The 115,343-nt window shown below is 64.4% G+C and carries 100 protein-coding genes (1 of these 100 only partly in view); 43 read left to right on the top strand and 57 right to left on the bottom strand.

Features of this window, described 5'->3' with window-relative positions; genetic code table 11:
• From QCE88_RS27120 to QCE88_RS27130, 3 genes are all read right to left on the bottom strand, one after another.
• A partial coding sequence (locus QCE88_RS27120; RefSeq protein ID WP_309907964.1) for an STN domain-containing protein occupies positions 1-397 on the bottom strand: 397 nt, incomplete at its 3' end.
• Between the two features lie 231 nt (positions 398-628).
• A complete protein-coding gene (locus QCE88_RS27125; RefSeq protein ID WP_309907965.1) occupies positions 629-1,636 on the bottom strand; it encodes a FecR domain-containing protein in 1,008 nt (335 codons plus the stop codon).
• Between the two features lie 3 nt (positions 1,637-1,639).
• Positions 1,640-2,167 (bottom strand): sigma-70 family RNA polymerase sigma factor, encoded by a 528-nt coding sequence (locus tag QCE88_RS27130; RefSeq protein WP_309907966.1) that lies wholly within the window; start codon positions 2,165-2,167, stop codon positions 1,640-1,642.
• Between the two features lie 117 nt (positions 2,168-2,284).
• Between QCE88_RS27130 and QCE88_RS27135 the strand changes: the two genes are divergently transcribed.
• Both QCE88_RS27135 and QCE88_RS27140 read left to right on the top strand, forming a co-directional pair.
• The gene (locus tag QCE88_RS27135) at positions 2,285-2,467 is read left to right on the top strand and encodes a hypothetical protein (RefSeq protein ID WP_309907967.1); all 183 of its coding nucleotides are present in this window, start codon (positions 2,285-2,287) and stop codon (positions 2,465-2,467) included.
• Positions 2,468-2,500: 33 nt separating this feature from the next.
• The gene (locus QCE88_RS27140) at positions 2,501-2,647 is read left to right on the top strand and encodes a hypothetical protein (RefSeq protein WP_309907968.1); all 147 of its coding nucleotides are present in this window, start codon (positions 2,501-2,503) and stop codon (positions 2,645-2,647) included.
• A 7-nt stretch (positions 2,648-2,654) separates the two neighbouring features.
• Here the strand turns inward: QCE88_RS27140 and QCE88_RS27145 are convergent, their stop codons facing one another.
• Positions 2,655-3,299 (bottom strand): DsbA family oxidoreductase, encoded by a 645-nt coding sequence (locus QCE88_RS27145; protein WP_309907969.1) that lies wholly within the window; start codon positions 3,297-3,299, stop codon positions 2,655-2,657.
• An 87-nt stretch (positions 3,300-3,386) separates the two neighbouring features.
• Positions 3,387-4,295 (bottom strand): LysR family transcriptional regulator, encoded by a 909-nt coding sequence (locus QCE88_RS27150; protein ID WP_309907970.1) that lies wholly within the window; start codon positions 4,293-4,295, stop codon positions 3,387-3,389.
• A 243-nt stretch (positions 4,296-4,538) separates the two neighbouring features.
• Here QCE88_RS27150 and QCE88_RS27155 point away from each other — a divergent pair, with 243 nt between their 5' ends.
• Genes QCE88_RS27155 through QCE88_RS27165 form a run of 3 tightly spaced genes read left to right on the top strand, consistent with a single transcriptional unit; the run spans position 4,539 to position 6,786 of the window.
• Positions 4,539-5,432: an NmrA family NAD(P)-binding protein gene (locus tag QCE88_RS27155; protein WP_309907971.1), complete on the top strand. Its 894-nt coding sequence runs from the start codon at positions 4,539-4,541 to the stop codon at positions 5,430-5,432.
• 44 nt (positions 5,433-5,476) lie between these two features.
• Complete coding sequence (locus QCE88_RS27160; protein ID WP_309907972.1) at positions 5,477-6,223, top strand: SDR family NAD(P)-dependent oxidoreductase; 747 nt, start codon at positions 5,477-5,479, stop codon at positions 6,221-6,223.
• Between the two features lie 32 nt (positions 6,224-6,255).
• Positions 6,256-6,786: a carbonic anhydrase gene (locus tag QCE88_RS27165; RefSeq protein WP_309907973.1), complete on the top strand. Its 531-nt coding sequence runs from the start codon at positions 6,256-6,258 to the stop codon at positions 6,784-6,786.
• A gap of 53 nt (positions 6,787-6,839) precedes the next feature.
• Here QCE88_RS27165 and QCE88_RS27170 read toward each other — a convergent pair whose 3' ends face one another.
• The 10 genes from QCE88_RS27170 to QCE88_RS27215 form a co-directional block, all read right to left on the bottom strand.
• The gene (locus QCE88_RS27170) at positions 6,840-7,619 is read right to left on the bottom strand and encodes an SDR family NAD(P)-dependent oxidoreductase (protein WP_309907974.1); all 780 of its coding nucleotides are present in this window, start codon (positions 7,617-7,619) and stop codon (positions 6,840-6,842) included.
• Between the two features lie 178 nt (positions 7,620-7,797).
• Positions 7,798-8,574 carry an L-iditol 2-dehydrogenase gene (locus QCE88_RS27175; protein ID WP_309907975.1) on the bottom strand — a complete coding sequence of 259 codons (777 nt, stop codon included), beginning with the start codon at positions 8,572-8,574 and terminating at the stop codon, positions 7,798-7,800.
• A gap of 26 nt (positions 8,575-8,600) precedes the next feature.
• The gene (locus QCE88_RS27180; RefSeq protein ID WP_309907976.1) at positions 8,601-9,884 is read right to left on the bottom strand and encodes a D-tagatose-bisphosphate aldolase, class II, non-catalytic subunit; all 1,284 of its coding nucleotides are present in this window, start codon (positions 9,882-9,884) and stop codon (positions 8,601-8,603) included.
• Positions 9,877-10,854 carry a sugar kinase gene (locus QCE88_RS27185; RefSeq protein WP_309907977.1) on the bottom strand — a complete coding sequence of 326 codons (978 nt, stop codon included), beginning with the start codon at positions 10,852-10,854 and terminating at the stop codon, positions 9,877-9,879. The genes QCE88_RS27180 and QCE88_RS27185 overlap by 8 nt, the downstream gene beginning before the upstream one ends.
• A 43-nt stretch (positions 10,855-10,897) precedes the next feature.
• Positions 10,898-12,022 carry an ROK family protein gene (locus QCE88_RS27190; protein ID WP_309907978.1) on the bottom strand — a complete coding sequence of 375 codons (1,125 nt, stop codon included), beginning with the start codon at positions 12,020-12,022 and terminating at the stop codon, positions 10,898-10,900.
• An 87-nt stretch (positions 12,023-12,109) separates the two neighbouring features.
• Positions 12,110-12,874, bottom strand: coding sequence for an SDR family NAD(P)-dependent oxidoreductase (locus tag QCE88_RS27195; RefSeq protein ID WP_309836356.1), 765 nt, complete (start codon positions 12,872-12,874; stop codon positions 12,110-12,112).
• Positions 12,875-12,896: 22 nt separating this feature from the next.
• Positions 12,897-13,625, bottom strand: coding sequence for an SDR family oxidoreductase (locus tag QCE88_RS27200; RefSeq protein ID WP_309907979.1), 729 nt, complete (start codon positions 13,623-13,625; stop codon positions 12,897-12,899).
• A 35-nt stretch (positions 13,626-13,660) separates the two neighbouring features.
• Positions 13,661-14,920 (bottom strand): ABC transporter permease subunit, encoded by a 1,260-nt coding sequence (locus tag QCE88_RS27205; RefSeq protein WP_309907980.1) that lies wholly within the window; start codon positions 14,918-14,920, stop codon positions 13,661-13,663.
• Between the two features lie 17 nt (positions 14,921-14,937).
• Complete coding sequence (locus tag QCE88_RS27210) at positions 14,938-15,741, bottom strand: ATP-binding cassette domain-containing protein (RefSeq protein ID WP_309907981.1); 804 nt, start codon at positions 15,739-15,741, stop codon at positions 14,938-14,940.
• 69 nt (positions 15,742-15,810) lie between these two features.
• A complete protein-coding gene (locus tag QCE88_RS27215) occupies positions 15,811-16,863 on the bottom strand; it encodes a sugar ABC transporter substrate-binding protein (protein WP_309907982.1) in 1,053 nt (350 codons plus the stop codon).
• Between the two features lie 353 nt (positions 16,864-17,216).
• Here QCE88_RS27215 and QCE88_RS27220 point away from each other — a divergent pair, with 353 nt between their 5' ends.
• The gene (locus tag QCE88_RS27220; RefSeq protein WP_309907983.1) at positions 17,217-18,893 is read left to right on the top strand and encodes an FAD-dependent oxidoreductase; all 1,677 of its coding nucleotides are present in this window, start codon (positions 17,217-17,219) and stop codon (positions 18,891-18,893) included.
• A gap of 27 nt (positions 18,894-18,920) precedes the next feature.
• On the opposite strand, the gene QCE88_RS27225 is transcribed toward QCE88_RS27220, so the two are convergent.
• The 4 genes from QCE88_RS27225 to QCE88_RS27240 form a co-directional block, all read right to left on the bottom strand.
• Positions 18,921-19,568: a hypothetical protein gene (locus tag QCE88_RS27225; protein WP_309907984.1), complete on the bottom strand. Its 648-nt coding sequence runs from the start codon at positions 19,566-19,568 to the stop codon at positions 18,921-18,923.
• Between the two features lie 320 nt (positions 19,569-19,888).
• Positions 19,889-20,806 carry an alpha/beta hydrolase gene (locus tag QCE88_RS27230; protein ID WP_309907985.1) on the bottom strand — a complete coding sequence of 306 codons (918 nt, stop codon included), beginning with the start codon at positions 20,804-20,806 and terminating at the stop codon, positions 19,889-19,891.
• Positions 20,807-20,827: 21 nt separating this feature from the next.
• Positions 20,828-21,736, bottom strand: coding sequence for an amidohydrolase family protein (locus QCE88_RS27235; protein ID WP_309907986.1), 909 nt, complete (start codon positions 21,734-21,736; stop codon positions 20,828-20,830).
• Between the two features lie 24 nt (positions 21,737-21,760).
• Positions 21,761-22,318 (bottom strand): hypothetical protein, encoded by a 558-nt coding sequence (locus tag QCE88_RS27240; protein ID WP_309907987.1) that lies wholly within the window; start codon positions 22,316-22,318, stop codon positions 21,761-21,763.
• 178 nt (positions 22,319-22,496) lie between these two features.
• Between QCE88_RS27240 and QCE88_RS27245 the strand changes: the two genes are divergently transcribed.
• Positions 22,497-23,189, top strand: a complete 693-nt coding sequence (locus QCE88_RS27245) for a TetR/AcrR family transcriptional regulator (RefSeq protein ID WP_309907988.1) — start codon at positions 22,497-22,499, stop codon at positions 23,187-23,189.
• Positions 23,190-23,199: 10 nt separating this feature from the next.
• Here the strand turns inward: QCE88_RS27245 and eutC are convergent, their stop codons facing one another.
• From eutC to QCE88_RS27270, 5 genes are all read right to left on the bottom strand, one after another.
• Positions 23,200-23,985, bottom strand: a complete 786-nt coding sequence (eutC, locus tag QCE88_RS27250; RefSeq protein ID WP_309907989.1) for an ethanolamine ammonia-lyase subunit EutC — start codon at positions 23,983-23,985, stop codon at positions 23,200-23,202.
• The gene (locus QCE88_RS27255) at positions 23,982-25,364 is read right to left on the bottom strand and encodes an ethanolamine ammonia-lyase subunit EutB (protein ID WP_309907990.1); all 1,383 of its coding nucleotides are present in this window, start codon (positions 25,362-25,364) and stop codon (positions 23,982-23,984) included. Before QCE88_RS27255 ends, eutC begins: the two co-directional genes overlap by 4 nt.
• Before the next feature lie 3 nt (positions 25,365-25,367).
• Positions 25,368-26,519 carry a branched-chain amino acid ABC transporter substrate-binding protein gene (locus QCE88_RS27260; protein ID WP_309907991.1) on the bottom strand — a complete coding sequence of 384 codons (1,152 nt, stop codon included), beginning with the start codon at positions 26,517-26,519 and terminating at the stop codon, positions 25,368-25,370.
• A 103-nt stretch (positions 26,520-26,622) separates the two neighbouring features.
• A complete protein-coding gene (locus QCE88_RS27265) occupies positions 26,623-27,855 on the bottom strand; it encodes an FAD-dependent oxidoreductase (RefSeq protein WP_309908787.1) in 1,233 nt (410 codons plus the stop codon).
• Positions 27,855-29,291: an amino acid permease gene (locus QCE88_RS27270; protein ID WP_309907992.1), complete on the bottom strand. Its 1,437-nt coding sequence runs from the start codon at positions 29,289-29,291 to the stop codon at positions 27,855-27,857. Before QCE88_RS27270 ends, QCE88_RS27265 begins: the two co-directional genes overlap by 1 nt.
• 284 nt (positions 29,292-29,575) lie before the next feature.
• On the opposite strand from QCE88_RS27270, the gene QCE88_RS27275 reads away from it, so the two are divergent.
• From QCE88_RS27275 to QCE88_RS27285, 3 genes are all read left to right on the top strand, one after another.
• On the top strand, positions 29,576-30,982 hold the full coding sequence (locus QCE88_RS27275) for a PLP-dependent aminotransferase family protein (RefSeq protein ID WP_309907993.1): 1,407 nt from the start codon (positions 29,576-29,578) through the stop codon (positions 30,980-30,982).
• Between the two features lie 179 nt (positions 30,983-31,161).
• Positions 31,162-31,914 (top strand): SDR family oxidoreductase, encoded by a 753-nt coding sequence (locus QCE88_RS27280; protein WP_309907994.1) that lies wholly within the window; start codon positions 31,162-31,164, stop codon positions 31,912-31,914.
• A 92-nt stretch (positions 31,915-32,006) separates the two neighbouring features.
• Positions 32,007-32,717 (top strand): SDR family oxidoreductase, encoded by a 711-nt coding sequence (locus QCE88_RS27285; RefSeq protein ID WP_309907995.1) that lies wholly within the window; start codon positions 32,007-32,009, stop codon positions 32,715-32,717.
• A 225-nt stretch (positions 32,718-32,942) separates the two neighbouring features.
• Here QCE88_RS27285 and recD read toward each other — a convergent pair whose 3' ends face one another.
• From recD to QCE88_RS27355, 14 genes are all read right to left on the bottom strand, one after another.
• Positions 32,943-35,093 (bottom strand): exodeoxyribonuclease V subunit alpha, encoded by a 2,151-nt coding sequence (gene recD, locus QCE88_RS27290; RefSeq protein ID WP_309907996.1) that lies wholly within the window; start codon positions 35,091-35,093, stop codon positions 32,943-32,945.
• Positions 35,090-38,869 (bottom strand): exodeoxyribonuclease V subunit beta, encoded by a 3,780-nt coding sequence (gene recB, locus QCE88_RS27295; RefSeq protein WP_309907997.1) that lies wholly within the window; start codon positions 38,867-38,869, stop codon positions 35,090-35,092. The genes recD and recB overlap by 4 nt, the downstream gene beginning before the upstream one ends.
• Positions 38,866-42,426: an exodeoxyribonuclease V subunit gamma gene (gene recC, locus QCE88_RS27300; protein WP_309907998.1), complete on the bottom strand. Its 3,561-nt coding sequence runs from the start codon at positions 42,424-42,426 to the stop codon at positions 38,866-38,868. The genes recB and recC overlap by 4 nt, the downstream gene beginning before the upstream one ends.
• 114 nt (positions 42,427-42,540) lie before the next feature.
• Positions 42,541-43,482 carry an ADP-ribosylglycohydrolase family protein gene (locus QCE88_RS27305; protein WP_309907999.1) on the bottom strand — a complete coding sequence of 314 codons (942 nt, stop codon included), beginning with the start codon at positions 43,480-43,482 and terminating at the stop codon, positions 42,541-42,543.
• 648 nt (positions 43,483-44,130) lie between these two features.
• Complete coding sequence (locus QCE88_RS27310; protein ID WP_309908000.1) at positions 44,131-47,388, bottom strand: DEAD/DEAH box helicase; 3,258 nt, start codon at positions 47,386-47,388, stop codon at positions 44,131-44,133.
• A gap of 64 nt (positions 47,389-47,452) precedes the next feature.
• Positions 47,453-49,147, bottom strand: coding sequence for an EH signature domain-containing protein (locus QCE88_RS27315; RefSeq protein WP_309908001.1), 1,695 nt, complete (start codon positions 49,145-49,147; stop codon positions 47,453-47,455).
• Positions 49,126-49,884 carry a flagellar motor protein MotB gene (locus QCE88_RS27320; RefSeq protein WP_309908002.1) on the bottom strand — a complete coding sequence of 253 codons (759 nt, stop codon included), beginning with the start codon at positions 49,882-49,884 and terminating at the stop codon, positions 49,126-49,128. Before QCE88_RS27320 ends, QCE88_RS27315 begins: the two co-directional genes overlap by 22 nt.
• Positions 49,885-49,902: 18 nt before the next feature.
• Positions 49,903-52,260: an anti-phage ZorAB system protein ZorA gene (gene zorA / locus QCE88_RS27325; protein ID WP_309908003.1), complete on the bottom strand. Its 2,358-nt coding sequence runs from the start codon at positions 52,258-52,260 to the stop codon at positions 49,903-49,905.
• Between the two features lie 762 nt (positions 52,261-53,022).
• A complete protein-coding gene (locus QCE88_RS27330) occupies positions 53,023-53,964 on the bottom strand; it encodes a metallophosphoesterase (protein WP_309908004.1) in 942 nt (313 codons plus the stop codon).
• Between the two features lie 55 nt (positions 53,965-54,019).
• Positions 54,020-55,045, bottom strand: a complete 1,026-nt coding sequence (locus QCE88_RS27335) for a phosphotransferase (RefSeq protein ID WP_309908005.1) — start codon at positions 55,043-55,045, stop codon at positions 54,020-54,022.
• A gap of 77 nt (positions 55,046-55,122) precedes the next feature.
• Positions 55,123-56,307, bottom strand: coding sequence for a beta-ketothiolase BktB (gene bktB / locus QCE88_RS27340; RefSeq protein WP_309908006.1), 1,185 nt, complete (start codon positions 56,305-56,307; stop codon positions 55,123-55,125).
• A 63-nt stretch (positions 56,308-56,370) separates the two neighbouring features.
• Positions 56,371-57,441: a phosphotransferase gene (locus QCE88_RS27345; RefSeq protein WP_409018251.1), complete on the bottom strand. Its 1,071-nt coding sequence runs from the start codon at positions 57,439-57,441 to the stop codon at positions 56,371-56,373.
• A complete protein-coding gene (locus QCE88_RS27350) occupies positions 57,431-58,624 on the bottom strand; it encodes an acyl-CoA dehydrogenase (RefSeq protein WP_309908008.1) in 1,194 nt (397 codons plus the stop codon). The genes QCE88_RS27345 and QCE88_RS27350 overlap by 11 nt, the downstream gene beginning before the upstream one ends.
• A gap of 16 nt (positions 58,625-58,640) precedes the next feature.
• Positions 58,641-59,396 carry an SDR family NAD(P)-dependent oxidoreductase gene (locus QCE88_RS27355; RefSeq protein ID WP_309908009.1) on the bottom strand — a complete coding sequence of 252 codons (756 nt, stop codon included), beginning with the start codon at positions 59,394-59,396 and terminating at the stop codon, positions 58,641-58,643.
• Positions 59,397-59,476: 80 nt separating this feature from the next.
• Here QCE88_RS27355 and QCE88_RS27360 point away from each other — a divergent pair, with 80 nt between their 5' ends.
• The 15 genes from QCE88_RS27360 to QCE88_RS27430 all read left to right on the top strand — a co-directional run bounded on the left by QCE88_RS27360 (position 59,477) and on the right by QCE88_RS27430 (position 74,315).
• Positions 59,477-60,181, top strand: coding sequence for a GntR family transcriptional regulator (locus QCE88_RS27360; protein WP_309908010.1), 705 nt, complete (start codon positions 59,477-59,479; stop codon positions 60,179-60,181).
• A 319-nt stretch (positions 60,182-60,500) separates the two neighbouring features.
• Positions 60,501-61,310 carry an IclR family transcriptional regulator gene (locus QCE88_RS27365; RefSeq protein WP_309908011.1) on the top strand — a complete coding sequence of 270 codons (810 nt, stop codon included), beginning with the start codon at positions 60,501-60,503 and terminating at the stop codon, positions 61,308-61,310.
• A gap of 272 nt (positions 61,311-61,582) precedes the next feature.
• On the top strand, positions 61,583-61,990 hold the full coding sequence (locus QCE88_RS27370; RefSeq protein WP_309908012.1) for a carboxymuconolactone decarboxylase family protein: 408 nt from the start codon (positions 61,583-61,585) through the stop codon (positions 61,988-61,990).
• A gap of 268 nt (positions 61,991-62,258) precedes the next feature.
• Positions 62,259-63,362, top strand: coding sequence for a porin (locus tag QCE88_RS27375; RefSeq protein WP_309908013.1), 1,104 nt, complete (start codon positions 62,259-62,261; stop codon positions 63,360-63,362).
• A gap of 256 nt (positions 63,363-63,618) precedes the next feature.
• Positions 63,619-64,863, top strand: a complete 1,245-nt coding sequence (locus tag QCE88_RS27380; protein ID WP_309908014.1) for an ABC transporter substrate-binding protein — start codon at positions 63,619-63,621, stop codon at positions 64,861-64,863.
• A 22-nt stretch (positions 64,864-64,885) separates the two neighbouring features.
• Positions 64,886-65,791 (top strand): branched-chain amino acid ABC transporter permease, encoded by a 906-nt coding sequence (locus QCE88_RS27385; RefSeq protein ID WP_309908015.1) that lies wholly within the window; start codon positions 64,886-64,888, stop codon positions 65,789-65,791.
• A gap of 4 nt (positions 65,792-65,795) precedes the next feature.
• Positions 65,796-66,704 (top strand): branched-chain amino acid ABC transporter permease, encoded by a 909-nt coding sequence (locus QCE88_RS27390; RefSeq protein WP_309908016.1) that lies wholly within the window; start codon positions 65,796-65,798, stop codon positions 66,702-66,704.
• Positions 66,701-67,453 (top strand): ABC transporter ATP-binding protein, encoded by a 753-nt coding sequence (locus QCE88_RS27395; protein WP_309908017.1) that lies wholly within the window; start codon positions 66,701-66,703, stop codon positions 67,451-67,453. The genes QCE88_RS27390 and QCE88_RS27395 overlap by 4 nt, the downstream gene beginning before the upstream one ends.
• A 7-nt stretch (positions 67,454-67,460) precedes the next feature.
• The gene (locus QCE88_RS27400; RefSeq protein ID WP_309908018.1) at positions 67,461-68,165 is read left to right on the top strand and encodes an ABC transporter ATP-binding protein; all 705 of its coding nucleotides are present in this window, start codon (positions 67,461-67,463) and stop codon (positions 68,163-68,165) included.
• Between the two features lie 22 nt (positions 68,166-68,187).
• Entirely contained in the window at positions 68,188-69,780 is a 1,593-nt protein-coding gene (locus tag QCE88_RS27405) for a GMC family oxidoreductase N-terminal domain-containing protein (RefSeq protein WP_309908019.1), read from the top strand.
• A 20-nt stretch (positions 69,781-69,800) separates the two neighbouring features.
• A complete protein-coding gene (locus QCE88_RS27410) occupies positions 69,801-70,589 on the top strand; it encodes an enoyl-CoA hydratase/isomerase family protein (protein ID WP_309908020.1) in 789 nt (262 codons plus the stop codon).
• 21 nt (positions 70,590-70,610) lie between these two features.
• A complete protein-coding gene (locus tag QCE88_RS27415; protein WP_309908021.1) occupies positions 70,611-71,000 on the top strand; it encodes a hypothetical protein in 390 nt (129 codons plus the stop codon).
• A 23-nt stretch (positions 71,001-71,023) separates the two neighbouring features.
• A complete protein-coding gene (locus QCE88_RS27420) occupies positions 71,024-71,833 on the top strand; it encodes an alpha/beta hydrolase (protein ID WP_309908022.1) in 810 nt (269 codons plus the stop codon).
• Between the two features lie 32 nt (positions 71,834-71,865).
• The gene (locus tag QCE88_RS27425; protein ID WP_309908023.1) at positions 71,866-73,419 is read left to right on the top strand and encodes an AMP-binding protein; all 1,554 of its coding nucleotides are present in this window, start codon (positions 71,866-71,868) and stop codon (positions 73,417-73,419) included.
• Between the two features lie 128 nt (positions 73,420-73,547).
• Positions 73,548-74,315: an IclR family transcriptional regulator gene (locus QCE88_RS27430; RefSeq protein ID WP_309908024.1), complete on the top strand. Its 768-nt coding sequence runs from the start codon at positions 73,548-73,550 to the stop codon at positions 74,313-74,315.
• A gap of 15 nt (positions 74,316-74,330) precedes the next feature.
• Here QCE88_RS27430 and QCE88_RS27435 read toward each other — a convergent pair whose 3' ends face one another.
• Entirely contained in the window at positions 74,331-75,479 is a 1,149-nt protein-coding gene (locus QCE88_RS27435; RefSeq protein WP_309908025.1) for a MaoC family dehydratase N-terminal domain-containing protein, read from the bottom strand.
• A gap of 213 nt (positions 75,480-75,692) precedes the next feature.
• Between QCE88_RS27435 and QCE88_RS27440 the strand changes: the two genes are divergently transcribed.
• A complete protein-coding gene (locus QCE88_RS27440; RefSeq protein WP_309908026.1) occupies positions 75,693-76,100 on the top strand; it encodes a carboxymuconolactone decarboxylase family protein in 408 nt (135 codons plus the stop codon).
• Positions 76,097-77,632, top strand: coding sequence for a class I adenylate-forming enzyme family protein (locus QCE88_RS27445; protein ID WP_309908027.1), 1,536 nt, complete (start codon positions 76,097-76,099; stop codon positions 77,630-77,632). Before QCE88_RS27440 ends, QCE88_RS27445 begins: the two co-directional genes overlap by 4 nt.
• 813 nt (positions 77,633-78,445) lie before the next feature.
• Here the strand turns inward: QCE88_RS27445 and QCE88_RS27450 are convergent.
• Both QCE88_RS27450 and QCE88_RS27455 read right to left on the bottom strand, forming a co-directional pair.
• Positions 78,446-79,138, bottom strand: coding sequence for a hypothetical protein (locus QCE88_RS27450; protein ID WP_309908028.1), 693 nt, complete (start codon positions 79,136-79,138; stop codon positions 78,446-78,448).
• 281 nt (positions 79,139-79,419) lie between these two features.
• Positions 79,420-80,001, bottom strand: coding sequence for a flavin reductase family protein (locus tag QCE88_RS27455; RefSeq protein WP_309908029.1), 582 nt, complete (start codon positions 79,999-80,001; stop codon positions 79,420-79,422).
• A gap of 153 nt (positions 80,002-80,154) precedes the next feature.
• Between QCE88_RS27455 and QCE88_RS27460 the strand changes: the two genes are divergently transcribed.
• The 3 genes from QCE88_RS27460 to QCE88_RS27470 all read left to right on the top strand — a co-directional run bounded on the left by QCE88_RS27460 (position 80,155) and on the right by QCE88_RS27470 (position 83,580).
• A complete protein-coding gene (locus tag QCE88_RS27460; protein ID WP_409018232.1) occupies positions 80,155-80,910 on the top strand; it encodes a PadR family transcriptional regulator in 756 nt (251 codons plus the stop codon).
• Between the two features lie 41 nt (positions 80,911-80,951).
• Complete coding sequence (locus QCE88_RS27465) at positions 80,952-81,782, top strand: siderophore-interacting protein (RefSeq protein ID WP_309908030.1); 831 nt, start codon at positions 80,952-80,954, stop codon at positions 81,780-81,782.
• 61 nt (positions 81,783-81,843) lie between these two features.
• Positions 81,844-83,580, top strand: a complete 1,737-nt coding sequence (locus QCE88_RS27470) for an IlvD/Edd family dehydratase (protein WP_309908031.1) — start codon at positions 81,844-81,846, stop codon at positions 83,578-83,580.
• Here the strand turns inward: QCE88_RS27470 and QCE88_RS27475 are convergent, their stop codons facing one another.
• The 6 genes from QCE88_RS27475 to QCE88_RS27500 all read right to left on the bottom strand — a co-directional run bounded on the left by QCE88_RS27475 (position 83,581) and on the right by QCE88_RS27500 (position 88,859).
• Positions 83,581-84,357 carry an ABC transporter permease subunit gene (locus QCE88_RS27475; protein WP_309908032.1) on the bottom strand — a complete coding sequence of 259 codons (777 nt, stop codon included), beginning with the start codon at positions 84,355-84,357 and terminating at the stop codon, positions 83,581-83,583.
• Positions 84,354-85,112 carry an ABC transporter permease subunit gene (locus QCE88_RS27480; protein WP_309908033.1) on the bottom strand — a complete coding sequence of 253 codons (759 nt, stop codon included), beginning with the start codon at positions 85,110-85,112 and terminating at the stop codon, positions 84,354-84,356. Before QCE88_RS27480 ends, QCE88_RS27475 begins: the two co-directional genes overlap by 4 nt.
• The gene (locus tag QCE88_RS27485) at positions 85,109-85,969 is read right to left on the bottom strand and encodes an ABC transporter ATP-binding protein (RefSeq protein ID WP_309908034.1); all 861 of its coding nucleotides are present in this window, start codon (positions 85,967-85,969) and stop codon (positions 85,109-85,111) included. Before QCE88_RS27485 ends, QCE88_RS27480 begins: the two co-directional genes overlap by 4 nt.
• 7 nt (positions 85,970-85,976) lie before the next feature.
• Positions 85,977-86,909 (bottom strand): ABC transporter substrate-binding protein, encoded by a 933-nt coding sequence (locus QCE88_RS27490; protein WP_309908035.1) that lies wholly within the window; start codon positions 86,907-86,909, stop codon positions 85,977-85,979.
• A gap of 254 nt (positions 86,910-87,163) precedes the next feature.
• Positions 87,164-87,913, bottom strand: a complete 750-nt coding sequence (locus QCE88_RS27495) for a GntR family transcriptional regulator (RefSeq protein ID WP_309908036.1) — start codon at positions 87,911-87,913, stop codon at positions 87,164-87,166.
• A gap of 70 nt (positions 87,914-87,983) precedes the next feature.
• Complete coding sequence (locus tag QCE88_RS27500; protein ID WP_309908037.1) at positions 87,984-88,859, bottom strand: LysR family transcriptional regulator; 876 nt, start codon at positions 88,857-88,859, stop codon at positions 87,984-87,986.
• A gap of 503 nt (positions 88,860-89,362) precedes the next feature.
• On the opposite strand from QCE88_RS27500, the gene QCE88_RS27505 reads away from it, so the two are divergent.
• Positions 89,363-90,058: a GntR family transcriptional regulator gene (locus tag QCE88_RS27505; protein WP_309908038.1), complete on the top strand. Its 696-nt coding sequence runs from the start codon at positions 89,363-89,365 to the stop codon at positions 90,056-90,058.
• Positions 90,059-90,063: 5 nt separating this feature from the next.
• Here QCE88_RS27505 and QCE88_RS27510 read toward each other — a convergent pair whose 3' ends face one another.
• Positions 90,064-90,528: a universal stress protein gene (locus tag QCE88_RS27510; protein ID WP_309908039.1), complete on the bottom strand. Its 465-nt coding sequence runs from the start codon at positions 90,526-90,528 to the stop codon at positions 90,064-90,066.
• Positions 90,529-90,693: 165 nt separating this feature from the next.
• Between QCE88_RS27510 and QCE88_RS27515 the strand changes: the two genes are divergently transcribed.
• On the top strand, positions 90,694-91,962 hold the full coding sequence (locus QCE88_RS27515) for a LysR family transcriptional regulator (RefSeq protein ID WP_309908040.1): 1,269 nt from the start codon (positions 90,694-90,696) through the stop codon (positions 91,960-91,962).
• A 130-nt stretch (positions 91,963-92,092) separates the two neighbouring features.
• On the top strand, positions 92,093-92,761 hold the full coding sequence (locus QCE88_RS27520; protein ID WP_309908041.1) for an O-methyltransferase: 669 nt from the start codon (positions 92,093-92,095) through the stop codon (positions 92,759-92,761).
• A 51-nt stretch (positions 92,762-92,812) separates the two neighbouring features.
• Here QCE88_RS27520 and QCE88_RS27525 read toward each other — a convergent pair whose 3' ends face one another.
• The gene (locus QCE88_RS27525; RefSeq protein ID WP_309908042.1) at positions 92,813-94,387 is read right to left on the bottom strand and encodes a SulP family inorganic anion transporter; all 1,575 of its coding nucleotides are present in this window, start codon (positions 94,385-94,387) and stop codon (positions 92,813-92,815) included.
• An 82-nt stretch (positions 94,388-94,469) separates the two neighbouring features.
• A complete protein-coding gene (locus QCE88_RS27530; RefSeq protein WP_309908043.1) occupies positions 94,470-95,117 on the bottom strand; it encodes a carbonic anhydrase in 648 nt (215 codons plus the stop codon).
• Positions 95,118-95,394: 277 nt separating this feature from the next.
• Between QCE88_RS27530 and QCE88_RS27535 the strand changes: the two genes are divergently transcribed.
• Both QCE88_RS27535 and QCE88_RS27540 read left to right on the top strand, forming a co-directional pair.
• A complete protein-coding gene (locus tag QCE88_RS27535) occupies positions 95,395-96,216 on the top strand; it encodes an alpha/beta hydrolase (protein WP_309908044.1) in 822 nt (273 codons plus the stop codon).
• Between the two features lie 78 nt (positions 96,217-96,294).
• A complete protein-coding gene (locus QCE88_RS27540) occupies positions 96,295-96,705 on the top strand; it encodes a hypothetical protein (protein WP_309908045.1) in 411 nt (136 codons plus the stop codon).
• Positions 96,706-96,800: 95 nt separating this feature from the next.
• Here QCE88_RS27540 and QCE88_RS27545 read toward each other — a convergent pair whose 3' ends face one another.
• Positions 96,801-97,553: a FadR/GntR family transcriptional regulator gene (locus QCE88_RS27545; protein ID WP_309908791.1), complete on the bottom strand. Its 753-nt coding sequence runs from the start codon at positions 97,551-97,553 to the stop codon at positions 96,801-96,803.
• 557 nt (positions 97,554-98,110) lie between these two features.
• Between QCE88_RS27545 and QCE88_RS27550 the strand changes: the two genes are divergently transcribed.
• On the top strand, positions 98,111-98,536 hold the full coding sequence (locus tag QCE88_RS27550) for a hypothetical protein (RefSeq protein ID WP_309908046.1): 426 nt from the start codon (positions 98,111-98,113) through the stop codon (positions 98,534-98,536).
• A gap of 50 nt (positions 98,537-98,586) precedes the next feature.
• On the opposite strand, the gene QCE88_RS27555 is transcribed toward QCE88_RS27550, so the two are convergent.
• Positions 98,587-98,841, bottom strand: coding sequence for a hypothetical protein (locus QCE88_RS27555; RefSeq protein WP_309908047.1), 255 nt, complete (start codon positions 98,839-98,841; stop codon positions 98,587-98,589).
• 202 nt (positions 98,842-99,043) lie between these two features.
• Here QCE88_RS27555 and QCE88_RS27560 point away from each other — a divergent pair, with 202 nt between their 5' ends.
• Positions 99,044-101,713, top strand: a complete 2,670-nt coding sequence (locus tag QCE88_RS27560; protein WP_309908048.1) for an excinuclease ABC subunit UvrA — start codon at positions 99,044-99,046, stop codon at positions 101,711-101,713.
• Here QCE88_RS27560 and QCE88_RS27565 read toward each other — a convergent pair.
• Positions 101,704-102,447, bottom strand: a complete 744-nt coding sequence (locus QCE88_RS27565; RefSeq protein WP_309908049.1) for a YdcF family protein — start codon at positions 102,445-102,447, stop codon at positions 101,704-101,706. The two genes, QCE88_RS27560 and QCE88_RS27565, sit on opposite strands and share 10 nt — an antisense overlap.
• A gap of 401 nt (positions 102,448-102,848) precedes the next feature.
• Between QCE88_RS27565 and QCE88_RS27570 the strand changes: the two genes are divergently transcribed.
• The 5 genes from QCE88_RS27570 to QCE88_RS27590 all read left to right on the top strand — a co-directional run bounded on the left by QCE88_RS27570 (position 102,849) and on the right by QCE88_RS27590 (position 108,960).
• The gene (locus QCE88_RS27570; RefSeq protein ID WP_309908050.1) at positions 102,849-103,100 is read left to right on the top strand and encodes an acyl carrier protein; all 252 of its coding nucleotides are present in this window, start codon (positions 102,849-102,851) and stop codon (positions 103,098-103,100) included.
• Positions 103,097-104,353, top strand: a complete 1,257-nt coding sequence (locus QCE88_RS27575) for an acyl-CoA dehydrogenase family protein (RefSeq protein WP_309908051.1) — start codon at positions 103,097-103,099, stop codon at positions 104,351-104,353. The genes QCE88_RS27570 and QCE88_RS27575 overlap by 4 nt, the downstream gene beginning before the upstream one ends.
• Positions 104,354-104,357: 4 nt before the next feature.
• Positions 104,358-105,425 carry an amino acid--[acyl-carrier-protein] ligase gene (locus tag QCE88_RS27580; protein ID WP_309908052.1) on the top strand — a complete coding sequence of 356 codons (1,068 nt, stop codon included), beginning with the start codon at positions 104,358-104,360 and terminating at the stop codon, positions 105,423-105,425.
• The gene (locus QCE88_RS27585) at positions 105,422-106,426 is read left to right on the top strand and encodes a DUF1839 family protein (RefSeq protein ID WP_309908053.1); all 1,005 of its coding nucleotides are present in this window, start codon (positions 105,422-105,424) and stop codon (positions 106,424-106,426) included. Before QCE88_RS27580 ends, QCE88_RS27585 begins: the two co-directional genes overlap by 4 nt.
• A 68-nt stretch (positions 106,427-106,494) precedes the next feature.
• Entirely contained in the window at positions 106,495-108,960 is a 2,466-nt protein-coding gene (locus tag QCE88_RS27590) for a glycosyl hydrolase 2 galactose-binding domain-containing protein (protein WP_309908054.1), read from the top strand.
• Here QCE88_RS27590 and QCE88_RS27595 read toward each other — a convergent pair.
• Genes QCE88_RS27595 through QCE88_RS27605 form a run of 3 tightly spaced genes read right to left on the bottom strand, consistent with a single transcriptional unit; the run spans position 108,955 to position 112,628 of the window.
• Positions 108,955-109,896: a Gfo/Idh/MocA family oxidoreductase gene (locus QCE88_RS27595; RefSeq protein WP_309908055.1), complete on the bottom strand. Its 942-nt coding sequence runs from the start codon at positions 109,894-109,896 to the stop codon at positions 108,955-108,957. The genes QCE88_RS27590 and QCE88_RS27595 overlap by 6 nt on opposite strands.
• Positions 109,897-109,930: 34 nt before the next feature.
• Positions 109,931-110,860 (bottom strand): dihydrodipicolinate synthase family protein, encoded by a 930-nt coding sequence (locus tag QCE88_RS27600; protein ID WP_309908056.1) that lies wholly within the window; start codon positions 110,858-110,860, stop codon positions 109,931-109,933.
• A 34-nt stretch (positions 110,861-110,894) separates the two neighbouring features.
• On the bottom strand, positions 110,895-112,628 hold the full coding sequence (locus tag QCE88_RS27605; RefSeq protein WP_309908057.1) for an IlvD/Edd family dehydratase: 1,734 nt from the start codon (positions 112,626-112,628) through the stop codon (positions 110,895-110,897).
• 121 nt (positions 112,629-112,749) lie between these two features.
• Between QCE88_RS27605 and QCE88_RS27610 the strand changes: the two genes are divergently transcribed.
• Entirely contained in the window at positions 112,750-113,724 is a 975-nt protein-coding gene (locus tag QCE88_RS27610) for a LysR family transcriptional regulator (protein WP_309908058.1), read from the top strand.
• On the opposite strand, the gene QCE88_RS27615 is transcribed toward QCE88_RS27610, so the two are convergent.
• Positions 113,688-115,343, bottom strand: partial view of an indolepyruvate ferredoxin oxidoreductase family protein gene (locus tag QCE88_RS27615; protein ID WP_309908059.1) — the 3' portion only. Its footprint extends 1,887 nt past the window's final position; 1,656 of the gene's 3,543 nt are visible here — the last part of the coding sequence; the start codon falls outside the window, past its right edge — the gene reads right to left on this strand; its stop codon occupies positions 113,688-113,690. The two genes, QCE88_RS27610 and QCE88_RS27615, sit on opposite strands and share 37 nt — an antisense overlap.

Raw genomic sequence — 115,343 nt, forward strand, 5'->3', positions numbered from 1 at the left:
TGACCGTCGGCAGCGTCGCTTCGGGAATCGCGCCGCCGATGACGGCCGCGCGCTGCAGCGAGTAGCTTCCGTCGCTCTGTTTCACCGGTTCGAGCCCGGTGCCGTTCAACAGCGCCTCGAATGCGCCGTTCACATCGTAGGTGCCCTGGATGCCGGGGCTCGTCTTGCCGGTCGTCATGTCGCCCGGCACGCTCAGCAAGATGTCCGCCTGTTCGGCAAAGCGATTCAATGCGCCGGACAACGGACCTGCTGGAACGTCGTAACGCAGGGTTCCCGCTTTCACCGCAGGCGTCATGTGCGTGGACGCTTGCGCCTGTGCGTCCATCGCCGCGCCTGCGAGCGCGAAACTGATGCAGACGGACTGCACGGCCAGGACGAGCGGACGGCGCCTCGGCATGGGCGAGGAATGCGTGTTGAGATCGCGTATGAACAGCCGGGCGCAGGTGCGCGAAGGGAACGACGGGCGCTGCATAAGACGGAATCCTCGAAGTGTTCGTTGGCGGATGAGGTCCGTTACACAGCGTGGGTCGGCCACGCGCTTTGGATCCTCTCCCTTGCCTGATCGGATGAGGACCGGAATTGCGAACCGTTTTTCCGAAAAAATTTCCGGAAATTGTTGTGGCGGCTGTCAGCGTGGCTGGATCGATGTCCACCACGGCAGCGTGCGATGAACCCGCACGGGCAAATCGCGTTCGAGCATCGCGAGCGTCTGCTCGGGATGATCGGCCGGGAAACGCCCGACGACCCGGATCGAAGCCACCGACGGATCCACGCCGATATGCCCTCGCGTATAGCGCGACAGCTCGTCGACAAACTGCTTCAGCGTCACGTTGTCCGCGATGATGACACCCCGCGCCCACGCCTCGCGTGCCAGGTCGGCGCGCGTCGGATCGGACAGACCATGGGCGTCGAACTGACATTGCTCGTGCGCCGCGACGATGCGGCTTGCGCCTGACCGAGTGCGGATCTCGACACGCCCCTCGAAGACGGCGAGCAGCATGAAGCTATCGGTCTGACGCACGGTGAAGCGCGTGCCGAGCGCCTGCAGGCGTCCATCACGCGTGTCGACGAAAAACGGCCGGGCGAGCGTGTCCTTGCCGGTCTCGACGAGGATTTCACCCCGCGTCAGCGTGAGCAGCCGGCGTTGGCCGTCGTAGTCGACATCGATGGCGCTGCTCGTATTGAGCCAGACCCGCGTGTCGTCGACGAGCGTGATGTCGCGCCGCTCGCCGATACCGGTCGAATAGTCCGCGAGCTGAGCGGCGACGAGATCAGGCAAAGGCGTGAGTCGCCACGCGAACCAGCCGGCCATGCCGGAGCCCGCCAGCGCCGCGAGACATCCGAGTGCCTTGCGCCGGCTGGCCACGCCGCGTCTCGGCGCGCGCATGGCCACGCTGGCGGCGTCGCGACCGGCATCGAAGCGCAGCGGCTCGAAGCGCTGACTGACGGCTTCGATATGCGTCCACGCACGACGATGCTCGGCGCGCGCGTCGAGCCATGCTTGCCACGCCGTGCGGTCCTGCACGGACGCGTCGTCGTCGCGCAGCACGGCGTACCAGTGAGCCGCCTGTTCGAGGCTTTCGTAGTCCGCGACAGCCTCGTCGCCATCCGTCTCCAAGGGAATTCGCGCAGTCATGACCTAGCGATGCAGGCCCGCATCGATCAATGCGAGAAGCAGCATGGCGCGGGCAAGGTACTTCTGGACCATTCGTTCCGATACCGCCAGTTCGGCCGCGATCTCGCGCGTCGGCGTGCCATGAATCTGCGCCAGGATGAACGCGTGGCCGACCTTCTCGGGCAACTGGCCGAGCCACGCGTCGATTTCAATCAGGGTCTCGACAATGATGGCGCGATGTTCCGGCGAAGGCTCGTACGGCTCGGGCCTCGCCGCCAGTGCGTCGAGCCATGCCTGCTCGACTTCGCGACGACGCCAGAGATCCACGCACATACCCTGCGCCATGCGTTTCAGGTAGGTCCGCGCCTCGAGCGGCGTCGAAAACCCGCGCGGAGCGGGTTTGACGATCAGGCGAAGAAAGGCGTCGTGAGCGAGATCTGCAGCATCGGCGGCATTGCCCAGGCGGCGACGCAGCCAGTTCTGGAGCCAGCCGTGGTGGTCCTCATAGAGCACATGTGTGTCGTGAAATGAGGGTTTAGCGGCGGCGGCCATTCGCAGGTCCTTGAAACGCGAATGCGTTTAATGAGAATTGTTCTCGTTTATAGCAAATCCGAATGCACTGTGCAATGCGCAATCATTCTGTGATGACGTGCCCAAGCAACATCATCATTGACTCGCTGGAACGTGCAGTCAGTCGACGAGCGTGCGCATGCCATCGGCGATCGTGACGAATCCGTGCCGATGCAATACGGCCTCGACGAAGCGCGCGTGCGGCAGCCGGCGCGCGCCTTCATCGAGGGTCTCGACGAGCACGAGCAACTCGTGCTCGTGGGTACGCTACCCTGGGGTTAGTGGTTATCGGGGGCGGCGCGGCTCGGCGTCACGTTGAAGACGTCGGACCATAGCGTCCATTTCGCCGCGACCGGGAGCGGGCGATGGATCGGCATCGCGATCAGCGCCGACAATCACCCGGCGATCCTGCTCGTGCTGAATCTGCTCGCGGTGGAATCGAGTCAGGCGATGCCTGCATAAAAGCGCGTCAAGCCTGCCCGTCGATGATCTTCCGAATCGCCTCTTCAAACGCTTCCGAAGGCTGTCCGCCGCTCACCAGATACTTGCGGTCGAAGATGATCGCCGGCACGGACTGAATGCCGAGTTCCTGGAACTCGCGTTCTTCCGCTCGCACTTCATCCGCGAACCGGCCGCTGGCGAGCACGTCGCGGGCTTGATCGGCATCGAGTCCGACGCTTCGTGCGGCATCGATCAGCACCTCCGCCTGACTCACGTCCCTGCCTTCGCCGTGATACGCGCGCAACAGCGCGAGCTTGAGCTCGAGTTGCTTGCCCTCGATGCGTGCCCAATGCAGCAGCCGATGCGCATCGAAGGTGTTGTAGACACGGTTGCGCTCACCGAACGTGAAGCCTTCCTGCGCGCCGCGCTCGCGGATCGTCGCCTGCGATTCGGCGATCTGCGCGGGCGTGCGGCCATATTTGCGGCCGATATAGTCGACAATGCGCTCGCCTTCCGGCGCCATGTCCGGATTCAGTTCGAACGGATGGAGCGTGATATTGGCGTCGACGCTATCGCCGAGACGCTCCAGCGCGCGTTGCAACGATGCAAGCCCGACGGCGCACCACGGGCAGGCGATATCGGAAACAAAGTCGATTTGAAGAGTGCGTGACATGTGAGGATCGAGTGAAAAACGAATGCGACAGGGTAGCGTCAATTGCCGGGGCTTGCAGGCATCGGCCGGAAGCGATGCATTCGCGCCTCACGTCCGCACGATGAAGTCGAGCGGCTGAGTCTTCAGTTCATCGGCGAAGAAATCGACGAACACGCGCGCCGCAAGACGCGTTGCACGACCCATCGGAAAATAGGCATGGACCGGCAGTTCCGCCATGTTCCATTCGGGCAAGAGATGCACGAGCGCCCCGCTTTCGATCTCCGCGCGACACGCCCACGAAGTCGTGGAAGCGATGCCCAGCCCGGACGCGGCGGCGGCAAGCGCACCTGCCGTGTCGTTGGTGGACACGTGCGGACGAACGTCGGCCACGATGACCTGCCCGTCGCGCTCGAAGCGCCACGACGACGCATGCGCGCCAGCGGGCCCACCGACCACGCGATGCTTAGCAAGGTCCTCCGGTGTGCCCGGCACGCCGTACCGCTCAAGGTAAGCCGGCGCCGCCACGACGACCCGATACATCTTGCCGATCAACCTCGCCGTGCCCGACGAATCCGGCAGGCTTCCCACCCGCAGACCCACATCGACAGCTTCGCGAACCATGTCCTGCCAGCGGTCGTCCAGCATGACCTCGACGCGCAGCAGCGGATGACGGTCGGTGAACACGGACAGGCGCGGGAGCACGACGCGCGTGGCCATGGTCGACGGCATCGCGAGGCGCAGCACGCCACGTAGTTCGCCCGTTTCACGCACGCTGTTCTCGGCGTCCTCGATGGCCGCGAGGATCGGCTCCATGCGCGCCAGGAACTCCAGGCCGGCTTCCGTCGCGACGACCGCACGTGTCGTGCGCGTGAGCAGCCGGGCGCCGAGGGCCGCTTCGAGTTCGGCGACCATCCGCGAAACCTGCGACTGGGTCAGCCCGCTTTCGCGCGCCGCAGCCGAGAAGCTGCCCAGACGCGCCACGCGCGTGAACAGCCTGAACGTCAGGACATCCTTCACGCGCCCTCCTTTCGTAAAACGAATGGAACGATCCGCACCCTATGCTGAACCAGCATAAATGTTAGCCGAATTCACGGACTACCGGGATAAGCCGGCAACGACGACATTAGCGACATGGACGGCACTGACACGCCGCCGCGATCGAAACCTCCGAGGGCGAATGTTCCGATCTCCCACGACTGCCCTCTCCGAAGTCCGTCTGCTTTCCGCCGACGCAAGACTTCCCCAACTGGAGTCATTGCCATGACCACAATCCTCGTAACCGGCGCGTCCGGCGACACAGGCCGTCCCACCGTCGAACGTCTGCTCGAACAGGGCTTTGAAGTTCGCGCACTCGTTCGCCGCGACGATCACCGCGCACAGACACTGCGCGATATCGGCGCCGAAGTCGTCCTCGGCGACCTGATGAGTCTGCGGGACGTGCGCCTCGCCATGGATGGCGTGCAGCGCGCCTACTTCTGTTTCCCGCTCGCCGAAGGACTCGTCGAAGCCGCAGTGATCTTCGCGCAGGCGGCAAAGGAGCAGAACCTCGAACTGATCGTCAACATGTCGCACAAGCAGTCGCGTCCGGCGGCACGCAGCAAGGCGACGCAAAACCACTGGCTCTCCGAACAGATCTTCAACTGGTCCGGCGTGCCCTCCGTGCATCTGCGCGTGACGTTCTTCGCCGAATGGCTCCTGTATATCGCGCCGCAAATCCGCTATGGCCGCTACGTGATGCCCTACAACAAGGACAGCCGTTTCGCGCCCATCGCCGGCAGCGACATTGCGCGGATCATCGCGGGCATCGTCAAGAATCCCGCTCCATATATCGGCCGCGCGATCGCGCTGCATGGTCCCGTGGAGTACAGCCACGAGGAACTCGCCGCCGAAGTGGGCCGCGTGCTCGGCAAGAATCTGCCCTACGAGCATGTCACCGTCTCGACGTTCCTCGAACTGTTCGGCCTGCAAGACGCCGTTGCGATGCGCCGCCACTTCGAAGCCGTCACCATCGACCAGCAGGAAGGCCTGCTCGCCGGGACGGACAGCACTGGAACGGAGATCATCGGCCAGCCGCTGGCCACCGTCGAAGAGTTCATTCAGGCGAACCTGTCGAAGTTCGTTCTCGAGTATCCGCTCGCCCGCTCGTCGCGCTGAATCGCGCGTAACTCATTCATCCATTCATCTCAAGGCTCACCATCATGAAAATCACCAACTCGGTCGCACTCGTCACGGGCGCCAATCGCGGTATCGGCCGCGCCTTCGTCGCGGAACTGCTCGAACGCGGCGCATCGAAAATCTACGTTGCGGCACGCGATACCGCATCGCTCAAGGAGCTGCTCTCGGCACACGACTCACGTCTGGTTGCGCTGCCGCTCGATGTCACCGATCCCGACCAGGTCGCGGCGGCCGCGGCGGTCGCCACCGACGTCACGCTGCTCATCAACAACGCGGGGCAAGCGGCGTTCGAAGGCGCGATTTCCGCGCCCGGCATGGACGACGCCCGGCGCGAAATGGAGGTGAACTACTTCGGCACACTGGCGATGACCCGCGCCTTCACGCCGACGCTCGAAAAGGCGCGCGGCAGCGGCGTGATCAACATGCTGTCGATGCTCGCGCTGGTGAGCCTGCCGATGGCCGGCACGTACGCGGCGTCCAAGGCGGCGACCCTGTCACTGACGCGCAGCGTGCGCGCCGAGTTGGCGGCGCAAGGGACGCAGGTCGTCGGCGTGCTCGCGGTCCAGACGGAAACGGAGCTGGGCGGCAAGCTGCCCGAGCCGCGCATGACGCCGCAGGAAGTCGTTAAGGACGCGCTCGATGCGATCGAAGCAGGCGTCAATGACGAGATCGTTGCGGGCAATCAGTCGCGCGGCGTGCATCAGGCCTTTCTCGCCGATCCCAAAGGCCTTCAGGCCAAGATGTCGACCCGTCTGCCGCAACGCGCGTGAAGCGCACTCCCCATCTTTCGATAGAGACCATCATGAGCTTTCTTGAAACCTTGAACGCGCGCAATGCCGAGTTTGCCGACAGCGGCTTTCGCCCGGACCTGAAAATGCTGCCCTCGCGCCGCACGATGATCATCGGCTGCGTCGATCCACGCGTCGATCCGATGGACGTGCTGAAGCTCGAAGCGGGCGAAGCGGCCGTCATCCGCAATGTCGGCGGACGGGTAAATCCGGCGCTGCTCGAAACACTGGCGCTGCTGGGAACTGTGTCGCGGGCGGCCGGCGAGGAAGTGGGCACCGGCTGGAATCTGGTGCTTCTTCAACACACCGATTGCGGGATCGCGGGTTGTTATCATCACGCGCCCAAATTGCTGGCGAAGCATATGGGCGTGACCGAAGAGACGCTCGATGCACTCGCGGTCACGGACCCGTACCGCGCAGTCGCGCATGACGTCGCTGCGCTCAGGGCGAACCCGAACCTGCCGCGCGGCGCGGCGATCTCCGGCCTCGTCTATGACGTGAAAAGCGGGCGCGTGGAGACGGTGGTTCCGCCGGACGCGCAATAACGGGCGTTCCTGCGCGGGTTGTCATCGCTGACGGCGCTTCAACCCGCGCACCTTCACCAGCACACATAGCCGCCGTCGGCGAGCACGATCGCTCCGGTCATGAGACTCGCCGCATCGCTTGCGAGAAACAGCACCACAGAGGCGATCTCATCCACGCGGCCGAGCCGGTGCATCGGCGTGTTGCCAATCCAGTCCCGCAAGCGCGCCTCGTTCTCCTTCGCGTGCACGTACTGGTTCATCTCGGTGTCGATATAGGTCGGTGCGACCGCATTCACGCGAACGCCGCGCGCGCCCCATTCGGCCGCCAGAGAACGCGTCAGATGATGCACACCCGCCTTCGATGCGTTGTAGTTCACCTGTTCCTGCGGCCGGTTGACGATGAATCCCGACATCGAGCCGATATTCACGATACTGCCGCCGCCCCGCTCCAGCATCCCCCGGCCGAACGCGCGGCATGCCCGGAACACGCCGGTCAGATTGACATCGATCACGCGACTCCAGGTTTCGTCGCTCATGTCTTCCGCCGGATGATCAGAGATGGCAATGCCCGCGTTGTTGACCAGCACATCCACGCGCCCATGCCGCGCCACGATGGCGTCGTTCACGCGCTGCGCGGCGGCGGGATCGGTGACGTCGAAAACCTCGCCTTCCACCATCGCTCCAGTGGCAACGAGCCGGGCGACGGCATCATCGAGCGCCTTCGCATCGTAGTCGGTCAGCACGACGCGCGCGCCGGCTTCGGCAAGCGCCTCGGCAATGGCAAAACCGATACCTCGTGCCGCGCCGGTGACGACCGCGATTCTGTCGTCCAGCCGGAACTTGTTCATGTACATGCGTGGACTCCTCCAAAAGCTGGCCCGCAGTCCGGCCGATCACGACATCGCCTTATTCCTGATACCCCGCCTGACGCACCGCGCGAACCGCGCGTAGCAAACGCGAGGCATGCTGCCGTCGCAGTCCGGGCGAGGCTCGGTTTCATTGCTACTCCACTCGCCAGGTTGATGGTGCAGGTCAACTCATCCAGTTGCCGCCATCGACATTGAGCGTCTGGGCCGTGATGTAATCCGCGTCCGCCGATGCAAGGAACACCGCCGCGCCAGTCAGTTCATCCGGCTTGCCCATGCGCCCGAGCGGCACCGCTTCGCCCACCAGCCGCTTCTTCTCGCCGATGGGCCGGTTCTCGTAACGGGCGAAGAGTGCGTCGACGTCCTTCCACATCGGCGTATCGATCACGCCGGGCGCAATCCCGTTCACATTGATCTTGTGCGGCGCCAGCGCGAGCGCCGCCGACTGCGTATAGCTGATCACCGCGGCCTTGCTCGCGCAGTAATGAGACACCAACGCTTCGCCGCGCCGGCCCGCCTGCGACGCCATGTTGATGATCTTGCCGCCGCCGCCCTGCTCCACCATCTGCTGCGCCACGCGCTGCATCAGGAAGAACATGCCTTTGACATTGACGGCGAACACGCGGTCGAAGATCTCCCACGATTCGTCCAGCAAGGGCCGCATGTCGAACACGGCCGCGTTGTTGTAGAGAATGTCGATGCGCCCGAACGCGCCGAGCGTCGCGCTCACGATCTGTTCAATGCCTTCGCGCTTCGTGACGTCGGCCTGGATGAGCAGGAGCCGGTCAGCCGGAATCCCGCTGAATGTGGCGTGCATGTCGGCCTGCGGCTTGACATCGACCACGGCGACTTTCGCGCCTTCGTCGAGGTAGCGACGCACGACCGCCTCGCCGATGCCGGCTGCCGCACCGGTCACAATTGCAATCTTTCCTTCGAGTTTCATGTGCAGCGTCCATTAAAAGAAGGGATTCAGGCGCGGCACGCGGCCGCGTACATCTCGATGACTTCACGTACCTTGCTTTGAATCAGACTCGACGGCGTGCCGTCGATGCGTCCCGCCCGCAGCGCGTGGTACTGCGCGGGAAGATGACGACTCAGGAGGTTTTCGGGGATCGGCGTCGTCTCGAGGTTGCGCAGCAAGTGGTGCGTTGCTGCATCGATGGCGGGATCGGTCCAGTAGTAGCGCACGCGGTCGCTATAGCTATACGTGCGCAGCAGACGCTTTTCGTGTTCGTCGCCGTGGTAATAGCGTTCCCAGTTGCCGGGTTTGTCCGTCATCACCTTCTCGACCACTTCACGCAGTCTCGACTGCTCGGCCGCCGGCACGAGTTCGGCTTCGATATCAGCCAGCGCGTACAGCGCCTCGCGCAGCGCGAACGTCACGCCGGGACCGACCTTGAGGATCGCAAAACCGTCACGTACCAGGGCACGCAGTGCATCGGCGGTCTGATAGTCGGTCGAATGAGCTTCGAAGACCATGCCCGGCAGTTGCGTCAATGCCCGCGACAGGCCGCTGGCAAGCTCGGGCTGGTAGTCGATCACCTTCGTATGATCGAACTCGACGCCCGGTTGCACCACGAGCGCGATCACGCGCTGCCAGGCTTCGTCGAGACCTCGTGCATGCCACGCGGCGCGATGAATCGCGACCGTTTCGAGCGCCGCATCTGCATGCGTGACCTCGACGCCTTCCAGTGCCTCGCTCGCACCGCCCGGCACGGGCACTTCGGTGCCGATGATATAGACCGGTTGCGTGGCGAAACCCGCGCGCTGCGCCGCCGCTTCGGCAACGGCGCACAGACGCGACGCGCGCTCGGCCACGACGGCGTCGGACAGCCGCGCAGGATCGCCGCCGCACGGCATGCTGGCATCGAGATGGATCTTGCTGAAGCCTGCGCTGACATAGGCATCGATCAACGCATCGGCGCGCTGCATCGCTTCTTCGGCCGGCAGTGCGCGCCACGCGTTCGGACCGAGATGGTCGCCGCCGAGTATCAGACCCTCGCGCGCGAAGCCCACCTTGTCGGCGATGTCGTGTACGAAGCGCACGAAGTCCGCGGGCTTCATGCCGGTGTAGCCGCCGAACTGATCGACCTGATTCGACGTCGATTCGATCAGCAACGGCGTATCGTCGTCCAGCGCCTGTCGCAACGCGGCTTCGAGCACCCAGGGATGCGCGGAACAGATCGAATAGATGCCCTTGAGCCGGCGGCTTGCGTTTGCATCGCCGGAAAGGCGTGTCACCACGTCATGCATGTCGGTGCTCCAAGATGAACTGATCGAGTTGCGCGAGGGTCGAGGTGCCTTCCATCGGACCCTTCGCCTGAACCGCACGCGCGCCGCTCGCGCTCGCATAGCGCAGCGCGCGCTCGCCGTCCATGCCCTGCATGCGGCAGGCAATATACGTCGCGCCGAAGCAGTCGCCCGCGCCAGTGGGATCGACCTCTTCCACGGCAAACGCCGGATGGTCGAGCCGGCGCGTACCGTCGTAAAGACGACAGCCCTGCGCGCCCTGCTTGACGACGATCTCGCGCACGCCGCGTCCCATCAGTTCTTCGATGGCGGCTTCCTCGGAATCGGCTTGCGTCAGCAGCGTGACTTCGTGTCCGCTCGGCAGGAACACGTCCGTGCATCCGATCAGATGATCGAATGCCTCACGCATGCCGGGCCGGTTCAGCATCTCCTTGCGCGCATTGGGATCGAAGCTCATCGTGCCGCCCTGCGCCTTGACGATGCGAACCGCCTTCTTCACGGCATCGATGATCGCCGCCGAAAATAGCGACGAACCCATCACATGAAAATGCGCGCAGTCCTTGAGCTGCGCTTCGCTCACCTGCGCCTCCGACAGCTTCGCCGATGCGCTGTTGGCAATGTTGTAGATGAAGTCGCGCTCGCCGTCATTGCGATAGGTGACGAAGGCGCTGCCCGTGGTTTCATGGCGCAGCACTTCGATGCCGGACACATCCACGCCATCCGCGCGCAGGCGCTCCACGTTCAGCACGCCAAAGTCGTCGTCGCCGACGCAGCCGATCATCGCGCAACGGCTGCCCGCCTTGGCCACCTGATCGATGAAGATCGCCGGCGCGCCGCTCGCATACGGCCCGATCAGCGTGCCCGGCGCACGGAAGGATTGCCCGCGTTCGGTCGCCATGATCTCGACGAGAATCTCTCCCATCGTCATGATGACGCCGTTCTTCCGGATTCCGAAAAGTGGTGAATCAGCCATGCCCGTTTCCTCGATCATTGATGAACCGATAGTGCGTCTTCGGCTAGAACAGGTTGCTGTAGAGCGGCATGGTGGCCGCGCCGAGCGCTGCGGAAGTCTCGCTGTCGGCGCGACCCTGATGCAGCGAGATGCGTGCGGGACGGCCGTTCATTTCATAGGCCGCCACGCCATCGCGCGCACGGGCGACGAGCCTCTGTAACGGCTGCGGCGGCAGCAGACCGTTCACGATCACATCCGACACATCGACGATATTCGACACGCTCGCGAGCACCCGGCCCAGATCCGCCCCGGCCTGCTCGATCCAGCGCTCGAAGGCCGCGCTCTGCCCGGTGTCGAGCGCATTCAGATCGATATCGCCGATATGCTCGCCACCCAGCGCATGCGCGAGACCGCGCAGGGACACGATGGTCTCCAGGCAGCCGCGCGCACCGCAGAAACACGGCACGCCGTCGCGATACGCGTTCACATGGCCGATCTCGCAACCGTTGCCGGTCAACCCGCGCACCGCGCGCCGGTTCATCAGCAGCGCGCCGCCCAGGCCGTTGCCGATATAGACATGGAGATAGCTGCCGAAGTGCCGGCCGTCGCCGAACCAGTACTCGCCGAGCCCCGCCGCCGTGCCGTTGTTCTCGATATGGATCTCGTGATCGATGTGCTGCGACAACGCATCGCGGAACGCATAGTCACGCCACGCCGGATACTGCGCCGACTGACAGACCAGGCCGCGCGCGGCATCGATCGGCCCCATCACCGAAACGCCGACGCCCAGCATCTTCCCCACGCGGCCAGGGTGCGCGAACAGCGCGCCGTAGAGCGCCGCAAGCACCTCGACCGCTTGCTCGGGATCTTCTATCGACAGTTGCTGACGCATCTTGTGGATCACGTTGCCGGCCACGTCCACCAGCACGCCGGTCGCGAATTCGTGATCGAAATGCAGGCCGATGGTCGAGGCATAGTCCGCAATGATGTGCAGGCTGCGCACCGGCTGTCCGGTGGCGCGCACTTCGCGATCGATCGACTCTTCCACCGCGCCGTCACCGATCAGACCGCCGACGATGTTGGTGATCGTCGCGGCGGTGAGCCGCGTCGACGCCGCGATGTCGGCACGTCCGATGCCCGGCTCCTGGCGGATGACTTCGAGCACCAGTGCGCGATTGAGGTCGCGCACGCGGGGTCCGTTAAAGCCGTGCTGATGCCGGGTGTGCTGTCGTGTGTGCTTGTTGGGCACGCTTGGGAACTCCAGTTCTGCCTTGAATCAACGCGTGGTATAGCCGCCATCGACGACCAGCACTTCGCCGGTCACATAGCTCGCCGCGGGCGAGCACAGGAACAGCGCGGCCGCCGCGACTTCCTCGGGCTGGCCGACGCGCACCATCGGCGTCATGCCGCTCCAGATCCTGAACCACTCCGGATTCTCGATGCCGCCGCGCGACATGTCCGTGTCGATATAGCCCGGCGCCACCGCATTGACGCGGATGTTCTCCGTCGCCAGTTCGCTGGCGAGGCTCTTCGTCATCATGTGGACGGCTGCCTTCGAACTGTTGTAGGCCACCTGATTCTGCGGAATGTTCGAGACGATGCCCGAGATCGAGCCCATGTTGAGCATCACGCCGCTGCCCTGCGCGCGCATCGGCACGAGGGCGGCGCGGCAGGCGCGGAACACGGCATCGAGATTGAGGCTCATGATGCGGCGCCAGCGCGCTTCGTCGAAATCGCCGCTATCGCCATGAATGGCGACGCCCGCGTTGTTGACGAGAATGTCGAGCCGGCCGTGCCGCTTCACCGTCTCGTCGATCAGACGTTGCGGCGCGTCCTCCTCCTGGAGATCGGCCGCGATGAAGTCGAATTCGAGGCCCGCGTCACGCAGGCTGCGCTCGGCTTCGGGCACCGGATTGCGGCTGCTGATGACCAGGCGCGCGCCCGCTTCGCCGAACGCATGGGCAATCGCCAGGCCGATACCGCGCGTGCCGCCGGTGATGAGCGCGAGTTTGCCGTCGAGGCGGAATTTATCGAGGATCATGGAGTGGGGTCCTGAAAGGCGTTCAGATATCGACGCTCGTCGGCAGAATCACGAGATCGCGGATCGTCACGTTACGCGGGCGGCTCAGCATGAAGAGCACGGCATCGGCGACTTCTTTCGGCTGCATCAGACTGCCGGCCGCGAGCGCTTCTTCCATCTTCGCTTTCGGCCAGTCGTCGAGCAGCGCCGTCACGACCGGACCGGGCGCCACCGCGCCGACGCGAATGCCGTGCTTGATCACCTGCCGCCTGAGCGTATGCACGAAGGCCTGCACCGCGAACTTCGATGCCGTGTAGACCGGTTCCCACACCACCGGCACGAAGCCCGCCACTGAACTCGTGAACATCACGTCGCCGGATTTCTGCGCGATCATGTGTGGCAACACGGCGTGCACCGAGCGAAACGCGGCATTGATGTTGAGATTGAGCATGCGGTCCCAGTCGTCGGGATTGCCCGCCGACACTTCGCCACCGACATAGGCGCCGGCGTTCGCGTGGAAGATGTCGAGACCGCCGGCGGCATCGAGGATGCCGGACAGCATGCCGCTCACCTGCGACGGCTCCAGCAGGTCCACGACGAGCGGCAGCGCATTCGGGCCGATCTCGGCACAAAGCGCGTCCAGCCGCTCTTTGGCGCGATCGATCAGCACGACCTTCGCCCCTTCCGCCGCGAACGTGCGCGCGCATTCGAGACCGATGCCCGATGCCGCGCCCGTCACGGCGGCGACCTTACCCTTCAGCAGTTCACTCATGTTCGTTTCTGCCTTTCGTCAGGTTTGAAATGAAATCAGGCGCGTCCGTGCGAAACCCGCGACTGCCGCGCCAGCGAATCGACGATCACCGCAATCGCGAGCACCGCGCCGGTAATCATGAAGCGCAGCGATGAGGAGAGGTTCAGCAGCGTGAGTCCGCTTGCAATCGACTGGATCACGATCATGCCGAGTACCGCCGAATACGCGCTGCCGCGACCGCCGAACAGACTCGTCCCGCCGATCACCGCCGCAGCGATGGCGTTCAGGTTGACATCGCCGGTGCCGGCCTGCGTGCTCGCCGACGCGAGGCGCGCGGCCGTGAGCACGCCGCCGAGCGCGGCGAGCGTCGCACACAGCACGAAGGCGCTGGTGTAGATCGCGCGCACGTTGATGCCCGCGCGCCGCGCGGCTTCGCGATTGCCGCCGACGGCGTTCATCGACCGCCCCCAGCGCGTGCGGCGCAGCGCGTAGTCCAGCGCGACCGCCAGACCGACGAACAGGCCGAACATCAACGGCACGCCGCGTCCGGTGTTGAGATAAGCCACCACGATTTCCAGCAGCACGGTGATCACGATGCTTCGCACCAGCAACGAGGCGCTCGATGCCGCCGACAGGTTCGAGGCCCGCCGCCGTGCGCTCGTGCGCCATCCTGCGATCAGCAGCGCCGCGCCCGGCAGAAGCGCGATGACATAGGAAACAGCAGCGGGAATGATCATCAGCTGCCCGAGGTTGACCATCACCGAGTCGTACGGCAGGTTGATCGAGCCTGACGGGCCGAGCACGTAGAGTTGCAGGCCGAGCAGCGTGAGCAGACCCGCCAGCGTCGCCACGAAGCTCGGCATGCCGAAGCGGTTGAGCAGCACCGCGTACAGCACGCCCACGGCCGCGCCCGCGAGCGCCGCCACGACGATCGCCGCCAGCGCGGGCCAGCCCTGGTTGACCCACAGCACGCCGACCAGCGCGGAGGCGAAGCCGCTCATCGAACCGACCGAAAGATCGATCTGTCCGACCAGCAGCACGCAGACAATCCCCAGCGAAATCACGCCGATGGTCGAGCAGTCGAACAACAGGTTCACCAGATTGTTGGCCGACAGGAACACCGGATTCAGGCTTGTGAACACGGTCCAGATGAGGATCAGGCCCACGACAACGGGCAGGGATCCGAGATCGCCGGAACGCACGCGGTCGAAGAAGGCGGAGATGACATCGCCTGCGCTCGCGGCGTGCTTCACGCGCACGTCGCTGCGGTCGAGCGGCGCGCCGGCCGGGCGCGTTTCAGTGGATTTGTCGCTCATCTCGATGACTCCTGGCTTCAAGCGTTGGGCGCAGCCTGACGACGCTCCGCACGGCGCGACACGGCGTTCTCGGTGGCGCCGGTGATGGCCGCGACCAGCGACTGATTCGACGAATCCGGATAGAACACACCGTTATTGCGCCCGAGCCGCAGTACGACGATGCGATCCGCCACCGCGCGCACGTCTTCCATGTTGTGGCTGATCATGATCACGGCGTGACCGCGATCGCGGACCCGTTCGATCAGGTTCAGCACTTCGGCCGTCTGCGCGACGCCGAGCGCGGCCGTGGGTTCGTCGAGCATGATGAGCTTCGGGTCCAGCAGCAGCGAACGCGCGATTGCGACCGTCTGGCGCTGGCCGCCCGACAGCGAGGCCACCACGTCGCGCACGCTCGGAATGCGCGCCGACAGTTCATTGAGCAGCGTCCACGCGCGCACTTCCATCGCGACTTCGTCGAGGCGCATCGGGCTGAGTTCGCGGCCCAGGAAGATGTTCGCGACGACATCGAGGTTTTCGCACAGCGCGAGATCCTGGAACACGGTTGCGATACCCAGATCGAGCGCCGCGCCCGGATCGGCCAGGGTCACTTCGCGGCCCCCAAACGTAATCGTGCCGCTGCTCGGCTGATGCACGCCGGCGAGAATCTTGACGAGCGTCGACTTGCCCGCGCCGTTGTCGCCCACCAGCGCGACGACTTCGCCCGCGTGCACATCGAGCTCGATATCCGTCAGCGCCGACACCGCGCCGAAATGTTTGGAGATGCCGCGCAGGCTCAGCACGAGCTCGCCGGGCGGCGATCCCGCAGTCGGTTGGTCGCTCATTTGGACAGGCCTCGGGTCGGAAGAAGGCGGATGCCGCAGACACGGCATCCGTGCAGCAACTACGCTCGTTCAGTTGATGCCGAGCTTCTTGCAGCCATCCGCATAGCGGTCGGTGCAGAGGTTCTTCGCGCTTTCGATACCCTTGTCCACGACCTCGGCTTTCAGGTTCTTCTGCGTGATGACCGTCGGCTGGAAGAGTTCCGACGGCGTGTTGAAGAGCATCGTCTGCGCCTTGGGCTTCTGTCCGTCGAGCAGTCCCACCGCAACGCGCGCCGCCGCTGCCGCGACGATCTCGCTCGGCTTGAGAATCGTGTTGTACTGCTCGCCCGCGATGATGAGTTGCAGCCCCGCAATGGTGGCGTCGTTGCCCGTCACCGGCGGCACGGGATTGACGCCCGCCGCCTTCAGTGCCGCGATGGCCGCACCGCCGGTGCCGTCGTTGGCCGCGACCACGCCGACAATCTGTCCGGAGAAGCGGTTGATCTGCCCGCCGACCCATTGCTGCGCCTTCGGCGGCGCCCAGTCCGGCGTGTCGTATTCGGCGAGCGTCTTGTAGCCGCTGCCCGCGAGACCTTCATGACTGCCCTTCTTGATGAGGCCGGCCGCCGCATCGGTCGGCGAACCGTTCACCTGAAGCACGCCGCCCTTGCCCGGCGGAACGCCGCTGGCCTTCAAATGCTCCACCAGCGATTGCGCGACGGCCCGGCCGATCTGCTGGTTGTCGAAGGAGACGTAGTAGTCGGCGGGCGTCGATGGAATCGGCCGGTCATAGGCGATCACCTTGACGCCCTGGCTCTGCGCCAGATGCACGAGCGAAGCGGCGGCGGCCGAATCGACCGGATCGAGCACGATCACTTTCGCGCCTTGCGAGATCGCCGAGTTGAATTGCTGCTGCTGTTGCGAGGCGTCGCCGTTGGCGTTCTGGTACAGCACCTTGCAGTTGGGACAGAGCTTGCCCATCTCCGCCTTGAAGCCGGGAAAGTCGTGCTGCTCGTAGCGCGTCGAGCCCTGATCGGGCATCAGGAATGCAACGGTGCCGCTCGTTGCTGCGGTGGCGGCGCCGCTCGACAAGGCGAGCGCAAACGTGGCCGCGCTCAATAGCGTCCGGGATGGGCTAGTCATCATGTCTCCGTTATTGGATCTTGCGATCTTCGTATGGGCGACGCAGGCTCGAACCGTCGGCGTCGAAAAGACATTAAATCAATTGATTTAACTAAGTCAACGAGATGTTGAAGGGCAAGGGCAAACCCCGAGTTCGGCGCTTGGACAAAGCACGAGCGTCCGGTTGGGGCCGTTGCGTCGTGCTTATACGAAAGCATGCTCCGGCAAGACCTTCAGCGCATTGCGCGGAGGCGCGCCATAGGCGATCGTTGGTCGTTACGCGTCCCGGCACAGGGCTCGCCTATGATGGAAAGCGCAGCCGGGCGCCGGAGCATCGGGCGGCCGGTTCGCGACATCGACGGAGCATCACCAGCATGAGCGATTTCTTCGGCGCCCACGAGTCGGACGAAGCCAGCGTGCGCGAGCATCCGCGATATCAGCAGATGTTCCCCGTCCTGACGGAGCGCGATATCGAACGGCTGCGCCGTTTCGGCGAGCCCTGCCGGCATGCGCGCGGCGCATTGCTGTATCGCGCTGGCAGTCTGTGTCCCGGCGTCTTCGTCCTGCTCGCTGGCACGGTGCGCATCGTCAGCCGCGATGCGCTCGGACACGAGCGCGTCCTCTGCACCTACACGCAGCGCGGCGAGTTCACGTCCGACGTGACCCAGTTGTCGAGCAAGCCGGCGGTCGTGGATGCGCATGTCATCGAAGACGTCGACGCGCTGCTGCTGCGCCCCGATGCGCTTCAGGCCGTGATGATCAGCGAAGCCGATCTCGGCGAGACGATCATGCGTGCGCTGATCCTGCGCCGCGTGCTGGTGTTCGAACGCGGTCAGGGCGTGGTGCTGGTGGGATCGTCGAGCGATGCGCGCCTGCTCGACCTGCAGACCTTCCTGCGCCGCAACGTATTTCCGTGCACTGCCCTCGATGCCGAAAGCAATGCCGAAGCGCTCGCGGTGCTCGAACGGCTCGCCCCGAAACCGGATGACTTTCCACTGGTCCTGTGCCCGGACGGCACCATTCTGCGCAATCCCGACGCGGGGCAACTGGCATCGTGTCTTGGCCTCATTCCGGAATTCGACCCGGCGCATGTCTATGACGTGGCGATCGTCGGCTCCGGCCCGGCCGGGCTGGCGACGGCGGTGTATGCGGCGTCGGAAGGCCTGTCGGTGGCGGCGCTCGATTGCCGCGCACCCGGCGGCCAGGCGGGCAGCAGTTCGCGCATCGAGAACTATCTGGGCTTTCCGACCGGCATCACCGGTCATGCGCTCGCCGGACGCGCCTTCGTCCAGGCGCAGAAGTTCGGCGCGCATATCGGCATTCCCTGCGAAGCGATGGCGCTGCACTGCGGCGGCGCGCTGCCTTCCGTCGAATTAACCGATGGCCGACGCATCACGGCACGCACGATCGTAATCGCGACCGGCGCGGAGTATCGCCGGCCCGATATTCAGGACCTTGCGCGCTTCGAGGGCAACGGCGTCTATTACTGGGCGACGCCCATCGAAGCCCGCCTATGCCGCAAGGAACCCGTCGTGCTGGTCGGTGGCGGCAATTCGGCGGGACAGGCCGTGGTGTTCCTGGCGTCGCATGCCGAGCACGTCCATCTGTGCATACGGAGCGCGAGTCTGCGCCACAGCATGTCGCACTATCTGATCGAGCGGATCATGGCGCTGTCCAATGTGACGTTGCATGTCCGTACGGAACTGACCGCGCTCGAAGGCGATGCCCGGCTCGAACGCGTTCACTATCGACGGGAAGACGGCGCCGCTGACACGGTGGCGACGCATCATCTTTTCGTCTTCATCGGCGCGCAGCCGAACGGCCGCTGGCTCGCGACATGCGGCGTCGCGCTGGACAGCAAGGGCTTCGTCCTGACCGGCATGCAGGTGCCGCAACCCGAAGCCGCCACGATGTCCTTGCAGACGAGCGTGGCACGCGTATTCGCCATCGGCGATGTGCGGTCGGGATCGATCAAGCGCGTTGCGTCGGCGGTCGGCGAAGGCGCGGCCGTGGTCGCGCAGATCCATGCTTGCCTGGCCGAGACTGGCTAGACTGGACGCGGGCGCTTCCCTGCCCGTCTAGCCCCGGAGATTGCTCTCGCAGTCTTCCCAGTAACGAAGCGGGTCGTGGTGGTCCGGATAGTGTGCATCGAGCCATGCGGTGAGCTTGGGCCAGTCCGGATGACGGGTTCCGGTCTGGGCAGACCAGTTCGACGACCGCTCCACGATGCGTCCGTTCTCGCGATCACGAACCAGCACGCTGCCGAGTCCGTTCGAACCATGCGCCTGTGACTCGACGAGATAACGCGGCAACAGCCGGAACTCGGCATCCTTGGCCCAGCCGTACACCGCGCGAACGCGGCCGCTGGCATCCCGCAGCTCGATGGCGCCGGTCTTCGGGCGAATCGCTTCCCATCCTTCCGGAAACTCCGCGACGATTTCGTCCTTGCCTTCCCTGACCCATTTCACGTGCAAGGCCTGCGTCATCGCTTCGCGCATCCGGGCCGCCGACGCATAGCCTTTCGGCAAATCCATTCCAACCGGCAGCGTAATCAGGTTGTCCTTCCACAGCGCTGACTCGTCATCGTCGACGCGCTTCACGACGTTTGACACGTCGGGACCGAACGGATTGTCCGGGCGTTTCGACACGTTCGTCTTCGTCGGCGCCAGCCCTTCGAAAAGCCGCTCGGCATCCATACGGGTCAATTTTGTCTTTGACTTGTTCATTGCTGCATGACTCCATTGTCACTTCTGCTCGACCTGCATGGCCGCTTCATGGCGAAGCCATCGGGCCACACGACGGGTATCGAGTCGCACATGTTCATGTTGCCCGACGCCAGGCTCGAACAGATGAACGGGTCGTGTCGGGATGTTAAGAGATGAAGTCGCGGTCACGCCGGTCGTGCAGCGCCCTTTTTTATTGATGACGGGCACGGCATGAACGGGGACCGGGTAGGGCCGGAAGGCTTTCGGGATTCAGCAACGATCGTATCACGAGCCCGCCTCCCGATTGACGGTCCGGCCGGGCGCTCAATCGGAAGCCGCCTTTAGTCGATCAGCGCGTAAAAGCTGGCCAGCGCCCCTAGAACCGGTTCGAAAAACGCGGGATCCATTGCATGCCCCATCGCGTCCACGACATGCAACCGCGCCCCCGGTATCACCGACGCGGCCCACTCCGCATGTTCCAGCGGAAAGATCGGGTCATCGGTGCCGTGGATCAGCAGCACTGGAACGCGTAGAGAAGCAAGTTCGTTCGATTGCAACATCCGCGAACGCTTCTGTGCCAGCGCGTGATGACTGTTGTTGGCGAGTTTGGCGGACAGGCCATCGGTCCTCAGCATGACTTGCGCCGCATACGCACGGCCGAGCGTCAGCCACGCGGGTTCATCGAACGGCGAACGCGGCCCGGCAGCGAGCCGGAAGTTGTCGACGAAGCGCTGTGCAAGCGCTTCCGCCGACACTGGCGCACTCGCATTCAGCGCGATGACGTGTGCAACGTAGTCCGCGGAGGGACGCGGAAGTTCTCCCGCCCTGGGCGCCACGCCCGCGAAAGCGTCGTTCTTCGGCCGCAAATCGGCCGAGGACATCATCACGGTCAGGCTGCGCAGCCGCTCCGGCCGTTGCAGCGCCATCCAGTAGCCGATCACCCCGCCCTGCGACAGGCCTATGACGTGAGCGCTCCGGGCGTTCAGCCCATCGAGCACGGCAAAGGAATCGGCGGCGAGTTCTTCCAGCGTGTAGGGCGCCTCGTCGAAGTCAATATAGGTGGAGAGCCCGGTGTCGCGGGCATCGAAACGGACGACGCATAAACCGGCGCCGGCCAGTGCCTCACAGAACCTGTCGGGCCACACGAGCCCGGGGGCGCTGTTGCCCATCAGCAGAAGCGCCACGGGATCGGAGCGCGAACCGAACACGTCGACATGAAGCTCGACACCATTCGCCTGAAGTCTTTCGCTCTCGGGCATTCAACTTCTCCCATGCGCCAGTCAGGATGGCTTGAACCAGTCGTTCGCGACGCCGTAGAACAGCGCATCGCGCTCATCGGCCGAGCAGGTTTCGACGAAGCCCGCATAACGCGCGTATGACTCCGCGAAGCCCGTCGACAGTCCTGCAATCGGCATATGGCTGCCGAACATGCATCGCGAAACGCCGATGATGTCCAGCGTAGCGCGCACCCATGGCTCCGCCTGATCGGCCGTCCAGCGCATGCCGAAGATACATTCGAGCGCCGAAATGCTCACGCGGATGTTGTCGCAACGTGCCAGTTCGGCGAGGTCGCTGCGCCAGCGCCTGAAGCCGTCGTCGGACAGATCGAGCGGCCAACCCATCACGGCCACCGTAAAGCCGATATGAGGATGCGCCTTGATGACAGCCGTCAACGCAGGCAACTGATGCGCGAAGACTTCGAGACCGCACTTGAGTGAACGTGCATTGAGCAGACTCAATTGCTTGCGCCACGCGGGGTCTTCGAGAAGGTCGGGCCGTTTCGCGAACCGCCTGAGCGGATTCGCCGGGTCCCAGACAAGATGCTCGCGCACGGCGCTCAGTTTCGGCAGGCTTTGATATTGATCCAGCTTGCGTTCGAGTTCCGGATCGAGAAAATCGACCATGGCGACAAGCGCGTGCCGTACGTTGGACTCGTTCGCGTGTTGCTGGGCCCATGACGCTTCCTGCCATGGATCATCGGACAGGAACTCATGCCAGATCACGCCCTCGACGCGATGATTGCGCGTGTCCGCCAGATAGTCGGATAGCAGGTAACGTCGCGGCAGCGCATCGTAGTTGCCGACGAAGGCTTCGTAACCCGCATCGACGTGTTCCAGGAAGGCGTGACGATTGTGTCCGGCGTCGTAGAAGTGGACATGTGCGTCGACGATCCTGGATGGCGTGCTCATGAACGTCTCCAATGGAACAGCGCTTCATGCTCGCTGGGCCGCCTGCTGTTGCTGTTGCTGCGGATACCAGCCGGTGAACTTGATCGCCGCGTACAGCGCTGCAACCGTAATGACGATGCCCACCGAATGCGGCACTGATGTCATATAGGCCATCAACACATCTGCCACGACCATCACCGCGAAAGCGAGCGCCCAGGCGAAGGATATCGCGTAGTTGGTCCGCACGAAGCCGGGCGAGGTCCAGAGTTCCGGCGCCACCTTCTCACGAGCGTACTGCAGCGTGAACGGCTGACGCAACAGGATGGACGCCAGGACGATCAGCAAGAGCCCCGCATCGACGCGCAACCTCACCTCCGCCACGGACCACGCTGCGCCATACGCGAGCGAATACAGCGTCAGCGCGCCGAACAGCAGAAAAGTGCCGATTTCCAGAATCTTCACGCGACGCTCGCTCGACACGACATCGCGCACCAGCAACACGGCCGAGACGACCGCGCCGGCGGCCAGACCGGCCGGTATCCCGACCACACGCTCGATTACGACAAACGCGATAAAAGGGGCAAACGCCAGCAGCATGTCCATGGCAAAAACTCCTGCGAAAGAGAAGAGGAATGGACACGAACCGCTCACCCCGTGCGTTCAGGCCGCGATCCGCGCCTATTCGTCATCCGATATGTGTCCAGTGGAAACATTTTGACTTCGCCTGCGCGATCCGTCAACATGTGTTTACGCTGGAAACATATGGACAATAGACTGCCTGATGACCGAGACACCCAAAAAGTTGCGCCGGGGAAGACACGAATCCACCACGGAACCAGCCCCGCCGGGCCGGCCCTACCACCACGGCTCGCTGCGCGAGGCATTGCTCGAGGCAGCCGAACAGGTTCTACGCCGGGACGGTCTGCGCGGCCTGACCTTGCGTGCGATTTCCCGCGAAGTGGGCGTCTCGCATACGGCCCCGCAACGCCACTTCAACGACACAGCCGGCGTGCTGAGCGAACTGGCGGCTATCGGGCATCATCGGCTGGCTGCATGGATGGCGAAACAGGCGAAGGGCATCGCGGACCCGCTGGAACGACGCAAGGCAATCGGGCGGGGCTATATCAGCTTCGCCGTGAAGCAGCCGGATCTGTTCAGGCTGATGTCGCGCAACGAGTTGCTCGACCAGTCGAACGAGGCGCTTCTTCAGGCAAGAAGAATGTCGATTCGCGCGCTGGCAGGTACGCTCGGTCAGGCGAATGCGCCGGATCATGCGATACAGCGCATCGACACGGCGCGGGCCATCGAGATGACGGCAGGCTGGGCCTATGTGCACGGGCTTGCGATGCTGCTGATCGATGAACGCCTGAACAGCATCGCGCAGATCACCGACGATATTGAAGATGCGGCCGCGCTGGTTGCCGCCGTTCTCGAACGCATGCGTCTGTCTCCGGCCGACGAGCCGCGGGATTGAAAGCGCGCAGCTAGTCCGCTTCCTTCCGCAAGCTCGGGCTTGACGCAGCCTGCTCCAGCAAGGACCCGCTGTCGTCTTTCAGGCCGACGCCGGTGATGCGCCGGGTCATCGCGGCACGAAGCAGCCACGCCAGCTTGTACGCGGCCACGTCCGGCTTCAGCCCTTCCGGCCGGATATTGGAGATGCAGTTGCGCTGTGCATCGTTGCGTCCCGGCGCGGGATCGAAGGTTACGTACGCGCCCAGGCTCGCGGGCGAACTGAGACCGGGCCGCTCTCCGATCAGCATGACCACGATCCGCGCGCCCAACAACGCGCCGATGCCATCACCCAGCGCGACGCGCGCCTGTGTCGCGACAACAGCCGGTCCGATGCGCCAGCCGTCGAGCCGCGCGATCGTCTCGCGCAGCAGCGGCGCCGCGTGCATCGCGGCCTTCGACGACAAGCCGTCCGCCACCACGAACACCACGTCAGAACGGGTTCCTTGATCCGGTGTCAGGCCTGCAAGCCGCGCCGCGCTGTCGTCGTCGAGAACACGCCCGAGGTCGGGACGGCTCAAATAGATCTCGCGCGAACTCGCCTGACTGCGCACATGAACCGATGTCAGCCCAAGCTGCTGCATTTCATCCGACAACGCGGCCACATCAAGCGGTTCGTTCACCGCGTCGCGTGCCTGCGCGTGCGCGAGGTTGAACGCGAGAAGCTGCGCTGTCGGCACGCTGCACCCTGTGCGGCCGAGCGCGATACGCGCGTCGGTGTAGCGTCGCAGCGCTTCCCAGCGATCGATCCTCACGCTCATGGCGCGCCCATCCATTCGATCAGCCGCGGCGCCTGCGCTTCGTCCCGCAACCTGCCGCACCCATCCGTGATGTGCAGCGCCTGCAGCCACGCCTCGAACTCCGGCGCGCGCTTCAGGCCCAGCACCTCGCGTACATAGAGCGCATCATGAAATGACGTGCTCTGATAGTTGAGCATGACGTCATCGGCGCCCGGCACGCCCATGATGAAGTTCACGTTGGCCGCGCCCAGCAGCGTGAGCAAGGTGTCCATGTCGTCCTGATCGGCCTCGGCGTGGTTCGTATGGCAGATATCGCAGCCCATCGGCACGCCGAGCAGCTTCGCGCAGAAATGATCCTCCAGGCCTGCGCGAATGATCTGCTTGCCGTCGTAGAGATATTCCGGGCCGATGAAGCCCACGACCGTATTCACGAGAAACGGATCGAACGCCCGCGCGACCGCATAGGCGCGTGTCTCGCAGGTCTGCTGATCCACGCCATGATGCGCATTGGCCGACAGCGCGCTGCCCTGCCCCGTCTCGAAGTACATCAGGTTGTTGCCCACCGTGCCGCGCCCCAACGACTTCCCCGCTTCGTGAGCTTCGTGCAGCAACGCAAGCGATACGCCAAACGAAGCATTCGCCGCCTGCGTGCCCGCGATCGACTGGAACACCAGATCGACCGGCGCGCCCACTTCCATTGCCGCAAGCGTGTTGGTCACGTGCGTGAGCACGCAGGTCTGGGTCGGCACGTCGAAGCGCTCGCGGAAGGCGTCCATCATGACCAGCAAGGCCGTGATGGCGAGCGGCGAATCGGACGCAGGATTGATGCCGATCATCGCGTCGCCGCAGCCGTACATGAGGCCGTCGATCATCGAAGCGGCGATGCCTTGTGCGTCGTCCGTCGGATGATTCGGTTGCAGCCTCACCGACATGCGCCCCGGCAGCCCCACGGTGTTCCTGAAGCGCGTGACCACCGGCCGCTTCTTCGCAGCAAGGATCAGATCCTGATTGCGCATCAGCTTGGAGACGGCCGCGACCATCTCGGGCGTCAGACCCGGCGCCAGCGCGATCAACGCGTCCGTGCCGGTGGTGTCGGCCAGCACCCAGTCGCGGAAGTCGCCCACGGTGAGATGCGAAACGGCCGCGAACGCGTCCATCGAATGACGATCGACGATCAGTCGCGTCACCTCGTCGTCTTCATAGGGAATCACCGCTTCGCTGAGAAACGCGCGCAGCGGCACGGCGGCGAGCGCCAGTTTCGCCGCCGCGCGCTCCGCTTCCGTGGCGGCCGCGACGCCCGCGAGTTCATCGCCGGAACGACGCGGACTCGCCTTCGCGAGCAAGGTCTTCAGATCGTCGAAGCGATACGTCCGCACACCGATCGATTGCGTGAAAGTCATCGCTCAAATCCCGCTGCCGCCCACCGTCTTCAGGCTCTTCCACTGCCCCTTGTCCACCTCGAAAAGCGTATAGGGCGGCTTGATCAGATCGCCGTTCGGATCGAAGGCGATGGTGCCGGTCACGCCTTTCACATCCACCTTCGCGAGTGCGTCGACGACCTTCGCGCGGTCCGTCGAATTCGCGGTCTCGATGGCCTTGATCATCGCGAGCACCGCGTCATACGCAAACGGCGCGTACAACTCGACATCCTGATTGAAGCGCGCCTTGTAGCGCTTGCCGAACTCCTGCGCGGAAGGCAGCTTGTCGAGCGCCGGTCCGGGTTCGAGGTCCTGCGTGCCGTTGCCCGCCGCGCCGGCAATCTGCAGGAACGCGTTGCTCTTCAACGCGCCCGCGCCGAACAGTTGCGTGGTCATCCCGAGCGAGCGCATCTGCTTGACGAGCATCGCGCCTTGTTCGTCGAGCCCGCCAAAGAAAATCAGGTCGACGTTCTGGCTTTTCATCGTCGTGAGAATGGCGCGGAAGTCCACTGCCTTGTCGTTCGTGTACTCGCGCGACACCACGGTGCCGTGCGCATCCTTCACGCCTTTCTCGAAGGCATCGGCGAGACCCTGACCGAAGGCCGTCCGGTCGTCGATGATGCCAATGCGTTTCGGCTTCATCTGTTCCACCACGAAACGCCCCGCCACCACGCCGCCGACGCCGTCATGGCCCATCGTGCGGAACACGTTCTTGAAGCCTTGCTTCGTCAGTTGCGGGTTGGTGGAGCCGGGCGTGATCATCGCCACGCCCGCGTTGTGATACACGGCCGAAGCCGGAATGCTGCACCCCGAGTTGTAATGCCCGATCATCCCGACGACGCCGCTATCCACCGCCTTCTGCGCCACCTGGATGGCGACGCGCGGATCGCCCTGATCGTCGTAGACCTCGAGTTCGTACTTGACCGGCTTGCCGGCGATTGTCGGATGCTTTGCATTCGCTTCGTCGACGGCCAGTTGCGCGCCGTACTGCAGGTCCTTCCCGACCCGCGCGACCGGTCCGGTCAAGGGTCCGGCGAAACCGATCTTCACGACCTCGGGATCGGCGGCGAAGGACATCGGCACATAGGCGGCAAGCACGCACGCGGCGAGGCTCGTAAGCATGAAACGGCGGTTCATGATGGTCTCCATGGGATGAAGGACGTCGCGCCCGGCGTGAACATGGCGGGCTCGTGCGCGACGCCGCGAAGCCTGCCTGCTACCCGCTACAACGCAGTCGCGCTCAATGAAACCGCGCGGCGCGATAACACGCGAGATCGAGCGGCGGCTTGCGCCGCGCGATCAGGTCACTGACGATCCGCCCGCTGACACCCGCGAGCGTCAGGCCGAGATGCTGATGCCCGAATGCATACACGACACGCTCGCTGGCCTTGGCACGATCGATCACCGGCACGCCGTCGGGCAGGCTCGGACGAAAACCGAGCCATTCCTGATCCGGCGTGCCCAGTGCCGGCAACGCACGCTTCGACGACACCGTCACGAGATCGAGCAACGCGCGATTGCGGGTTTCCGTGAAACCGCCCAGCTCGACCGTGCCCGCAACGCGAATGCCGTCGCTCATCGGTGTCATGTAAAAGCCGCGTTCGGCCCATCCACAGGGCCGCGAGATCAGACTCGATGATCCGGCGTAGCGCACGTGATAACCGCGTTCGGTATCGAGCGGCACGTCGTCGCCGCATTGACGGGCGAACGCGCGCGAACGTGCGCCGGTGGCGACCACCACGTGATCGAAACGCTGCGCAACGCCGCCGGTGCTCAACGACACGTGGTCCGCGCCGGGCTCGATGGCGTCCACGTTCATGCGCTCCAGGTGCAAGCCGCGTGCGGCCAGACGCTCATGAAGCGCCTGGAGAAACGCGGCCGGATCCGTGAAATGCCAGCTGTCGCCGAACAGCACGCCTCGCTGAAAGATAGGCGCGAGGTTCGGTTCGAGCCGACGGATGCCATCGGCGTCGAGCACGTCGAAACGCACGCCATGCTTTTCGCGTAACGCGAGCGAAGCGCGCGACGTATCGAACGATGCCGCGTTCGAATACAGATACAGGCACTCGCGCGGCTTCACGAAGCTGGCAAGACCCGGCTCCGCGAGGATCGGCGCATAGCCTTCCTGCGCACGGGACAGCAAGCCCGCCAATGCCGCCGCGCTCGCCTCGTAGTTCGCCCGCCGCGAACTCGCCAGGAAGCGCATGAGCCAGGGCGCGAGTTGCGGCAGATAGCCCCAGCGCAACCGGAAAGGACTCTCGGCGGAAAGCAGGAAGCGCGGTATGTCGCGGAACACGGACGGATTGTTCACCGGCACACAGCCGTAGGGCGCGAACGTGCCCGCATTGCCGAACGAAGCGCCCTGCGCCACGCCGGCCGGATCGAACAGCGTGACGCTGTGCCCGTCGCGCATGAGCCACGCGGCGCTCGCCATGCCGATGAATCCCGCGCCGATGATCGCCACCTTCGCCATCACTCACGCCCCTTCCAGGCCAGTTCGTCCTGCGACAGGAAGTCCGTCGCGAAGTCGTGATCGTGGTGACTGCGATGATGCTTCGCCGTGAAGAAGTAAGCCAGCGAGGCCACCGCAAGACTCGCGACGCTCGCAATCAGCTGCGGGCGCAGCGAGGGATCGGCGCCCATCGCGAGCAGGACGCCGACGATCGACGCGACCACCGCGTACGACAGCCACGGAAACAGCCACATCTTCAGCGTGAGACGTTCGGGGGCTTCGCGCTGGATGCGCCGGCGAATGCGGATCTGCGCCAGCGCCGTCGACAGGTACACGAACAGCATCACCGCGCCCGACGCATTCACGAGAAACAGAAACACGCCCTGCGGCGACACGATGGCCGCGATGATCGCCACATAGCCCACGACGCTCGACAGCAGCACGGCCAGACGCGGCACCTTGGCGGGCGTGAGATTCAGCAGCGACTTCGGCGCATCGCCGCGTTCCGCAAGACGGAACAGGATGCGCGACGACACATACAGGCCCGAGTTCAGCGCGGACAGCACGGCGACGAGCACGATGCCGTTCATGATGTCGGCGGCGCCGGGAATGCGCATGGTCTCCAGCGCGGCGACGAACGGCGAATGGCCCGTCACGATGCTGCCCCACGGCACGATGCACGCAATCAGGAACAGGGAACCGACATAGAACGTGATGACCCGCAGGATGACCGAGCGCGTCATCTGGGCGACGCTCTTGGCGGGATCGTCGGATTCGGCGGCGGCGATGGTCGCGATCTCCGCCCCGCCCACCGCAAAAATCACGGTCGGCACGGCGGCGAACACGGACATCGTGCCGAACGGCAAAAAGCCGTGATTGCCGACCAGATGCGTCACCGAGCTGCCGGTATGCCCGAAGCCGAACACATAGGACGCGCCGACCGCGATGAACACGATGATGGCCGCGACCTTGATCGATGCGAACCAGAACTCGAACTCGCCGTAGGACTTGACGGAGAGCAGGTTGATCAGCGTCATGACGGAGAGCAGGACGAGGCCGATCACCCAGACCGGCGCCGCTATCCATCGCTGGAGGATGGCCGCGCCCGCGACCGCTTCGACGGCCACGACGATGACCCAGAAATACCAGTAGAGCCAGCCGCTCGTGAAGCCGGCCCAGTTGCCGAGGCCGATGCGCGAATACTCCGTGAAGGAACCGATGCCCGGCACGGCGAGCGCCATCTCGCCGAGCATGCGCATGACCATCAACACGACGATGCCCGCGACGAGGTAGGACATGCACGCGGCGGGACCGACGGTCGCGAGCGTCGCGCTGCTGCCGACGAACAGGCCCGCGCCGATGATGCCGCCGAGCGCGATCATCGTGACATGGCGCTGACGAAGCGCCGAGCCAAGCTTGTGTGACCCATCGGATGAAGGGATTTGAGTGGAAGCCATCAAGGAACTCCTGGGAACGTGATTCCGGGAAGCAGTGCCGTGGCGATGCAAACGCTCATACGACACCAGACAAACTCTCAATACAGAATCACACAAAACTTTTTTGTATTCAATTAAAAGCAGGCTTGTGTGGTGTCGGTGTTTTCCCTCGGTGAGCGTGCGGGGCATGTGCGGAGGTCGGCTTTGCAACGCTATGGCCTTGGCAGGGCGGCGGTTCGGGTTACAATCGGCCAACCTCCGTACAATCGGAGGCATTGTCCTGTTTGTATGGAGACAGCGAATTCATGGCTTCCGACAAAGACCCGACGTCTGGCGTTAATGGCGATGCTGCCTCGGGCAAGCGGTCAACCTATATCGAGGTGTCCAGCTCGATCGAGAAGGAGATCCGCAGCGGCATCTATCCGCCCGGCAGCCGCCTGCCGCCGCAGCGCCAGCTGGCAAGCGACCTCGGGATCAATGTGTCGACCGTGTCGCGCGCCTACAAGGAATTGCAGCTGCGGGGACTCGTGATCGGCAGCAAGCGGCGCGGCTCGCTCGTCACCGGCGGCGCGATGCCGAACGTCGACACGCCGCCGTCGAACACGGGCAGCATGCTGATCGACCTCACGGTGAACCGGCCCGCGACAGGCGAATTCCTGAACTGTCTCGCGCGCACGATGACCGAGCTGCCGCGCGACCCGCGCTTCGCGCAATTGCAGGAATATCAGCCGCCGCAAGGCCCGGACTGGGCGCGCGCGGCAGGCGCGCGCTGGATGAGCGCGCCGGGCTTTGCGCCGACTCCCGATCAGGTCGTCGTCACGAGCGGGGCGCAGCACGGCATCTATGCGGTGTTGAACAGCCTGATCGGCACGGACGGCGTGATCCTCGCGGACCAGCTCACGTATTACGGATTGAAGGCGCTCGCGCCCGTGTTCGAGTTCGAGATCGTCGGCATTCCGAGCGACCGGGATGGCCTGCTCGTCGATGAAATCGAGCGCGTGTGCAAACGCATGCCGGTGAAGGCCATCTTTGCCGTGCCGAATCTGCAGAATCCGACCGTCACGACCATGAGCCTGGAACGACGCGTCGCGCTCGTCGATGTCGCGCGCCGCTATGGCGTGGCCATCATCGAAGACGATGTCTATGGACCGCTCGTGACTCAACGCTTGCCCACGCTCGCCAGCCTGTGTCCCGAACTGACGTTCCATGTCACGTCGACCTCGAAGGTGCTCGCGCCAGGCTTGCGACTCGGGTATTTGTCGAGTCCTCAGGACAATGCCGCGTTGTGTGCCGAAGCCGTGCGCACGACGGCATGGATGCCCGCGCCGATGTCGATGCTCATCACGAGCATCTGGATGGAAGACGGCACGGCACAGCAGCTTGCGCAGGCACAACTCAAGGAAATCCGCGCGCGTCACGAACTGGCGCGTGAGCTGTTGCCGCAGGAGTGGCTGCAGAGCGATCCCGCCTGCATGTTCGTGTGGCTCAAGCTGCCGCATCCGTGGCGCGCCGACGACTATGCCGCCAACGCGAAAGCGCGTGGCGTCGTGGTGATGCCGTCTTCCGCGTTCGCCGTGGATCGCTCGGAGATCGAGCACGGCGTGCGCATCAACCTGGCTTGCGCGAGCAGCCGCGATCAGCTCGTCACGGGGCTGCGGACGCTCGCGGGCGCCTTGAAGGACCGGCCGCGCGCCTTGTTCGGACAGCTGTAGCGAGACGCCGCTGCATGGACCGGAATGGACTAGTTGGATCACCCATTCTTGGCACTTTCTAGTGGAACAAGATTCTTCCACAATGCATTTACACGATGCCCTGGCGCGAACGGCTGTGCGTAACGCACAGCCTCGCCAGGCACGTCGCGTAATCATTCTTATGTTCGGGAGAATCTGCCATGAAGATCGTCGTATTGGGTGGTTCCGGCCTGATCGGATCGCGTGTCGTCGCACGGCTCGGCGCGGCCGGTCATGATGCGCTCGCCGCGTCGCCAGGCAGCGGTGTCAATGCGATCACGGGCGAAGGGCTGGACCACGCTTTTGCCGGCGCGGATGCCGTTGTCGATGTCACGAACGCGCCCTCGTGGGAACCGCAAGCGGTGCTCGACTTTTTCCGCACGTCGGCCCGCAATGTCGGCCGCGCCGAAACCGCGGCGGGTGTGCGCCATCACGTTGCGCTCTCCATCGTCGGCTGCGACCGCACACCGGAGAATGCCTACTTCGTCGCCAAGGTCGAACAGGAAAAGCTGATCGAGGCCTCGGGCGTGCCGTACTCCATCGTGCGGGCGACGCAGTTCATGGAGTTCATCGGCGGCATCGCCGACTTCAGCACGGTCGATGGAACAGTCCGTATCGGCGAAGGCCTGTTCCAGCCGATCGCTGCCGACGACGTGGCCGACAACCTCGCTCAGGTTTCGCTCGGTGCGCCGGTGAAGGGCATCGTTGAAATCGCGGGTCCTGACCGGAAGCCTTTTGCGGAGATCGTCACGCGCTATCTGAAAGCGCACGGCGACACGCGCCCGGTCGTGACGGATCGCGAGGCCCTCTACTATGGCGGCCGTGTCGAAGAGCAATCGCTCGTACCGCTCGGCCAGGCGCGGATTGGCCGCATCAGTCTCGAGCAATGGCTCGCGCAGGCCGACAAGCGCTGAGTTCGAAACCCGCACCCATGCGGCGGAATGGCTTCAATCGAAACCTTCCCTCATTCCGCCGTCAAGCCACACTCTCTTCTTTCGGGTCAAGCATGAACACGTCACACAAGGTGATCGTCGTCACGGGCGCATCGCAAGGCATTGGCGCTGAAGTCGTCAAGGCATTCCGCCAGCTCGATTACCGCATCGTCGCGACCTCGCGATCCATCAAGCCGTCGGACGACGAGAACATTTTGAGCGTCGCCGGCGATATCGGCGACCCGGAAACGGCCCGCCGCGTCATTGCCGAAGGCATCGCCCGGTTCGGCAAGATCGATACGCTCGTGAACAATGCCGGCATCTACCTCGGCAAGCCGTTCACCGAACACACTGCGGAAGACTACGCGGCCGTGATGAACGTGAACATGGCGGGCTTCTTCCATATCACGCAGCTTGCCATCGCCCAGATGGAAAAGCAGGCGAGCGGCCATGTGGTGACCGTGACGACCAGCATCGACCATGCGGCGATGAGCGGCATCTATTCGGTGCTGGCCGCGTTGACGAAAGGCGGCCTGAATGCGGCAACGAAATCCCTGGCAATCGAGTATGCGCGCAAGGGCATTCGGGCCAATGCGGTGGCGCCCGGGATCATCAAGACGCCGATGCACGCGTCGGAGAATCACGAGGCCTTAGGTGCGTTTCATCCGCTCGGGCGCATGGGAGAGACAAGCGATATCGCGAACGCCATTCTCTATCTCGATTCGGCGCCGTTCGTCACGGGGGAGATTCTGCATGTCGATGGCGGGCAGAGTGCGGGACGGTAATCGGACCGTTGCGGTCTGACGCGCGTTCATTTCAGACAGCGGCCTGCGCGCCGACCTTGCGCCTTGCTCCCGGGATCGATATCGAGGCGGTAGACGGCCCGTTGCGGACTCAAGAGCGCTCACGTCGACGTTCATTCATGACAGCGGCAAGCGCCCTGCTCTGCGAAGACGCGGGCCTCGCAATACGAGGCCCGCGCATAAACCGATCATCGAAGCTCGGGTGCATTACCGCGCGTCAAACGCCGCAGACAAGCCACTCGCACGCTGCACGCTCGCCCGCACCGCCTGCTCGACCAGCGCCATGCCGCCCGCGCTCGCAATCGTCAGGAACTTTCGAGCGCGCGTGATCCCGGTATAGACGAGTTCGCGCGTCAGCACCGGGCTGATCCGCTCGGGCAGCACCAGCGCAGCGTGCGTGAACTCGGAACCCTGCGACTTGTGCACCGTGAGCGCGAACACCGTCTCGACGGCTTGCAGGCGGCTCGGCAATACCCAGTGGATGCGCGACGAGCCGTCGCCTGCCGCGAACGCGACGCGCAATATCGGCTTGCCGTCGTTGCCCGGCCGCGCGAGCGTAATGCCGATGTCGCCGTTCATGAGCCCCAGTTCGTAGTCGTTGCGCGTGACGAGCACCGGCCGTCCCGCATACCACTCGGCGCCCGCATGAATCAGATGCTCGTCCTGCAACAGCCGCGCAATGCGCCGGTTCAAGCCCTCGACACCCCACGGACCGCGTCGCAGCGCGCTCAGCAACTGGAACTCGCCATGTGCGCGCAGGACGGCATGCGCCCAGGCGTCGAAGGCGGCGTCATCGGCGTGGGGCGCGGGCTTGCGATCGTGCATCGTCTGCAGATAATGCCGATAGCCGTGGCGCACGGGCGTCTCGGCAAAGAGGTCGCCGGTCACGCCCGTCGCGGCCACCGCGCCTTCGACAGCCAGCGCCTTCAGCACCGCATCGCCGCGTTCGGGACAGTCCACGAACGCAATGTCCTCGTGACCCTTCGCGAGAATCTTCGCGAGGTCGCCGCCCTTGCCTTCGTTGACCGCGTGCGCGAGCTTGCCGATCCCGCTCGTCGATGAGAAGCGGTGGCTCTTGCGCAGCATCGCGATGCCCTGATCCAGCGCGCCGCCCGCCGGATCGATATAGCGCTCGCCGACGTGCTCGCCGCTCGCCGCTTCGAGCCAGGCCTGCGTCTGCGGCGTGTAATGTGCGCGCGCGGCCCGGCTGCACAACTCGCCCAGCACCGCGCCCGCTTCGACCGACGCGAGCTGGTCCTTGTCGCCCAGCAGCACGATGCGTGCGCCGCGCGGCAAGGCGGCGAGCACTGCGTTCATCATCTCCAGATCGACCATCGATGCTTCGTCGATCACCAGCACATCGAGCGACAGCGGACGGCCCGCATGATGGCGAAAGCGCCGCGAATCCGGCACCGTGCCGAGCAGCCGGTGCAGCGTCGTCACATCAACGGGAATCGCCGCGCGGATCGCTTCGCCTTGGGGAAAGGCGTCGAGCGGCAGTTTCGCCACCGCGCCCGCAATCGATTCGTTGAGCCGCGCCGCCGCCTTGCCGGTCGGCGCGGCGAGCCGGATGCGTAACGCGCGCGGCTGGTCGGCGCGGGACAGCGCCTGGGCCTGCAACAGCGCCAGCAGCTTGACGACCGTCGTCGTCTTGCCGGTGCCCGGACCGCCCGTCACGATGGCGAACGCGCTTTTCGCGGCCAGCGCGCAGGCCAGCTTTTGCCAGTCGGCTTCGGCTTCGTCGCCGGTGGCATGCGCAGCAGGAAACAGCGCATCGAGGGCATGCCGCAGCGCGGGCATGTCGAACGTGTCCTGCGCCGTGTCGTCAGCGGCGATGCGTTCATGAATCGCGCGGCACACGTCCTGTTCATAACGCCAGTAACGGCGCAGATACAGCCGCTCGTCCGAAAGCACGAGCGGCGTGTCGCCCGGGCCATCGCTCAGCAAGGCGGGATGGGCAAGCGCCTTCTGCCAGCGTTCGAGCGTCACGCCCTTGAGCACGCTCGACGGCAGCAAATGCGCGTCGTCGTCATCCTCCGCGCCGGAATCGCGGCGGGTAGGCGCGCCATCCGGCGGCAAGGACAAGGCGAAGGCTGGATCGGACAGCGTCGCGGACAAGTCGAGACACGCATGCCCACGCCCCAGCTGATGGCTGGCGAACGCCGCCGCCAGGATCAACAGGCCTGAAGCGTCGTCGGCCTCGCGCGCGAGAAACTGCGCGAACGCCGCATCGACTTCACGCAGCCAGCCGCGCTGCACCCATTGCGTGAGCAGTTGTATCGCGTCATGGGCGCTGTCGAGCGCGCGGCGTGCATCGAAAGGAACGGCGGCCGGCGCCGGAAAAAACTGCGTGCTCATTGTGTCTCCAGTCCGGCAGCCAGGGCGTGTCGCTCGCCCATGAACAAGGCGTCGAGCCGTTCGATCAGCTCGCGTGGCGGACGCTCCGCGCACACGCCCTGCGACGGCGCATTCAGGCCGCGCACGAACAGATAGACCGCGCCGCCCATGTGCACGTCGTAGTCGTAATCCGGCAGACGCGCCTTCAGCAGGCGATGCAGCGCGAGCAGATACAGCACCATCTGCAGGTCGTAGCGCGAGCGCAGCATCTGCGTGCGAATGCGCTCGACGGTGTAGTGGGCGTCATCCGCGCCGAGCCAGTTCGACTTGTAGTCCGCTACGTAATAGCGTCCGTTGTCCTCGAAGACGAGATCCATGAAGCCCTTCAGCATGCCGTTGAGCTGCGTCTGTTCGAGCGCCGGACGCTCGGCGCCGCCGAAGGTATGCGCGCACACGAGCCGGTCCAGTTCGATGGTGTCGACACGCTCGGCCGCGAACCAGAACTCCATTTCGCCGATGGCCGTTTTCAGGCCGGCCAGCGTGAACGACGCGGGCCGCACGCCATATTCCGGCTTCAATACGAAGGGCGTCGAGATGATCTGCTGCATCCATGCATTGAGCGGATCGATCCAGCGCTCCCAGCCGCGCACGCTGCAACGCCGCGCGATGACTTCACGCAGTTCGTCGGGTTCGCTCGCGGTCTGCGCAAAGCCCCGTTCGGCGGCCCATTCGAGCAGGTCGTGCAGGAAGCTGCCCTGCTGCGAGCCACGCGGGAAGTCGTGCAAGGCGGCGGCGTTATCGCTGGTCGGCGCGGCGGTATCGGGCGCGGTGTCCTCTTCGCCGCCCGCCGCGTCCTCGCCATCGCTTTGCGCGTCGCGGATCTCGTTGAACACCTCCTCCCGGCGCGTTTCCGGCTCGACCGTATGCATGCCGCCCACGGTCTTCAGGCTCGAATAGCTGGCGATCCACCACGCTTCGCGCACCACACGCGCCGAGACGCGCGCCGTGCCGCGCTGCTGCTCGGTTCCATCGGCCTGAAAGCGTTCGACGCCCGCCTCCGGCGCAGGCAGCAACGCCACGTCATCCGACGCCGCGAAGCCTTCCTGCAAGGCCGCGACGAGACGCGCCGGCCCGAGCGCATGACGCCCGTTCAGCAGATAACCGATCGCGCTGCGCTCCAGCGCCTTGAGCGGCCCGATGCCGAGCCACGTCGCGTAACGCGCGCGCGTCAACGCCACATACAGTTTGCGCAGGTCTTCGCCGAGGCGCTCGTCGTCGGCGCGCCCGAGCATCTCGCCGGCGCCGTCGATGGCAACGTGCAGCGCACCGTTTTCATCGTGCCATTTGATCAGGGTGTCGCCGGCATCGACCGGACGGTACGCGCAAATGAACGGCAGGAACACGAGCGGATACTCCAGCCCCTTCGACTTGTGGATGGTCACCACCTTCACCAGATCGCCGTCGCTCTCCAGGCGGATCTGCCGTGCATCGCCGCCGGCGCCGTCGGCCGCGGCTTCGCGTTCTTCGTGCAGATGCCGGATCAAACCCTGCTCGCCTTCGATCAGCACGCTGGCCTGCTGCAGCAGTTCCGCCAGATGCAGCAGGTCGGTGAGCACGCGCTCGCCGTCGGCGTCCGGGCGCGGTGCGTCGGCATCGAGCCCAAGCAAGCGCGCCGGCACGTGGAAGTCGTTCAGGAAGGTGCGCAGCATCGGCAGGATGCCTTTTGCGCGCCAAAAGTCGCGATAACCGCGGAATTGCAGCATGCACGCCTCCCAGCGCGCTTCGTCGCGGAACAGGGCGTCGAGGTCCGCGTACGACAGGCCGAGCGTCGCGGTGGCCAGCGCATTGCGCACGAGCCGGCCATCTTCCGGTTCGGCGCACGCTGCCAGCCAGTGCGCGACCTCGCCCGCCTGTTCACTCGCGTACACCGAATCCCTGTCGGACAGATACACCGAGCGCACGCCGCGCGCACCCAGTTCCGCGCGAATCCTGCGCGCTTCATCGCGACTGTTGACGAGCACGGCCAGGTCGGCGGGACGCAGCGCGCGCCGTCCCGCTGCGCCTTCGAAGCCCGCCGCGCCGCGCCGGCCGAGTTCGAGCAGACGCACCATGTCGGTGGCGCACGCTGCCGCCATGCGGTCGAGGTAGGCGCCCTTGGCCAGGGTTTCATCGGCGCCCTGGGCGGCGACCGACCACAGCGTCAGCGCGCGCGGCGTCTCGCCCTCCACGACGAAGCGGTCCTTGCGCCCCTGCGCGTCCACACTGACGAACGGCACCGGATTCGCCCCGCCGCGCCGGAACAGAAAAGCGCCTGTGCCGTCCTCGCGCGCTTCCGCCAGGTTGAAGCAGTGATTCACGGCGGCGACCATCGCGTGCGTCGAGCGGAAGTTCTTCGCCAGCGTGAACAAACGCGTGCCGCAGGAACGCCGCGCCGCGAGATAGGTGAAGATATCGGCGCCGCGAAATGCGTAGATGGCTTGCTTCGGGTCGCCGATCATGATGAGCGCCTCGCGGCTGTCGTCACCATCGGCATCCATGCGATAAACCGCGTCGAAGATGCGGTACTGCACCGGGTCGGTGTCCTGGAACTCGTCGATCAGTGCAACCGGAAACTGCCGGCGAATGACCTCCGCGAGGCGCGCGCCATTCGGTCCCTGCAACGCCGCATCCAGACGTTCGAGCAGGTCGTCGAAGCCCATTTGCGCGCGGCTCGCCTGCTCGTCGCCGAAACGCCGCGCCACCCAGCGCGCCGCATGCGCGAGGATCGTGCCCTGGCAGGCCTTGATCGCGTTGAGCCTGGGCATGAGCGTCGCGAGCGCATCGAACGCTTCGTGCGCAAGCGGCGTCGCGCCGGGTGCGCAGTGCTCTTCGAGTTCACCAGGCGACAGCCGGCTGATCGCCGTCTTCGTCAGCTTCGGCTCGTGCAGTTCAGGATCGTTCGCCCAGTCGGTCAGCGCCTGGAGCCATTTGCCGCAGGTGGCCGGGACGTACTTCCTCTTGTCGTAGATTCCAGCGGCGCGCGCCTGGTCGAGCAAGGCGGACATCTCTGCGGGCCACGCTTTCCATGGCTCCTTCAGCGCCGCGAGCAGTTGCGGGCGCGCGGAAAGTTCCTCGGCGGGCGTCTTCGCATCCGGCAGCAGCGCGCTGACGTCGAGCAGGTTGCGCAGCGCCTTTTGCAACGCCTCCGGTCCCGCTGCCCAGTCCGTGACGGCGGCCGCGTCGTCGGCATCGAGCGGCGCCATGAAGGTGCGCCAGTAATCGCGCACCACCTCGGCGAGCAAGTCGCTCTGATCGGTTTCGAGCGTCTGCTCGAACAGGCTGTCGCTGTCGAACGCATGCTCGCGCAGCATCCGGTTGCACCAGCCGTGAATGGTCGACACCGCCGCCTCGTCCATCCATTCGGCGGCGAGCGCGAGGCGGCGCGCGCACGCGGGCCACAGCGCCGGATCGTATTGCTCGCGCAGTTCGTGGAGCAAATCGTCGGCGACGGCGTCCGGTTCATCCTGGAAATAGCGCGCCGCTTCGGTCAGGCGTGCGCGGATACGGTCGCGCAATTCCTTCGTGGCCGCGTCCGTGAAGGTGACGACGAGAATCTCCGGCGGCGTGAGCGGACGCGCCGGCGCGTCTCCGTGCGCGGCTTCGGGATCGTGGCCGAGCACGAGCCGCACATAAAGCATCGCGATGGTGAAGGTCTTGCCCGTGCCGGCGCTCGCCTCGATGAGGCTGCGCCCCGTCAACGGAAAGCGCAGTGGTTCGAGCGGCTGCGGCATCTGCGACTGTTCGAACGAGACGGTCATGCTTCGGCTCCTGCGGCGGCATCGGCGGCATCGGTGGCGGCGGGGTTGCTGGCGAGCGCGGCGAGCATCGGTTCGAGGATGCGCTTCGCATACGACGTGAACTCGCCGCTCGCGACGAGCGCGTCGTAGTCGGGATAGGCGCGCCGCAGCGACGCGCTCCTCCCCACTTCGCTGGGCGTGAACGGCGGACTGCCTTCGTACGTGGAGCGCGCCTTGCCGTGAGCCGCCGCCTCGCCCTTGCCGCTTTCGAACAGCCACTTGAGCGCCGTATCCAGCGCGAAAGGCAAGGGCCGGGTCATGCCCTCTTCCCACAGCCGCAGCAGATCGGCCAGATGCGTGCGCGCGTCCTCGGCCGAGACCGGCGCCATGTCGACCGTGCCCTTCTTGCTCACCACCACCGTCGTCACGGGGCCATCGAGGTTCGCAGCCAGATGTTCGACCCACTGACCGAGCAGCTTCGCGTAGCGATACTGCCGTTTGTCATCGACGAGCGCGCTGGTCGTGAGCAGCAGGCGCGCGGCGCCGCCCGTTTCGTCGGTGCGCCAGTGGCCGAGCCAGTCCGCCAGTTCGAGCGTGTTCCGCGCGACGCCCTCCGTCTCGAAGCGAACCTCGCGATCACGCTCGATCAGGACCGGCCAGCGTTCGAGTTGCGCGCGCCATGCTTCGAAGAGCGCGTCCATCGGTTCGAGCAGCTTGCTGCCCGCGAAGTCGCCGAAACCACCGCTCGCCAGATCGCCTCGTCTGCGGATGGCCGCCATGACGGTTTCACGGGTCTGAGCGAGCGCTTCGTCGGTGAGCGGACCGGCGGCCTGCGCCTGGATCAGCTCATTCTGCAAAGACCATTGCGAGAGAGGATCGAGTACGAACGGCTCTTCGTCGACGCTGGCGGCTTCTTCGTCGTCAAGCGACACGCGCAAGCGCTGCCGGAAGAAAGCCTTCACCGGATCCCGGGCGAACTCGGCCAACTCGCGCAGCGACAACGGCTCGTCGCGCTCGGGCAGCGCGAGCGGGGCGTCATCGGCTAAAGCGGCGTCAGCGGCAGGCGTCTTGCGCCATTCGCCGGCATACGTGAAGAGACGCGCGTCCTCGTCGCGGAAGTAGGCCGCGCTGAACGGCTGCAAGCGATGCTCCACGGTGATGGCTTCGAGCAGGCCGGACTCGTCGATGGACGTCCAGCCCTGCGCCAGGTGATCCCGCAACTGTCCGATCAGCACCGAAGGCGGCCGCTCGGTATTGTCATTGATGCTGCGCCCGACCCACGACACGTGCAGGTGATCGCGCGCCGAGAGCACCGCTTCCAGCAGCAGGTAGCGATCGTCCTCGCGCCGCGAACGATCGCCCGGGCGATAGTGGCCGCGCATCAGGTCGAAGTCCATCGGCACGCGGGTGCGCGGATAGTCGCCGTCGTTCATGCCGAGCAGGCAGACGCGGCGGAACGGGATCGCGCGCATCGGCATGAGCGTCGCGAAAGTCACCGCGCCGCCGAAGAAACGCTGCGACAGTTCGTTCTGATCGAGCTCCGACAGCCAGTGATCCGCCACCACGGAAAGCGGCAGCGCGTCTTCCAGTTGCGCCTCCGTGCAGGCGTCGAGCCAGCCTTGCAGCACGCTGTCCAGATGGGCGAAGGTATAGGCATCCTCGGCGTCGTCCGAGAAGAAGAACGCCTCGCGCAGGTCGCGCAGGCGAACAGCCCACTCGGAGGGCGTCGCGGGCGTGCCGAGCGTGGTCCAGGCGTGATCGAGCGCGTCGAGCAGGCGCGCGAGCGGGCCAAGCAGCACGGCATCGAGACCGCCTACTTCGCCGAACGGCTCGATGCCCTGCCACGCCGCCGCATCGCTGCCGACCGCGTAGCCGAGCAACATGCGCCGCAGGCCGAACGCCCAGGTATGCAGCGCGTCGGCTTCCTTCTCCTTCGGCAAGCCGAGACTCGCGCGCTGCTGCGCGTGCAGCCCCCAGCGCACGTTGGCGCCGCGCACCCAGGCGCGCAGGCGCGGCAGGTCGGCGGTCGTGATGCCGAAACGGCGGCGCAGCGCGGGAACGTCGAGCAGATCGAGCAAGTCACTGACCGTGAAGCGCGAGCGCGGCAGATCGAGCAGGGTTTCCAGCGCGCCGATCAGGGGGTCGGCGGCGCGCTGGCCGCGGTCGGCCACCGTGAACGGAATGTGGCGCGGATCGCCGCGCTCCAGCAGACCGAACACCGCCTGGATATGCGGCGCATAGCTTTCGATATCCGGCACCATCACGATGATGTCGCGCGGGCGCAGGGTTTCATCGGCGTTGAAGGCGGCGAGCAACTGGTCGTGCAGGATTTCCACTTCACGCTGCGCGCCATGGGCGATGTGAAAGCGGATCGAATCATCGAATTCCGGATCGACGGGCGGCCAGGTCTCGCGCGTTTCGTCGAGCGGACGCAGGTCGCGGATGTCGTCCTGCAATTGCTCCAGCATCGTTTCGGCTTCGCGTTCTTCGAACAGGTCGATGCGCTCGCCGATGTTCGTGAATTGCGCGCGATAGCTTTCGCGGGCTTCGGCGCTGTCGAACTCGTCGAGAAGGCCGATGAAGTCGCGCCCCTGCTTGCCCCAGGACGCGAGCAGCGGATGCGCATGCAGATGCAGTTCGTCCGGGTTCAGTTCGGCGGGCGCGCCCGCGCGCCGCGCCTGACGCGAGTGCTCGGCGCGCAGCAGGTCCTTGTCGGGAACGATGTCGGCCCAGTAGTGCGCGCAGGGATTCGGCACGCACAACAGCACCTGGCTCCAGCGCGACAGCGCCGCGAGCGCCTCCAGCGACTGACGCGGCAGGCTTGAAATCCCGAACACGACGATACGGCGCGGCAAGCCGGCGGGGCGCGTGTTCTTGGGCCAATTGGCGGCAGCGGCCATGAACGCTTCGTGAACGGCGGCGCGCCCGCCCATCGAGGACATATCGCCGCTCGAACCGCCCGGCGACTGCGCCACGTCGTCCAGCAGCGCGCGCCACAATGCGGCTTGCCAGCGCTGCTCGTCGGGCAGCGGTTCGGGTTCGCCGCGCGCGCTGATCGCCACATCCTCGCCTTGTGCCCAGGCCGCGAGCCAGTCGGCGCGATACATCTGATACTGCTCGAACAGATCCGCGAGACGCATGGCGAGCTGATAGCGCTTGCGGAGATCGTCGTCCTCGCTGATGAAGCGTCGGAGCGGCTCGAAGCCCGGCTGGCCGGCAAGCGCCGGCACCACGCGGATCAGGCGCCAGGCGAGGCGCGTGCGGTCGAACGGCGACACTTCCGCGACCTGCTCCGCGCCCAGCACCGCGCGGTACGCCTTCCAGATGAAACGCGACGGCAACACGATGTCGAGCGCCGCCGCAATCCCGCAACCGCCCTCGCCGGTCGCGGCCCGCGCGGGTGCGGCAAGCGCGAGCTTGAGCCACTGCGCGATCCCGTTGCTTTGCACGAGGATGGTTTCGTTTTCGAGCGGCGCGAGCGGATAGCGCTTCATCCACTCGACCAGCAGGTCGCGCAGACGCTCGGAACGGTTGCCATGGACGAGCATCAGTCCGGGAGACAGGGAATTCGGGTTCAAGCAGACTCCGTATTGAGTGCGGCGGCAGCATGCGGACGGCATCGGACAGTAGAACTGCCGGCGGGGATCAATTTTAGCGAATGTCCCGAGGCTTCGATTCGCGTGCGGGGCGCGTCATGCCGAACGCGGCAGCTTGTCCAGCAGCGCCTCGACAATGTCGCGCCCGCGCAGCGCCGTGATCCAGCGCGGCGGGATCGCGCGGAAGCCATGCAGCAGACCGGCGAGACCGCCCGCGATGGCGGCGGTGGTGTCGGTGTCGTTACCCAGCGCGATGGCCCGGCGCAGGCAGGACTCGACATCGCGCGTGTCGAGCAGGCAATGCAGCGCGGACCACAGGCTGTCGACAACATAGCCGGAACCGCGCGGCGGCTCGCGGCGGGCGTCGAGCACGCGCTGCATCTCGGCTGCCGCCGGCGTGCCTTCGAAGCGGCGGCGCAGGTGGGCTTCGGCGGTCGCGATGGCATCGATGGCGTTTGCGCCCTCTAGCAAGCGGCGGGCGACCAGCGTGTACAGCGCGCAGCACAGCTGCGAGCGCAGATGGCCATGCGTGACGAGTCCCTGATGCATGGCAAGGCGCACGGCTTCGTCTTCCGATGCCGCAACGAACACGACCGGCAGACAGCGCATCAACGCGCCGTTGCCATTGTCGCGCTCGCCGCGCGGACCGGCGCTCGCGGGTGAGGCACCGTGGCGCAGTTCGTCGAAAGCGCGGCTGGTCTGGATGCCGACGTCGAAGACGTGGCCGTCGGGCGTCATGTGACCTTGTTCGTACCAGGCGAGCAGGCGTTGCGCGAAATCGGCGAGATCGAGTTGCGGGCGATGGATCAGGCTTTCGAGCAGGCAAAGCGCCTGCGCGCCGTCGTCGCTCCAGGTGCCGGGCAGCACGCCGCGATGCGCGCGACGAAAGCCAGCCGGCGGCTCCATCTCGATGGCGCTCTCGGGCGGCAGGTCAGCCGCGTCGTGGAACTCGTAGGGCACGCCGAGCGCATCGCCGATGAGCAGGCCATACAGCCCTGCGCGACAGCGTTGATTGTGGTCTGTGTGATGAACGTTCATCGGGTCCCTCGCTTTGTTGTGGTTGTTATCGATCGGCGCCCAGTGTAATGGCCGACTCGGACATTTCGTGTCCGAAGCGCTGACCCATTGGCTGTCGGGGAGGTGCGCACTACACTGACGGGGAACACTCTTACACAGTCTCAAGCACCGCGAGAACAACAACAATGCCCGAAATGACTCAGCTGAACGGTTGTGAACAATGCTGGCCTGAATCCGCCGAATGGGCTTGGCAAGCCCGCAGCGATCTGCGCACGCACGCCGTATGGATCGATGAATCACACTTCAACGTGCGCGCGCTGGAATGCACCCATTGCACACGCCGATATCTCTCCGTGTTCACCGAATCCATCGACTGGGTCAATGGTGACGATGCGCAACGATGGCTTGTGGCGCCGGTCAGCGCGCACGAATATGAACGCGCGGAAGCGTTGATTTCTTCGTCGGTCGAAGCCGCGTTGAGCGTCGTGCCCGCGGAACGCCGAAGCCTGTGTCGCGATTTTCCATCGGGTGGAGAACTGCGAACGTTCTGGTCGAGCGGGTTGAGGGTTGGGGGGCATGATTGACCTTCGCGTCTTGCAGGCCACACGGGTAGAGCGGCCGCTCCCGCCAGCGCCTGCGCGAGGCCAGTCACGTCCACAGCGATGCACATCAACCGAAATCCGCAAAGTCAGCCGCGGTGAGGTCATTGCAGCCATTCAGCATGTCCGCAGCGAGCGCTCGCTTGCGCTGTAACAACGCATCCAGACGAACGTCGAAGCTCGGATAGGTTTCGCTGACCACGCCGGGGTAATAGAGGGTAACCGTCCGTGTCTGGCCAATGCGGTAGGCGCGCGCAGTTGCCTGATCCTCCTTGGCCGGATTCCAGGTGCGAGTGAAATGAACGACGTGATTCGCCGCCTGGATGTTGACCCCGAACCCGACCGCCAACGGCGAAAGAATGATCACGTTGAAGCCATCGCTGATCTGAAACGCATCGATGAGTTGCTGGCGATTGCCCATGGTGCGGGGATCCGCGGCGGTGTCGCCGTTCACGATGCCGGGCGCGAAACCGAACATCGCGGCAATCACGCGCTGCAAGACGAGTTGCAGCTCCTTGAACTCGCAAAACAGGATGACCTTGTGCTGGCCGTCGACATCGGCCGCGAGCGTCTTCAGGGTGCGCACGAGCCAGCCCATCTTGGGCGACTCATCGACGAGGCGCGTGATCGGCACGTCGCGCGGGCAAGACTCCGCGAATCCGTGCGGATCCGTGCAGATCTTGCGGATTGCCAGAAGCGCCTGCAATTGTGCGGACGGGTTCGTTTCACGTTGCTCGCGGAGTGTGGCCAGCGCCGCCTCGTAGTGCTGCTGTTGATAAAGCGACATGGGCAGCCGCTTGCACATCGGGTCTTCAACCGGTACCGGCAAGTCCTTTGCGACGTCGGATTTCTTTCGGTGCAGAATCTGCGGCTGGATCACTTTGCGCAACTGCGCGACCTTTTCCTGCTGCTCCTCGGTCTTCGCTTCGATCGGGCGTCGATACGTACGGGAAAACTGGTTCAGCGCCCCCAGCATCCCGGGCTGGACGAAATCGAACAGGCACCACAGATCGGCCAGCGTGTTCTCGACCGGCGTGCCCGTACAAGCGATCCTGAACCGAACTTTCTGCTTCTTGGCCGAGCGTGTCACGAGTGCGGCAGGATTCTTGATCTTCTGTGCCTCGTCGCACACCATGATTGACCACGACTGACGCGCAAGTGCAAATTCGAGATCGCGCATGGTTTCGTACGTGGTGAGCACGAGCCGGACCCCGTCGCTCCAACCGCGCTTGAGCAGGCGCGACACACCCTGTGCTGCAAGCCCTTCGTCTATCTCATGGCGGCTCGCCCGTAACGACGCGAGCGTCTCGCCATAGAGCAGCAAGAGCGGTAGCGTATCCGGTAAGAAGAAGCGCGCTAGTTCGTTGCTCCAGTTCTCGAGCAACGCAAGCGGCGCGACGATCAACGCCGGTTCGAGTTGTGGATCGCGCTCGAAGCACGACACAATGAAAGTCAGCAACTGCAAGGTCTTTCCCAGCCCCATGTCATCTGCGAGCACGGTGCCGCGGCACGCGCCGGGAGACAAGGCCCATAGATGCTGAAGCCACGCAATGCCTGTTTCCTGATGCGGCTTGAGCACGACCTCTGGCCGCAGCGTGCCCGGAATCGAGGGCGCGCAGTCAGCCGGCATAGGGAGCGCGCCCGCACGCACCTCGTTGTATTCGATGTCTTCGACATTGCGCTTGATGATCAGACGCTTCTTCGCCGCCGGCAATGCGCTCGCACGCGGCACGAACGCACCGCGTTGGACCTCGGCGGCAGCACGAACGAGTGCATCGACTGCGATCCGGGCATCGACGATCGAGATCGACTGCAGGAGTCCAGGCAGCGATACGCGGTCCGCCCCGGCCGCGCGCGCAGCGTTCACCGATTCCTGCAAGGACGGAATCTCGCCGAACTCGAGCGGTACGTAGTGTGCTCCGTCGTATGGATTGTTCACGCGCAGTCCGATCGATGTGTTCTCCTCGAACCATCCGCCCTCTTCGCGAATCTTTGCGATGACCGGCACGGCAAACGGCTGCTCCACGCCGATCTCGTCGATGCGCTCCGAGTAATAACGCAGGTCGAGCACCTCGGACGCCGTCCACAACGCTGGTTTTTCCCACTCACGGAGCCAACTGGACAGCCACTGTAGATGCGCGGACGTGTCACCGACGATTTCCAGTTCCGCGTCGTTCCAGGCCGTGCATTGCGACCCATCGTCGAGCGCCCGAGAAATCCGGCCAACGAACCGGGCTAGCTCTCCGGACGACGCGAACCACGTCATCGCGGGGTCTTCATTCTGCGTTCCGATGGCTTGCACCAGCAAACCTACCCGCGCGATTCCTCCGCGATCATTGCGCTCGACGTGTGGAATGAAGGACTTGAAGACGATGCCTGCGGCCTCGCAGGCGGTTTCGAACTGGCTGGGATCCAGTACATCCTTTGCGCTCTCGCCAAGGGTCGCGAACGGGTTGCGCACGAACGCCTGAGCCCGCGTCCCTGCCACGCGCCGTCCTGGCATGTTGCGTTTGATTTCGCCGAGCACGGCCTTCACTTCGGGCGCTGGCACGACCCGTACGAGCGCCGGCCCGTCGGGGACGTGATAGCGATCCTGCAACGGCAACCGGTCGAACTGCGCGACCCAGTGTTCAGGGGCACCTGTGAAGCTCGGCGAGACTTCGATCACAGCGGCCGTGCCTTCGCCACGACGCTCGATATCGAGTTCGAGGCGCTCGGGTGCCAGCACGATCGTGCTCGCCACGTAATCCGAGACGGGACAGCCGCTCTCCGCCGCAAGCATGCGCACGCGTCCGTAGATGTGCTCCTTGAACGACAAGCTGCGTGCATCTGCCGGCGTGGCATGGAAGCGGTCGAGAAGGTCCAGCATCTCGCTGATCGATTCAGGCACCAGCGTATCCTCAGCGGCCGTACGCAGCACCTTTCCCACGAGCCTGGGTGCCGGCCGTACGCCTCGTCCCTGCGCATCGACCCACTCGTCGATGCGAAGCCCGAAATCTGCGTCTCCCAGCGCCCCGGCATTGACCAGACGCGGACGCATGCGCGCCTCCGTCGGAAAGCGTAACGGTATGCGGAAGCCACTCAGTTCGACGCTACGCAGCACGCCGTAGACATGTTCCCATGACAACAGCACGCTTGAACCGACGACATTGCCCAGACCTTCCTGCACGATCAACGCGAGATGCGCACCGAGTTCGGCATGAGCCGGATAGTCGTACGGAGCGGCGAGCCATTGCTTAGCCAGCGGCGCAGGCGAGGCGTAGCGGAAACCGTTTTCATCGATTGTCCGCAGTGAGGTGGCCGCGGTAACGTCATTCGACGCGAACACTTTTCCCGCATCCGATGTCGCGGCTTTTCGCGCCCCAAAGAGCTTCGCGAGCATCGACCGTCCTTCACTTCAGCCAAAAGCCGCGGCCGGGCTTGAATGCAAATCCCAATTTGTCGAGGCCATCGACAAGACGGGGATGCTGGCGGCACTGTTCCAGAAGGACCCAGAGCGCGCCGCCTTTGGGGCGGTTGTCCTCCCATTCGATGCCATTTGCCTCGCAAAGCGACAGGATCTCTTGCAACGGTCCCTCGACCGAATCGGAATCGCTACGGCTGGCTTTAGCCGGCATAAGGCCATCGAAGGGTGCGGCCGGCTCCTGGCGAGGCGACTCGCCGGCGGGGCGTGGCGACGTGGGTTCTTTCTGGAGAAGTTCGCGCATCTTGAAATCGAAATTGGCCTCCCAGGAATAAACAGTGTGGGGAAGCCAGAGCGCGGCGACCTGTTTATTCTTCAATCCGTGACGGGAAAAGACGGCCGTGCTGAGATCGCCAGGAAAGCGCGACGCTTCGAAGAAATAGCAAGCATTTCCCGTCACGCCGAATTCGACCACGAGCAACGAGCCAATACGCATGATGAAGGCGTTGTTTTCGTCGATGGCATCGACGAGAATGCGGTCCCTTCCTGCCATCCGCTTGCGGACGTCCGTAAATGCCGCGCTCCTGTTTCTTTGCGCGTCCTTCCCGAGCACGAACCACATGTCGGAAATCTCCGGCTCCCACTTGAGCCAGTAGTTCAGCCGCCGCAGATCCGCTGCTCCGTCCTTCGCAAGAACCTCGAAGAAATCGCGAATCAGGCGGCGCTTGAGCCAGCCCTCTACCATCTGTCGCGCCGGTTCGTGCCGGACGTGGGCGTTCCAGGCAGTGGGATCGATCCATGGATTGCCGATCAAGCTCAGACAGGTATCGCGCAGGCGTTCATGCTCGGGCCGGTTGCGGCATTGGGCATAGCGCTTGACCGCGAACGCCGCCGCGCGCACCGCGAGCAGTTGCGGAAGCTTGATCGCTGCGCGGCCGGTGACATAGGCGAGCACATCGTCCAGCGCGCCCTGAAATTCCGCGTTGCCACGTTCGCAGACGGAATGGACATAGGCCATGACCACTTCTTCCCAGACCCAGGAGTTCGAATCGATACCCAGTCCATCGAAGACTCTCGCGAGCTCCGCGGTTTCCCCTTCGGCGAGATGCCTTGCATAGCGACGGCAAGGATGATCAGTAAGCAAGTTGGCGTGATCGCGAAGCGTACCGAGCCAGTCGGGAATCATGCCAAGGCGACCGGCACCTTCGAGCACGGTCGGAAACCGGTCCTGCAGGTAGCGGCGCAACCTGACCCAGTTTGCATGCGCCGTCGATGCTTCGCCGACATGATTGGCAAAGCTGAAGTAGCTTTGCAGCAGACCCTGATAGCAGTTGCGAAAACGCCGTTCCTGCCGCTCATAGTCACTGAGCAACCCGATAAGCCGGTTGAACAGAACGCTATCATCGATGAGCCGCTGGTTCCCGTCCTCGTCCAGCGGAACAGAGACGCCGTAGCAGACATATTTGACATGGGTCGGACTCAGGTCCTTGCGGCCGGAGAAGAATGTCCGCAGCGCGACGTTCAACTGATCGAGCGACGGCGCACCGCTCTCGCCACCGAACGCGTGCCTGATGTCGCTCAATGCGATGCTCATCACGCGCGTATCGCCGCTCAGCGGAGAACCGCCCAGCATGGCCTGGCGCAGCCGCGCTCCGGCGAATGTCAGCGATCGGTCAATGGGCATCGTTCTTTCGGGTCCAGAGCTTGTTGGAGCGCGCCATCATCCGCCGCCGGTTCCGTGGGCGCGGCATCGTCCTTGCGTTCCTGACGGGATTTGAACTCAAGCTTGATTTCGATGCGGCGGCTGTCGTCCGCCGTCGCACGCAACGAGTTGAACGAAGCGCCGCCCACGAAAAACCGCGTGGCGACCAGCGTGCGGTCAGCGAAGGAAAGCGCCGCTTCGTCATGGCCTGGATCACGCAATAGCTCACAGAGCACGCGCTCGCTGCGCTCAAGGCTCAGGTTCAGATTGAACAGGTACTTGCCGCTGCGGCTCGCGTAACCCTCGACCGTCGCACGTTTGAACCAGTTCTTGCCTGCTTCGGTCGTCCGTAGTTGCTCGATCAGGAGCGGGCTGAACTGGCGCAGCAATGCGCGCTGCGGCTCGGAAAGCGTATTCTGCCCTTCCCGTTCGAAACGCCCGCGAGGTCCGAAATCGATCGTCGTGCCGATCACGCTGACGCCGTCGAACTGGCTGGCCATGCGCCTTATTTCGCGCATCAGTGCGCTGATTTGCTCGGTCCGTTGCTTCTCCTCGCGCTCGGCCTCCGACACCTGCTTTGTCACTGCCAGCAGCGCGACGCTCAACGCGACGAGAAACAGCACCATCAGCGCCGTCATCAGGTCCGAGAACGAGATCCAGAACGGCTTCTCGCCGTCGTCGCGGCTCCGCCGCCGCGCCGGTGTCTGAACTCCGAACATGTGTCACCTCGAGTCGAATCAGGCTGCAGTGGGCAAACGGTCGAACACATCACCCAGGTCGACGATCGCGCCCTTCAGCAAGCCAGTCGCCTGGGCGAGTTCAGTATGGAACGCGCTGTTGCTCTCGCGCAGCGTCTTCCTGACCTGGTCCGCGAACTCCTGATGCACGTGGGCGAGATCTTCGATCAGATCGTCAAGGTGCCCGCGCGTCGCCTCCTGCGCTTCGCGAAGGGATGTGCCCGCCTGTTCCATCGACTGGACGAGATCGCGCTTGAGTGTCGCCTCCGCGGACACCGTTTGCAGCACAGCGCGCAACTCGGTCACCATGCCCGCGAGTGCATCGCGCACGGCGCGTTGATCTCCCAGCGTTTGCTGCACCGCGCTGAGCGAGCCGTCGAGCGTTGCGGCTGCTTGCTTGAAACGCTCGGCGGTGCCGGCGATGCCGTCGGTGGCAGTCTTCAAGTCGAGCAGGTTGTCGGCAAAGTGCGTTGATGCATCGTGCAGACGTGCCGCGCCTTGTCCCATGCGCTCGATATGACCGTGCGTCGCGGCGTTCAGTGTGTCGACCGCTTGAGTCATCGCCAGGCTGCCCTGCTTGACAGCCTCTGTCACGCTGTTGATCTGACCAGTTTGTCTGTCGAGCAACTCCGCGATCTGCGCAGCGAGCTGTGCCTGACGCTGGTCGTGCTCATCATGCGCGGCGGCGGTCTGCGCCTGGAGTGCGTCGATCATGCCGCTCGCCTTTCCATTGAGTTGGTCGATCAAGCGCGACGCTGCCTCCGATGCTTCGCTTTGGCCCTTCGACATGCTCACGCGCGTCTCTTCCATCCAGGCATGAATCCGTTCGCTGGCTCGGGCCTGCACCTCGGCTGCCTCGGCGCGGCTCGCGTTGCGCTGCTCCTGCAGATCCCTGACGAACGACGATGTTCCCTCGCTCATCTGTTGCAGCATGTCCCGCGTCAGGTTCGCCGATTCAGCCTGACCGCGCGCCAGGCCATCTTTCAGTTCATCGACAAAGACCTGCATGCGGGCGTTGGTTTCGGCTTGTTGCGCAGCGCCCTCAGCCAGACCCTTCTGACTCTGATCCTGCAGCGTCTTGACGAACGAAGCCGTACTGTCGCTCACCTGCCGCAGCATGTTCTGGGTCAGATCCGCCGACTCGGCCTGACCGCGGGCCACGCTGTCCTTGAGGCTGTCGACGAAGGACTGCATCTGCGCGTTCGCCTCGGTCTGACGGCTCTGAATCTGTCCGAGCGACTCCTCGACGCGGCGGGCCATCGCATCGGCGGCACCCGTGCCGGCCTGCTGAATCTGTACGGCAAGCGTGTTGAAACCTTGAGAGGCTGACTCAATGGTATTCGCCGTCTTGAGCAACATGTCGTTCATCCCCCGTAGCTGGGAGCCGAACATGTTCTCCATCTGCGACGTGAAGCCCGACAGCACGTCGGTCAGGATGCGGCTGACCGCTTCGCCCTGGCTGTTACCCACGGTTTGCACGGCGTTCGAGATGCGTGCCAGGGGTTCTGCCAGACCTTCAGTGAGACTGTGGGTAATCGATGTGCCGAGTTCACTGCTGGTCGTGCGGATCGCATTGATCTGCTGTTGCGTCAGTTCGCTCAGGACCTGCTTCAAATCGGTGACGAGCGATTCCTTCATCTGCATCGCCTGCGTGGCAGAGGTTTCGGAAGCGTCGACCAGCCGTTGCAAGTACTCTTCTCCCGCACCTGACTCGAACAAACTGTCGATCAGGCCGCACAACGCATCGACGTGCGTGTACAGCTTGTTGACGATGACCTTCTCCGCTGTCGTAATGGCCATGGCAAAGAAAATGGCGAGGCCAGACAATTTGAAGGCGCCGCCTACGCTTGACACCAATGATTCAAGACTGCTGCGAACCACGAGCGGATCATCGCTGATCTTGAAGTCGTTCAGGCCGAGAATCAGACCGCCGAATGTGCCAATGATCCCGATCCCCGTAAGGATGCCGGGAAGATGCTTGTAAAACTCGGTTCGCAATGGCGCATTGACGAGCGCCTGCTCGGTGAAAAACGTGCTCGCGATGGCCGTGGCACGCCAGCGTCCGGCTTGCGCCACGCCTGACGCATTCACGGTCTTTTGAGCATGAAGTGTGTCCCGGTATTCAGACCAGCAGTGCCGCAGCGCTGCATCCTGCATGATCTCGCCGATTCGGTCGGCGTCCAGGGACTCGCCTCCGGCTTTCAACGTCTCGATTGCACGATGGGCAGCGAGCAATTGGGCGCGAACGCGAAAGAAGGGCAGCAAGAACTGCCAGACGAAGAATATGAGCGCGATTGTCAGCGCGATGCCGACAAAGGCGTGCAGAAGCAGCGGAAGCGAAGCGGACGTAAAGATCATGAGCGCACGAATCTGGGTGATCGGAACCTGCGAGTTACGGCACGGCGATCAAACGAGGCGCGAGCAGGCTAGCGTTGTCAACCAATCCGAAGGAGAAGCGTAAGGTGTGACGGGAAATCCCGCCTGGAAGTGCCATAGCCAGGAAGTGGCTATGCATTCACGATTCGTCTCTCTTGAGATTGTTCTTATTTGTTTTTTACCGCAAAGATAAAACGCAGCGTCCGATAAGATTAATCCAGCTTAATTCTTATGGATGGCGTAAGCCCCGGCGATCCCTTGCAACGCGCAGAAAAATAACAGACCGATATTCTCTGGTTGCTTATGAAACCCCTGACCTTCGCGAGACGACTATACATGCGAAAATCTAACGCGCAACAAGATGTCACACAATTTGTCATGTGCAGTGTCGTGCGTTGCTTATAGAAGAAGTTTTAGATGAAGTAGAACCGAAGACTGCCTTTTACCATTCACCCACCGAAATATCGCCTTCGCCCGCGGTACGTGAGTCACAGCGAGAGAGAACTGAATCGATTCGAGGCTGGAGACGCGCTTGTTCAGGCATTCGCTGAACTCGGTACGCGATTGGGCACAACGCCAGGGCTTTTCAGATTATTGGGAAACGCGGCCGGAGTCTGCAAGCGCACTTCCGATCGGCATAACTTCGCCTGATTACTCTGGACACGAGAAAAGAAAGCTATCGAATTCGACTGGAGCGAATGGGGCCGCAAGTCGACCCGCCGACCCACCCTCTCCCCCACCACCCTAACCCGCCTCAGCCACCACAAAGTTCCCCGACGACAACACCTCCTCCCCGCCCCACCGATACGCGACCAGCGGCCCTCCTTTCCCCGCGCTGTAGTCGACACACGCCACCTTCGACGACAGCACCTCCGGGCAACCCGTCATCCAGTAGTGCCCGATGAACACCGGCTTGTCACCGGCATAACCGCCGATCCTTGCCGTTGCCGGAATCTCGGCATCGGGCAACTGCGCCTTGTCCTCGGGCGGCACGAGCGCGGCGTCCCGATACGTGACGGCTTGCGCGTCCCACCAGCGCGTGCGTGCTTCACGACGCGTGATGCCCGACTTGTCTTCGAACGCGCAACCCGGCGGCAATTTCACTTCGGTACCTTTCAACAAGGTCTCGACCTGCCGGTATTCGTTCGACCCTCTACGGCTTGCCTTGATCATCATGGCCTCGTCGAGCAGACGGCCAGGCTTCAGATGCGGTTCGAGTTCCGCGATGAACTCCGGATGCCAGCATGCATGCACCACGCGCAACTCGGGAAGATCGAGCCAGAGCGGCAAGGTCAGGAACCAGTCGATCACTTCCGCATGCACGTGCGGCGTGTGCTCGACCTCGGCCAGGAACGCAGCGTGTTGATGGCGATTCCTCGCGCCTCGCTCTCCGTGGCGGGTACGCAGATACGCTTCGTCATGCTCGGGGTCGCGCATGAACCACGCAACGGCATTGAATTCATGGTTGCCCATGACCGCCAGCGCGCTGCCCGCGTCCATCATTGCGCGGACGATCAGGAGCGTATCCATCTGACGCGGACCTCGATCGATGAAGTCTCCGACGAAGATGGCGGTTCGTTCGGGATGACGCATGGCGCCGTTGCGCTCGACATAGCCCAGGCGTTTCAGAAGCGCCCGAAGCTTGTCTGCCTGTCCGTGGATATCTCCGATGATGTCGAAGTTCATTCTTGTCTCGCGTCCTTTGATGGGAGCACCCCCGGCACGGCAAGGACCGCATCCGTCACGGCGTCGCCATCCCGCTCCACTGTTCCAGTTTGTCGGCCTGTTTCCGCAGCCATTCGAGCGGCAGCGCCGACGAACCCCATTCGTCGCTGCGGCTCGCATACTCGCCCAGAAACCAGAAATGCCGCGCGGAAACAAAGAGCGCAATCGCCGAGTAATCATTCGCGGGCACCGGCGACACGTCGCGATAACCCTCGACGAAACACGTCCATCGTTCTCGCTGCTCGTCACTGAGCGCCGGTTCTTCCCTGTGCAGCAACATGGCCCAGAGATAGACCGCAAGGTCGTAGGCAAGATAACCTGGTCCGCCGTCGTCGAAATCGAAAAACGAGCCGATGCGGCGACCGTCAGGAGCGCTCGTCATGAACGTATTGCCGCCATGGCAGTCGCCGTGGCAGACGACCATGCTCAGGTTCACGGCCGCTTCGACCTTCGCGATCAGATCCGAGGCATTCTTCCGCAAGCGTTCCGAAAGCGCCTCGTCCATCGCTTCGTGATCCAGCAGCCGCTGTAACGGCCGCATCACAAGATGGCGGAGATCCAACACGTACTGACTCGGCGGACCGCCATAACTTCCCGCCAGCCGATGCAGCGTCGCAAGACTGGCCGCCATCGCTTTCGTGTCCTGCGCGTCGGCACCGGGAAAATGCCCTTCCAGATACTCGAACACGACGAGCGAACGTTGGCCTTCTACTGCCTCGACCTCGATACTCAACGCACCCGTCTTCGTGCCAAGCGGAGCCGCCACCTCGCCGCCCGCTTGCTTCAGGTGCCGAAGCAGCGCGGTTTCATAAGCGACGTTCGACGCCCCTCTCGCCCGGCGCGAACTCAGGCGCGCGATTTTCTTATGGCCATCGGCGAAGCGAAGGAGATACACATCGTTGAAGCCTCGCCTCAGCAAGCGGCAGGTGAACGGCGCATCGAACGGATAAGCCGATGCAATGAAGTCGCCCAGGGCGTCTCCGTCTACCGTCGAATACGCGGCGCGAAGTGCCTTGGGCGATTGGAACTCGAGTCCGGTCATGCAGACGCTCCCCGGTCTGGACTGATCGGGCATTGTGCAGGCCTTGGCTTTCAACAAGCAATCGACGAACGCGACCTTCAGATGCGCTCGAACACCGCCGCGATGCCCTGGCCGCCGCCGATGCACATCGTCACGAGCGCATACCGCCCGCCCACGCGCTGCAACTCGTACAGCGCCTTCACGGTGATCAGCGCGCCGGTCGCACCGATCGGATGCCCCAGCGAGATGCCCGAACCATTCGGATTGACCTTCGCCGGATCGAGCCCGAGTTCCCGCGTCACCGCACACGCCTGCGCGGCAAACGCCTCGTTGGCTTCGATCACATCGAGATCGTTCACCGTGAGCCCGGCGCGCTCGAGCACCTTGCGCGTCGCCGGCACCGGACCGATTCCCATGTATGCCGGATCGACGCCCGCATGCGCATAGGCGACCAGTCGCGCCAGCGGCTGCACGCCGCGCCGCTCCGCGACACCGCGTTCCATGAGCACGACAGCGGCGGCTGCGTCATTGATGCCCGACGCGTTGCCCGCCGTCACGGTGCCATTCTCCTTGGCGAACACGGGCTTGAGTTTGGCGAAATCGGCGGGTGAAGCGTCGAGGCGCACGTGTTCATCCGTGTCGAAGATGATGTCGCCTTTCTTCGACGGAATCGTCACCGGCAAAATCTGCTCCTTGAAATATCCACTGGCGATTGCATGCGCGGCCCGGCGATGCGATTCGAGCGCAAGCGCATCCTGCGCCTCGCGCGAGATCTCGTATTGGCGAGCGACGTTCTCCGCGGTCACGCCCATGTGGATACTCTGGAACGGATCATTCAACGCGCCGACCATCATGTCGACGAGCCGCGCGTCGCCCATGCGCTGGCCAAAGCGCGCGGCCGGCATCGAGTACGGCGCGCGGCTCATGCTCTCCGCGCCGCCGCCAATGGCGATGTCGGCATCGCCGAGCATGATGCATTGCGCCGCCGAGACGATCGCCTGCAGACCGGATCCGCACAGACGGTTCACCGTCAGCGCGGGCGCATGTTGCGCGACGCCGCCGTTGATCGCCGCCACGCGCGCCAGGTACATGTCGCGCGGCTCGGTATGCACGACATTGCCGAACACGACATGGCCGACATCGTCACCCGCCACGTTCGCGCGCGACAGCGCCTCGCGCACGACGCGCGCGCCGAGATCCGTCGGGGGAAAGTCCTTGAGGCTGCCACCGAATTCGCCGATGGCCGTCCGTACGCCGCTCACGATCACCACATCTCTGCTCAATTTCAGCTCCGTCCGAAAGAAGAGTTTGCTCGCCCGTCTTCACCAGGCTTCAGCGTCGGGAAGTCATTGCGCGCCCGCGCGTTGCGCCTCGCGCCAGGCGATCTGCGCCACCCGCGCGAAACGGTCGCCCATCGCGCGCGCGTCTTCACTGACCGCCGTGCCCCGCGCGACGCGCGCACGAATGCCATGCAGGATCGCCGCAAAGCGGAACATGTTGAAGACGACGTAGTAGTCGAAGTCCGCAATGCCTTCGCGACCGGTGCGGCGGCAATAGGCCTGCACGTAGGCCGCTTCGTCTGGCAAGCCGAGTTGCGCGAAATCGAGCCCGCCGATGCCGCCCAGAATATCGGGCGGCAAGCGATACATCATCGCGTGATAGGCGAAGTCGGCGAGCGGGTCGCCGAGCGTCGAGAGTTCCCAGTCGAGTACGGCAATGACGCGCGGTTCGACGGCATCGAAGATCAGGTTGTCCACGCGGAAATCGCCATGCGTCAACGCGGTTTCATCGCGCGCGGGCAGATTCGCTTCGAGCCATGCGATGACGTGGTCCATGTCCGCATTGCGTCCGGCGGCCTCGTCGCTCAGATACTGCCGCGACCAGCGCTCCACCTGCCTCGCCACATAACGCCCCGGCTTGCCGTAGTCGCCGAGACCGAGCGCTACATAGTCGAGCCGATGAAGGTCGGCGAGCGTTGCGTTCATTGCATCGAGATAGCTGAACCGTTCCGCGTGCGGCACGTTCGAAAAGCCCGATTCCCAAAAGATCCGGCCGCGTACCCGCTCCATCACGAAGAACGCGCTGCCCAGCACCTGCGGATCTTCGCAGACGCCGAAGACCTTCGGCACGGGAAAGCCAGCCGCGCCGATCGCCGCGATCACGCGCGCTTCCCGTTCGACCGCGTGAGCGCCCTTCAACAGCGGGCCAGGCGGCTTGCGGCGCAGCACGTACTCGCATTCGGGCGTGCGCAGCTGATAAGTCGGATTCGATTGCCCGCCCTTGAACTGCTCGACTTGCATCGGCCCGGCGAAACCTTCGACGTGCTCCTGCATCCATCGGCCGAGCGCTGCTTCGTCGAAGCGATGCGCGTCGCGCACCGGCCCCGTTCCTGCAAAATTCGCCGCGTCAGACACGATAGTTTCCTCCCAGCGCGGCCCGCTTGATCTTCTTGGCCAGCGACCACTTGTGTACTTCGGTCGGACCGTCATAGATGCGGAACGCGCGGATCTCGCGGAAGAACTGCTCCACGATCGAGTCGCGCGAGACGCCGGACCCGCCCATCACCTGCACGCAGCGATCCGCCACCCTGAACAGCGCGTCCGAGACGGCGACCTTGGTCATCGAACTCTCGGTGGTGCCGAGATCGCCTTGATCGAGCACGCCCGCGCACCAGTCGATCATCAGCGCGGCCTGTTGCAGGTCGATCGCGTTGTCGGCCAGCATGAAGCCGACGCCTTCGTGATCGATCAGCCTTTTGCCGAAAGCATGGCGCTTGCTTGCGTAGTCCACCGCGATCTCCTGCGCACGCACCGCGAGTCCGAGCCAGCGCATGCAATGCGACAGACGCGCCGGCGACAGTCGGATCTGCGCGTATTCGAAGCCGCCATGCACTTCGCCCAGCACCGCATCCGACGCCACGCGCAGGCCGCGAATGGCCACGCGCGCATGGCCGCCCGGCATTGAACTGTCGATCGTATCCAGCACCCGGACGATCTCGATGGCCGGATCAGGCAGCGACACGAGGAACATGGTGGCGCGCGGTTTGTCGCCATCGTCGGTGCGCGCCATGACAATGCCCACCTTCGCGCCAACCGCACCGGTGATGAAGGTCTTGTTGCCGTCGATGATCCACGCATCGCCATCGGGCCGCGCGGTGGTCTTGAGCATGCCCGGGTCCGAGCCCGCACCGCCGTCTTCGGCGGGCTCCGTCATGAAGAACGCCGAGCGCGCCTCGCCCGCGACGAGTTGTTCGAGATAGCGCGCCTTCTGCGCAGGCGTGGCCACCTTGCCGAGCAGGTACATGTTGCCTTCGTCGGGCGCCATCGTGTTGACGGCCACCGGCCCGAGCGGCGACAGCCCCGAGCGCTTCAGCACGGCGGCGGTTTCCAGTTGGGACAGATGCGCGCCGTCGGACAGGATGTGCGGCGTCAGCACGCCGGCCTCGCGTGCAAGCGCCCGCAACTCCGCGATCAGTTCCGCCGACGGACCATGTGGACCGAGGCGGCCATCGCGTTCATACGGGATCACGCGTTCACGAACGAACGCTTCGACGCGGTCCGCGATCTCGCGGCTGCGTGCAGTGGGGGGAGCGGTCAGCATGGGTCGATGGAGTGAGTTAAAGACTGCTGGTCAAGTGGCCGCCATCCGCGACGATGACGGTCCCGGTCATGTAGCGCGATGCGTCGGAGGCAAGCAGAAGCAAGGGGCCGTCGAGGTCGTCGAGTTGCCCGAGGCGGCGTTGCGGAATGCGGCGGATCAATGCTTCGCCGGCGGGCGTGCGCCAGAACGCCTGATTCAGTTCGGTCTCGATGTAGCCCGGCGCGATCGCATTCACACGGATGCCATGGCGCGCCCATTCGAGCGCAAGCGACTGCGTCAGCTGGACCACACCCGCCTTCGACACCGCATACGGCAGCACATTGCCCGCCTGTCTGAGCCCGAGAATCGATGCCACGTTGATGATCGATCCCGCGCGGGCCTTCAGCGCGGGCATCAACGCCTGGGCGACGAAGAACATCGCCTTCAGGTTGGTATCGACAACGGTATCCCAATCGGCCTCGCTCTGCTCGACGGCGGGTTTGTCGATCACCACGCCGGCGTTGTTCACGAGCACGTCCAGTTCGCCGATCGACGTGGTCATCTGCTGGCGCGAAGTTGCGTCGTTGACGTCGATCTGGATGAAGGACGCCTGGGCGCCCGCTTCCTTCAGACGCTCGACCCGCTCCGCCAGCACGCCGCCGCGCCGCCCGGCGAGAATCACCTCGGCGCCTCGCGCGGCGCACACCGACGCGAAGTGAGCGCCCAGTCCGCTCGATGCGCCGGTCACCAGAACGCGCTTTCCCTGCAAGCCGAATGTCTCCTTCGGGGGCATGACGTCTCCTTATTGTTCCAGCCGATTGTTGGACAATCTTAAGGAACAAAATCGTTTTGTTCAACTGTTATGATCCACCGATGAACGCAAAAACCTCCGCCCGCACCGCTTCGGATGACGATGCTCCGACAGAAGACGACAAGGGCGCCGCATCCGACGCGGTGTTCCTCGGCATCCTGCGAGGTCTCGAAAGCCAGGCTTTCGTGCCGGGCCAACGGTTGGTGGAAGCCGATCTTTCCGCGCGCTTCGGGGTCAGCAGGAATTCGGTGCGCGAGGGCTTGCAACGGCTGGTGGCCGAGGGCGTCATTGAGTTGCTGAAGCACAAGGGCGCGGTGATCAGGACGCTCGACGTGCAGGACACGATGGACGTTCTCGACGTCGCCGAACTGATGACGGGTCTGCTTGCACGCGGAGCGGCCCGCAATCACGCTGATGCGCCGCTTGCCGGGAAGGTGCGGCAGAGCCTGCGGGAACTCGCCCGCGCGGACGATGCACGCGACGCGCTCGCCTTCACTCTCGCACGGCGGCAGTTTTATCGGGCGCTGCTGGAACTGTCGCGCAATCGCGAACTGAAGCGCCTCTTCCCGACTATTCATATGCCGATCGTGTACGCGCAGCATCGTTTGCCTTCGTTGCAGCAGATCAGATTGCGCGACTACAAGCGCATCGCAAGCGCGGTGCTTGCAGGCAAGGAAGACGAAGCCGAAGCGCTGGCGCGTGAGCATGTCCAGACGGTGCGTGCGTGCATTGTCGAGAATCACGCGCGGATGAATGACGCCGAATGATTGCGCGGGAGCGGGAGTCTGTTTGATGCAATCAATCTTCAGGCGGTATTTGGCAACAGGTTTCTCTTGCTCTTAAATGCGTCTTTAAAAAGAGCTTCTTTATTTCAAAGCCTCGCTGATTAACCCAGTTGACCGACCGAGGACAGGCACCTAGAATTCCCGGTGAGCACATGAGTTTCTTTTTTAGAAACTTGGGTTTCCCAAAATCGAGGCTGTTGAATCCGAAGGTGGAGTCGAGATAATCACGCCAACAGCGCTGAGCCGCCGTGCAAAGCGCGGCACAGATATCGGTTTCAATCGCCCGCACCGTTTCTGCACTATGCCTCCCATTACCGAAGACGATTCCAGTTCTCCCGCCGCGATGAAGTCGTTGCGATCCGCATTGCGCGTGCTGATGGAGTTCACGAGCGGTAGCGCCAGCTATACCGTCACTGAACTGGCCGCGCAAACCGGTTTGAGCAAAAGTCATATATCGAAAATCGCTGCCGCGCTGGCTGATGCCCGTTTGATCCGGCAGGATCCGTCGTCGCAGGCTTATTCCGTGGCGGTGCGCTCGTTCATTCTCGGTTCGCAGTTTTTTAACCAGGATGAGTTGTGCAGCCAGGCTTTGCCGCTACTGCGCGATCTCACGGAACGCACGGGTCACAGCACCCGGCTTTCAGCGCTCGACGGCGACCGCGCCGCCTATCTGATCGGCATCAATGGTCCGCTCTTTACGGACTCGCCGTGGAAGATCGGCACCTATATGCCGATTCATTCCACTTCCGCCGGCCGCATCCTGCTCGCCTTTATGGACGAGCAGGACGTGCTCGCGATCATCCAGCAACCGCTGCGAAAGGTCACGCCGGAGACGGTCGTGGATCCGTCCGCGCTCGTCAAGTTGCTGCACACCGTGCGCGACAAGGGCTTTTCCGTCTCGCGGGACGAAAACACACTCGGTCTTGCGGCGATCAGCGTTCCGGTATTCGATGAACATCGCGTGGTGATCGGCGCGCTCAGCATTGCGTTCCCCAGCCATACCGTGGCGAAGAAAGAAGAAGCTGAATTGCTGGTTCCGCTGCAACGCACGGCGCGAACGCTCTCCCAACGCATGGGCTGCCCCGTGTATCCCTACGGCGGCGCGCGCTGAAGCGCGACTGAACCGCTCGACTCACGGCCGCACGCCGGCCGCCTGACCCCCATCTACAGCTAGTTTCCTCGACAGTCCGGGCCCGCATGGGGCCCGGACTTTTTGTCGTACGCCCTCTCTTCCACGCTGCATGACCACGCGACCCACGTGCCCGCGCAGGTCGCGCATTCAGGCAAACCCTCGTTGCATCGCGGAAAAATATGGCTAATATAACTCCGTGTTTCCGTATGGAACACATGGTGTTTCATAACCCACCTAGACGAGGACGCTTCGTGAATCAATCCGAGATCGAACAGGCCATCGTGCGCGGCAAGGCGCACTTCCAGGAAACGCTGGGCAATCTGCCCGAACCCATCCGCGCGATGATGGAACACTGCCCCCAGCACTGGCCGGGCTATCTGCTGTTCCGCGAAGGCGTCTACGGCGATCACTCCGCGCAAGGCGGCCTGGACCTGAAGACCAAGGAACTGCTCTATACGGTGCTCGATATCGTCACCGGCAATCTCGACGGCGCCATCAACCACGGCAATGCAGCGGCCAAGGCCGGCATGAGCAGCCGCGAGCTGGCCGAAGCCTGCATGCAGGTCATGCACGTGTGCGGCGTCACCACCTGGGGCAAGACCGGCTACAAGGTCGTCGATCACATTGCCTCGCTCGAACGCGATCGCGCCGCGCGGTGACCGTCCGGCGCCGCAGTCCAGCCGCGACGCCAACCGCCCGACCCATGCACTGAAGCAGGGCTGACCGCTCCCGGGTCTGTCGGCCTTGCATGCCGAACCGGCGCCCGATTCGTCGACATCGCCGCACATCGCATTGCCGTTCAGCCGTAGCCATCGAGCGGGACGGAATAACCGGGAAGCACCGCGAGACAGCATGGGAACCCAGCACGCTTTCGCGAACCTGTCTGTTAGCAATTCGAAATATCAAACGGAGACGAAGGTGAAGCAGATGAAGAACGGCAAAGCCGTGGCGGCCGCGTTCGCGGGCCTGGCACTCGGCGCAGCGAGCCCGGTCGCGCGGGCCCAGAGCAGCGTGACCTTATACGGCGTGATCGATACGGCCATCGACATATCCAACCAGGGCCACGGCACGCTGGTGCGTGAAACCAGCGGGGCCATGCAGGGCTCGCGCTGGGGCTTCATCGGCAAGGAGGATCTGGGTGGCGGCTATCAGGCGATCTTCACGCTGGAGAACGGCTTCAACGCGAACACCGGCACCGCCGGGCAAGGCGGCTTGCTGTTCGGACGCCAGGCGTTCGTCGGCTTCACCGGACCGCAGGGCACGCTCACCTTCGGCCGGCAGTACTCGCCCGAGTTCTGGGCCTTCACCTACAACGACGCCTTCCTCGGCGGTCTGCAAGGCGGCTTGTCGGACTTCTACCGGACGCTGCCCGACGGATCGCAGAAAAACATGATGAACGCGTATGCGTCGAATGGCCGGACCAACAATTCCGTCGTCTACAAGACGCCCAATCTCTACGGCTTCACGGTCACCGCCATGTACGCGTTCGGCGGCGTCCCCGGCAGCATCAAGGACGGCCAGACCGTGTCGGGCTGGGTCAACTACACGCTCGGCGGCTTCGCGTTCAACGGCGCGTACCTGCGCACCATCACCACCAACGGCGCAGGCGACCTGATCGCCTGGACCGCCGGCGGCACCTACACGATCGGGCCGGCGCAGATCTTCCTTGCGTACAGCAAGGACACGGACACCACGGCGAACACGCCCGCCCTGACCGGCCCCAAGGTGCAGTTCTCGCTCTTGAACCTCGGCCTCCGGTATCAGATCACCCCGGCCCTGACGGCGATGGCGCAGGTCGTGCACGTCATCAACACGTCGGATGGACTCTCCGCGTCCCAGAACGCCTACATCGAGGCCATCGGCCTGCAATACGCATTGTCGAAACGGACCGCGGTGTTCGCGTCGTACGGACAGGTGCAGAACAAGAACGGCTCGACCTATTCGCTTGGCGGCGCGGTGTACCTGGCCGGCGTGGCCACGCCGAATTCGGTGGGACGCACGTTCCAGCTCGGCATGCGTACGTCTTTCTAGTCAAGCAGAAGCTAGTGGACTTCCCTAGGAGACAACTATTAAGCAAACGCGCCAAAATAATTCCTGTGAGGCACATATGTTTCCACGATGGAAACAACGGGACGAAGAATCGGGCGCCGAGCAGGATTATCGCCTTCTGACAACCCGGCCACGCTGGTCTGCTACCTACTCCGCTACGGACACCCAATTGGAAGCTACACACCCTGAAGCCCGCCTTGCCGCGCAGAGCTGCACGACGCGAGCCGCCATAACCTTATTGAACTCTTCCTGGATCCGCGTCTGCGACAGCCTCGGCACATCGGCGTCGTGCGCGCTGCTGGGCGTCGCGTTCCTGACCGCGCTCGGCGCCGCCGCGCCCGCGCGCGCCTTCCAGTCCGAAGGCACGGTGCGCATCGGCTCGATGGAAGCGCAAACCGGCATCCCGGCGGCGTACGGCATCCAGGCGCTGGTCGGCTCGCAGATCGCCATCGACGAGATCAATGCGGCCGGCGGCGTGAAGGTAGACGGCCGCATGGTCAAGCTCGCGCTTACGCCCGCGCCGAACGGCTATGACCCGGGCGGCGACTCCGCCGCGACCATCGCGCTGATGAAAAAACTGGTCGCGGACGATCGCGTACTCGCCATCAAGGGCACGTCGAAGTCGGCGAACACGGAGGCCGCCTTCAACTACCTGAAGGAACTGGAAAAGCAGGGCACGCCGGCGGTGTTGCTGTCGTCGGCTTCCGCAAGCCCGGGGTTGGGCAAGATTTCCAATTGGGGCTTTCGCAATTCGTTCTTCGAGTCCGACCTGATCCAGAGTGAAACCAAGCTGCTGCACGACACGTTCGGCTACAAGACCGCCGCGATCTTCGTGGCCAAGGACAACGCCGCCAATGCGCTGACCGCGCAAAGCGTGCTGCGTCCGGCGCTGGAGAAAGCCGGCTTCAAGGTCGTCGTGGAGACGGCGGGCCTCGAGAACGACAGCGACCTGTCCGCGCAGATCGACGCGCTCTCCCGGGCGCAGCCCGACGTCGTCGCGGTGTCCACGCCGGTGCTCGCGGGCGTCAACCTGATGAAGGAAGCACGGCGTCGCGGCTTCGCGCCGAAGGTGTGGACTGGCACGATCGGCAACATCGCGCCGGAAGTGCCGAGGCTCGGCGGCAAGGCGGTGGAAGACATGCTGGTAGGCAGTTCGTACTCGCCCGACCAGCCGAAGATCGCCGCGCTCGCGCAGACCTACCGCAAGCGCGCCGGCATCGACATCAATCTTTTCGGTGTGAACGGCTACGAGGCCATTTATCTGTTCAAGGCGGCCATCGAGTCGTCGGGCATCAAAAACACGCCGGACACGCTGCAGGACGACCGCAGGAAGTTTCGCGATGCCCTCGCCAAGGTGGACATCGTCAGCATTACCGGCGAGCGCGTCACCTTCGACGCCGAACACGACGCGGTCAAGAAAGGCTACTTGCTGACGATCAAGAACGGCAAGTACCAGATCTGGGACCAGAAGCCCTTCCATTGAACCCACGCGGCTGCGGAAATCCATGCATATCCTTGAGTACATCTTGAGCGGGCTGCTGTTCGGGAGCACGTATTCGCTCGTCGCGATCGGTTTCACGATCATCTTCGGCGTGCTGCACCGGCTCAACATCGCCCACGGCGCGACGATCATGGTGTCGGCGTTTGCCGGCGCCACGGTCTCGCTGCTGCTGGGCGGCGACAGCTATGCGGTGCTCGCGCTGTCGTTCGTCGTGTCGGTGGTGACGGGCGCGGTGATCGGCGTACTCATCGAGCGCGTGATCTTCCGCCCGCTGCGCAACGCTTCCTATCTCGCGCCCTTTGTCGCGACCGTCGGCATCACGATGGCGCTCGAAGAAGCGATGCAGCAGGTGTCGCGTCGCGTGCCGATCTTCTACCCCGAGTACACGCCGTATCCGTCGCCGCTGGAAGATCTCTCGTTCCATCTCGGCGAGGTTTATATCCGCGGCGCGTACGTGGTGATCTTCGCCGTCTCGCTGGTGCTGATGGTCCTGCTGCATCTGTGGGTGACGCGCAGCAACTCGGGCCGCGCGATGCGCATCGTCGAGGAGAACCCCACGGCCGCGCGTCTGCTCGGCATCAACGTGGAGCGTACCGAGATGGTCGCGTTCGCGGTGGCCTCGGCACTCGCCGGCGCGGCGGGCTGCCTGATCGGCGTGTCCACCGGCACGATCAACGCCTACATCGGCGCGCCGCTGCTGCTCACGAGCTTTGTGGTGATCGTGATCGGCGGCCTCGGCAACCTGTATGGCGCAATGTTCGGCGGCTTGTTCGTCGGCGTCGTGCAGATCCTCACGACGAACCTGCTCTCGGCCTCTTACAAGGAAGCGGTTCTGTTCATCCTGATGTTCATCGTACTCATCGTGCGTCCGCAAGGCCTGTTCGGCGGCGCGGTGGGCCGGCCGGACTGAATCCATGAGCTATCTCGTCACCCTCTTCACCATCGCCGGCCTCAACGCGATCCTCGCGGTCAGCGTCTACATGACGCTGGCGACCGGCCAGTTCTCGCTCGCGCAAGTCGGCTTCTGGGCCATCGGCGCGTACGGCACGGCCGCGCTGACCACGCTCTATGGCTGGGCGCTCCTGCCCGCGCTGCTCGCCTGCGCCGCCGTGTGCTTCGTCATCGGCATCGCGCTCGGTTATCCGTGCCTGCGCGTCAAGGGCATCTATCTGGCGCTCGCGACACTCGGCTTCTCCGAGTGCGTGCGGGTCTTCTTCCTGAACTTCACCTGGCAGGTTCCGTTGCAAGGCGTGCCGACCGGACCCGCGGCGGCCACGGGTTTTCGCAACGTGGCCGTGCTGACGCAACCGTGGCATGTCGCGGCGTTCCTCGTCGTGCTGATCGTGCTGCTGGTCGCACTCGAACGCAGCCGCTACGGCAAGATGCTCGGCGCGATCCAGGAGGACGAAGCCGCCGCGTCGGCGATGGGCATCGACGTGGTCGCCAGCAAGCTGCTCGTGTTCGCGCTGGGTGCGGCGGTCGCGGCGGTCGGCGGCGGGCTGTATGCGTGCTACATGTCGTTCATCACCTCGGGCGACTTCGGCTTCAGCCTCACGATGCTCGCGGTGCTCTACGTGGGCGCGGGCGGACTCGGCACCTTCTGGGGCCCGGTGTTCGGCGCCGTGCTGCTGACGCTGCTGCCCGAGGTGATCCGTCCGCTGCAGGAGTTCCGGATGATCTTCTACGGACTGCTCGTGACGGCCATCGTGCTGGTGCGCCCGCGCGGCCTGATCGATGAAAACGCCGTGCACTGGTTCAGCCGCGTCACGCGCCGCCGGTCCGATCATGATGAACGCCGCCGTCTGCAAGGAGGGGAATCATGAACACGGCACTCAGTCTGCGCGGCATCGCGAGATCGTTCGGCGGGGTCAAGGCGCTGTCCGGTGTCGATCTCGACGTCGGCGGCAGTGAAATTCTCGGGCTGATCGGCCCGAACGGCTCGGGCAAGACGACGCTGGTCAATGTCATCTCGGGCTTCGTACGGCCCGACAAAGGCGCCGTCTCGCTCGGCGACGCGCATGCGCTCACCGGACTCCAGCCGCATCGCATCGTGCGGGCCGGCGTGACGCGCACCTTCCAGAACCTGCGCATCTTCAAGCGGCGCACGGTGCTCGACAACGTGCTGCTCGGCCAGACCCCAAAGGTCTCCCTTGGCGAAATCCTCAACCCGCTGCTGACGGCGCAGGTCCGCACGCGTCGCCGCGACGCCCGCGAATGGTTGCAGCGCTTCAACCTGGAAGAACGCGCGGACGCGATTGCCGGAAGCCTGTCGTTCGGCGAGCAGAAGCGGCTGGAACTGGCGCGCGCGCTGGCCAACGGCCCGCAGGTGCTGCTGCTCGACGAACCCGCCGGCGGCATGAATCCGAGCGAGATCGAGGAGCTGAAGGTGCGTCTGCGCGAAGTGCGCGCAAGCGGCGTGGCGATCCTGCTGATCGAGCACAACATGAAGCTCGTGATGGAACTGTGCGACCGCATCGCGGTGCTCGCGCACGGCTCGATGATCACCACGGGCACACCCGACGCCGTCCGTCGCGACGAACGCGTCATCCGCTCGTATCTCGGCGAGGAGTAGAACGGCCATGCTCGATGTTTCCAACCTGTCGGTCCGCTACGGCGCGATCGAGGCGCTCAAGGGCGTCACGCTGAACGTGACCCCGGGAGAAATCGTCACCATCATCGGCGCCAATGGCGCGGGCAAGTCCACGCTGCTGCGCGCGCTGTCCGGCCTGATCCGTCCGGCGGCGGGCCGCATCCGGTTCGAGGGCGCAGACCTCGCCGCCGTGCCGGCGCACACCATCGTGCGCAACGGACTGGTCCATGTGCCGGAAGGCCGCATGGCGCTGGCGAAGCTCTCGGTGCTGGAAAACCTGCTCGCCGCGACCGGCATCCGGCGCGACAAGTCCGAGATCGCCGCCGATGTCGATCGCGTGATGGGCCGTTTCCCGATCCTGCGCGAGCGCGCGAAGCAACTGGCCGGCACGCTGAGCGGCGGCCAGCAGCAGATGCTGGTGATGGCGCGCGCGCTGCTCGCCCGGCCCCGGCTGCTGCTGCTCGACGAACCATCGCTCGGCCTTGCGCCGGTGATCAGCCAGCAGATTTTCGAACTCGTCTCCGAGATCCGTCGCGAGGGCGTGACCGTGCTGCTGATCGAGCAGAACGCGAAGCGCGCGCTGGCCATCGCCGACCGCGCCTATGTCCTGGAACTCGGCCGGATCGCGCTCACGGGCGCGGCGGCGGCGGTCGCGTCCGATCCAAGGGTGATCCAGGCTTATCTCGGCGGTTGACCCTTCAATTCAAAGATCCCACATGGAAACCTACGATTACGTTGTCATCGGCGGAGGCACGGCGGGCTGCATCATCGCGAACCGACTGTCGCAGTCGGGCAAGCATCGCGTCCTGATCCTCGAAGGCGGGCCCGACGACAAGAAGTTGTGGACGCGCTTTGTCGTTGGCGTGTCGAAGACCATCACCGATCCCGACGTCAACTGGTGCCTCAAGTCCGAGCCCGAGTCGAACGCCCACGGCCGCCGGCTCGCGGTGCCGCTGGGGCGCGTGCTCGGCGGGTCGTCGGCGATCAACGGCGGCGTGTACGTGCGCGGCAGCCGCGCCGACTACGACCGCTGGGCGCAAAAGGGCTGCACCGGCTGGTCCTACGCCGACGTGCTGCCCTACTTCAAGCGGGCTGAACGCTTCCAGCGCGGCGCCAGCGAGTATCGCGGCGGCGACGGTCCGCTCGGCGTGTCCGACAACTACGAGAGCGACAAGCTGATCGACGCCTTCATCGCGTCGGCGCAGGCGGTCGGGCATCGCTGCAATCCGGACTTCAACGCGCACTCGCAGGACGGCTTCAACTACTCGCAGACGACGACCTACAAGGGCTGGCGGCACAGCACCGCGCGCGCCTATCTGAAGCCCGTGCAGGACCGCCGCAACCTGACGGTGGTCACCGGGGCGCTCGCCAGCCGGATCGTGTTCGAGAACCGCCGCGCGGTGGCCGTCGAATACCGGCAGGAAGGCGCGTCCGTCACGGTGCGCGCGGCGAAGGAAATCATCCTGTGCGCGGGCGCGATCCATTCGCCGGCGCTGCTCGAACGCTCGGGCGTCGGACAGGCGGAGCGGCTCGCGGCGCTCGGCATTCCGCTGGTGCACGACGCACGCGAGGTCGGCGAGAACCTGCAAGATCACTTCGCCGCCTGGACCCGCTGGCGCGTCAAGGGCCACGCGACGCTGAACCAGCGCACGCGCGGCTGGCGCGCCGTGCTCGAAGCGCTCAAGTTCGCGCTGTTCCGGACCGGCGCGCTGACCTATCCCGCCTGCCCCGCGATGGGCTTCGCACGCACCCGCGACACGGAAGAACACTGCGACGTGCAGCTGTTCGCCGCGCCGCTGTCGTTCTCCGATCCGGCCACGCGCAAGCTCGACCGCCATCCGGGCATGACGATCTCGGTGATGGGCCTGCGGCCCGCGAGCCGTGGCTCGGTGCATCGCGAGTCCGCCGATCCGGCCGCGTCGCCGGTGGTGCGCTACAACGCCTTCTCGGTCGAGGACGATGCGCGCGTGATCGCCGACGGCATCAAGATCGCCCGCAGCGTGATGCTGGCGGGGCCGCTGCGCGTCTTCGAACCGGTCGAGACGGCGCCGGGCGCGGCGGTATCGAGCGACGCCGAACTGCTCGACTTCGTGCGCCAGGCCGGCAACACCTGCTATCACCCGTGCGGCACCTGCCGGATGGGCGCGGATGACGACGCCGTCGTCGATCCCCGGCTGCGCGTGAACGGCGTGGAAGGCCTGCGCGTCGCCGACAACTCGATCATGCCGGAGGTCGTCTCCGGCAACACCAATGCCACTGCGATCATGATCGGCGAGAAAGCCTCGGACCTGATCCTCGCAGACGCCTGAACCCCGCCAAGGAGCCGCTGATGAAGTACGAGAACTACGAGATGCTGACCTTCGAGCGCGCCGGGCGCGTGCTGCGCGTGAGCATCGACAACCCGCCGCGCAACACCATGGTCGGCGCGCTGCATCATGATCTGCACCGGGCCTTCGTCGAGATCAATCGCGACGAGGAAACCTCCGTCGTGGTCCTGACGGGCAAAGGCGAGGCGTTCTGCGGCGGCATCGACATTCCCGCGCTCGCGCGCCGTCTCGAACAGCCGCAGGACTTTTCGCTGATCGCGAGCGCGCCCGAACTACTGCACGCGCTCATCGACCTGCGCCAGCCGATCATCGCGCGTCTGAACGGCGACGCGATCGGCGTGGGCGCGACCATCGCGCTGTATTGCGACATCATCATCGCCGCCGACCACGCGGTCATCGCCGATCCGCACGTGCGCACCGGCCTTGTCGCGGGGGATGGCGGCGCGCTGCTGTGGCCGCTCGTGATCGGCTTCGCGCGCGCCAAGGAGTATCTGCTGACGGGCAATCCGATCAGCGCCCCCGACGCCGCCGCGATGGGCCTCATCAACCGCGCGGTGCCGGCTGACCAGCTGGACGAAGCCGTCGATGCGCTCGTGACCCAGATCGCCGAAGGCCCGCCGATGGCCGTGCGCCTCACCAAGCAGGCCGTCAACATGCTGCTCAAGCAGTGGGCCGTGCCGTACGCGACGGCGCACATCGGGCTGGAGACCTTCAGCAAGGCGCACGCGGATCACAAGGAAGCGGTCTTCGCGCTGCGCGACAACCGCCCGCCGAAATTCACCGGTCGTTGAGCGGCCATCGAGGAGAACACCTTGACCCAGACGCCAGATGACAATGCGCCCTTCCCGGCGCGCGCATGGTTCCAGCGCTTCGCAGGCCATCTCGAACAGGACGATGACTTTCGCGCCCACGGCCGCTGGCTCACTGCACGCATCGCGTACCGCTGCGACCAGCAGACGGTCGTGATGCAGATCGACCGCGGCATCGTGCTGGATGTCGTGGAGGGCTACAGCGAGTCCGACTACCTGATCTCCGGCACCCGCGAGCAGTGGAACGTGCTGTTCGACGCGGGCTGGGGCCTGGTCCGGCTCTACCGCACCGGCACGCTGACGGTGCGGGCCGATCCGGTGCGGCTGATGCAGAACTGGAAGGCGCTCTTCTTCATCACGGAGGCCATGCGGCACTTCTCCGGCCACGCCTGAACCACGACATTACGGGATCGCACATGCCTTACCTTTATCTCGACGATCTGCGCCTCTACTACGAGGAAGAAGGCGACGGCCAGCCGCTCGTCCTGATCCACGGAGCGAGCCAGGACACGCTGTCATGGCACGACAACATCCGTCACTTCGCCACTCGCTATCGCGTCCTCGCGATCGACCTGCCGGGCCACGGCAAGTCCGCGCTCGTCGAGCGCCGCCCGACCACGACCACCGAAGAATTCACCGGCGTCGTCTGGCGCTTCATCGAGGCGAAGCAGCTGCGTGAGCCGATCATCATCGGGCATTCGCTGGGCGCAGGCGTCGCCATCATGACGTCGATCGAGCATCCGGAAGCGATCAAGGGTGTCGTCGCGGTGTGCGGCGGCGCGGCGTTCCGTGGATCGGCGGGCGTGAGCTATCAGGGCGACCTGCTGCGCAACACGCAGATCAACGCGACCGACTGGCTTGAAACCATCTTTCATTCGGTGCTCGGGCGCACGACCTCGCTCGAACGGCGGCGCGAAATGGCCTTCGACGCGACGCGCTGCTCGCCCTACGTCTCGTACGCCGACCTGCTCACGTACGCGGGCCTCAACCTCTACGAGGCGATGCACAAGGTGCGCCGGCCGGTGCACTGGATCGTCGGCGAAGACGACTGGTCGACGACGCCTGCCATGGCGCGGGCCACGAGCGCGCAGTTCGCCGCTCAAGGCGTGGCGTCAGAGGTGCATGAACTGAAGGGCCTCGGGCACATTCCGCACTGGGAACAGCCCGACGCCTTCAACGCGATGCTCGACACCGTGCTGGCCAAATTCGATGCAAGCGACCGTTGATCGCGACCTTCCACACGTTCCGGGCAACGCACATGTCATTCAACTTTGACCCGCTGACCCCGACGAACGCCTTGCGGCGTGCCGCGCTCGTGTTCGGCGATCGTGTGGGCGTCGTGGACGGCGACATGCGCTTCACCTACGCGCAGTTCCTCGAACGCTCGCTGAAGTTCGCGGGCGCGCTGCGGGCGCTGGGCGTCGGCGCGGGGGAACGTGTCGGCATGCTGGCCGGCAACACGCATGTGATGCTGGCGGCGCACTATGCGGTGCCGTTCGCCGGCGCGGTGCTGGTGAGTCTCAACACGCGCATCACGCCGGCCGACATGGCCTGGATCCTGCGCCACGCGGGCTGCGCCGTGCTGGTCTACGACGATGACTACGCCGAAGCTGCCGCGCAGGTCGCGCGGGAACTCGGACCGGCGCTCAAGCTGGTGCGGGCCGGCGGTGACGAAGACGAACTCGAGGCACTGATCGCGGCCGCCGCGCCGTTCGACGAACCCGTGCGCGACGAGATGAGCATGCTCGCGATCAACTACACGAGTGGCACGACGGCGCAGCCGAAGGGCGTGATGGTTCACCATCGCGGCGCGGCGTTGCAGGCGCTGGCGATGGCGCTGCACATGCGGCTCGACTCGGACTCGGTCTATCTCTGGACCCTGCCGATGTTCCACTGCAACGGCTGGTGCTTCACGTGGGCGGTGACGTCGGTGGGCGGCGTGCACCTGTGCCTGCGCAAGCCGGAAAGCAAGGCGATCTGGCGGCATCTGCGCGAATCGGGCGTGACGCACCTCTGCGCCGCGCCGACGGTGCTGACCTCGACCATCTGGGACCCCGAAGCCGCCAACGGCCCTGCGCCACAGCCGGTGCATATCGCCACGGGCGGCGCGCCGCCGACGCCTGCCCTGCTCGAACGGCTGGCCGCGCTCGGCTTCGGCATGACCCATCTGTATGGCCTGACGGAAACCTTCGGCCCGGCGTGCATCTGCGAATGGCGCAGCGAATGGAATCCGTTGTCCTTCGAAGCGCAGGCGCGGCTGAAGGCGCGGCAGGGCGTCGGCAATGTGATCGCGCACGAACTGCGCGTGGTGGATGCCTCCGGCGCCGATGTCGCAGCGGACGGCGTTGCGCTGGGCGAGATCGCGATTCGCGGCAACAACGTGATGCTCGGCTATTACCGCGATGAAGCCGCGACGCAAGCCGCCAGCCCCGATGGCTGGTTCCGCACCGGCGACCTGGGGGTGCGGCATCCGGATGGCTATATCGAGCTGCGCGACCGTAGCAAGGACATCATCATTTCCGGCGGCGAGAACATCTCGTCGGTGGAGGTGGAGCGCGCGCTGACGTCGCACGGCGATGTGCTGGAAGCGGCGGTCGTCGCCTGTGCCGACGAGAAATGGGGCGAAGTGCCTGTGGCTTTCGTCACGCTGAAGGACGGCGCGACAGCCGGCGAACTGGCTTTGATCGATCACGTGCGCGCGATGCTTGCGCGCTTCAAGGCGCCGAAGCGCGTCATCTTCGATGCGCTGCCCAAGACGGCCACCGGCAAGGTGCAGAAAAACCTGCTGCGCGCCCGGCTGAAAGAACGGTAAGCACGAGCGACTTCATTCAACGCCGGCGCCTCGCGTTGCCCCGCGAAGCGGACGCGCGACTTCAACCGTAGCCAACATTCCGCACTATGCCGCCCATCACTGAAGACGATTCCAACTCTCCTGCCGCGATGAAGTCTCTGCGGTCGGCGCTGCGCGTGCTGATGGAGTTCACCAGCGGCAAGCCCAGCTACACCGTCACCGAACTCGCGGCGCAGACCGGCCTGAGCAAGAGCCATATCTCGAAGATCGCGGCCGCGCTGGCCGACGCGCAACTGATCCGCCAGGACCCTGCGTCGCAGGCCTTTTCGGTGGCCGTGCGTTCATTCGTGCTCGGCTCGCAGTTCTTCAACCAGGATGACTTGTGCGGCCAGGCGCTGCCGCTGCTGCGCGACCTCACGGAGCAGACGGGCCACAGCACGCGCCTGTCGATGCTCGATGGCGATCGCGCCGCGTATCTGATCGGCATCAACGGGCCGCTGTTCACGGACTCGCCGTGGAAGATCGGCACCTATATGCCGATTCACGCGACCTCCGCCGGACGCGTGCTGCTGGCCTTCATGGCCGAGGACGACATGCGCGCGCTGTTGCGCGGGCCGCTCAGGAAGATCACGCAGGAAACGATCGTCGATCCGGAGACCTTGCTGGAGTTGCTGCGCGCCGTACGCGAGCACGGCTTCTCCGCGTCCCGCGACGAGAACACGGTCGGCCTCGGCGCGGTCAGCGTGCCGGTGTTCGATGCGCATCGCGTGGTGATCGGCGCGCTCAGCATCGCGTTTCCGAGCCACAACGTGGCCAGGAGCGAAGAAGCGGCGCTGCTCGCGCCGCTGCAACGCGCCGCGCGGACGCTGTCGCAGCGACTCGGCTGCCCGGTGTATCCGTACGGCAGCGCCCGCTGAGTTTTTTGCCAGGCTTCAGCGCTGCTTCAGCTTCACGGTCGCCGAGCCGGTGATCGTGACCTGCCCGAGCTGGTTCTCGCCCCAGAGTTCCAGGTCGACGAGCGCCGCACCCTCTTCGATACGTTTGCCGGTCACGCGGCCCGCGAAGCGGTGCGTGTCGCCGAAGATCACAGGCAGCTTGATACGCGCGCTATAGCGCAGCATCTCGCCTTCATCGCCGATCCAGTTGGTCACGACGGTTGCCAGCATGCCGCAGCGCTGCGGGCCGTTGTCGTAAGGGCCTGGCATGCCGAGATCCGACTGCGCCACTTTCGCGTCCTGATGCCCGATGCTCGGCAGCACCTTCGCGCCGTAGTAGCACTTGTCGTAGTTGTTCGGCAGCTTGTCCGGGTCGTTGCGCGCCCACGCCGTGTAGCGCCACTTGAGCTTGGTGGACTTGTAGCCCGTCGTGCCGACCGCGCCGGCGTAGTACGTGGTCATGTCCATCTGGTTGATCGGGCCGCGCACGGTGCCGGGCAAGTCCTCGCCTTCTTGTACATCGTCCCACCAGAGGGTCGCGGCGCCACGGCGGAATTCTTCGAGCTGGGCCGTCATGATCGCGTCGAGTTCGGCCTCGGTGTAGACGTGCTTCTCGCGCGGCTCGTAACGCAGCCCGTCCGATGCGCCGCTGCGCGCCACCCGAAACGTATGCGAGCGGACCCGTGTGCAGAGTTCGCCTTTCTGGTTGTGATACAGCACCTCGCCGGTCTGCAGAACCATGTTGCGCACGCGGCGTCCTTCGAGCTTCTTCGCTTCTACATATTCCGCCGACGCCTTGATTTCGTCGTTGCGCTTCATGGGCTGGAAGAATTCGGCATCGATGCCCGAGTAGTACCACTGGATGTCTTCCAGGCCCGGAGCGACGACCGCGTCGAACACGGCGAAGAAGAACGTCGGCGGCGCGATGATGCTGCCCCAGCGGGTTCCGGCGGCGTAGTCGGGATCGCTGTACAGCGGATTGTCATCGCCGATGCCCCAGCTGTAGTGGCGGATGGTGTCGCGCGTGGCCTCGTTGTTCCATTGCTCGATGCGAATGGGCATGCCCAGCAGCGCGCGGGCTGCGGCCAGCGCCTGATCGCCGAGTTCGGGAGTGTCGAGGTCACGGGTGTCTTGAAGTGTCGTCATGGCGCCTGTCAGTTCAGTTTCTGTCAGATTGGTTTCTGTGAGGGAAACTTCGATTCTCATTCGAACATCCACCGCAGTATGTTCATCGAATGACATCGTGCCCATTGGCGCAAATCCCTTCTTGCGTTCATCGGAACGGTGAAGTTACTATAACTCCAAGTTTCCGTATGGAACACCACGTGTTTTATTTGATCAAAAAGACAAGGAGACAGCGTGAATCAATCCGAGATCGAACAGGCCATCGTGCGCGGCAAGGCGCATTTCCAGGAAACGCTGGGCAATCTGCCCGAACCCATCCGCGCGATGATGGAACACTGCCCCCAGCACTGGCCGGGCTATCTGCTGTTCCGCGAAGGCGTCTACGGCGATCACTCCGCGCAAGGCGGCCTGGACCTGAAGACCAAGGAACTGCTCTATACGGTGCTCGACATCGTCACCGGCAATCTCGACGGCGCCATCAACCACGGCAATGCAGCGGCCAAGGCCGGCATGAGCAGCCGCGAACTGGCCGAAGCCTGCATGCAGGTCATGCACGTGTGCGGCGTCACCACCTGGGGCAAGACCGGCTACAAGGTCGTCGATCACATTGCTTCGCTGGAACAGGACCGCGCCGCACGATGAACTTCTCGCTCTTCACCGAACTACACGCGCGCAGCGAGCCGGATGCGCTGGCGCTCGCCGACGAACGCGTGCGCCTCTCGCGCGCGGAACTCGATGGCTGGGCCAACCGCTTCGCGCACTGGCTCAACGCGATGGGTCACCGTCCCGGCTCTCCGGTCACGCTGTTCCTGCCCAACCGGGCTGAAGTCGTGATCGCCCTGCTCGGCGCGTGGAAGGCGGGCGTGGTCGCGGTGCCACTGAACTGGCGGCTGGCGGGCGAAGAACTCAGGCGGATTGTCGGACACACGAATGCGCGTTCCGTCGTGACGACCGATGCCCATGCGCAGGCCTTCGTGGAGATGGGCGCGCGCGACGTGCTGTGCGTGACGGCGCAGGCGCGGGAAGGCAGTTTCTGGACGGCATTGCGCGCCTATCCCGACACCTACGCTTCGTTTCAGGCGCAGAGCGGCGACGTCGCCAATCTGCTGTACACGTCGGGCTCGACCTCGACGCCCAAGGCTGCGATCCACACGCATGGCATGCGGGCATCGATCGGCGGCGCGATGGCGGATTGCTTCAAGCTGTCGCGGCGCGACGTGGCCCTCGCCATCTCGCCGATGTTCCATACCGGTGGATTGAGCGTGGCCTGCAATGCGCTGTTCGCCGGTTGTCCGCTCATCACGATGGAGAAGTGGGATGTCGAACGCTTCGTCGAAACACTTGCACACGAGCGCGTGAGCTTCGTTCACATCATCGCGACGCTGGTGGTGGATATCGTGCGCGCGCCGGCCGAGATCTTCGCGCCGTTGCAGGGCCGTCCGCCGTTGCGCTTCACCTGGGGCGGCGGCCATTCGGTCACGTCGGAGATGTTGCGCACGTATGAGGAACGGCTCGGCGGCGATTTCCTGCTCGGCTATAGCCGTACTGAAGGCGGTCTTACTTATCAGCCGCTCGGCGCGGCGCGGCGCTTTACCGATCATGGACTGCCCAACCGTAACAGCGCCGACGTCGCCATCTTCGACTGGACCACGCGCGCGCCTTGCGGCGTCGGCGAAGCGGGTGAGATCTGCGTGCGGGGAGACGGCGTCTCGCCTGGTTACTGGGACGGGGATTACGTACGCACGCAGCGCATGACCGACGGCTGGCAGCGCACCGGGGATAACGGTTTCTTCGATGCGGACGGCCATCTTCATTTTCTCGGTCGGCTCGATTTCATGATCAAGACCGGCGGCGAGAACGTGTATCCGGAAGAGGTGTCACGCGCGCTGCTGGAGATCGACGGCATCCGCGACGCCGTCGTGTTCGGCGTGCCGGATGCGCGCTATGGGGAACGCGTGGCTGCCCTCGTCGTGGCGCAAGCGTCTGGTCCTGCGTTGTCCGCGAACGGCATCATCGAGGCGGCGCGCGCGCTGTTGCCCGGGTTCAAGATTCCGCGGCTGATTCAGCGGGTGGAGGAGCTTCCGAAGCTTGGGAACGGCAAGGTCGATATGGTTGCGGCGCGGAGGATCTTGCAGGAGCGGGTGGGCGGAAGCGAGTGTGTCGACGGCGTTTGATTGTCGATCTAACCGTACGGTCGAGGTTCATCTTCGCCAATTCGTCGGGAGCCGGCCGCGGGGGTGCCATCGTCGATATCAATTCACCTGTATTCGTTTGGCGCAAACTGATACCGATTGAGTTCACTCCGATCAGCCTGAGCGGCTCGCGGTATTCAGGCGCGGAGCGGAACAGCCGCGTCAATGCCTGTATCGCCCGGGGCTCTTCGGGCTCGGCTTCGCTCAGCGCCCGCTAGCTCGGAAGATTAATCTGTCTTTCCGAATTCGCTTTAATTGAATTTGCATCGTCAAGCGCTTCTGCGCCGTGAAGTCTTGAAATGCCTCGGGTCGGCCGACGGCGTTCGAAGCGCTTTGAGTTGTGCCAATGGGCCTCTCGGAATCGTGCGCCGTGCGATCTTGCATGCAAAACGCAGAAGTCCATTTGGCATTTGGTATGCAAAAGGCTTAATGCAAAGGTGCAAGCAGGAGTGAAAAGCGGCACGTCAGTCCGCCGCAATGGCGGACCACGATACTTCGTTCACCAGCGGGGCCTGTCGCCGGCTATCGCCGCCGCGGCGAGCACCACACTCATTGACGCCACGGCCGACCGATTCCCTGCAGCAGCACCAGCGTGATCGTACGCCATGCGCGGCGCGTGCAGTGGCGGACGCATCGTGCGGGGCTGGTCAGGCTGCCGTTGCCTGCGAGCGAGAGGGGCAAGGCAACCCGCACTTCGAATAATGCAATCCCGCATGCAAAACGCAAAATACCCTTTGGCATTTCGAATGCAAAAGGCTTAATGCCAAGGCCCCTGCCGAAGCAAACCGAAGCGAGTCAGTCAGCCGCAACCGCAGCCTGAAGCACAGTATTTGCAGCGCCACCGACGGCCGCCGCAGCAACGACCGCATTCATCGCCCCCGAGCCCATCGCCGACAGATCCACTGCAGTTGCATACGCCGGCGCCGGCGCCGGCAACGCCAGCGTGATCGCACGCTGTGCGCGGCGCATCGAATTGCGCACACGCCGTTCCGGCCGGCTCAGCATGCCGCCGCCCACCAGCGCCACGAACGAAGCAACCAGCGGCACGGCGAGCAGCATCGTCGCGAACTTGAAGAGCCCGAGCCGCAGCGGGCTGCGCGCCGCCCACGCCGACCAGCCGATTGCAAAACCAACATAGGCGATGCCAGCAGGCGCGCCGGCAAGCTCGGGCGCACCGAGGAACTGCGCGAAAGGCAAAGGAAAGACGAGTACGAAGAGCGCGACGCTTGCGAGCGCATGCATTAGCAGGGCCCGCCGGCGCCTTACCAGACCGCTCAGCGACCAGAACGCGAGCACCAGCACAAACGGCGGACACGCGGCCACGACGATAGCCAACGTCAGATAGACCAGCACGCCTGCCAGCAGATTGCGCGAGTAGCCCGCCGACGACGCGTACCACACCAGATACGCCGCCGCGGCCGCCCCCACGCAGACGAAGTACGCCGCCATGCCGCCCTGCCCGTCAGGCGCGACGACGAGTCTCAACAAGAGCAGGCTCGTGAAAGCGATGAGGTAAACCAGAAAACGCAAGACCGAAAAACGTTGTTGCATGCCACACCCCAGTTCCCCTGACGGCCTCGCGGTCCTTGTACGGCTGATGCGCCGGGGAGACCGTCTGCGTCCGTCTGTCACCTGCGTCCGCGTTCGGATGGCGGATCGCGAGGCTCAAAATGTCGCCGCAAGTGGCCAGTGAGGCGTTCGCGATCGACTTTTATTTATCGACTGAGGAATGGCAAATCTTTAGCGCGCCATCAAAACGCGCCGGCAACTCATCGCGGCAGCGCCCTGGCCTTCTTCATCGCGGACGCACTCACGAAATTACCCGCGCCGAGATGGTGCAGCGTATGCAGCGGCTCATTGGACGCGTCGAGGTGCCAGTGGCCTTCAGAGAACACAGACGGATCCGCAGCCGCCGCCACGACTTCCGCGAAACACGTGTCGTACGCATCCTCGGTGTGTTTCTCGTCGATGAGCTTGCACTCGAGCCAGGCCGCACAGTGCTTTTCGATGAGCGGCAGCCCGAGCACCGGTCCCTCCACCGTTTCAATGCCGAAGGCGTTGAACTTGTCGAGTTCGCGTCCGTCCGTCGTACCGACCGCGTAGGTCATATCCATCGCGGCCGCCCCCGGCACGATCACGCCAAACGTTCCGCTCGCAGCGGCGAGTTCGCGTGTGAAGGTGCGCTTGTCGATGACGATGGCAATACGCGGCGGCGTGAATTCCACCGGCATCGACCAGGCGGCGGCCATCACGTTGCGACGGCCGCCGTGCGCGCTCGTAACCAGCACCGTCGGGCCATGGTTAATGAGACGGCTCGCGTGTTCCAGCCTGACGGGAAGAAAGTGGCTCATGGGGTTTCCGAAAATAAGTGGAATGGATTCCGGATTTTAGGGGGCAGCCGGCTCGTATGCTGGCATCCGCTCGAAGCCGACATTTCACCTTGACAGACGCTCTTACGATATATATCTTTAGATATGTTTTACGACATATCTGGAGCGTACCTCATGAAATCCCGTCACTTTCAGCACGCACGTGAAGCCAGCTTCCGTGCGTTTGGTTTCGATTTCCCCTTCGGCGTGCCCGAATGGTTCGAGCGTTTTGCCATCGAGCGCCGCGCCATGATCGGACGTCACGGCCATGGCCATGGCCGTGGCGGCGGACGCTTCGGTGGCGGCCCTGGCGGTCCCGGCGGCATGGGTGGGATGGGCGGCATGGGCGGGTTCGGCGAAGACGGCATGCCGCGCGGCCGCAAGTTCTCATCCGACGACCTGCAACTGCTTCTCCTCGCGCTCCTGGCCGAGGCGCCGCGTCACGGCTACGAACTCATCAAGGCGCTGGAAGACCGCTCCAACGGCTTCTACGCGCCCAGTCCCGGCATGGTGTATCCGGCGCTCACCTACCTCGAAGAACTTGGCCACACGACCGTCGAACTGGAAGGCAACCGCAAGCGTTACGCGCTGTCCGAGAGCGGCCGCGAGTACCTCGCGGCGAATCGCGAACGCGTGGACATCATGCTCGCGAAGCTCACGCATTTCGCACGCAAGATGGATCTCGTGCGCCGCGCCTACATGGGCGAGAACGTCGAAGACCCGAGCGGCGACAGCGGCTGGGTGCCCGAGCTGATCGCCGCCCGGCTCGCGCTGAAGAAAGCCATGCTGCTGCGCACGAACGCATCGGCGGACGAACAGCGCCGCATTGCCGCGATCCTCGCCCGCGCCACAGCCGAGATCGAACAGAACCCCGCGCCGAAGCAGGCGTAGTCAGAACGCAAGAAAAAACCGGAACAAGGAAACCGCATACGATGACCGATTCCATCCTGCAACACCGGCCCGACCTCGAAGTCACCCGTGTCCGTCACCCGCTCAAGTTTCGCCTGGTGCAAGTGCAGCGCGTGCAGACGCTCAACCCTTACTTCGTGCGCGTGACCTTCACCGGCGACGATCTCGCAGACTTCGTCAGCGCGTCGTTCGACGATCACGTCAAGCTGTTCCTCCCCGCGCCGGGCGAGTCCATGCCCGCGCTGCCGGAATCCACTCCGAACGGTCCGGTCTTCGATCCGTCGAAACCCCGTCCAGTCGCGCGCGACTTCACACCGCGCCGTTTCGACCCGGCCGCCCGCGAACTCGACATCGACTTCGCGCTGCATGAAGCCGGTCCCGCCACCGACTGGGCGTCGCAAGCCGCGCCGGGTCAGTATCTCGGCATCGGCGGGCCGCGCGGATCATTCGTGATTCCAGCGCAGTTCGACTGGCATCTGCTGATCGGCGACGAAACCGCCTTGCCCGCCATCGCACGACGCGTCGAAGAACTGCCTGCCGGCACGCGCGTCGCTACATTGATCGAGGTAGCCGAGCCAGCGGCGCGCATTGAATTCGACACGCGCGCGGACCTTTACGCGCAATGGCGTTATCGAAACGAAAGCGACCATCCCGGCGGCGCGCTTCTGCTTGCCTTGCGGGAAACCTACATGCCCGAAGGCGAAGGCTATGTGTGGGCCGCAGGCGAAGCGACGCTGATGCGCGCAGTGCGCCAGTTGCTGACCAACGAGCGCGGCATCGACAAGCGGCGTATCCGCGCATCCGCTTATTGGAAACGCGGCGAGCAAGGCGTGCACGGCAGCATCGAGGATTAAGCGCGGACAGCCGGACCCAAAGCCGCGATAATCGCGTGATGGAGACAACCGGCAACCGAACATGACCGACGACACCAGCAAGAAGCCAGGCGGCCTGCGCAAATCGCTGACGAGCTATGGAGACAACGGCTTTTCGCTCTTTCTGCGCAAGGCTTTCATCAAGGGCGCGGGCTATACCGACAGCGCGCTCGACCGGCCGGTCATCGGCATCGTCAACACCGGCAGCGCGTACAACCCCTGTCACGGCAACGCGCCGCAGCTGATCGAAGCGGTCAAGCGCGGCGTGATGCTGGCAGGCGGCCTGCCGATGGACTTCCCCACCATCTCCATCGCCGAATCATTCTCGCAACCGACGAGCATGTATCTGCGCAATCTGATGTCGATCGACACGGAAGAGATGATCCGCGCGCAGCCCATGGACGCCGTGGTGCTGATCGGCGGCTGCGACAAGACCGTGCCCGCGCAGTTGATGGGCGCGGCATCGGCGGGCATTCCGTCCATTCAGTTGATCACCGGCTCGATGCTCACCGGCGCACATCGCGGCGAACGCGTCGGCGCATGCACCGATTGCCGGCGCTACTGGGGCCGCTTTCGCGCCGAGGAAATCGATGCCGATGAAATCGCCGCGGTCAACAATCAGCTCGTCGCGAGCGTGGGCACCTGCTCCGTGATGGGCACCGCGAGCACCATGGCATGCATCGCCGAGGCGCTGGGCATGACGGTGCCCGGTGGCGCATCGCCGCCGGCGGTGACGTCGGACCGCATGCGCATCGCCGAACTCACGGGCACGCAAGCCGTGAAGATGGCGCACGAGCACCTCACCATCGACAAGATCCTCACCGCCGAGGCCTTCGAGAACGCCATGCGCGTGCTGCTCGCGATCGGCGGCTCGACGAATGGCATCGTGCATCTGACGGCCATCGCGGGACGCATGGGCTATGACGTCGACCTGAAGGCGCTCGATCGCATGGGACGCGAGACGCCCGTGCTCGTCGACCTCAAGCCTTCCGGCGCGCATTACATGGAAGACTTCCACAAGGCCGGCGGCATGGCGACCTTGCTGCGCGAACTCAAGCCGCTGCTGAACCTCGATGCCTTGACCGTGACGGGACGCACGCTTGGCGAGGAGATCGACGCGGCGGGACCCGCTTTCGCGCAGGACGTCGTGCGTCCCTTCGACAGACCGGTCTATCCGCAGGGCGGCATCGCGGTGCTCGAAGGCAATCTCGCGCCGGGCGGCGCGATCATCAAGCAATCGGCGGCTGATGCGCGGCTGATGGAACACGAAGGCCGCGCGGTCGTCTTCGAGAATGGGGCCGACCTCGCGGCACGCATCGATGCCGACGACCTCGACGTCACGCCGGACGACGTGCTCGTGCTGAAGAACATCGGGCCCAAGGGCGCGCCGGGCATGCCGGAAGCAGGCTATATCCCGATTCCGCGCAAGCTCGCGAAGCAGGGCGTGAAGGACATCGTGCGCATCTCGGACGGCCGCATGAGCGGCACCGCGTTCGGCACCATCGTGCTGCACGTGACGCCGGAGTCGGCCATCGGCGGACCGCTCGCGCATGTGCGCAGCGGCGACCGCATTCGCCTGAGCGTATCGAAACGGGAGTTGAGCCTGCTGATCAGCGATGAAGAACTGGCGGCGCGCGCACAGGCATCGCCCGTGACGGAGCCGAGCGCGGACCGTGGCTATCGCAAGCTCTTTTATGACACCGTGACGCAGGCAGACAAGGGCGTCGATTTCGATTTCCTGCGCGCCGCTCGCATGCGTGGTGTGACGCCGCGCGGCTGATCAGTCTTGATGCGTGAGATGTCGCTGCCACGCCAGGAACAGCATGTTCACCAGCGTCGCGAACACGAAGAGCATCAGCGCGAGCGCCATGATCGTGCTGGTCTCGTTGCGGTTCATCGCGATCATCAGCAAGCGTCCGATGCCGCTCTGCGACGCGAACATCTCGCCGATCAGCGTGCCCAGCAACGTCAGCGAGAAGCCAATGCGCAGGCCCGCGACCACTTCGGGCACGCACGCGGGCAACAGCACGAAGCGCGCGAAATCGCCCGGGCTCATGCGATAGGTGCGCGCCGCGCGCGCGTAAATGGGCGGCATGTTGCGCACGGCGTTCATCGTGAACAAGGCGATCGGCACGATGCCATGCATCACGCCGAATACGATCTTGGCCCATAGCCCGAGGCCGCATGCCAGCAACACCACCGGATAGAGCGTCACCTTGGGGATCGAATAAAAGCCCATCATCAAAGGCTCCATCACGTCTCCCGCAAGACGGCGCGCACCCAGCAGCAAGCCGATGCTCACGCCGGCCACAGCCGAGATCGCAAACGCCGATGCGAATGCGAGCGACGTCACATAGAGACTCTGCGGGAAGTCCACATCGCTCACGATATGCACGGCGCGCTGTACGGTATGCAGCGGCGTCGTCAGCACATCGGGGCCGAGCCACTCGCTCAGGATCTGCCACAACGCGATGAGCACGACGACCAGCACGAGCGCATCCATCCAGCGCTGCGCGGCGCGCGGCTTCGCGACCGTCGATGCAAGCGCCGTACTCATGCCGCCTCCCTGCGGATACGGCGGTACAGCCGCTTCTCCGCTTGCCGCAGCAAGCCGTTGATTGTCGTGACGAAGACCAGCATCAGCACCATGAGGCCATACATGACCGCGTTGTCGAACGCGTTGTAGGCGAACGCAATCTGATAGCCGAACCCCGAACCCGACAGCACGAATTCACCGGCCACCACCGCAATGAACGCATACACCACGGTCAGCTTGATGCCCGTGAAGACGAACGGGAGGCTGGCGGGCAGCGTGATCAAACGAATCTCGTCGAACGTGCTCAGGCGGCACACGCGCGCGGTGCGCAACAGGACACGCGGCACGCGTTCGAGACCATTGAGTGTGTTGACGGCCATGGCGACCACCGCGAACAGGAAGCCGATGCCCACCAGCGGCCAGCGATTCAGCCCGAAGATCACGATCAGGATCGGATACAGCACGAACACGGGCACCGCATAGTACGAGAGCAGCAAGGGGTCGAGCACGCGGCGCAGACGCGGCAGCCTGAACAGCGCCACGCCGCCGATGAAGCCGGCGATCACCGCGAGCACCACGGCCAGCATGGCGCTGCTCAAGGTCTGCACGATATCGAGGGTGAACTGCCCTGAAGTCAGGATCTGCCATGCGCTGAGCGCCATGCGCGAAGGCGGAATAAACGATACCGGGTTGATCCACGCGAGACGCGTCGCCACTTCAAGCAAGGCGAGCAGCGCGACGACGAGCCCGATGCGCCAGCGCGCCGCTTCATTCATGGCCGGCTCCCGAGCGCCTTCAATGCCTCGTTGCGCAGCAGGCCCCACACTTGCGCGGTCAGTTCGCCGAAGCGCGGATCGAGTGCGATGGTGCTGTCGCGCATACGCGACCAGCCCGTCTCGATGGTCGCAATGAAGCGCCCCGGACACGCCGACATCACACCGATACGGTCCGAGAGCAGCACCGCTTCATCGATCGAATGCGTGATCAGCATCACCGTCGCGCCGGTATCGCGCCACAGCTTCAGCGTTTCATCGCCCATCAGGAGGCGGGTCTGCTGATCGAGCGCGCCGAACGGTTCGTCGAGCAACATGAGACGCGGCCGGACCACCATGGCCCGCGCGATGCACACGCGCTGCCGCATGCCGCCCGACAATTGCGCGGGATAGGCGCGCGCAAACGATGCAAGGCCCATGAACGACAGTGCATGCTGCACGCGCTCGCGCACTTCGTTTTCCGGAACGCCCGCGCGGCGCGCGGCGAACGCGGCGTTATCGAATACATTGAGCCACGGGAAGCTTGCGTCTTCCTGGAACACGACTGCCACGCCGTCGGGCACCTGTCGCCCGACCGCTTGCCCCTCGAACTCGACCGTGCCGCCGCTGGCGGGATTCAGGCCCGCGAGCACGTCGAGCAAAGTGGACTTGCCGCAGCCCGAAGGACCGACGACAGAAAAGAATTCACCTGCGCGCAAGTCGAGACTCACGGGCCCGAGCGCATGAAACGGTGGCTTGCCTGCCGTGCCGGGATAGATACGCGTGACGTCCGACAAACGTGCCTGAATGCGCTGCTCGCCGGGCGCGGCGGCCTCGTTCGACACCACCGATATCTTCGTGCGACGGGGCAGCACGCTCATTGCGGCCTCACTTCGCCGCGCGCAGGTCGGCGGGCAACTGCGATTCGTCGATGATCTTCGACCAGTCGAACGCACCGTCGGGAATGGCCTTGACGAGAATCAGGCCCTTCAGCACTTCGTCCATGCTCTTGCGATCGAAGCCGCCTTCGCTCCAGTATTTCGGATCGGCGTCGAGCACGTTGTTGATCGCCGAGGCCGCAACGGCCGGGTCCATCTTGTACTGCTTCGCGAGAATCTGCGCGGACTCTTCGCGATGCGCAGCGATGTACTGCACGGCCTTGCGGCGCGCCTTGATGATGCCGCGTATCACTTCCGGATGCTGCTTGAGGTAATCGGTGCGCACGATGCCCACGGTCTGCGTTTCGTTGGGCACGATATCGCTCGAACGGAACGCGATGCGCAACTGATCCTTCTTCGCGCTGTACGACGGCTCGGTCATGTAGGCCACGTCCACGGCGCCCTGCTGCAGCGACGTCAGCATGCCGCTCGAACTGCCGACCGGTTTGCGCTGCACCTGCCCCGTCAGGCCGGCCCGATCCAGCGCGATGGTGACGATGGTATCGGTCGTGGACTTCGGACTGCTGTAGCCGATGGTCTTGCCCTTCATCTGCTGGATGTTGGTGATCGTGCCGTTCTTGAGTTCGACCCACACGAGATCCGCAAGGCTTTGCACGCCGCCATGCACGATGGTCAGGTCGACGCCCTGCTTGACCGCCGAGATCGCCGCGGGCAGTGCGACTTCACCATAGGGAATCTCGGAAGCCATGGCGTTGCGCACCGTGGTGCCGCCGCCTTCGGAAGTGATGAAGCCCGTTACATCGACGCCCTCTTCCTTGAAGAAACCCTTGTCCATGGCGACCGCGAAGGGCACGCCATACATGCCGTCGCCCCAGTGCGTGACGGTGAGCGGCGCGGCCTGCACGCGAACAGAGCCTGACATGACCGCGGCGGCCGCCACGAACGAAAACAGACCGGCTCTCCCAAGCTTTCCAAGGGCAAACATGTGTAGGCGTCTCCGTGCATGAGCGGCGGCTTCTTCCGTCGTGCGCGAAACTGTGCACACGCGCCCGCCTTGTGATTTTGAATACGGTCATCGTGGATAACCGTGCAAGTTAATGTATGCATTAACTTCGTGAAAGTCCAGTTTGACGCAGGGCGTAGATACCCTTGTCTCGTGCTCGCCAGGCGATGGTTTCAGGCCTGCTGAATGCCGTATTGCTGCAGCACGGCGGTCTGATCGCGCCAGCCCCGTTCACGATGAGCGCGATAGAGCGCGCTTGCTTTCGCTGCATCGCCGCAGCGCAATGCTTCGATGATCGTGCGATGCTCCTCGATCGACTTCGCGGGCTGAGGGTGCGGCCGGACCCGCTGCGTGAAGCGCCTGACGCGATGCACCTGGTCACGGCAATTCATCACGATGCTCCGCAGCCGCGCATTGCCGCTGAGCGCCACGAGCGTTTCGTGGAAGACCTCGTCCGCTTCGGCCCAAGTCAGCATGTCGCCGGCTTCGAGCGCGCGGCTCATCGTGTCGCAGGCATCGGCGAGCGGCGTCAAATCGGCGTCCGGCAGCGCGGCCACGAGCCCCGCTGCCGTGGATTCGAGGCTGATCAAGACCTGATAGATGTGCCTGATGTCGGAGATCGACGTAGGGACGATGCGAATGCCGTGACGCGGCACGATCTGCACGAGCCCTTCGCCCTGGAGCCGCAACGCGGCCTCGCGGATGGGCGTGCGGCTGAAGCCCAGCATCAGGCCCAGTTCCTGTTCGAGCAGATAGGACCCGGGCGTGAGTTCACTTTCGATGATGCGGCGGCGCAGTTCGCCATAGGCGAGATCGGCGGTGTTGAGCCGGGCGGGCTTGGCGGTGTCGACGGGATGATCGTTCGAGATGACCTTCACGCGCCTCGCTGGATGCGGCGCGACCGTGCTGCGCGATGCGGCCATGCTGGACTCCCTGACGGAAACTCCGCGTTGAGCCGATGGTACTGCATCGGACCCGTCGGCATCGACCCCATCAGACGCGCGCAAGATGGGCGACCAGTTTTCTGCATGCCTCGGGCAAGGCATCGGGCGAGCGGATGCCGATCAGCAGTTCACGCATCGCCCAGGCATCCGTGAGCAGCACAAAGCCCAGCCCGTGTTGCCGCGCCACCGCCTCGGGCATGACGCCGAAACCGAGACCCGCTTCGATCATCAGGCACTGGGCGTCGTAACTCGACACCTGCATGCGCACGCGCACCGAGCGCCCTATATCGTTGGACGCCCGCGTGAGGCTCAGCGTGATGGCGGCATCAGCAGGCAGCGTGATGAACTCATGTTCGAGCACGTCGGCAAAGGCAGTCGCCTGCCGCTGAAGCAGCGCGTGTCCTGGCGGGGCAACGAGTACGAGATGATCCTCGCGATAGGGAATCGTATGGATCGCATAACCATGCGGCAGGGACGTGAAGATACCAATGTCGGCCGCATTGCCGGCCACGGCACGCACGACCTGCGCGCTCGGTTTCTCGTCGAGCTCGATGCGCACATGCGGATGAAGCACCGCGAACGATTGAAGATCGCGCGGCAGGAACTGCACGATCGACGAGACATTCGCCACGATGCGCACGACGCCGCTCGTGCCGCCCGAGTATTCGCGCATCTGCACGACAATATCGTCGATCTGATGCAGTGCACGATGCGCGAGCGTCCTGAGCCGCTCGCCGGCCTCGGTAGCCACGACGCCCTTGTTCGTGCGGCGCAACAAGCGCACGCCGATAGACGATTCGATCTCGCTGATGCGACGGCTGACAGCAGCGGCCGCGATATGTTCGCGCTGCGCGGCGGCGGCAATCGTGCCGGACTCGACCACGGCAAGGAAGAGTCTCAGCGAGAGTGGATCGAGCGTCTGCATGAACGATGTCCTCGTTTCGGCCAGCAGTTCGCGACGTTTTTTTAGGGGCGCTGGCCATCGCATGCGGCGATGGCAGCATGACGAAGCGTTGCTTTGCCGTCATCGCCGCATCACGCAGAATGCGCGCAAACGTTACCGTCTGAGGGAAAGACATGCAATAGGCATCTTTTGACGACATTCTTTTCCACGCGACTCCACATCGTCATCACGCTCGCCGGCTCATTCGGCGGCAATCGGCCTCGGGGGCTTGTCGTTGCCGCAAGTAGTCTGAGGTGTGATCGGCCTCTCTCCCGATCGCGCGGCCGCGCGCAAGTCCGTTTCAGCCGCCCCTTCGGGGGCGGCTCTTTTTTGTCCGCATGATTCCCGGCGCCAGATTGTTCAATGCAGACATTAAACAATGCGGCGAATTTCTTTTCTTATAATGAAGACAGCCCGTCGCCCGATGGATCAGCGGGCCGACCTGTCCTCCGTGCATCGACGGCAACGTTATCGGAAAGCCCAGCATGGCTCCTGCCCGACCCGTTGAAGCAATCAGCAAGCCACGCGAGAAATCCACCGACACGGTCTATCTCGCGCTGCGCGAGCAGATCCTCAGCAACGCGCTGCGGCCCGGCACCCAAATGCTGGAACAGGAACTGGTGCAGTGGTTCGGGGTCAGCCGCACGCCGGTGCGCGAGGCGCTGATCCGCTTGCAGAACGAGCGGCTCGTGCAGATCATTCCGCGTCACGGCATGCGCGTGCGCAATGTGTCGCTGACGGACCTCGAGGAAGTCTTCCAGGTGCAGACGAGTCTCGAAGCCACGGCGGCTGCCGCCGTGGCCGCGCGCAAGCCCGGCGTGAAGGAGTTCAGGCCGCTAGAAAAAGCGTGCATGGACATGGATCGCGCGCTGGACAAGGATGACCGCGATGCCTGGGCGACGGCGCATGACGCGTTCTATGCGCGGCTCGTCGAGTTGAGCGGCAATCCGCGACTCATGCAGATCGTCGGCGAATGCGTGGATCAGGTGCGCCGCGTGCGCGAACTGACGCTGCGGCTGATCGCGCCGGATGCTTCTCAGGCGCAGACCTTGCGCGGCGTGATCGAAGCCTTGCGCCGGGGCGATGCCGAAGCGGCCCAGGCGCTATGCCGCGACAACCGCTTGCTCAATCTTCAGACGCAGGTCGACGCTCTGCAACGCTACCGGATCCTCGACGTCTGAGCGCGCTATGCGCATTGCAAGGTGTCGGCGGCCGGTGCATGCGCGATCAGCACGTTGCGGCCGGTGCGGCGGCGCACGATATTGCGCACATGATGCATGCCGATGCCGCCGAACGACGACCTGCCCGCACCCAGCACGATGACATCGACATCCAGCCGGTTCGCTTCGACAGCGATCACACCGCCGATGCTATGGCCGTCCTCGGGAAGCCTGCGCGTTTCCCAGTCCGCCTCCATGCCCGCGTGCGCCAGCATCTTTTCGCAGTGGCCGCGAATCGCCAGCGCGAGTTGATCGACGAGCTCCGGCATGTTGCAGAACGTCTCGACCGACCAGCCTGCCCACCACGGGGCGGATTCGATCACGTGCAGGAGCGTGATGCGGGCATGATTGCCGCGCGCCAGTTCGATAGCTTTCGACAAGGCAGCTTCGCTGAAGCCGGGGCCCACGGCGACGAGAATATGCGGGTACATGGCGTTGCCTCCGTTCGTTGGACGGCACGCTGTTCGAGTGACCGTCGTTGTTTGCATGAAGGCATGATGGCTGTGCAGAGTTAGGAAAGACTGAGCGTGCATGCTTCCAATGCTTCACCGAGCGATAAATTAAACTGATGGCATCCACATGCATGCCGGACACTCATGGACTCACGCGACCTTCTCAACCTCGCCTATTTGCGCGCGTTCCGCCTCGTGGCCGAGACCGGCAGCGCCACGCGCGCCGCCGCCGCGCTGTTCCGCGCGCAATCGGCGGTCACGCGTTCGTTGCAGGAACTGGAGGCGGCCGTCGGCGAAACCCTGCTGGAACGCCGGCCATCCGGCATGTTGCCCACGCCTGCGGGACGCGCCGTGCTGCTGCGCTGTCAGCGCATCTTCGCGGAACTGGAGGAACTCGCGCAGTGGTGCGCGGCCCGGCAGTCGCGCCGCAGGACCGCGGCGGCCAGCACGCTGCCGGCGTTCCTGCTCAACACGCGGCGGCTGCAACTGTTCTCGGCCCTCGCGCGCCACCGGCACATGCCGAGCGCCGCGCAGACCCTTGGACTCAGCCAACCTGCGGTCAGCAGCGCCATCCGCATCATGGAAACGGGTGCGGGCATGCAACTCTTCTATCGCAGCCCGCGCGGCCTGCTGCTGACGAGCGAAGGCGAGACCTTCGTATTGCACGTGCGCCGCGCGTTGAACGAACTGCGCCATATCCCCGACGATCTCGCTGCCCTGCGCGGCACCATTCAGGGCGTGGTGACGGTCGGCGCGCTGCCGCTCGGTCGTACGCTCATCCTGCCAGGCGCGATCGCACGCGTGGCCGCGCAGTATCCGGGCGTGCGCATCGTGACCGATGAAAGCGCGTACGAAACGCTCGTGGCGGGACTGCGCGCAGGGGACATCGATTTCGTGCTCGGCGCACTGCGGCCGAACGATGCATCGAGCGGACTCGTGAACGAGCGCTTCATGTCGGAGGATATCGTCGTGATCGCACGCAGCGGGCATCCGCTTGCTGGTGCGCGCGGCCTGGCGCTCGCCGACCTCACCACCGCGCAATGGATCCTGCCGCGCAATCAGGCTCCCGCACGCGGCATGTTCGAAGCACAGTTCAAGCGCGGCAAGCTCAAGCCGCCAATGCCCACCGTCGAAACCGCGGACCTCGCGGTGATCCGCGGCCTGCTGCTTCATACCGACATGCTCGCGGCAGTCTCCGCGCAGCAATTGCATTACGAGCGCGAATCGGGGCAACTCGCCGTACTCGACATCGCGATGCAGAACACCCGGCGCGACATCGGACTCACGCTGCGCGCGGGCGGCTCACCCTCGCCGGCCGCACGCGCGATGATCGACGCGCTGCGCCTCACCGTCGATCAACTGGACCACGCCATGCGTCGCGATGCACAAGCGGCCGCCATGTCACGCGCATGACAAGCTCGAGGTGCAATCTGAATTATTTATCGGGGCAGCGGCTTTTGCGGCGCGTGCTTGCGGTGGTGTAGGGTGACAGTCCGCGATTACGTGAACCGCAGGACATCCCAGTGAATAACGAGGAGTTGGCATGAACGAACAGCAGTGGATCGCAATGGACGAATACCTTTGCGAACGAACCCAGGCGCCGGACGAAGTGCTCGAAGCCGCGCTGCGCGACAGCGTGAACGCAGGACTGCCCGCCATCAACGTCGCGCCGAACCAGGGCAAGATGCTGCACATGCTGGCGAAGCTGCGCGGCGCGCGGCGCATTCTCGAACTCGGCACGCTGGGCGGCTACAGCACGATATGGCTCGCGCGCGCACTGCCTTCGGAGGGCACGCTGCTGACACTCGAAGCCGTCGAAGCGCACGCAGACGTGGCGCGTGGCAACCTGGCGCGGGCGGGACTGTCGAGCGTGGCGTCGGTGATCGTCGGCGATGCGGTGCACACGCTGCGGTCCTTTGTGCGCGACGGCATTCCGCCGTTCGATTTCATCTTTCTCGACGCCGACAAGAAAAGTTATCCGGCTTATCTCGATCTCGTCCTGCGCCTCAGCCGTCCGGGAACGCTGATTGTCGCGGACAACGTGATTCGTCGTGGACGGGTGCTGGAAACCCACAGCGACGACCCCGACGTGACCGGCGTGCGCACCTTCTTCGACATGCTCGCCAGTCATCCCCGCCTCGACTCCACGGCCATCCAGACAGTGGGAAGCAAGGGATGGGACGGCTTCTCGATGTCCATCGTGACCGAATGAAGTTATCGGGCACGTCTTGCGCGATGCGCGGCGCAAGACGTGCTTCGAGCGCTATTCCGATGCGGTACGCGGTCTCGCCGCACCGAACCAGCGACTCCGGACCGGTGTGAACGTTTCCTCCTCCACACGCGGCATGTTCCGGCATTCAACGTGCATGTTGCGCGCAGGCGCGGCGGCCACGAACTTGTCGATCTCTTCACGCACGTCCGGATCCACATAGTCGGCTCTCGATGCATCGAGAATCACAACGGCCCCGTCCGGGATCGCCGCGAGTTGACGCTTGAGCGTCACCTTGCAGAGAAACGACACGTCCTTGCGGAACGACAGAAGGTAGTGGTCGTCGTGCTGCGCCATCGTGATCGGGCGGCGCAGGTTGGCACGCACGGCGAGAAACAGACTGCATGCAATGCCGATGACGATGCCGATCAACAGGTCGGTAAGCAGCACGCCCGCGATGGTCGCGATGAACGGCGCGAAGCGTTCGAAGCCTTCCTTGGCCACGGACGCGAAGAGCGAAGGCTTGGCGAGCTTCAGTCCCGTGAAGATCAGAATGGCGGCAAGACACGAGAGCGGAATCAGGTTGATCACACTCGTCAGGCCGAACACGCTCACGAGCAGCAACACGCCGTGCATGAACGCCGACCAGCGGCTCTGCGCGCCCGCCGTCACGTTTGCCGAGCTGCGCACGATCACGGAGGTGATCGGCAGCGCGCCGACAGCGCCGGCCAGCATGTTGCCGATGCCCTGCGCCTTCAGTTCACGATCCGGATTGGCGGTGCGCTTCCGCGGATCGATCTGCTCGACCGCTTCGAGGCTGAGCAGCGTCTCGAGACTCGCGACGATCGCGAGCGTCACCGCAAGCCGCCAGACCCCGGGATTGAACAGTTGAGTGAAGTCGGGCAGTTCGAGCGCCTTCGTCAAGGCCGTGAACGATTCGAGCGAAGGCAATGCCACGCGATACTGCTCGGGCGGCGAGAAGCCCGGCGCCAGGCGCTCGATCAGCAGCGTGGCGCCCACACCGAAGGCGACGACCGCAAGCGGACCCGGCACCAGCCGCACGAGCGCGAAGCGGCGCAGCGCGGCGGTTTCCCACGCTGCGAGCATGCCGAGGGAGACCAGCGCGATGAAACAGGCCGCGACCGATATGTGCCCATAGGACGTGGACAACAGGCCTTCACCGGCCGGCACGTGGACACCATCGTTCGCGAAGCCTGCGGCCAGCGGGATCTGCTTGATGATCAACAGCAGGCCGATGGCCGCCAGCATGCCCTTGATGACCGACGAAGGCACATAGGCGGCGAAGCGTCCCGCCCGAAGCATGCCGAAGCCGAACTGGATCACGCCCGCCAGCAGCACCGCGAGCAGGAATGCGGAGAAGCTGCCCAGTCCCGCGATCCCGCCGACCACGATCACGATCAATCCTGCCGCCGGGCCGCTGACGCTCAATTGCGAGCCGCTCAGCAAGGCCACGACGAGGCCGCCGATGATGCCCGCCATCAAGCCGGCAATGGGCTCGACACCCGAGGCATTGGCAATGCCGAGACATAATGGCAATGCGACGAGAAACACGACAATGCCCGCGAATAAATCGCGTGGCAGATTGGCGAAACGATTAGCTGCTTTCATGTGTCATTCCGTTTGCGCGAGTGAATCCCTGCGAGCGTCGCTTTCGCGACATCGCATAAGATGCAACGGCTGAATTGAGTGCCTAGACTGTTTCGAGCAGAGCAGCGCCTACTTGTCCGCCGCCTTGATGACCGGATTCGTTTTCATAACCTGAGGCGAGCACCTTGAGATGTCCGTCATGCAGACCGAAGATCCAACCATGCACGAGCGGAGGGGTCTCGCGTTCACGAATGATCGCGTTCTCGCGCAGCAGACGCACCTGTTCGAACACGCTCAGTTCGGCAAGCCGGTTGGCGCGGCTATCGAGGTCCGCAAAGGTCGCGAGATGGTCGCGATGCGTTTCGCCCAGTGCGCATAGCGGCGCAATGCGGCGATTGACATGCGGCAGGTCGTTCGACAACGGCAGCAGCGACGCACGCACACCGCCGCAGCCGTAATGGCCGCAAACAATGACGTGATCGACCTTCAGCACGCGCACGGCATATTCCAGCACGCTCAACGTATTGTCGTCGGATGGACAGAACAGATTGGCGATGTTGCGATGAACGAAGAGATCGCCGGGATCGGAATTCGTGACCGTCTCGGCCGGCACACGGCTGTCGGAGCAACCGATCCACAGCACGCGAGGGCTCTGACCTTGCGCCAGGCGAGGAAAGAAGTCCGCATCGGCATGCGCGGTTTCACGCGCCCAGGCAATGTTCTCCAGCAACATTCGTTTAGGTCGTTTCATCCAGCACTCTCCATAAGCGACGTTCAAAAATAGGGCCAATGTTTAACGCAGCATTGCGTGCATTCTTACGAATGACTTTCGCAGAAAAAGTTCAGGCGAGTCCAGAGAAAAAAATCAAATGGACTGATATCCCGGTTTTTCGTGTGGCGCTTGCGATTCAATAGCTTTATTCATTACCTTGTATGCACTCTTCCGATGCATGCTCGCAAAGGAGGTTCGCATAACCGCCCGACGGCGTCTGTTAATCTTTGTGCTGTTATCTTGTCGATCTTCGAACATGACATTTCAGACAGGTCAGTCTGTTTCTTTTGCCGATTTGAACGGCGGCGCGTATCCCGTACGTGTCGAATACGAGTGGCTCAATGCCGAACGCGACGACGCGCCCATCATCGTGTTCCTGCATGAGGGACTGGGCTCGGTAAAGTTATGGAAGCGTTGGCCACAAGAGCTGTGTGACCGGCTGCAATGTCGCGGGCTGGTCTTTTCGCGTCCGGGCTATGGACGCTCGACTGCGCGCCGCCCTGGAGAAACCTGGCCGGTGAGCTTCCTGCATCAGCAGGCGCAGATCGTGTTGCCCGCCTTGCTCGACGCATTGCGCATCGATTCCACGGAACGTGCGCGCATGTGGCTCGTCGGTCATAGCGACGGCGGCACGATCGCCCTGCTCTATGCCAGCGCATTTCCCGATGCCCTGGCGGGCGCCGCGATCATGGCGCCGCATGCGTTCGTGGAACCGATGACGGTGCAGGCGATCAGGGAAACACGCGTGGTCTACGAGACGAGTGCGCTGCGAGACAGGCTGAGCGCCTATCACGATGACGTGGATTCCGCCTTTTACGGCTGGAACGACGCATGGCTCAATCCCGAGTTCCTGCATTGGGACATCACCGCCGAGATCGCCGCGATACGACAGCCGCTGCTCGCCATTCAGGGACACGATGACGAATATGCATCGATGCTGCAACTCGACAGGATTCAGGAAGCCGTGCCGCACGCGCAGCTCGTCAAGTTGTCGCAGTGCGGTCACTCACCGCATCGCGATGCCGCGGATGCCGTGACCGAAGCGATTGCCGCCTGCATCGCGGAACATCGCGAATGACGCTGTCGTGAACGCACGCTGGACCGACACGTGCTGCGCGCCGTGATAACGTGACCCGAATCCGCAGGGAGAACATCCATGTTGCTGTCCGACGAAGAACTGGCGCGTCTCCAGGACGTCGCCCCTTTTCTGATCAGCGAGGCACGTGGCGCGCTGGAGGCCGAAGCGCCTTATCGGGTGAGCGCGGAACTGGCGTCGCATCTGCAGCCCGGCTTGCGCATACGTGCGCCGGGTTCGCCGCAAACCGATGCCGACGCCGATGCGCCGCCTTACGCAATCGATCTGTTCGTGGGCTTGCCGTTGAGTGAACTGCGCGCGCTCTCGCATGCCGACGAAGCCACGCGCAACGACGCCCTCGCACGTTTCGGCGCGGGCTTCTCGCCACGCCTGCTGCGGGCCATTGCAAAGATGGCGCCGCACGAGATCGATCTTGATGCGGGCGTGCAGAGCGAAGCCGGCACGCTCTCGGTCATGCTTGACGAGGCGTAGCGCGCAGGTGTGTGAAACGTCGAGCCGTTTGCGGCATGCCATGGTAAAGAGCCCGGGCGGGATGTTGCCCCGGTTCCGGCTTGCATGCGGGCAGCTCAGGCCTCGTGTGCCTTGCCCGAAGCCTCGTGCGCGCGACGCAGACGTTCGCGGCTGTTCGACAGATGCATGCGCATCGCGGCGCGCGCGGCTTCGGGATCGCGACGCTCGATGGCATCGAAGATATCTTCATGCTCGCGATTCACGCGATCGAGATAGCTGCCGGGATCGTGATGAGCGAGCGCCGCGGAGTTGACCCGTGTGCGCGGAATGATGGTGTTGCCGAGCTGGCTCAGGATGCTGTGGAAATACCGGTTGCCCGTGGCCTTTGCAAGTTCGAGATGGAAGGCGACATCAGCGGTGACCGCACTGCTCTCGCCCGCTTCGATCAGTCGTTCGAACTCGTCGAGCGCGCGACGCATCTGCGCAAGATTTTCGTCCGTGCGACGCATGGCGGCAAGTCCGGCCGCTTCGGCTTCAAGGCTGATGCGCAGTTCGAGAATCGCCATCACGTCGCGCACGGTGAGGTCTCCCGCGGCCTCGATCTGGAAGCGGTCGTGATCGGTCGCCTCCAGCACGAAGGTGCCGATGCCATGCCGTGTCTGCACGAGACGCGCGGCCTGCAAGCGCGAGATCGATTCACGCACGACCGTGCGGCTGACGCCGAGCTGCGCCATGATCTCCGATTCAGTTGGCAGCTTGTCACCGGGCTGAAGTGCGCCGCTGCTGATGCGCTCTGACAATTCAGCGACGACTTCCTCGGTCAGATTGCGGGAGCGGCGCAGCGCGCCAGACGACAGTGCTTGGGACATAAATGGGCCGGTCATGAATATGCTCGATCGCCCATTATAGGGCGCAAGAGAGCTTGTACGATGACTGATCGCTCGCGCGGTTTTTTGTATGCATCATGCAGCATGCCAATATCGTGACCGCTAGCTCGCCTGCGACAAATCGCCCCTAAAAACCTTGCACATCAAGCGTTTAGGGCCGCATCAAACCGTTGATAATCGGCTCTCTGCGGCGTAAAGTTCATGTACCGCATGAAGTGAACGCACCTCGGATCGCTACAGGTGAATCAGGGTTTTGGCCGCGTCTGCCTTCCACAATCGGCCAGTGCGTTCGTCTCGTCGTCAGGCTCGCCTATCCCGGTCCGCATCCGTTGGATTTGCCATCTCCTCGCGCCCTTGCGAGCCCGAATAGCGGTTTGTCCGGTGTGTCGCGCGACCGCGCCCATGTGCGTGGCGCCCTGTGCCTCTCGCGCTTTTCCCGATCCCTCAGGGCGACAACCGGTATGAACCCGCGTTCACAACCGCTCGCTTCACGGCGATACTGAATTCGTGGCACCGAGGCAGCAGCAAGGAGACAAGTAATGATGCGAGAAGTAACCGGAGCGTTTTTCGGCTCCCGCAAGCTCGACGAAGCACTCGAGGACCTCCGCGCGGAAGGCATCGCGGGTGACCGCGTCCGCGTGGCCAGCATGACCGGCTTTGCGGACTTTCACAGTTCGGTGGTGCAAAGTGCGGCGGCGCAAAACCAATGGATCTCAGCCGAATACGCCGGTCACGGCGAACATCTTGGCGTCGTCGATACCCATGAGTACCCGTTCGGTCTCGACATCACCGGCGACGACATCCTGCCGTCCTTCGGCGCGGACGGCGGCGACGCCGACACGCTGTGCGGCGTGACGCGCGTCATCGTCAGCATTCGCGATGAGGCGGAGATGCGCGCCGTCTGCGACATCTTCTCGCGCCTCGGGACCGACGACATCGACATCGAAGGCGTCGCAGCAGCCTGAATCATTTCGCCTGGACGCACGCTTACCGTACCCGTACTCCACCGGGCACGTCACTGCGCGTTGGACGGCGCCGGCCTGGCCTTCTTCTTGTGCTTGAAGTGCGGGCCCGGGCGCGTACTGCCGGGCATGGACGTATTGTCGCCGCCAGCCGTGGGGCCGGAAGTCGCCGCGCCGTGCGCATTGCCGCCACCCGATCCGCCATTGCCGTTCCCGCCTGATTGCGCCATCACGGCGCCCGACACGCCCATCGCCAGACTTGCCGTCAGCGTGAGCAGGATCTTCAATCCGCTTGTCTCTGGTTTCATGCCGTTGCCTCTCTGTTCAGCGTTATCACCGTTCCCAGCGAGCGACGACGTTCACGCCATCCACGCGTGACATTCCCGCCCGCATTCTGCATTCAACATGCATAACGCAAAATGCCATCCGGCATATGGCATGCTGCATGCACCCCATCCGCGCCTTCACCGCGTTCACAGCGTTTGCCTCGAAATCATCACCACTCTTGCCATGGATGTCCGCAAAGCCAACCGCCCTGTCGCCACGCGCAACGACGCCTCCGATAAGTCCAGAGCAGGTTTCGTGCGCGTTCGCGGCGCGCGTGAGCACAACCTGAAAAACGTCGACGTCGACGTCCCTCGCGACGCCCTCGTGGTCTTTACCGGCGTCTCGGGCTCCGGAAAATCGTCACTGGCATTCGGTACGCTTTACGCGGAAGCACAGCGCCGCTACTTCGAATCGGTCGCGCCGTACGCCCGGCGGCTCATCGAACAGGTCGGCGTGCCGCAGGTCGATTCGATCGAGGGCCTGCCGCCCGCTGTCGCGCTACAACAGCAGCGCGGCGCGCCGAATGCGCGTTCCTCGGTGGGCAGCGTGACGACGCTGTCCAGCCTCGTGCGCATGCTGTACTCACGTACGGGCAGCTATCCGCCAAAGCAGCCCATGCTCTACGCGGAGGATTTCTCGCCGAACACCGTGCAGGGCGCGTGTCCCGTTTGCCATGGTCTCGGACGCGTGTACGAGGTCACGGAGAAGTCGATGGTGCCGGACGACTCCCTCACCATTCGCGAGCGCGCCATCGCCGCATGGCCGCCCGCCTGGCATGGCCAGAACCTGCGCGACATCCTCGTGACGCTCGGCTATGACGTCGACACGCCCTGGCGCGATCTGCCGAAGAAGGACCGCGACTGGATCCTCTTCACCGAAGAACAGCCTACCGCACCGGTCTATGCCGGCCTCACGCCGAAGGAAACCCGCGCGGCATTGAAGCGCGGCGCCGAGCCGAGCTATCAGGGCACCTTCACGGGCGCGCGCCGCTACATCCTGCATACCTTCGCGCACACGCAAAGCGCACTGATGAAGAAGCGCGTATCGCGTTTCATGGTGGGCAGCGACTGCCCTTCTTGTCACGGCAAGCGGCTGAAGAAAGAAGCGCTCCTGGTCACGTTCGCGGGACTGGACATCGCCGACTTCGCGCATCTGCCGATGAACCGTCTCGCCGATCTGCTCGCGCCCATCGCGCGCGGCGACTGGTCCGCGCAGCCGCAGCCGCATGGCGAGACCTTGGGCAAGGCCGCCCGCAACGCGGCGACCGCCCAGCGAGTCGCTGCTGGCGGCTCGGCGCACAAGGCGGCGCCCGACATACGCCGCACCGCGAATCTCTCGGACGAAAAGCGTGCCGCTGCCGCACGCCTCGCCGACGAACTGCGGGAGCGGCAGCGGACACTGATCGATCTCGGCCTCGGCTATCTGTCGCTCGACCGTGCGACGCCCACGCTCTCGTCCGGCGAGTTGCAGCGGCTGCGGCTCGCCACACAACTGGCATCGCAACTGTTTGGCGTCGTGTATGTGCTCGACGAACCCTCGGCGGGACTTCACCCCGCGGACAACGAGGCGCTCTTCGTCGCGTTGCAGCGTCTCAAGGCCGCGGGCAATTCGCTGTTCGTCATCGAGCACGATCTGAACACGATGCGCCGCGCCGACTGGCTCGTCGATGTCGGTCCGGCGGCGGGCGAAGGCGGCGGTCACGTGCTGTACAGCGGCCCGCCTGAAGGCCTTGCAGCCGTCGATGCCTCGCAGACCCGCGAGCATCTGTTCGCGCACCATCGTGCAGTGGAACGCGAACCGCGCCGGCCGCGCGGCTGGCTCAAGCTCAAAGGCATCGAGCGCAATAACCTCGATGGCGTCGATGCCGCGTTTCCGCTCGGCGCCTTCACCACGGTCACCGGCATCTCGGGCTCGGGCAAATCGAGCCTCGTCAGCCAGGCATTGCCGGAGCTCGTCGCCGAGCACCTCGGACGCGCCCTCGACGACACCCCGGAAGACGAAGCCGACCCGTTGCTCGCCGCACCGGACACGCCTGCTGGCGGAAGCATCGTTGAAGGCATGGAGACGATCCGGCGTCTCGTGCGCGTCGATCAAAAGCCCATCGGCCGCACGCCGCGTTCGAATCTCGCGACCTATACCGGCCTGTTCGATCACGTCCGCAAGCTCTTTGCGGACACCCCGAGCGCGCGCAAGCGCCGCTACGGCGCGGGCCGCTTCTCCTTCAACGTCGCCCAGGGACGCTGCCCCACATGCGAAGGCGAGGGCTTCGTCAGTGTCGAGCTTCTGTTTCTCCCGAGCGTCTACACGTCATGCTCGACCTGTCACGGTTCACGCTATAACCCGCAGACGCTGGAGATCGAATGGCACGGCAAGAACATCGCGCAAGTGCTGGACATGAGCGTCGATGCCGCTTGCGCGTTCTTCGCCGATGAACCGGGCATCATGCGGGCCCTTGCGGTGCTGCGCGACATCGGACTCGGTTATCTGCGCCTCGGTCAGCCCGCCACTGCACTATCGGGAGGCGAAGCGCAACGCATCAAGCTCGCCACGGAATTGCAGCGCGCCCATCGCGGCGACACGCTCTACATCCTCGACGAACCCACCACCGGCCTGCATCCCGCCGACGTCGACCGCCTGATGCGCCAGCTGCAAGGCCTGGTCGATGCGGGCAACACGGTCGTCGTCGTCGAACATGACATGCGCGTGGCCGCGCATTCCGACTGGGTCATCGACATGGGTCCGGGTGCGGGCGAGGACGGCGGCAATGTGGTCATGACGGGCGTTCCCGACGCGGTCGCGAAGCACGCCGAAAGCCGCACCGCGCGCTATCTGAAAGAAGCACTTCAACGCTGAGCGCCGGGCTGCAATCCCGGATACAGCCCGATCCAGTGCCACACGTGAAAGCGCATGATGCCGATCAGCTCGTGCAGCGCGAAGTTCGAATCGATCCATCCTTCAGGATGCGGCACCCACCATGACTTGGGATTCCGTATGAAGGCCACGCCGGGCTGCGGATCGATGCCGAATACCTGAAAAGCCAGCAGCGCGCGCTGCATGTGCAGCGATGACGTCACGAGAATCGACGTGTCGTATCGCCGCGACCGTAGGATTTTCTCCGTATTGCGCGCGTTGGCGTAAGTGTCGAGACTCGTGTTGTCGAGGATCAGGTCGCGGCTGTCGACGCCCCGTTCAAGCAGCAAAGGTCCGATGACATCCGCTTCGCTTTGCTCGTGACGCTGCGGGTTGCCGCCGCTCACGATCACGAGACAGTCCGTTTCGAGTGCGCGGCAGCGCCGGTACAGCGATGCGCCCAGATCTACGCGTGTGATGCTGTCGCCTTTCGGAATCAACTGCCGATTGCTGTCGTAGTCTGTCCCGCCGCCTAGCACGATGATGACCGTGCGCGGGCCCAGACGCGGTTCGTTCATGACGGCATGCCCGTCGTTTGCCAGCCGCATCAACGGTCCGGCCAGCCAGCTTCCAACCAGCCAGAAAAAGGCGCATGCCGCCAGCAGGATGGCCACGCGGTGTTTCTTCCACACGACAAATAGCGCGACGAAGCCCAGCAAAAAGGAGAACAGTACCAATTACCTTACCCCGTGGATCATGTTTTCAAATGGCTTGCAGTCTCGCATAGTTTTTGCAAGGCGCATGTCTGTGAAAGCTGCAGGACTTACCTGAAGCATGGCAGTGGCCAGTCTGAAGGATCCGTGCAAATCGCTCCGTGCCGGATATCGCACATAACACGCTGTTGCTCTTGAAGGCCCACCGTGCGGCATCGCACGGACGCCCTGGCCTCGTAATTCGTTAAATACGATCAAACAACAAACAAGAAGGTGAGTGCGAGGGCTCTCGTGAAATCGTCTTCACGAAAGTGAACAACACCACCCCGACTTCGCCCCGGAGCGAAGGCGACATTCGACCACCACGCTACGTCGCCGTCCGGATTTAATGCACCGTTGGCCGGGTACAAGGGAAAACACAGACAATGAAAACTGAATTGCGCCGCATCCTCGCCGAGTCCGCTCGGCTCGACGTGCCTATCGACACGCTCTCCGACAGCGACGACCTTTACGCCGCCGGTCTCTCATCGCTCGCCACGGTTCACGTGATGCTCGCGATAGAAGACGAGTTCGGCATCGAGATCCCCGATCACATGCTCACGCGCCGGCTCTTTTCGAGCGTCGATTCGCTCGCCGCCGCCGTCGAGGAGTTGCGCCGCTCGCAGGCGGACGCATGAACGCGCCCGCTCAGGAGCTCGAGGCGGCGCAACTGGCACAGAGCATGAACGCACGTAGCGAAAGCGCGTTGATCGATGCTGCAAAGCGTGTCGCCGCGGTAGCGGCCCGGCACGCCGATGCAGTGGATCGTGAAGCGCGCTTTCCTGCGGAAGCGGTCGCTGCGATGCGCGAGGAGCGTCTCTTCTCCGCGATGGTGCCGACAGAACACGGCGGCGACGGGCTCTCGCTGACCGGCGTGGCCCGCCTGTGCGAAGCCCTCGCCCAGGGCTGCGCCTCGTCCGCGATGATCTATGCCATGCACCAGAGCCAGGTCGTGTGCATCGTCGATCATGGCGCGAACGTGGCCTGGCAGCGCGCGTTCCTCGCGCGCATGGTGAACGAGCAACTGCTGCTCGCGTCGGCAACGTCCGAAGAGAACATCGGCGGCAACATGCGGACGAGCGCATGCGCGGTCGATCTCGTCGACAACGCGTTCCAGATCGAAAAGATGGCGCCGACCATTTCGTACGGCACCTACGCGGACTGCATTCTCGTGACGGCGCGCCGTCATCCGGATGCACCGCCTTCGGATCAGGTCTTGATCGTAGCGCCGCGCGAGACGCTCACGCTCGAACAGCGCGGCACGTGGGACACGCTCGGCATGCGCGGTACGTGCAGCCAGGGCCATCGGCTCACGGCAAGCGGCATCGCCGAGCAGATCCTGCCCGCGCCGTTCTCGAAGATCGCCGACGAAAGCATGCTGCCCGTATCGCACACGTTGTGGTCGGCCGTATGGTGCGGCATCGCCTGCGATGCGGCGAACCGCGCGCATCAGTTCTTCCGCAACCAGGCGCGCGGCAAGCCCGCCCTGCCCCCGTCGGCGGCGCGGCTCTCGCAGATCATCACGCTCATCAAGATGATGCAGTCGCGTCTGCGTGAGTCGCTCGCCAACGTCGAGGCCGCGAGCGCCGAGCGCGCCATCCGCCGCCGGGCCACGCAGGGCAATGACGACGACGCGCCGCTCACGGCGTCGATCGGCATCAACGTGGACCTCAACATGCTCAAGCTGGCGATTTCGCAGTCGGCGCTGCACGTGGTGCAGGAGACGCTGATGATCTGCGGCATGGCCGGCTACAAGAACGACACGCCGTTCAGCGTGGGACGCCATCTGCGCGATCTGCACTCGGCGCCCCTGATGATCAGCAACGACCGCATTGAATTGAACACGGCGAACCTGCTGCTTGCGCAGCGCGCCGCAACGGGAACCCTTTGACGCTATGAACATGCCGACAGAACAGGCCGCCATGATGCAGGCCGAAGCACAAGCTCAAACACAAGAGACACAGGCACCGTACGACAAATCGGACCTGACCTTGCGGGATCGTTTGATGGAAGCCGGGATCCTGATCGATACCGGCGAAGACGGCCTCTATGGCCGCAGCGAAGTGTTCGAGGACATCGTCGAACGCCTGAACCAGGCGATCACGCTGCTCGGCGCCGACCAGCACGCCGAAGTGCTGCGCTTCCCGCCGGCCATGCGCCGCCGTGACTTCGAAGACAGCGAGTACCTGAAGAGCTTCCCGAACCTCGCCGGCACGATCCATTCGTTCCAGGGCAACGATCGCGGGCATCATCGCCTGCTCGAAGCGCTGGACAAGATCGTGCATGTCGGCGAAGAAGAAGAGCGCTCCGACGACTGGATGGACCAGCAGAAGCCCACGCGTCTGGTGCTCACGCCGGCCGCATGCTATCCGATTTATCCGCTGGTCGCGAAGCGCGGCAAGCTCGCCGCCGACGGCGCGATCTTCGACGCGTTCTCGTACTGCTTCCGTCACGAGCCGTCCATCGATCCGGGCCGCATGCAGATGTTCCGCATGCGCGAATACATCCGCGTGGGCAGCCCCGAACAGGTGATGGCGTTCCGCCAGAAGTGGATCGAGCGCGGCTCGCTGCTGATCGAATTGCTGGGCCTGCCGTACGAGATCGATCTCGCCAACGACCCGTTCTTCGGCCGGGGCGGCAAGATCGTCGCGGACAGCCAGCGCGAACAGCAACTCAAGTTCGAATTGCTGGTGCCCGTCGCCACGCCCGACCGTCCCACCGCGTGCCTGTCGTTCAACTATCACCAGGACCACTTCGGCGAGCTGTGGCACATCAGCCAGGCCGACGAGCAGGTCGCGCACACGGCCTGCGTGGGCTTCGGCATGGAACGCACGACGCTTGCGCTGTTCCGCCATCACGGCCTCGACGTCAACGCATGGCCGGAGCAGGTGCGCCAGCTGCTGTGGGGCGACAAGGCCGCGCTCATCGCCCAGGGTCTCGACAAACTGGGTAACCGGGCATGAACGCACGCTCGCCGGCTGATGCCGTGACGGATACGTCCGCGCCCGCGCCTGGCGAATATCGCCAGCACGCGCTGCATCGCGACGAGCGCGTGTGGCTGGAGACGAACTGCTACGTCGACTTGTGGATCGAGCTGCTGCATCACTATGGCTGCGATCCGCACGCGGCGCTCAGTTTCACCGTGACGCAGGACTTCGAGGGCGATCAGTTCACGTTCCCGAAGTTCTCGCTCGACGATATCGCGCGGCTCTACGGGCTTCAGGCCCAGGAGCTCGCGATCTACGACACGGTCGAGGCGCACGTGATCGAGCAGACGAAGCGCGGCCGGATGGTGGTCGCGGAGATGGATTCGTACTGGCTGCCGGATACGCGCGCCACCGCGTACCGGCAGACGCATACGAAGACGACCATCGCCATCGACGCCATCGATGCGCAAGCGAAGCGCATCACGTACTTTCACAACGCGGGCTATTTCTCGCTGTCCGGCGAGGACTATGACGGTGTCTTCCGTTTGACGCCCGATCTCGCGAGCGACGTCCAGGCGCTGTTCCCGTACGTCGAGTTCGTGAAGCGCGCGCGCGATCCGCTGCAAGGCGAGGCGCTCGTGCAGCGTTCGGTGGAATTGCTCAAGCTGCGTCTGCTGGACCGGCCTGCGTCGAATCCGGTGGCGCAATGGCGTGCGGCGTTCCCCGAGCACATGCGTACGATGCTCGAACGCGACCCGGCGTATTACCACCTCTACACCTTCAACATGATGCGTCAGATCGGTTCGAACTTCGAGTTGCTGTCGAAGTATCTCGGCTGGCTGAATGCACAGGGTGTGGACGTGCCGGGCGAGATCCAGGCAAGCGCTCAAGCAATTGCAAGCGAAGCGATGGTCATGCAGTTCCGTCTTGCGCGCGCCCGCATGCGCTCGCGCACCGACCTCTGCGAAGACTGCCTCGAATCGATGCAGACTTCCTACGACAAGGTCATCGAGCCGCTCGCCGCGCGCTTTCTCTAAAGACCGAAGCTGCGTCGTGATGACGCGGCTTCTTCATTGTTCTCTTATTCCATTCACGAGGAAGAGTCATGCACGTCTCGCTCGCGCACGCGCCGCGACGCCTCGCCGACGGCTGGCAATGCGCGAGCACGCCTGCGGGTGCCTGCGCGACGCCGGCTTCGCTCGACACGCTGACCCACTGGATCGATGCGCAAGTGCCGGGCACGGTGGCTTCGGCATTGCGCGCAACCGGCGTGAAAGACGAAGCGCTGGCGCAGCCGTTTGCGCATGCGGATCATTGGTATCGTCTCGAGCTCAGCGGCCACGGCAAGCGCCGCTTGCGCTTCAATGGACTTGCGACCATCACCGAAGTCTGGCTCGACGACGACAAGCTGCTCGACTCGGATTCGATGTTCATCGCGCATGATCTCGACATTGAGCTGAGCGGTGAGCACGTGCTGCACCTGTGCTTCCGCTCCATCGCACCCGCGCTCGCCGCGAAACGGGGCCGTGCGCGCTGGCGTCCGAAGCTCGCGCAACCGGCCACGCTACGCAACGTGCGTACGACGCTGCTCGGTCACATGGCCGGCTGGTGTCCGACGATCCAGCCGGCTGGACCGTGGCGCGCAGTCGAACTGATTGGAGAAGCGCAGGGCTGCATCGAGTCGATCGACATGCGCTCCCGCGTGGAAGGCACTGACGGCGTGCTCGATGTCACCGTGCGCTTCTTTCATGCGCAGGAGGCCGCGCCGGTGCGGCTCGAATGCGGCGACGAACATGCTGCCATGCAATGGCAGGACGCGCATACATTGACCGGCCGCGTGCAGATACCGAACGTGCGCCTGTGGTATCCGCATACGCACGGCGAGCCCTTCCGCTACGCGGTCAAGCTCGGCGACATCGCGCTGGGCGAGATCGGCTTTCGCACGATGCATATCGATCGCGGCGCGGACGGCCAGGGCTTTCAGCCGGTCGTGAACGGCGTGCCCGTGTTCGCGCGCGGCGCGTGCTGGACCTCGGCGGATATCGTCGCGCTCGATGCGCCGTACGAGAAGCTCGAAGCCCTCTTCGCGATGGTTCGCGACGCGGGTCTCAACATGATTCGCGTCAGCGGCATCACGCTGTACGAGTCGGACGCGTTCTATGAACTCGCGGACCGTTACGGCGTGCTCGTCTGGCAGGACTTCGCGTTCGCCAACTTCGACTATCCCGATGACGAAACCTTTCGCCTGAGCGTGCAGCGTGAAGCCCGCCAGTTCCTCGCACGCACGCGGCGTTTTGCTGCGCTGGCCGTGCTGTGCGGTGGAAGCGAGGTGCATCAGCAGGCCGCGATGCTCGGCCTGCCCTTCGACGCCTATCAGCAACGCCTGTTCACCGAGTGGCTGCCCGAGGCGATTGCCACCGAGCGGCCCGATGTCGCCTATGTCGTGAACTCGCCGAGCGCCGCGCCCGGCGATACCGAGTCGATGCCCTTCGGCACGCGCGGCGGCATCACGCATTACTACGGCGTGCCCGCGTATCAGCGCTCGTTCGACGACATTCGCCGCGCCCAGGTCCGCTTCGCCTCGGAGTGTCTCGCGTTCGCCAACGTGCCCGACGATGTCGCATTGCGCGCGCTGCCGAATCCGCGCGCGCACGAACCGCGCTGGAAAGCGGGCGTGCCGCGCGATCCGGGCTCCGCCTGGGACTTCGACGATGTGCGCGAGTACTACATGCAGTCGCTCTATCGGCAGGACGTGCCGCGCTTGCGCTACGAGAATCCCGAGCGCTATCTGGAGTTGTCGCGTGCAGTGGTCGCCGATGTGATCGGCGCCGTGTTCTCCGAGTGGCGCAGGCAAGGCTCGACCTGCGCGGGCGGCATCGTCTGGAACCTGCTCGATGTGAGACCGGGCGCGGGCTGGGGCGTCATCGACGTGCTCGGTGCGCCCAAGAGCGCGCTGCATGGCCTCGCGCGCGTGCTGCAACCCGTGCAGGCCCTGCTGCTCGACGAAGGGCTCGAAGGCCTCGACGTGCATCTCGTCAATGAAACGGCGCACGAGATTCGCGGGCGTGTGGAACTGGCGTGTCTGCGTGAAGGGTCGGTCAAGGTTGCGGGCGGCGCGTGCGATGTCGTGCTGAAAGCGCGCAGCGTGCAGCGCATTTCATCGAACCGGCTGATTGGCGCCTTCTTCGACAGCGCCTATGCGTATCGCTTCGGCCCGCGTGCGCATGATGTCACGCACGTGATCCTGCGCGATGCCGACACCGGCGAGACCTTGTCCGAAGCCTTCCATTTCCCGGATCCTTCCATCGGCGAGCGGCGCGACATCGGCCTCAAGGCGAGCGTGGAGAAAGACGGGGATGGCTGGAGTCTCGTGATTGAAACCGCGCAGCTGGCGCGCTGGGTGCATGTCGATGACCCGGACTATCGCGCGCGCACCGACTGGTTTCACCTCGCGCCGGGCCAGCCGCGACGCATTCCGCTCGTAGCGCGGCACGCGAATGTGCGCGCTGCGCCGGAGGGCGATGTGTGCGCGGTCAATGCGTCGCGGAGCGCGCCTTATCGGGCGTCATGAACGCCCAAAGGCTTCGGTGCCGACGATGCGCCCATTCAGGAACGCATCGGCGACGAGACGCAACGGGCGCACGTCCACGTCGCTCGTATTCGTCGCGATGAGTTCGTGAAAGCGCTCGTACAGCGCGGGATATTCGCGCTCCGGTCCCACCTCGATCTCCTTGCCCGCGATGGCAATCCGTTTGCCGCCCTCACGCAGCGACAGACGGCCGCCCTCCGTTTCGATATCGATGTCCCACTCTTCGACCGGCCCATGACGCCAGTCGAACACCGCGCGCACCGGCGCGCCATTGCTCGCGACGCAATCGAGTTCGGCGGCGATGGGCGTGGCGGTATCGGCGGGCGTGGTCAGCGTCGCCCCGCGCAATGCGACCTCATGCGGCAGGATCCGGGTCACGATGGACAGCGCGTTGATGCCGGGATCGAAGACGCCGAGTCCGCCCGGCTCCCAGATCCACTCCTGCCCCGGATGCCAGCGCCGCACATCCTCTTTCCAGCGCACTTCCACTGAACGGAGCGCTCCGGCTTCGCGCGAAGCGAGCCATGCACGCGCCGGTTCCACTGCGGGCGCCGCGCGTGAATGCCACGTCGCGAACAAGGTGCGGCCACGCCCCCGGGCAATCTCATGCAAGGCCTCGACCTCGCTCACGCTCGCGCCCGGCGGCTTCTCCAGCATCACATGCTTGCCGGCTTCGAGCGCGGCGCGCGCCTGCTCATAGCGCACTTGCGGCGGCGCGCACAGCGACACCGCTTCCATCTCTGGCTCTGCAGCCAGCAACTCGCCGATATCCCGATAGTTGCGCACCCCGTCCACGCTCGCATGACGGCTCGCGCACGCGACGAGTTCGAATCCTGGCTGGGCAGCGATGGCAGGCAAATGCTGATCGCGCGCGATCTTGCCGATGCCCACTACGCCCAACCGAACGACTCCTTCCATGTCCTGTCTCCTTTGATGAAGGCGTCACGATACCCTAGCGGGCCCAGCGCAACACCAGCGGATCGAGACGGCGCGCGATGGCGATGAGTTCGTCGCGCGTTTCGCGTCCCATCGCAGGCAGCGGATGACGCGGCGCATCGCACGCAATCACGCCGCCTTCCTTCATCAGCGCCTTGGTCGCCAGCAAGCCGGCCTGACGGTTCTCGTGATTGATGAGCGGCAGCCAGCGCTGATAGAGATCGAAAGCGTCGTCGATACGTCCCTCGCGATGCGCCTCGATGATCGGCCGGATGCCGTCCGCGAAACCGCCGCCCGTCATCGATCCGGTCGCGCCCGCGTTCAGATCGGCAAGCAGCGTGATGGCTTCTTCACCGTCCCAAGGGCCTTCGATGGCTTCGCCGCCGAGGCTGATCAGCTCGCGCAGCTTGTTCGCCGCGCCCGGCGTTTCGATCTTGAAGTACGACACCTGCTCGATCTCGCGCGCCATGCGTGCCAGGAACGCCGCCGATAGAGGCGTGCCGGCGGCGGGCGCATCCTGGATCATCACGGGGATCGTCAGCGCATCCGAAAGGCGCGCATAGAACGCGTAGATGGCGCTCTCGGGGACGCGGAAGGTCGCGCCATGATACGGCGGCATGGCCATGATCATCGCGGCGCCAAGCTCTTGCGCGCGGCGGCTGCGCTCCACGCACACGCGCGTGCCGTAGTGCGACGTGGTGACGATCACCGGCACGCGTCCCGCCACATGGTCGAGGATCGTGCGCGTAAGGATGTCGCGCTCGTCGTCGGCCAGCGAGAACTGCTCGGAGAAGTTGGCGAGGATCGCGAGACCATCCGAGCCCGCGTCGATCATGAAATCCACCGCACGCTTCTGGCTCTCCAGATCCAGTTCGCCGCTGTCGGTGAAGGTCGTCGGCACGACCGGAAAGATGCCGCGATAGCGCGGGTTGGCGTGACGGCTCATGCTGGCGTCCTCATTGGAAGTTCATTGAGCGCACTCAGTGCGAATGTCTCGGCACCGCCGCGCCGCGCATGCCGACGAGAAAGTCGAGGTCGCAACCCTCGTCCGCCTGCAGCACGTGATCCACATACAAGCGCTGATAACCGCCTTCGCCATGCATACGCGGCGGCTGCCGGTCGCTCATGCGGCGCGCCAGTTCCTCTTCACCGATGTCCAGATGCAGCGTGCCGGCGTCGCAGTCGAGTTCGATCCAGTCGCCGTCGCGCACCGCTGCCAGCGGCCCGCCCGCCGCCGCTTCGGGCGCCACGTGCAGCACCACCGTGCCGTAGGCCGTGCCGCTCATGCGGGCGTCGGAGATGCGCACCATGTCCTTGATGCCCTGGCGCAGAAGCTTCGGCGGCAAGCCCATGTTGCCCACTTCGGCCATGCCCGGATAACCCTTCGGACCGCAGTTCTTCAGCACGAGCACGGAGTCCTTGTCGACATCGAGCGATTCATCGACGATGCGTTCCTTGTAGTGCTCCAGATCCTCGAACACCACAGCGCGGCCGCGATGCTTCAGCAGTTCAGGCGTGGCGGCGGACGGCTTCAGCACCGCGCCGCGCGGCGCGAGATTGCCGCGCAATACGCGGATGCCACCGTCGGCGATCAACGGATGATCCAGCGTGCGGATGACTTCGTCATTGGTGATCGGCGCGGTCTTGACGTTGTCCCACAGGGACTTGCCGTTGACGGTCAGCGCGTCCGGATGCGGAATGAGCCCGGCTTCGCCCAGGCGCCGCAGCACGGCGGGCAGCCCGCCCGCGTAATAGAACTCCTCCATCAGGAAGCGCCCCGACGGCATCAGATCGACGATGGTCGGCGTATCGCGGCCAATGCGCGTCCAGTCCTCCAGCTCCAGCGGCACGCCAATGCGCCCCGCGATCGCCTTCAGGTGGATCACCGCGTTGGTCGAACCGCCGATCGCCGCATTCGTGCGGATCGCGTTCTCGAACGCCTCGCGCGTCAGGATCTTCGAGAGCGTGAGACCTTCCAGCGCCATCTCCACGATGCGGATGCCCGACATGTGCGCGAGCACGTAGCGGCGTGCATCGACAGCGGGGATCGCCGCGTTGTGCGGCAGCGAGGTGCCGAGCGCTTCGGCCATGCACGCCATCGTCGACGCGGTGCCCATGGTATTGCAGGTGCCCGCCGAGCGCGACATGCCCGCTTCCGCCGAGAGGAACTGATGCAGGTCGATCTCGCCCGCCTTCAGCGACTCGTGCAGTTGCCACACCGCCGTGCCCGAGCCAATGTTCTTGCCATCCAACTTGCCGTTGAGCATCGGGCCGCCGGTCACGACGATCGCCGGAACGTCGCAACTGGCCGCGCCCATCAGCAGCGCCGGCGTGGTCTTGTCGCAACCGGTGAGCAGCACGACGGCGTCGATGGGATTGCCGCGGATCGCTTCTTCCACGTCCATGGCGGCGAGATTGCGCGTGAGCATGGCGGTCGGGCGCAGGTTCGATTCACCGTTCGAGAACACCGGGAACTCGACCGGGAAGCCGCCTGCCTCGTAGACGCCGCGCTTCACGTGCTCCGCCACCTTGCGGAAATGCGCATTGCAGGGCGTGAGTTCAGACCAGGTATTGCAGATGCCGATGATCGGCCTGCCGTCGAATTCGTGGTCTGGAATGCCTTGGTTCTTCATCCAGCTTCGGTACATGAAGCCGTTCTTGTCATTGGTGCCGAACCATTGCGCGGAGCGCAGCTTGGGCTTGGGGGCGGACATGTGTCTGTTCCGGGTCAGTTCGTTATGCGCCCGAGTGTATGCCTGCGGGTGATAATCTACTAATGAAAAGATGGACTCCATCGATAACCATTCAGGCATTAGTAATAACCCGAATTCATTCATGAATACGAGTGTCTCGAACGTCCGCAATCACCTGAAGACGCGCCAACTTTTATTGATCGCGGCGCTGGCGGAGGAAGGCAATATTCATCGCGCGGCGGCGGCGCTCAACATGACGCAGCCGGCGGCATCCAAGACCCTGCGCGAACTGGAAGAAGCGCTCGGCGTCACGTTGTTCGACCGCGAGCCGCGCGGCGTGCGGCCCACGCTGTATGGAGAAGCGATCATCCGCCACGCGCGCGCCGTGCTCGGCAGTCTCGACCAGGCGCAGGAAGAACTGCTCGCGTTGCAGTCGGGACGGCTCGGTCACGTGAGCATCGGCGCGATCACGTCGCCCGGCGTGCGGCTGCTCCCGGCCGCCGTCGCGGCGGTCAAGCGACTGCATGCGGACATTCGCGTTTCCGTCGAGATCGACGGCAGCAATGCACTGCTCGAACGTCTCGCGCAGGACAAGCTCGACATCGTGATCGGACGCCTGTCGGCGGAACATGACAACGTGCAGTTGCGCTATGCGCCGCTCGCGGGCGAACCGGCGCGCGCCGTCGTGCGCGCGGGGCATCCGTTGCTGAAGAGAAAGACGCTGGCCCTCGCCGACGTGCAGCAGGCTGCGTGGCTCGTGCCGCCGGCCGGCAGCGTGCTGCGGCATCGCTTCGACCTGATGTTCCAGCGCGCCAGCCTCGCGCCGCCGTCGAACGTGGTCGAAACGGCGGCCATCCTGTTCGTCACGCAACTGCTCGAACAGAGCGACATGATCGCCGTGCTCGCGGAAGACGTGGCGCGCTATTACACGCGCCACCGCATCGTGGAGATCCTGAACGTGCAGATGGATTGCCGCATGGACGACTACGGCATCGTCACGCGCGCCGACCGCCTGCTCACGCCCGCCACGGAAACCATGGTGTGCGCGCTGAAGGCGGCCGCGCTCGACGTCTATGGCGCTCAGGCCGTCGCCCTGGACTCCACCGGCGCGCGATAGCCTGCGAGCAGCCGCTCGCGCTTGACCTGCACCGCCGCCATGTTGCGTTCCTTCACATGGCCGAAGCCGCGAATCTCATCCGGCAGCTTCGCGAGTTGCAAGGCCGTGTCGAAACGCGCGTCGTCGAGCGTTGCGCAGAGTTCATCGGCCAGGGCGATGTAGTCCGCGATCATCCGACGTTCGGCGCGGCGCTCCGCGGTCTTGCCGAAGACATCGAACGGCGTGCCGCGCACGCCCTTGAGCCGCGCAAGCGCCCGGAACGCATGCAGCGTCCAGCCGCCGAAGCGCCGCTTGACGAGATGCCCGTGCTCGTCGCGCTTCGCGAACAGCGGCGGCGCGAGATGGAACGACAGCGCGTAGTCGCGGCCCGGCTCGCCTTCGAACTGTTCGCGCAGCTTGTCGAGCCATGCCGGGTCGGCATAAAGGCGTGCCACTTCGTATTCGTCCTTGTACGCCATCAGCTTCGCCAGGTTCACCGCGACCGCGCGCGTCAGCGGCAGCTTCGTATGGCCCCCCAGGCCTTGCTCCTTGGCGCGGATACGCTCGACCACGTCGCGATAAGCGCGCGCATACGCCACGTTCTGATAAGCGGTCAACAGAGCTTCGCGCGTGGCGATCACGTGTTCCAGCGACTCGGGCATCTTCAGCACGATGGTCTGCTGGCCGGCATCGAGCAAGCTGCCCACGCCGTGTTGCCCCACGTAACGCCCCCAGCCAAACGCCAACTTGTTCTTCTCCACCGCCACGCCGTTCAGTTCGATGGCCCGCGTAAGGCTCGCGAGTTCCAGCGGCAGCCAGCCCTTCTGCCACGCGAAGCCCAGCAACAGCGGATTGGCGTAGAGCGTGTCGCCGAGCAGCTTCAAGGCGAGCGCGTTGGCGTCGATGAACGCGCAGCCCTCGCCCATGCTCTCCGACAACGCCTGTTCCGTCTGCGCGCCCGGAAAGCGCCAGTTCGCGTCGGTGATGAAGTCGGCCGTCGGCGTGGCGCCGCTGTTGATCGCTGCATGCGTGATGCCGTGCCGCGTGCGCGACAACACGTCCTTCGACGCCGACACCACCGCGTCGCAGCCAATCACGAGCCGCGCTTCGCCGGTCGCGATGCGCGTCGCGTGCAGCGCCTGCGGCGTGGGCGCGATCTGCACATGACTCAGCACGGCGCCGCCTTTCTGCGCGAGGCCGGCCATGTCGAGCACGGTCACGCCCTTGCGTTCGAGATGCGCGGCCATGCCGATCAATCCGCCAATGGTCACCACGCCCGTCCCGCCGACGCCCGTCACGAGCACGCCATACGGCTTCGCCAACTCGGGCAGCGCGGGCAAGGGCAGCGCGTCGAAGTCGGGCGTCGCGCCCTTCGCTGCGCGCGGCTTCCTGACCTGCGCGCCCTCGGCGGTCACGAAGCTCGGGCAGAAGCCCTTCACGCACGAGAAATCCTTGTTGCACGCCGACTGATTGATCTTGCGCTTGGTGCCGAGCGGCGTATCCAGCGGCTCGACCGAGAGACAGTTCGACTGCACCGAGCAATCGCCGCAGCCTTCGCACACGGCGTCGTTGATGAACGCGCGGCGGGCCGGGTCCGGATAGGTGCCGCGTTTGCGGCGCCGGCGCTTTTCGGTGGCGCA

This window comes from Caballeronia sp. LZ035 (assembly GCF_031451175.1).
Lineage (GTDB): Bacteria > Pseudomonadota > Gammaproteobacteria > Burkholderiales > Burkholderiaceae > Caballeronia.

Excerpts from the sequence above, each read along its gene's own strand:
- QCE88_RS27260 (WP_309907991.1), bottom strand. The coding sequence starts at position 26,519 with ATGAACCGCCGTTTCATGCTTACGAGCCTCGCCGCGTGCGTGCTTGCC.
- QCE88_RS27575 (WP_309908051.1), top strand. The coding sequence starts at position 103,097 with ATGAACGCGCCCGCTCAGGAGCTCGAGGCGGCGCAACTGGCACAGAGC.
- QCE88_RS27365 (WP_309908011.1), top strand. The coding sequence starts at position 60,501 with ATGCCTCCCATTACCGAAGACGATTCCAGTTCTCCCGCCGCGATGAAG.
- QCE88_RS27145 (WP_309907969.1), bottom strand. The coding sequence starts at position 3,299 with ATGTCACGCACTCTTCAAATCGACTTTGTTTCCGATATCGCCTGCCCG.
- QCE88_RS27215 (WP_309907982.1), bottom strand. The coding sequence starts at position 16,863 with ATGACTAGCCCATCCCGGACGCTATTGAGCGCGGCCACGTTTGCGCTC.
- recB (WP_309907997.1), bottom strand. The coding sequence starts at position 38,869 with ATGACCGTCTCGTTCGAACAGTCGCAGATGCCGCAGCCGCTCGAACCA.
- QCE88_RS27465 (WP_309908030.1), top strand. The coding sequence starts at position 80,952 with ATGACCGATTCCATCCTGCAACACCGGCCCGACCTCGAAGTCACCCGT.
- QCE88_RS27225 (WP_309907984.1), bottom strand. The coding sequence starts at position 19,568 with ATGAACAAGTCAAAGACAAAATTGACCCGTATGGATGCCGAGCGGCTT.
- QCE88_RS27320 (WP_309908002.1), bottom strand. The coding sequence starts at position 49,884 with ATGTTCGGAGTTCAGACACCGGCGCGGCGGCGGAGCCGCGACGACGGC.
- QCE88_RS27275 (WP_309907993.1), top strand. The coding sequence starts at position 29,576 with ATGGCTTCCGACAAAGACCCGACGTCTGGCGTTAATGGCGATGCTGCC.
- QCE88_RS27420 (WP_309908022.1), top strand. The coding sequence starts at position 71,024 with ATGCCTTACCTTTATCTCGACGATCTGCGCCTCTACTACGAGGAAGAA.
- QCE88_RS27305 (WP_309907999.1), bottom strand. The coding sequence starts at position 43,482 with ATGAACGTTCATCACACAGACCACAATCAACGCTGTCGCGCAGGGCTG.
- QCE88_RS27585 (WP_309908053.1), top strand. The coding sequence starts at position 105,422 with ATGAACGCACGCTCGCCGGCTGATGCCGTGACGGATACGTCCGCGCCC.
- QCE88_RS27400 (WP_309908018.1), top strand. The coding sequence starts at position 67,461 with ATGCTCGATGTTTCCAACCTGTCGGTCCGCTACGGCGCGATCGAGGCG.
- QCE88_RS27445 (WP_309908027.1), top strand. The coding sequence starts at position 76,097 with ATGAACTTCTCGCTCTTCACCGAACTACACGCGCGCAGCGAGCCGGAT.
- QCE88_RS27515 (WP_309908040.1), top strand. The coding sequence starts at position 90,694 with ATGGACTCACGCGACCTTCTCAACCTCGCCTATTTGCGCGCGTTCCGC.
- QCE88_RS27200 (WP_309907979.1), bottom strand. The coding sequence starts at position 13,625 with ATGAGTGAACTGCTGAAGGGTAAGGTCGCCGCCGTGACGGGCGCGGCA.
- QCE88_RS27160 (WP_309907972.1), top strand. The coding sequence starts at position 5,477 with ATGAAAATCACCAACTCGGTCGCACTCGTCACGGGCGCCAATCGCGGT.
- QCE88_RS27600 (WP_309908056.1), bottom strand. The coding sequence starts at position 110,860 with ATGAGCCGTCACGCCAACCCGCGCTATCGCGGCATCTTTCCGGTCGTG.
- QCE88_RS27535 (WP_309908044.1), top strand. The coding sequence starts at position 95,395 with ATGACATTTCAGACAGGTCAGTCTGTTTCTTTTGCCGATTTGAACGGC.
- QCE88_RS27210 (WP_309907981.1), bottom strand. The coding sequence starts at position 15,741 with ATGAGCGACCAACCGACTGCGGGATCGCCGCCCGGCGAGCTCGTGCTG.
- QCE88_RS27610 (WP_309908058.1), top strand. The coding sequence starts at position 112,750 with ATGAATACGAGTGTCTCGAACGTCCGCAATCACCTGAAGACGCGCCAA.
- QCE88_RS27265 (WP_309908787.1), bottom strand. The coding sequence starts at position 27,855 with ATGGCGAAGGTGGCGATCATCGGCGCGGGATTCATCGGCATGGCGAGC.
- QCE88_RS27485 (WP_309908034.1), bottom strand. The coding sequence starts at position 85,969 with ATGAGCGTGCTGCCCCGTCGCACGAAGATATCGGTGGTGTCGAACGAG.
- QCE88_RS27475 (WP_309908032.1), bottom strand. The coding sequence starts at position 84,357 with ATGAGTACGGCGCTTGCATCGACGGTCGCGAAGCCGCGCGCCGCGCAG.
- QCE88_RS27240 (WP_309907987.1), bottom strand. The coding sequence starts at position 22,318 with ATGGACATGCTGCTGGCGTTTGCCCCTTTTATCGCGTTTGTCGTAATC.
- QCE88_RS27390 (WP_309908016.1), top strand. The coding sequence starts at position 65,796 with ATGAGCTATCTCGTCACCCTCTTCACCATCGCCGGCCTCAACGCGATC.
- QCE88_RS27280 (WP_309907994.1), top strand. The coding sequence starts at position 31,162 with ATGAAGATCGTCGTATTGGGTGGTTCCGGCCTGATCGGATCGCGTGTC.
- QCE88_RS27500 (WP_309908037.1), bottom strand. The coding sequence starts at position 88,859 with ATGCAGACGCTCGATCCACTCTCGCTGAGACTCTTCCTTGCCGTGGTC.
- QCE88_RS27230 (WP_309907985.1), bottom strand. The coding sequence starts at position 20,806 with ATGCCCGAGAGCGAAAGACTTCAGGCGAATGGTGTCGAGCTTCATGTC.
- QCE88_RS27540 (WP_309908045.1), top strand. The coding sequence starts at position 96,295 with ATGTTGCTGTCCGACGAAGAACTGGCGCGTCTCCAGGACGTCGCCCCT.
- QCE88_RS27205 (WP_309907980.1), bottom strand. The coding sequence starts at position 14,920 with ATGAGCGACAAATCCACTGAAACGCGCCCGGCCGGCGCGCCGCTCGAC.
- QCE88_RS27590 (WP_309908054.1), top strand. The coding sequence starts at position 106,495 with ATGCACGTCTCGCTCGCGCACGCGCCGCGACGCCTCGCCGACGGCTGG.
- QCE88_RS27330 (WP_309908004.1), bottom strand. The coding sequence starts at position 53,964 with ATGAACTTCGACATCATCGGAGATATCCACGGACAGGCAGACAAGCTT.
- QCE88_RS27385 (WP_309908015.1), top strand. The coding sequence starts at position 64,886 with ATGCATATCCTTGAGTACATCTTGAGCGGGCTGCTGTTCGGGAGCACG.
- QCE88_RS27245 (WP_309907988.1), top strand. The coding sequence starts at position 22,497 with ATGACCGAGACACCCAAAAAGTTGCGCCGGGGAAGACACGAATCCACC.
- QCE88_RS27595 (WP_309908055.1), bottom strand. The coding sequence starts at position 109,896 with ATGGAAGGAGTCGTTCGGTTGGGCGTAGTGGGCATCGGCAAGATCGCG.
- QCE88_RS27270 (WP_309907992.1), bottom strand. The coding sequence starts at position 29,291 with ATGGCTTCCACTCAAATCCCTTCATCCGATGGGTCACACAAGCTTGGC.
- QCE88_RS27180 (WP_309907976.1), bottom strand. The coding sequence starts at position 9,884 with ATGCATGACGTGGTGACACGCCTTTCCGGCGATGCAAACGCAAGCCGC.
- QCE88_RS27315 (WP_309908001.1), bottom strand. The coding sequence starts at position 49,147 with ATGCCCATTGACCGATCGCTGACATTCGCCGGAGCGCGGCTGCGCCAG.
- zorA (WP_309908003.1), bottom strand. The coding sequence starts at position 52,260 with ATGATCTTTACGTCCGCTTCGCTTCCGCTGCTTCTGCACGCCTTTGTC.
- QCE88_RS27525 (WP_309908042.1), bottom strand. The coding sequence starts at position 94,387 with ATGAAAGCAGCTAATCGTTTCGCCAATCTGCCACGCGATTTATTCGCG.
- QCE88_RS27130 (WP_309907966.1), bottom strand. The coding sequence starts at position 2,167 with ATGGCCGCCGCCGCTAAACCCTCATTTCACGACACACATGTGCTCTAT.
- QCE88_RS27405 (WP_309908019.1), top strand. The coding sequence starts at position 68,188 with ATGGAAACCTACGATTACGTTGTCATCGGCGGAGGCACGGCGGGCTGC.
- QCE88_RS27395 (WP_309908017.1), top strand. The coding sequence starts at position 66,701 with ATGAACACGGCACTCAGTCTGCGCGGCATCGCGAGATCGTTCGGCGGG.
- QCE88_RS27255 (WP_309907990.1), bottom strand. The coding sequence starts at position 25,364 with ATGACTTTCACGCAATCGATCGGTGTGCGGACGTATCGCTTCGACGAT.
- QCE88_RS27360 (WP_309908010.1), top strand. The coding sequence starts at position 59,477 with ATGAACGCAAAAACCTCCGCCCGCACCGCTTCGGATGACGATGCTCCG.
- QCE88_RS27170 (WP_309907974.1), bottom strand. The coding sequence starts at position 7,619 with ATGTACATGAACAAGTTCCGGCTGGACGACAGAATCGCGGTCGTCACC.
- QCE88_RS27570 (WP_309908050.1), top strand. The coding sequence starts at position 102,849 with ATGAAAACTGAATTGCGCCGCATCCTCGCCGAGTCCGCTCGGCTCGAC.
- QCE88_RS27375 (WP_309908013.1), top strand. The coding sequence starts at position 62,259 with ATGAAGAACGGCAAAGCCGTGGCGGCCGCGTTCGCGGGCCTGGCACTC.
- QCE88_RS27435 (WP_309908025.1), bottom strand. The coding sequence starts at position 75,479 with ATGACGACACTTCAAGACACCCGTGACCTCGACACTCCCGAACTCGGC.
- QCE88_RS27410 (WP_309908020.1), top strand. The coding sequence starts at position 69,801 with ATGAAGTACGAGAACTACGAGATGCTGACCTTCGAGCGCGCCGGGCGC.
- QCE88_RS27195 (WP_309836356.1), bottom strand. The coding sequence starts at position 12,874 with ATGATCCTCGATAAATTCCGCCTCGACGGCAAACTCGCGCTCATCACC.
- QCE88_RS27355 (WP_309908009.1), bottom strand. The coding sequence starts at position 59,396 with ATGCCCCCGAAGGAGACATTCGGCTTGCAGGGAAAGCGCGTTCTGGTG.
- QCE88_RS27235 (WP_309907986.1), bottom strand. The coding sequence starts at position 21,736 with ATGAGCACGCCATCCAGGATCGTCGACGCACATGTCCACTTCTACGAC.
- QCE88_RS27425 (WP_309908023.1), top strand. The coding sequence starts at position 71,866 with ATGTCATTCAACTTTGACCCGCTGACCCCGACGAACGCCTTGCGGCGT.
- QCE88_RS27335 (WP_309908005.1), bottom strand. The coding sequence starts at position 55,045 with ATGACCGGACTCGAGTTCCAATCGCCCAAGGCACTTCGCGCCGCGTAT.
- QCE88_RS27455 (WP_309908029.1), bottom strand. The coding sequence starts at position 80,001 with ATGAGCCACTTTCTTCCCGTCAGGCTGGAACACGCGAGCCGTCTCATT.
- QCE88_RS27350 (WP_309908008.1), bottom strand. The coding sequence starts at position 58,624 with ATGCTGACCGCTCCCCCCACTGCACGCAGCCGCGAGATCGCGGACCGC.
- QCE88_RS27175 (WP_309907975.1), bottom strand. The coding sequence starts at position 8,574 with ATGAAACTCGAAGGAAAGATTGCAATTGTGACCGGTGCGGCAGCCGGC.
- QCE88_RS27510 (WP_309908039.1), bottom strand. The coding sequence starts at position 90,528 with ATGTACCCGCATATTCTCGTCGCCGTGGGCCCCGGCTTCAGCGAAGCT.
- QCE88_RS27560 (WP_309908048.1), top strand. The coding sequence starts at position 99,044 with ATGGATGTCCGCAAAGCCAACCGCCCTGTCGCCACGCGCAACGACGCC.
- QCE88_RS27460 (WP_409018232.1), top strand. The coding sequence starts at position 80,155 with ATGAAATCCCGTCACTTTCAGCACGCACGTGAAGCCAGCTTCCGTGCG.
- QCE88_RS27185 (WP_309907977.1), bottom strand. The coding sequence starts at position 10,854 with ATGGCTGATTCACCACTTTTCGGAATCCGGAAGAACGGCGTCATCATG.
- eutC (WP_309907989.1), bottom strand. The coding sequence starts at position 23,985 with ATGAGCGTGAGGATCGATCGCTGGGAAGCGCTGCGACGCTACACCGAC.
- QCE88_RS27480 (WP_309908033.1), bottom strand. The coding sequence starts at position 85,112 with ATGAATGAAGCGGCGCGCTGGCGCATCGGGCTCGTCGTCGCGCTGCTC.
- QCE88_RS27530 (WP_309908043.1), bottom strand. The coding sequence starts at position 95,117 with ATGAAACGACCTAAACGAATGTTGCTGGAGAACATTGCCTGGGCGCGT.
- QCE88_RS27490 (WP_309908035.1), bottom strand. The coding sequence starts at position 86,909 with ATGTCAGGCTCTGTTCGCGTGCAGGCCGCGCCGCTCACCGTCACGCAC.
- QCE88_RS27605 (WP_309908057.1), bottom strand. The coding sequence starts at position 112,628 with ATGTCCGCCCCCAAGCCCAAGCTGCGCTCCGCGCAATGGTTCGGCACC.
- QCE88_RS27550 (WP_309908046.1), top strand. The coding sequence starts at position 98,111 with ATGATGCGAGAAGTAACCGGAGCGTTTTTCGGCTCCCGCAAGCTCGAC.
- QCE88_RS27285 (WP_309907995.1), top strand. The coding sequence starts at position 32,007 with ATGAACACGTCACACAAGGTGATCGTCGTCACGGGCGCATCGCAAGGC.
- QCE88_RS27470 (WP_309908031.1), top strand. The coding sequence starts at position 81,844 with ATGACCGACGACACCAGCAAGAAGCCAGGCGGCCTGCGCAAATCGCTG.
- recD (WP_309907996.1), bottom strand. The coding sequence starts at position 35,093 with ATGAGCACGCAGTTTTTTCCGGCGCCGGCCGCCGTTCCTTTCGATGCA.
- QCE88_RS27505 (WP_309908038.1), top strand. The coding sequence starts at position 89,363 with ATGGCTCCTGCCCGACCCGTTGAAGCAATCAGCAAGCCACGCGAGAAA.
- QCE88_RS27580 (WP_309908052.1), top strand. The coding sequence starts at position 104,358 with ATGAACATGCCGACAGAACAGGCCGCCATGATGCAGGCCGAAGCACAA.
- QCE88_RS27125 (WP_309907965.1), bottom strand. The coding sequence starts at position 1,636 with ATGACTGCGCGAATTCCCTTGGAGACGGATGGCGACGAGGCTGTCGCG.
- QCE88_RS27545 (WP_309908791.1), bottom strand. The coding sequence starts at position 97,553 with ATGTCCCAAGCACTGTCGTCTGGCGCGCTGCGCCGCTCCCGCAATCTG.
- QCE88_RS27430 (WP_309908024.1), top strand. The coding sequence starts at position 73,548 with ATGAAGTCTCTGCGGTCGGCGCTGCGCGTGCTGATGGAGTTCACCAGC.
- QCE88_RS27165 (WP_309907973.1), top strand. The coding sequence starts at position 6,256 with ATGAGCTTTCTTGAAACCTTGAACGCGCGCAATGCCGAGTTTGCCGAC.
- QCE88_RS27155 (WP_309907971.1), top strand. The coding sequence starts at position 4,539 with ATGACCACAATCCTCGTAACCGGCGCGTCCGGCGACACAGGCCGTCCC.
- QCE88_RS27220 (WP_309907983.1), top strand. The coding sequence starts at position 17,217 with ATGAGCGATTTCTTCGGCGCCCACGAGTCGGACGAAGCCAGCGTGCGC.
- QCE88_RS27555 (WP_309908047.1), bottom strand. The coding sequence starts at position 98,841 with ATGAAACCAGAGACAAGCGGATTGAAGATCCTGCTCACGCTGACGGCA.
- QCE88_RS27520 (WP_309908041.1), top strand. The coding sequence starts at position 92,093 with ATGAACGAACAGCAGTGGATCGCAATGGACGAATACCTTTGCGAACGA.
- QCE88_RS27495 (WP_309908036.1), bottom strand. The coding sequence starts at position 87,913 with ATGGCCGCATCGCGCAGCACGGTCGCGCCGCATCCAGCGAGGCGCGTG.